The sequence below is a fragment of the Arcobacter cryaerophilus gv. crypticus genome (genome assembly GCF_002993025.1).
Taxonomy (GTDB): Bacteria; Campylobacterota; Campylobacteria; order Campylobacterales; family Arcobacteraceae; genus Aliarcobacter; species Aliarcobacter cryaerophilus_B.
Map to the genome: position 1 here is coordinate 1 of NZ_NXGI01000056.1, position 115,343 is coordinate 115,343.

Consider the following 115,343-nt stretch of genomic DNA (forward strand, 5'->3'; position numbering starts at 1 on the left):
GGTGTAAGCCCTTTAGCTGACCAGTACTAATAGAACGTTTGGCTTATTTTAACAAATTCTTTGGTTTACTATCTTATTAAGCATATGTTTATTATGTTTAATTTGTGTTGATTATATATAGATATACAAATATGAAATTAGCTTTTTAAGCTATTAAAGACTTTAGCATTAAATTTCTCAAATCACAATTTGAGTGTTAAGAGTTTTTTTAAAGCTTTTATCACTCAAATTTGCTGGTGGTTAAAGAGAAGTGGAAATACCCAGCCCCATCCCGAACCTGGTAGTCAAGCACTTCATCGCCGATAATACTGCAGGGTCCCCCTGTGGAAACGTAGGTCGCTGCCAGCTCATTGAGTTTTACAATTACCCCAAGAGCTTATCTTGTCTTACTAAGAAAAACAATAGTAGGTCAAGGTAAGCTTTTTTATTGCTTTATTCCCCATACATATCAATCTCTTTCTTTATTCGCTCCTCTTTTTTAGTTTAAATTACTGACTTATATTTTTTTATTAATTATTTTATATATAAAAGCTAAAGCCAAATTCTTTTTAGATATAATATTCCTAAAATATTCAAAACTAGGAGACCCAAGTGGTATTTATTGATAATGTTTATGCTGATGAAGTTATGGATTCAAGAGGAAATCCAACAGTTAGAGCAACAGTTATTTTAAGTGATGGTACAAAGTCTAGTGCAATAGTTCCTAGTGGAGCAAGTACTGGTAAAAGAGAAGCACTTGAGTTAAGAGATGCTGATAGCAGATTTTTAGGAAAAGGTGTTTTAAAAGCAGTAGAAAATGTAAATACAAGAATTGCTGATGAACTAATAGGTCAAAGTCCTTTTAATCAAGCTGAGATAGATGCAATTATGAAAGAATTAGATGGTACAAGTAACTATTCAAATCTTGGTGCAAATGCAGTTCTAGGTGTATCAATGGCTACTGCAAGAGCAGCAGCAGCATCACTTAATATTCCATTATATAGATATTTAGGTGGAGCAAATGCAATGACTATGCCTGTTCCTATGTTTAATATCATAAATGGTGGAGAACATGCAAATAACTCTGTAGATTTCCAAGAGTATATGATTATGCCTGTTGGTTTTGAAAACTTCAATGAGGGATTAAGAGCTGTTGCTGAAATTTATCAACACTTAAAAAAAGTTATTGATTCTATGGGGGAAAGTACTGCTGTTGGTGATGAGGGTGGATTTGCTCCAAACTTAAAATCAAATGAAGAACCAATAACTGTAATCATGACAGCTATTGAAAAAGCTGGATATAAAGCAGGTGAGCAAGTTGCAATTGCACTTGATGTTGCAGCATCTGAGCTTATTAATGAAAAAGGTTTGTATGTATTAAAATCTGAAAATAGAGAACTTACATCTGAACAACTTGTATCTTATTATGCTGATTTATGTTCAAAATATCCAATCGTTTCAATTGAAGATGGTTTAAGTGAAGATGACTGGGATGGATGGAAGATATTAACTGAAAAGTTAGGTTCTAAAGTTCAATTAGTTGGTGATGATTTATTTGTTACTAATGCTTCAATTTTAGCTGAAGGTATTAAAAAAGGAATTGCAAACTCTATTTTAATTAAACCAAACCAAATTGGTTCAGTTAGTGAAACTATGCAAACAATAAGACTTGCACAAAGAAATAATTACAATTGTGTAATGTCACACAGATCAGGTGAAAGTGAAGATGCATTTATTGCTGATTTTGCTGTTGCTTTAAATTGTGGACAAATAAAAACAGGAAGTACAGCAAGAAGTGATAGAATCGCAAAATACAACAGACTTCTTGAAATTGGTGCTGAAATTGGTTATAGTGAATATTTAGGAAAAGAGCCTTTTTCTAAAAAATAATGTCTAATAAAACAAGTAATATTTTTGGATTTATGCTAATAGTGATTTTTTCACTGTTAGCTACTATTTATTTTGCTTATCATTGGGTAAATCTTCTTTTTGGAGATAATTCAATACAAGTTTATAGCTCTTTGAAGCATAAAAAAGAGTATTTAGAAGATGAAATTTCGAGATTACAAAAAGAGAATGCTTATCTACAAAAAGAGTATTTTGAATTAAAAAATTTGGAGCCAGAAGAATGAAAAAAGTAATTTTAGGAATAACTATAATATTTTGTGTAACGCTTAGTGGTAGAGATAACCCATTTGCAAAATACGAAGAAGAGACAGGAAGAATGTATGAGTTAAATGAAACTCCAAAAACTGTTGAAGAGATTCAAGAAGCACAGTATATTCAAAAAGTACAAAATCAAATGAATACTCAAAGTCAACCAGTTTCACCTGCACCTAAAACTAATACACAAAAATCACCAGAAAAAACTTATACTAAAAAAGAGTTAGAAGCTATTGTACAAAAAGCAAATAAACAAAATGAACAAAAAACTAAAGAGATTGTTAAAAAAGAACTTGCAAATGTAAAAAAAGAGCCAGAGCAAGTAATTTATGTAAAACCAAGAGCTGATGTGGATAGTGATAAAATGAGTACTACTGTAAATCCTAATGCAAATTCATTAAAACAAAAAAATATTTTGCCTTTTTTAAAGATTGAAAGTAGTGATAATGAGTTGATTATACGAAGTGAACATAAAATGTTTAAAAAGTTTTCTATAGACAAAGAGAATAAATTAGCCTTTGACTATAAAGCAAAAGTAAGTTTTAATACAAAAAAAGAGCTTTTGGCTGGAAATAATTTTAAAAATATCACAGTTGGAAATCATCAAAAAGGTGGTTATTATAGAGTTGCCGTTGAACTTGGTTCTAAAGTTTCAAAGTATAGTGTTGATGTTAAAGACCAAGAGATTGTAATTAAATTAAAATAGTTTTTTAATTTATATTTATAAAAAGAGAAGTTTACAACTTCTCTTTTGAATATTTTGTATAATAAAGCATACATAGTAAAAGACCTAAAAATGCCATAAAAGCACCAACAAGGGCAGGATATTCAAAGCCTAATCCATATAAAAGTGGAATTCCACCAAATAAAGCTCCCAAAGAATTTGCTACATTAAAAGCCGCTTGCATAAAAGCAGCTCCTAGCATTTCAGAGTTTTTTGCACTTTTAACCATTACCATATTTATTGGAGTTCCCACACTCATAGCAAAAACACCACAAATAAAAGTTAAAACAATAGATAAAATCTTATTTTCAGATAAGAAAAATACCAATATTAAAAAAATTACCATAAAACTTAAAAGATATATAGCTACTTTTATTGGGTCTTTTTTATCTGCTAAATATCCACCTAAAATATTTCCAACAACCATACCAACTCCAGCAACAAGCATTAAATAGGAGATTGAGTTAGGTGAAAACTTTGAAACATTAATTAAAAGAGGTGCAATATAACTAAACCAAGCAAAAAGTCCTCCAAATCCAACAGCAACTATTAAAATAATATGCCAAGCTTTAAAAGTAAGAAAAAACTCAAGTTCTTCTTTTAAAGTTACAGTTTTAAGCGATTTTAGTTTAGGCATAAATTTAAGTAAAGCTAAAATAGTAAAGATACCCAAAAAAGAAACAATTAAAAAAGCCCATTTGTAGCTTGTGTTATGTCCTATGTATGTTAAAAGTGGTACCAATAATAAAATTGCTAGTGTAAGCCCTGTAAACATAGAAGATACCGCTTGTGCTTCTTTTCCTTTTTTTGATAACTTTATCGCAACAATTGTTCCAACTCCAAAAAAAGCACCATGAGGAAGACCTGCTAGAAATCTTGACATTAAAAGAGTATTGTAATCAGGAGCAATTATAGATAAAGCATTAAATACAGTAAATAAAATCATATAAACTATTAAAATATTTTTTGGTGGAAATTTTGAACTTAAAGCTACTAAAATTGGAGCTCCAACTACAACACCCAAAGCATAAGCAGATATTAAATGTCCAGCAATTGGAATAGAAACTCCTAAATCTTTTGCGACATCTGGTAAAAGCCCCATAATAATAAATTCAGTTGTCCCAATAGCTAAACCACCTAAGGCAAGAGGAAATATTTGTTTTGTCATAGATTTTTTACCCAAAATTCAATTTTTGAAGCAAAAAGCACTGGACATTCAATCATAGGATAGTGTCCTGCTTCTTCAAATTCTATAATTTCAACATCTTTAAACTCTTCAAAATATTTTACTACCTCATTTTTTGAGAAAACTGGAAAATCATATTTCCCAGTAATAATTTTTATAGGAATATCAATTTCAAGCTTTTGAACATTGTTTTCATAATCTACATTTAAATACATGCTCATATAAGCAATTTTAGCTTCTAAAATAGAACAGTTGTAAGCTAAATTTATACGATAATTTTTCCAATTTTGATTATACCTTTGGCTAGATTGTTCTACAATATCTTCTATTTTTCCACTGTTTTTTTCCATTTGAGCTAGTAAATTCTCTTTAGCTTTTTGTGTACTTTTTACTCCTTTATACGATATTGGAGTTAGTAAAATGAGTTTTTTAACTCTTTTATCTTTTGAAGCTATATGTTGTGCTATCATTGAAGACATAGAGTGAGCTATTAAAATATAATCAGTTAATTTCAAATTTGTTATTAGATTTATCACATCATTCATAGCTTCATCTAAATTATATTTTCCTAAAATATTTTTTGATAAGCCATAACCTCTTAAATCAACCATAAAAATTGTAAAAAGATTTTTATCAAAATAGTTTAAACAATTTTCATAATTTGTACAATCTCCCATTAATTCATGTAAGAAAATAAGTTTTTTTTCACCATTTCCAAGTTTTTTGTAGTTTAATATTGTCATTATTTTCACCTTTTAAAAAAAAATTCTAGTATAAAATGGATAATAATATAATAAAGAAAAATTTAAGAGCATTTAGGTATAATGCAAAACTTTTTTAGAAAACACTACAACAGTTTCCTAGAATGGTAGTATCGCTTCAAAGTATTTTGAAGATTACGAGAAGCATGAGTGGGGCTATAACTACTCAAACCAAATATTATAAAGGAAAGAAATGCCTACAATACAACAGCTTGTAAGAAAAGAGCGAAAAAGAGTGATTGAGAAATCAAAATCTCCAGCACTTAAAAAATGTCCACAAAGAAGAGGAGTATGTACAAGAGTATATACAACTACTCCAAAAAAACCTAACTCGGCTTTAAGAAAAGTTGCAAAAGTTAGATTAACAACTGGATTTGAAGTTATTTCATATATCGGTGGAGAAGGACATAACCTTCAAGAACACTCAATAGTGTTAGTAAGAGGGGGAAGAGTAAAAGATTTACCTGGGGTTAAATACCACATTGTAAGAGGTGCGTTAGATTCAGCTGGTGTAAATAACAGAACTGTATCTAGATCTAAATATGGTACAAAAAGACCAAAAGCTAAAAAATAAGTAGAAGGATAGAAAATGAGAAGAAGAAAAGCTCCAGTTAGAGAGATAATGGCTGATCCTATCTACAATAGTAAGGTGATCACAAAATTTGTTAATGCAATTATGCTAGATGGTAAAAAATCTGTTGCTGAAAAAATCCTTTATGGTGCAATAGATAACCTTGATAAAAGAGGTGAAGAAAAAGGTTTTGATTTGTTTGAAAAAGCAGTTGAAAATGTTAAACCACTTTTAGAAGTAAGATCAAGAAGAGTTGGAGGAGCTACATATCAAGTTCCTGTTGAAGTAAGAACTGTAAGAAGACAAACTTTGGCTCTTAGATGGTTAATTGATGCTTCAAGAAAAAGAAATGAAAGAACAATGGTTGAAAGATTAGCAAATGAGCTATTCGAAGCAGCAAACGAAAGAGGATCATCTTTTAAGAAAAAAGAAGATGTACATAGAATGGCAGAGGCTAATAAAGCATTTGCACACTACAGATGGTAGGATAAATTATTATGGCAAGAAAAGTACCCTTAAATAGAGTTAGAAATATTGGTATTGCTGCACACATTGATGCAGGAAAAACAACAAGTACTGAAAGAATTTTATTCTATACGGGAGTTTCTCATAAAATTGGAGAAGTTCATGAAGGTGCAGCAACAATGGACTGGATGGAGCAAGAGCAAGAAAGAGGTATTACAATTACTTCAGCTGCAACAACTTGTTTTTGGAATCATCCAAAAACAAATGAGCAATTACAAATAAATATTATTGACACTCCAGGTCACGTTGACTTTACTATTGAAGTTGAGAGATCTATGAGAGTTCTTGATGGTGCTGTTGCAGTATTTTGTTCAGTTGGAGGAGTTCAACCACAATCTGAAACTGTTTGGAGACAAGCAAATAAGTATGGAGTTCCAAGAATTATTTATGTAAATAAAATGGATAGAACTGGTGCAAATTTCTTGAATGTTATGGGTCAAGTAAGAGATAGATTAAAAGCAAATCCAGTACCACTTCAAATTCCAATTGGTGCAGAAGACCAATTTAGAGGAATGATTGATTTAGTTAAAATGAAAGCTTATACTTATACTCTTGATGCTCAAGTTGGAGAGATGTATAAAGTTGAAGAAATTCCTGCTGATTTAGTAGATGTGGCAGCTGAATATAGAGAAAAACTAATTGAAGCTGCTTCTGAAGCAAGCGAAGAGTTAATGGAAAAATATCTTGAAGGTATTGAATTAACTGAAGAAGAGATTACAGCTGGAATTAAAAAAAGATGTTTAGCAATGGAAATTACTCCAATGGTTTGTGGAACATCATTTAAAAATAAAGGTATTCAACCACTTCTTGATGCTGTTGCTATGTATTTACCAGCTCCAACTGAAGTTGCTGATATCAAAGGTGAAACTCAAGATGGTGAAGCTGTAATTGTTCCTTCAACTGATAAAGGTGAAGTAGCTGCTCTTGCATTTAAAATTATGACTGACCCATTTGTTGGGCAATTAACATTCGCAAGAGTTTATAGAGGAGTTCTAGAGTCTGGAACTTATGTATTAAACTCTACAAAAATGAAAAAAGAGAGAATCGGAAGATTACTTAAAATGCATGCGAATTCAAGAGAAGAAGTTAAAGAACTTTATGCTGGAGAAATTGGTGCAGTTGTTGGTCTTAAAGATACAATTACAGGTGATACACTAGCTAGTGAAAAAGATCCAGTAATTCTAGAAAGAATGGAATTCCCAGAACCAGTTATTAGTGTTGCGGTTGAGCCAAAAACAAAAGCTGACCAAGAAAAAATGGGAATTGCTTTAGGAAAATTAGCTGAAGAAGATCCATCATTTAGAGTATGGACTGATGAAGAAACAGGACAAACTATTATCGCTGGAATGGGTGAATTACACCTTGAAATTCTTGTAGATAGAATGAAAAGAGAGTTCAAAGTTGAAGCTGAAGTTGGTGCTCCACAAGTTGCATATAGAGAGACTATTAAAAATGCTGTTAAGCAAGAGTACAAATATGCAAAACAATCAGGTGGTAAAGGTCAATATGGACATGTTTACTTAGAGATTAAACCTCTTCCTGCTGGAAGCGATCCTACATTCAAATTTAAGAATGATATTAAAGGTGGAGTTGTACCAAAAGAGTATGTTCCTGCTGTTGAAAAAGGATGTAGCGAAGCAATGCAAGGTGGAATTCTTGCTGGATATCCAATGGTTGATATTGAAGTTACACTTTATGACGGAAGCTACCACGAAGTGGATTCATCTGAGATGGCATTTAAATTAGCTGCTTCAATGGGATTCAAACAAGGTTGTAGAAGTGCAGCTGCGGGTGCTATTTTACTTGAGCCAATCATGAAAGTTGAAATTGAAACTCCTGAAGATTATATGGGAGATGTTATTGGAGATTGTAACAAAAGAAGAGGACAAGTTCAGTCTATGGATGACAGAGCTGGTATCAAACTTGTTACTGCAATGATTCCTTTATCTGAAATGTTCGGTTACTCTACAGATTTAAGATCTATGTCTCAAGGAAGAGCAACATATTCTATGATTTTTGATGCTTATCAAGAAGTTCCTAGAAATGTTTCTGAAGAGATTATGAAAAAAAGAAATGGGTAATTAAGTTTACATTTTCTTAAAAAGAGGGGTGTGCTTTTTGCATATCCCTTTTTTTATTTGTTTTATATGAGTAATTTAATAGAATTGCAAATTATTTATATAAAATTAAAAACAAAAGATTTAAAATTGAGATTAGATAAAAGCTATAAATTACTAAAAAAAATTGAAAATGTTGGAATTATTTTAAAACCAAATAGTCCAGAATTAAAAGATGTATATTTAAAAATAAAAGATTTATTTGAAAAGAGAAATATAAATATTTTTCTTGAAGAACAATCTGCGAAAATGATAGAAGATAGTGGATTTTGTTTTGAAGAGTTATGTTTAAAAGTTGATTTTTTGGTAAGTGTTGGTGGAGATGGTACTCTTTTGGGAGTTGTAAGAAGAGCTTTTAAATATGAGTTACCAGTTTTGGGTATTAATTTAGGAACTTTAGGATTTTTAACTGATTTAAATATGAATGAACTTCCACAGTTTATTGAAGATTTATTGAACAATAATTATAAAATTAATCAAAGAATGATAATAAAAGGTTCAATTAAAAGTAAAAAATTTATAGCTTTTAATGATATTGTAATTTCTAGGAAAAATTTATCATCAATGTTAGAAGTTAAAGCTAAAATAGATGGAAAAGCTTTTAATACATATTTTGGTGATGGCTTAATTTTATCAACACCAAGTGGTTCAACAGCTTATAATTTATCTGTTGGTGGACCAATAGTTTATCCATTAACTGAAGCTTTTATAATAACTCCAATAGCTCCGCATTCACTCACGCAAAGACCAATAGTTGTACCAGCTGATTTTGAAATAGAGTTTAAAGTTACACAAGATAGTGGAGCGGTTGTTATAATTGATGGTCAAGAGTTATATGATTTAAAAAAAGATGAAATAATAAAAATAAAGATTGCATCTAAAAAAGCAAAAATGCTTCATAGAAGTAGTAGAGATTTTTTTAAAGTTTTAAGTGAAAAACTAAGATGGGGTAACTAAAAGTGATAACTAGATTATATATAAAAAATTGTCTATCTTTTAAAGAAGTAGATTTAGAGTTTAATAGCGGATTAAATATTTTTACAGGTCCAAGTGGAGCTGGAAAATCAATATTAATGAGAGAGATACTAGCTTCTTTTGGTCTTGAAGATGTAAAATCTGAAATTGTAGAGGTTAATTTAAATAATTCAAGAGTTAAAAATGAAGAGTTTGATATAAATTTTGAAGAGGATATTGTAATAAAATGTCTTAAAAAAGAGAAAGCAAGATACTTTTTGAATAGTCAATCTTTATCAAAAAAAACTTTGAGTGAAATATCAAATAATTTAATAAAATATTTGAGTCTTAGAGATACAAGTGATTTTAAAAGTGAAACTTTGATTGAATTTTTAGATAGATATGCAAATAAAAATTTTAAAGAATTTAAAAATATCAAAATAGATTTTGATAATAAGTATAAAGAATTTATAAATATTGAAAAAAGGTTATCAAAAATAAAAGAGGATGAAAAAAATCTTGAAGATTTAAAAGAGTTTGCAAAATTTGAAATAGCAAAAATAGAAGAGATTAATCCAAAAGAAAATGAGTATGAAGAGTTAAATAGTCTAAAAAAATCTTTAGCAAAAAAAGAAAAAATAGAAGTTGCTAGTCAAAAAGCATCAATTATTTTTGAAAATGTAAGATCAGTTAATGAGTTACTTGAGCTTTTGGAAGTTGATTCAAGTTTTTTTGATGAAGCGATAAATGAATTTACAAATATTTTAGAAAAAGCAAATGATACACTTAGTGAACTTGAAGATACAAATATTGAAGAAACTTTAAATAGAATAGAGAAAATATCTTCACTTATAAAGAGATTTGGTAGTATAAAAGAGTGTTTAGAATACAAAGAACAAAAACAAAAAGAGCTTGAAAAGTACAATAATATAAGTTATGAAAAAGATGAATTGGAACAAAATTATAATCAGCTAAATGAGATAATTTTAAATTTAGCAGATGAAATATCAACTTATCGTCAAAAAAGTGTAGAAAGTTTAGAAAAAAGTGTTAACTATTATTTAGATTTTTTATATTTAAATAGTGCAAAAATAACTCTAACAAAGAAAAAACTAGATTCTAGTGGTATTGATTTTGTAGAGTTTAAACTAAATGGTGTTGCAATATCAACTATTAGCTCAGGTGAGTATAATCGATTAAGACTTGCTCTTTTAAGTTCAATTAGTGAGTTTGATATAGCAGACAATGGAGTACTTTTTTTGGATGAGATAGATGCAAATTTAAGCGGAAAAGAGAGTGATGCAATATCGAAAGTTCTAATTAAACTAAGTAAAAATTATCAAATTTTTGCAATTTCTCATCAAATACAGTTAGCATCGCAGGCAAATCAGCACTTTTTAGTAGAAAAGATAGAGAATAATTCAATTGTTACTATTTTAGATAATGCTCAAAGAGCAAAAGAGCTAGCAAGAATGATAAGTGGAGAAAATGTTACAAATGAGGCTTTAGATTTTGTAAAAAATTTATTAAAGGTATAAAAAAAATATATTTTTTTAAAATAATGATACAATAATGGCATTTAATTGCATTGGAGCTATAAAATGTCAAAAAGTATATCAATAAAAGCAAAATTATTAATATTATCAATTGCGACAATTGTCTTAATATCAATAATTATAGCTATTGACTCAATCTATTCACTTAAATCTTTCTCAAGTGAAACAATAGAGAAATATAAAGAAGAAGCTTATGCAAAAAAAGAAGAAGAGCTTAAAAATTATGTTTCACTAGCTATGAAAACAGTTGAAGCTTACCATCAAAGAACTTCTGTGGAAAAAGTTAAGATTGAAGTGGAAGAAGAGCTTCAAAAGCAAACTATGTTTCTTTTTTCTATTTTAGAAGCTGAGTACGAAAAAAATAAAAATATTTTATCTAAGGATGCTTTACAAGAACGATTAAAAGATATTGTAAATGCTACTAGATATAGTAAGACTGGTTATTTTTGGATAAATGATTTAGATGCAGTTGTTTTAATTCACCCAATAAATCCTAAATTAAATAACAAAGATATGCACGAATATAAAGACCCAAATGGTAAACAAATATTCAAAGAGTTTGCAGATATTGCAAAAAAAGATAAAGAGGGATTTATTGATTATGTTTGGCCAAAACCTGGATTTGATAAACCACAACTTAAAGTCTCTTTTGTAAAATTATTTACTCCATATAACTGGGTTATTGGAACAGGTGAGTATGTTGAAAATGCAACAGCTAAAATTCAAGCAGAAGCTTTAAAAACTATTTCAGAGATGAGATATGCTAATAATGACTATTTTTGGATAAACGACTCACACCCTAAAATGATTAATCACCCTACAAATAGTAAATTAAATGGAACAGATTTAAGTAATTATGCTGATCCTTATGGAACAAAATTATTTATAGAGATGGCAAGAGTTACAAATGAGAAAAAAGAGGGTGGACTTGTAAAATATTATTGGGATAAACCTGATAAGAAAAATGATCCTAAAGAGAAGTTCTCTTATGTTCAAAGGTTTGAACCTTGGGATTGGATAATAGGAACAGGTGCTTATGTTGATGATATTGAGGCAGAAGTTGCATTGATGAAAGAGAATACAAATGAAAAAATAGCAACTATAATAGCAAGTATTGCACTGTTTTCTTTTATTTCAGTAATAATAGCAATTTTAATTTATAACTATTTTGTAAATAAAGCTATCATAAGACCACTTGATGAGCTTGATATTGCTATAAAAGATATAGCAAGTGGAAATGAACAAGCAGATAGAATAAATAAAAAATCAGATGATGAGATAGGAAAAATTGTTGATAGTTTTAATCAATATATTTCTAAACTTAAAAAAGGCTATATTGAAGATGGCAAAGTTATAGAAAATGTTGATGAAGTAATAGATAAAATTGCACAAGGGTTTTATGTTTACAAGATTGAAAAAACATCTTCAAGTCCACAAATTCAAAGATTAAGAGATTCAATTAATCATATGATTGAAAGAACAAATGAAAACTTGGTGAGTTTAAATAATACTTTAATAGAGTATGGAAATTCAAATTTCAAAGGACTTGATTCAAAAATTGATACAACAAAAGTAAATGGAGTTATGTCATCTCTAGCAACTAGTACTCAACTAATAGGTCATACAGTTTCAGAGTTTTTATCAATGATAGTAGCAACTGGTACAAAGTTAAATAACGATACGGCAGTTTTATCTAAATCTGCAAAAGAGTTATCAGCTTCAGCAAATGAACAAGCATCATCACTAGAACAAACAGCAGCAGCCGTTGAGCAAATAACTGGAATTATAAAACAAAGCGTTCAAAAAACATCTCAAATGTCAGTTTTAGCTTTGGATCTTCAAAAATCTTCAAAAGAAGGTGAAACGCTAGCAAGTAAAACAAATCAGGCAATGGATGAGATAAATAAAGAGGTTAGTTCTATAAATGAAGCTATTGAAGTAATTGACCAAATAGCATTCCAAACAAATATTCTTTCACTTAATGCTGCAGTTGAAGCTGCAACTGCAGGAGAAGCTGGAAAAGGATTTGCAGTTGTTGCTCAAGAGGTTAGGAATTTGGCAAGTAGAAGTGCAGAAGCAGCTAAAGAGATAAAAAATATAGTTCAAAATGCTACATCAAAAGCAAATGAAGGGAAAAGTATAGCAAATAGTATGAAAGATGGCTATACAGATTTAAATAAAAAGATAAATGAGACAATCACTTTAATTGAAGATGTTTCAAAAGGAAGTAAAGAGGAAGAAGTTGGGATTTTACAAATAAATGACACAATAAATGTCTTAGATAGTGTTACTCAAGTAAATGCTAACTCTTCTAGAATAATCAGTAATCTTGCAACAGAAGCTTCAAGTTTATCAAGTAATCTTCTAAAAATTGCAGACCGTGCTAAGTTTAAACAAGTAGAACCAAAAATTATAGAAGATATAGATTTAGTATTTAAAGTTTCAAAACTTAAAAATGACCATATTAAATTTAAGCTTGTAAATTTTGATAAAATAGGACAAAGTAAAACTCCTTGGAATGTTACTAAGCCAACTGATTGTGATTTAGGAAAATGGATTAGTGAACAAGAACAAAAAGGTATTAATTTTACAAAAAATCAAAGCTGGAAGCATCTAAAAGAGCATCATGAAATAGTTCATAACAGTGTACAAAACTATATAAATGAAGATTGTAAAGATGAACCAAGCAGAGATTTACTAAAAAAATTATCAGAGCAATTAGATATTTCAACTATTGAAGTATTTAAATCTTTAGATCAAGTAAAGATTGATAATATAGAAACTGCAAGTGAAAAAAATATTAATGAATTACAAACATTGCCAAGTAAAAATGAATTTAAGCCTAAGGAAATCAGTCAAACTGTAATCAAAAAAGAGTTTAAATCATCTGATAAAGATGATGAGTGGAAGAGCTTTTAGGCTCTCTTGCTTTACTTTAAATAATTCTTCAAATCTAAATATTTATTAAAAAATAGATATAATCTTAACTTAATTTTAATCAAAAAAATTTATTAAAAACAATCAAAGGAATTTTATGAGTAAGCAAAAAGTTGAGTTACTCTCACCTGCTGGAAATTTAGAAAAATTAAAAATAGCTATAAAATATGGAGCAGATGCGGTTTATGGTGGAGTTAGTCATTTTAGTTTAAGAATAAGAGCTAGTAAAGAGTTCACGTATGAAACTTTTAAAGAAGCAATAGATTATGCTCATGAGCGAGGCAAAAAAGTATATGCTACAATTAATGGATTCCCATTTAACTCTCAAATTGAACTTTTAAAAACACATATTAAAAAAATGGCAGAGTTAAAACCTGATGCTTTTATTGTTGCAGCTCCTGGAGTTGTAAGACTTTGTAGGCAAATCGCTCCTGAGATAGAGATTCATCTATCAACTCAAGCAAATGTTTTAAACTATCTTGATGCTCAAGTTTTTTGGGATATGGGAGTTAAAAGAATAGTTGTTGCAAGAGAAATTTCACTAAAAGATGTGATGGAGATAAAAAAACATCTTCCAGATATGGAAATCGAGATTTTTGTTCATGGTTCTATGTGTTTTGCCTATAGTGGTAGATGCTTAATTAGTGCTGTTCAAATGGGAAGAGTTCCTAATCGTGGAAGTTGTGCAAATGATTGTAGATTTGAATATACACTTTATGCTGGAAATGATGAGCATGGAAGTCTTTTTAGGCTAGAAGAAGAACCAGGAGTTGGAACTTATATATTTAACTCAAAAGATATGAATTTGGCTTCTCACATACAAGAGATCCTTGATAGTGGAGCTGTGGATAGTTTAAAAATAGAAGGAAGAACAAAATCTCCATACTATGCAGCTGTTACAGCAAAAGCATATAGAGAAGCTATTGATGACTATTATGATGGTAAATTTGAACCAGCAAAATATCAAAAAGAGTTATATACTACAAAAAATAGAGGATTTACGGATGCATATTTAATTCATAGACCTTTTGAGAAAACAGATTCTCAAAATCACGATTATGCTTTAAGCAAAGGCTCATTTGAAGTAACTGGACTTGTAACAGAAGATGAACAGCACTTTTTGTGTAAATATAAAGTCTATCCAAATGAAGATATAGAGATATTTACTCCTCACAACACAGTTTTGGATACTTGTGAAAATGAAATAGGTAAAGTTTTTAAAAAAGAAAATGGTTTATACTATATAAATTTTAAAAAGATTTTAACAGATACAAACAAAGAGCTTGAAAGTGTTCATAGTGGAAATGTAAATAAAATACAACTTCCTTGTAAACTACCATACCTTACAATGTTTAGAGTAGAAAATATTGCTGAAAATATAGAATAAAATGATTTTTTTTAGAGCCACAAATAGCATTAATATTAAAATAACAGATGGAACAATCTTAAAGTACAATAGGTTTAAAGCACCTATTGGAATAGAGAATGAGACAATATATCTTACAACTTATGATGATTTTAATGACTTAAGAGATATCTTTGCAAAAGTTGATAAAAGTAAATATAATGCAAAAATTATAAACGAACAAAGTGTACTAAAAAATCCATCATTTCCTACTCAGTTGGGAGTAATTATTGAAAATGAAAGTATAGAGAGATTGGAGCTTAAAGATTTAAAATTTTTGGAGTTAAAAGAGCAGAATTTTTTAAATCAACTAAAAAGTTTTCATAAAACTAGTATAAAAGTTGCTATTATTGGAAGTTTGGGAAGTAGTATTAGTCAAATGATAAGTGGAATGGCGGCACTTAGAATTTTTTATAATAAATTAAAAGAGATATACAAAGTTGTAAAACTTGATGTATATATAAAAGCTTCAAACAATAGTTATTATAATAGAGACAAAAGTATATATTCAACTCAAGATTATATAAGTGAGATTTTGCCATTGGCAATAAATAGCAAAACTATTTGTGAATATGATTATTTTGTTGATAATAGTATCGATATTACAAAAATATTAGATATAAATCCAGTAGATGCTTGGCTTTTTAAGTTTGGGATTGATTATAAAAAAATATCAGATTTAGAAAAATTCTCACAGCTAAAAACAGAGCATTTTGAACTAACAAAAGGTTTAAAACAAAAGATACAAGAGCGTAAACAAAGAGGAAAACTTTTACTTTTTCATCCTTATAGTGCAAATATAAATAAATCTATTCCTCAAAACTTTGCTATTGAGATTTTAAAAAATTTGATAGACAAGTTAGACGATTATACAATCGTTTCAACTCTTTTAATTGATAATAAAATAAAAGCAGATAACTTTTTGGATTTATCGTCTTATTCAAAATCTATTGAAGATTTTATATATATAGTTTCATCTAGTGATAAGCTAATTACTGCTTACACATCAGCACTTCATATAGCAGATTGTTTTATGATACCAACACTTTGTATAGCAACATTTAAAGAGTATGAAGAGCAGCTAAAATATTATAAATGCACAAAAACAATTTTTGTAAAAGATAGCTCAAAAAATCTATCAAAATTTATATATGAGAATGATAGTTTGACTATAAATAAATTTGAAGAGTGGAAAAAACTTAAGATAGAAAGAATAGTAAAAGTCTTAGAAAGTTTTTGATATAATCAGACTTTTAAAAATAAATAAATAGGAATAAAAATGAAATTTGTATCAATCATTATGGGTAGTAAGTCAGATTATGAAATTATGAAAAACTGTGCAGATACTTTTGAGCAATTCAAAGTAAAATATGAGTTAATTATCTCTTCAGCTCACAGAAGTCCTGAAAGAACAAAAGAGTATGTAAAAGAAGCTGAAGAAAAAGGTGCTATTGCATTTATTGCAGCAGCTGGAATGGCAGCTCATTTAGCTGGTGCATTAGCAGCTACTACAACAAAACCAATTATTGGAGTTCCTATGAAAGGTGGTGCAATGGATGGTATGGATGCTATGCTTTCAACTGTTCAAATGCCTGCTGGTATGCCAGTTGCTACAGTTGCTCTTGGAAAAGCAGGTGCAATTAATGCTGCTTATTTAGCAATGCAGATTTTAGCAATTAGTGATAAAGATTTAGCAATAAAACTAAAAGAAGATAGAATTGTAAAAGCAAAAGCTGTTGAGACTGATTCAAAAGATATTGAAGTGATTTTATAATATTGAAGCCAATTGCACTATTTACTTTACCAAACTGTAAATGGTGCCAAGAGGCTATTAGCTACTTAAAAAGTCGAAAACTGAAATTTAATCAAATAGACTTAACAAAAAATAAAAAAGCCTTATATGATTGTCAAAAAAGATGCAAAGGTGCTCCAGTTTTTTTAGTTGGAGATGTTTGGATATGCGGTTTTGACAAAGATAAATTAAATAAAGAGTTAGGAATAAAATAAAGATGCTTACTTTTTCACAAATGTTATTAAAGCTTCAAGAGTTCTGGGCAAATGAGGGTTGCAATATTGTTCAACCTTACGATATACCAGCAGGCGCTGGAACTTTTCATCCAGCAACTTTGCTTAGAAGTCTTGATTCAACTCCTTGGAGTGTTGCTTATGTTGCACCATCAAGAAGACCAACAGATGGAAGATATGGAGAGAATCCAAATAGATTAGGTTCATATTATCAGTTTCAAGTTTTAATAAAACCAAGCTTAGAAAATATTCAAGATTTATATTTAAAATCATTAGAATATTTAGGTCTTGATTTAAGCCGTCACGATGTTAGATTTGTAGAAGATAACTGGGAATCACCAACTTTAGGAGCTTGGGGACTTGGATGGGAAGTTTGGCTTGATGGAATGGAAGTTACTCAATTTACATATTTCCAACAAGTTGGAGGACTTCCTTGTGATCCAGTTGCTGTTGAAATAACATATGGAACAGAAAGACTTGCAATGTATCTTCAAGGAGTTGATTCAGTTTTTGATATTGTTTGGAATGAAAATAAACACGGAATTACAACTTATGCAGATGTTCACAAAGAAGGTGAATATCAGTTTTCAAAATATAATTTTGAAGTAGCAAATACAACAAAACTATTTAGAGATTTTGAAGAAGCGTTTAATGAGTGTAAAGCTTGTTTGGAAGCACAACTTCCACTTCCTGCATATGATCAATGTATGATAGCAAGTCATGCATTTAATACTTTAGATGCAAGAAAAGCAATAAGTGTAACTGAAAGACAAAACTATATTTTAAAAGTGCGAGAACTTTCACAAGCATGTGCTGTTATGTATAAAGAGCAAGAAAATGATAGATTAAAAAGAGTTGGAAGAGCATAAAAGTGAAAATAAGAGATATTTATGAATTTTTAAATTTAATTAGTCCTTTTGAACTACAAGAAAAATGGGATAATTCAGGACTTCTTGTAGGAAATATGGATGATAGTTTTGAAAATTTATATCTTAGTATGGATTTGGACTTAGAGTTGGTAGAAAATTTAAAACCAAACTCTTTAGTAATAACTCATCATCCTTTAATATTTGTTGGATTAAAAAAAGTGAATTACGACACTTACAGCACTAAAATTTTAAAAGAGCTAATAAAAAAAGATATTGCACTAATTTCTATGCACACAAATATTGATAAAACACATTTAAATAGATTTGTAGTTGAGAATATTTTAGGATTTAAAATAGCTAATCAAAATGAGTTTATAGCAAATTGTGAAGTTAATATGAGTTTTGATGAGTTATTAAAATATTTATCATCTAAATTAAATTTAAAAAATATAAAATTTGTAAAAACAAAAGATAATATTAAAACATTGGCTATTTGTACAGGAAGTGCAATGAGTTTAATAGATGAGGTTAAAGCAGATTGCTTTATAACAGGTGATATAAAATATCACGATGCAATGGAAGCAAAAGCTAGAGGATTGTCTTTAATTGACATAAGACACTATGAGAGTGAAAATCATTTTAATATACTTTTGGAAGAACTTCTAGAAGAATATTTGAAAAAAAATAAATTAAAAGCTATAATAACAGCTTCAAAAAATCCATTTGAGTTTTTTAAGGAGAAACATTGAATAAATATTTACAAGATTTAATTGCTTTGTCAAAATATGATACAAGTATTAGTCAGTTTGACCCAAAAATTGAAAATCAAAAAGCAAAATTAGCCGTTTTTGTAGAAACAGCAGAGGCACTAAAAGTTTCTATAAATAGTGTTTATTTAGAGATTGATGAGTTAAAATCTAAAAGAACAAAAAATAATATTCATTTAGCAGAGTTAAAAACAAAACTAGATCAAATCGCTAAAAAGAATAAAGAAGTAACAAATGAAAAAGAGTTAAAAGCTCTTCAGCTTGAAGAAGAAATTGCAAAAGAACAGGTGAGTTTTGCAAATGAAGAGATAGAAAGATTTGATAAATTAACAGTTGCAAAAGAAGAGAAATTAAAAGAACTTCAAGAAAAACTAAAAACTGAAGAAGAAGATATTAAAGAGATTAGAATTTCTGTTGATAATGAAATTGAAGCAATCAACAAAGAAAGAAATGTAATTTATGACAAAAGAAATGAACTTTTGGATCAATTTGATAAAAAAATATTAACTTTCTATGAAAAAATCAAAAGATGGGCAAAAGATACAGCAGTAGTTCCTGTAAAGCAACAAGCTTGTTATGGTTGTTTTATTAAGATAAATGACAAAACTTATGCTGAGGTTTTAAAAGGTGAAGAGATTGTAAATTGTCTTCATTGTGGAAGAATTCTTTATAAAGGTGAAGAAGAAACAGCTGCAACAGAGGCTTAATTTGAGCCTTTTTGCACTTTTTTATAACTTTATTTTACTTGTAGTTTATATTGCTTTAACTCCATATTTATTCTACAAGTCAAAAAGTAAAAAATATAAAATTGCAATTCCTGCAAAATTTTTCTTAAAAAATAATCCAAAATTTGAAAAATCTGGTGTTTGGTTTCACTCTTGTTCTATGGGTGAAGTTAGAGCTATAAAACCTCTTATAAAAGAGTTTGAAGAGCAATCAAACATTACGGTTATTACAAATACAGGATTTGATGAAGCAAAAGCTATTTGCAAAAATGTTAGATTTTTACCTTTTGAGATTTTTTTGCCTTTTTGGATAATAAGACAAAAAGTTTTAGTAGTTATGGAAGCAGAACTTTGGTATATGCTTTTTTTAATTGCCAAAAAAAAAGGTGCAAAAACTTTACTTATAAATGCTAGAATTTCTGATAAATCATATAAATCTTATCTTAGATTTAGATTTTTTTATAAAAAAATTTTTAAAAATATAGATAAAGTTTTTGCACAAAGTGAAGTTGATAAAAAAAGATTAGAAGAGCTTGGGGCTTCAAATGTTGAAGTGATTGGAAATATAAAATTAGCACAGCTTCCAAAAAAGAAAGCTCTGTTTGACAAACCAAATATTACAACAATAGTAGCAGCAAGTACTCATGAAGGTGAAGAAGAGCTTGTTTTAAATGCTTATAATAAAGAGTTCGGAAAACTTATTATTGTTCCTAGGCATCCTGAGAGATTTGTAAAAGTTGAAGAGCTAATTAAAATTTATGTAAAAGATAAAAATCTTAGTTTTCATAAATTTAGTGATAAAGAGGATTTTTCTAGTGATATAGTTTTAGTAGATGTCATGGGAATTTTAAATGATATTTACGAAATAAGTGATATTACAATTTTAGGTGGAGCATTTTCAAAGATTGGCGGACACAATCCTATCGAGCCTGCTTTTTTTGGAAATGTGATTATTAGTGGAAAAAATATTTTTAACCAAAAATCACTTTTTGAGTGTATAAACAACTATTATTTAATAGAAAACAGTGAGTTAAAAGAGTATTTAGAAAAAGCGAATACTCTTTTAAAACCAGAATTAATAAAAGAAGGTTCATTTGAACCTATAATAAAGGAGATAAAAAAATGGCAGTAGGATATGATAAAGCATACAAGCTTCTAGCAATTCAAGAAAGAATATCAAATGCAAAAGCAAAAGATTTAATTGACAGAGGTTTGGTAAAAGTTGGTGATAAAAAAGTAATGATTGCTCGTGGTGAGATAAAAGAAGATACAAAATTTAGTGTAAAAGAGCTAGCAAAAACAAAAGTTATTTTTGAAGATGATGATATTTTGGTAGTTGACAAACCAGCATTTTTAACAGCAGATGAAATTGCAAAAACTTTTAAAAATGCAATACTTCTAAATAGACTTGATAAAGAGACAAGTGGTGTTATGATGTTTGCAAAAAATGAAGAGTTTCAGAAAAAAGCTATAAAAGAGTTTGCACAAAATAAAGTATATAAAGAGTATGTGGCTATTGTTGAAGGTAAAGTTATAGAAGAGATTGTAATAGACAAACCAATTTTAACAACGAAAGATAGAGGAGTTGCTAAATCAAAAGTTGATAAAAATGGAAAAAATGCAAAAACAACTGTTTATCCACTTTTAGTAGAAGGAAATAAATCAAAGATAAAACTAGTAATTGAAAGTGGAAGAACTCATCAAATTAGAGTTCACTTAAATTTTGTTGGATTACCAATTATTGGTGATGCAATATATGGAAGAACAGCTTCAAATGTAAATAGAGTTTTACTTCATTCAAAAATTACAAAAATCTTTGATTATACTTTTGAGGCACGTGAGCCAAAAGAGTTTAAAGTGTATGACTTTAGCTAAAATTAAGCTCTATAAAAACTAAAAGCCTAGAATATAGGCTTTTTAAAAATATACAAACTAAAAAAAGACTTAAATTTAATTTTTATTTTAAACTAGATTAAAGTAAAAATTAAATAAAATCTCAAAATAAAAAATATTGGAGTTGTGTTTTGTTTGATTCAATAACTGGTTCGTTAAAGGGAATAATAGGAAAGATTAGGCATCAAGACGATGTTGCATCATTAAATCGTGCTACACTTGAGTTAAAAAAAGCTTTCTTAAAAGCTGATGTACATCATAAAACTACAAAAGATTTATTAACTTCTATTGAAATTGAGACAAAAAAATTAGGAATCGGACAAGACAACTTCATAAAAGTATTAAAACAAGAACTTGAAAGAACTCTAACAGCAAATGGAAATCAAGGGTTTGTTTTCTCTTCAACTCCTCCAACTGTTGTTTTAATGACTGGTCTTCAAGGAAGTGGAAAAACAACAACAACAGGAAAACTTGCAAATTATCTTAAAGTAAGAAATAAAAAAGTTTTAGTTGTTGCTTGTGATTTACAAAGACTTGCAGCGGTTGAGCAACTAAAACAAATTGCAGCTTCAATAGAAGTTGATATATATTTTGATGATATAGAAAAAAATCCTGTAAAAATTGCAAAAAGTGCTATTGAAAAAGCAAAAAAAGAGCATTACGATGTTGTTTTACTAGATACTGCTGGAAGATTAGCAATTGATGAAGAGCTTATGAATGAGCTAAAAGAGATTAAAAATGCAGTTAATCCAAATGAGATTTTTTATGTTGCAGATTCATTAACAGGACACGATGCAACTAAAACAGCTATTACATTTAAAGAGAAAATTGGAATAGATGGAGTTATTTTATCAAAGTATGATGGTGATACAAAAGGTGGTGTTGCTTTAAGTATTGCAAGTCAAGTTGAAGTTCCTTTGAGATTTATTGGTATTGGTGAAAAAATGCCAGATTTGGAAGTTTTTATTCCAGATAGAATAGTTTCAAGACTTTTGGGACTTGGAGATATTGCTGGTCTTGCTGAAAAAACATCAACAATTTTTGATGAGAAAAAAGCAAAAGAAGTTAGTAAAAAAATCAAAAAAGGTGAATTTAACTTTAATGACTTTTTAGAACAACTTCAAATGATGAGTAAGTTAGGTAGCTTAAAGTCAATTATTGGAATGATTCCAGGATTAAGTAGTGCTATGCCTGCTTTAAAAGATATGGATTTTGAAAACTCTGTTGAGATAAAAAGAATTAAAGCTTTAATTGGTTCTATGACTCCAAAAGAGAGAGAAAATCCAGATTTATTAAATCCTAGTAGAAAAAAAAGAATTTCTACTGGAGCTGGGCTTGGTGAAGTTCAAGTAAATAAGATTTTAAAACAGTTTAAGAGTGCTTCAAAGATGGCAAAACAGCTTTCAAGTAAAGGTGGAATGAAAGGTTTACATAATATGCTCTCTCAAGTTGGAGCAAATGGAATGCCAAAAATTCCAAGATAATTTCAAATAAATAGTATTGAGCTATAAACTTTTTTGGAGTTTAAAGCTCAATACTATAAATAAAAAAAGGATAAAACATGACAGTGATTAGATTAACAAGAATGGGAAGAAATAAAAAACCATTTTATAGAATAGTTGTAACAGACTCAAGAAAAAGAAGAGATTCAGGTTGGATTGAATCAATTGGTTACTTCAACCCAGTTGTAGAGCCTCAAGTTCTTAAAATTGATGAAGAAAGATATAACTATTGGCTAAGTGTTGGTGCAAAACCATCTGAAAAAGTTAAAAAATTAGCTTCAAGATAATAGTTTAAACTAAAATGATAATAAATTTTATAGAAAACTATGCAAAACTAGTTGTTGCAGTTCCAGAGGATATTGTTGTAACTAAAGAGCAAATTGATGAAAATTTCGTTGAAATTACAATAAGCGTAAATAGTGTTGATATAGGAAAACTTATTGGAAAAAATGGAAATATGATAAATGCTCTAAAAACAATTGCAAATGGTTGTAAAGCAAAAGATGGAATATCTTATAAAATACAAGTAGTTACAAAATAGATGAATAAAGTTTATGTTGCAAAATTAGGAAAAGCAGTTGGTTTACAAGGTCATTTAAGGCTTTTTATAGACTCTGACTTTCCTATGCAGTTTAAGAAAGGTGCTGTTTTTACAACAAATAGAAATTTGACTTTGACAATTTTGGAGTATAATCCAAATAAAGAGTTAGTTTTATTTGAAAACTATTTAGATGTAGATTTAGCAAGAAAACTTACAAATAGTGAGCTTTTTACAACTCAAGAAGCTACTAAAGAGTTTTGTATATTAAAAGAAAATGAATTTTTTTGGTTTGATTTAATCTCTTGTGAGATTTTTGAAAATGACTTACTCTTAGGGAAAGTAAAAGATATCCATAGATACCCTTTAAACGACTATTTAGAAATTCAAACTTCTAGTGAGCTTGTATCAAAAGAACTTCCAAAAGTATTCTTAATACCACATATTTTTGATAAGTTTATAGAAAAAGTAGATATAGAAAACAAAAAAATATTTGTAAAAAATGCTTTTGAGATTTTAGAAAACTCTTAGTAATTGCATCTTTTATCAAATTCTTCTTGTGTCATTTCCAAAGAATAAGACTCTTTAAAACCATTTTTAATCAATTTAGAAAGCAAATCATCTCTTAAATTATCTTCTAAAAATGGACCATAATACAACTCTATTATATTTTCATCATCTCTGCAAAGCAATATATTTGCATTTACATCAACAACTTTATCAAGATACTTTTTATTTAAACTTCCTTTTATTTTTGCAACATTTATAAGTTTTACAAAATTTAAAGATTGTGTTGGTTTAGTTGTTTCATTGATTAAGTTGGAATTTTTATCTTGATTATTATCTTGATTATTATCTTGATTATTATCTTGATTTTGAATTTCGCTATTTATTGCTACTGATATTTCATTTTTATCAGTTACTACTTCTTCTTTTTTTTCTTCTTTTATCTCTTCTGTTTTTGATACTTCTTCTTTTTTACTTTCTTCTATATTTGTAGCTTCTAAAGGAGCTGAAGTACTCTCTTCTTTTTTATTCTCTTCTTTATCTTTTATATTATTTACAAGATTAAAAATAGGAGATAGTTTTTTCTCTTCTTCAAGAACTTTTCGCTCTTTCTCTTTTTGATACTCCATGTTTTTATTTGTTAGTAATTCTAATTGCTCATTTAATTTTTCTGGTTCTAGGTTATTAAAATCAAATTTTGTTTCTTTTATTTCTGGCTCAGGAGCAACATCTTCAGTGCTATTTTCATTTGTTTTAGCAGGTTTTTCAATAGCAGGTGAAGATTCTGTAGCTTCTTTTGTCTCTTCACTTTTAAAAATAAAGATAGTAGCTAAGAGTATTAAAAAAAGTATTAAAACACCAATAGTAATAAATAAAACTTTTTTTATAAGAAGAGTTTTGTCTTTTTTATCTTCTTCTTTTTGCTCCGAATTTTCACTTATTTTATCTTCTGGATTTTTATTAGTTGTTTCCATTTTTCTCTTCTTCTAGTTTTTTCTCTTTTTGTTTCTCGTAATATTTTTGCCTATACTCTTTTAGCTGCTCTTTTTTTCTCTCTCTATACTCTTTGTCATATTCAAGCCGTTTTTCTTTATTTTGCGCATAATAATCTTTTTTTAAAATCTGATACTCTTCTATTTTCTTTTTAATTGTCTCTTGTCTGCTATCCATATAGAGTCTTTGACTTTTTACAATCTCTTGCATTTTTTTTAAAAAGCCATCATCTTTTAGTTCATCTTCGTAATCTATCTCTTTTTTTATTTTACTTTTTAGATAGTAGGCTCTTTTTTTTTGTTTATGCTTTGAGAAATTTTTTTCTCTTAATTTTTTTAACTCTTCTAAATTCATAGTGGACTATAGTTTATAATTAATTTTTTAACCTATTTACAGTATCAAGCATACTATCAGCTGTTGTAATTGCTTTTGAGTTCGCTTCATAGGCTCTTTGAGCTGTGATTAAATCAACCATTTCATTTACAAGCTTAACGTTTGAACTTTCTACCATTCCTTGTCTTAATCCACCAAACTGCTCTGTAGTTGGATCTCCTTCAACAACATCACCACTAGCATCTGTTTGCATAAATAAAGAATCACCCAAAGGTGCTAGTCCAGCTGGATTTATAAAATCTGCCAAAATAATCTGACCTAAATCTATAGTATCTCCAGTTTGAGGATCTCTAGCTGTTACAAAACCATCATTTCCAATACTTAAATCTTTTGCTTCTTGAGGAACAACTATTTGAGGTTCAAGAGCATATCCATTACCATTTACAATAGTTCCTTCAGCATCAAGCTTAAAGTTACCATTTCTACTATATGCTATTTCACCACTAGGAAGTGTAATTTGAAAAAATCCTTTTCCAACAATCGCAATATCAAGAGGATTTCCTGTTGGTTTTAAATCACCTTCTGTAAAGTTTTTTTGAATATTTGCAAGTCTAACACCAAGACCAACATCAATTCCTGTCGGATTTCTAGTATCTTGTGTAGTTTGACCAGCTGTATAGTTTAAAGTTTCATAAATCAAATCTTGAAATTCAGCTCTATCTTGTTTAAATCCAGTTGTATTAACATTTGCAATATTGTGCGAAGTTACATCAATTTGGTTCTGCATTGCATTCATTCCAGTTGCAGCCGTATAAAGTCCTCTAATCATAAGAAATCTCCTTTATCAATAATCATATATTATATTTTAAGATGGATTAATTTTAGATAAATCTAAATCCCTATAAATCCAATTTTAAGTAAAAATTTAAAACAAATTAAATATAATGCATACTTTATTGGAATAATTTTAATACAAAGAGGGAAAAATGAGAATTCTAATAGTTGATGATAGTTCAACGATGAGAAGAATTATTGGTAATGTTGTTATGCAATTAGGATTTAGCAAAGAGAGTTTTGATGAAGCTGAAGATGGATTGAAAGCTTGGAAACTTCTTACAGAGGGGCATTATGATATTATTTTAACAGATTGGAATATGCCAAATATGAATGGTTTAGAGCTTGTTAAAAAAGTAAGAAGCGAAGGAACACATCAAAAAACACCTATTATTATGATTACAACTGAAGGCGGTAAAGGTGAAGTTATTACAGCTTTGAAAGCAGGGGTTAATAACTACATTGTAAAACCTTTTAATGCAGAGGTTTTAAAAGAGAAACTAGATGGTGTTATTAAAAAATAGATAAAAAAGGTTTATTATGAGTATGAGTCAAGAAGATATTGAAGCCTTAATGAACGGTTTGGATATGCCAGCTCAAGATAGTGTTGAAACTATTAAAGAAGAGCCTATTACTGAAGAAAAAGTAAATACAAAAGAGATAGAAGCACTTTTGTCTCAAGTAGAAAAAAATGAAGATAAAGATAGCCTTGTCTCTCCAGCAAGTGAGAAGAAAATAAGCGAGATAGGCGAACTTTTAAATGACATTGAAGATGATGCTTTAACAGAAGATACTATTTTAGAAAATCATTCACCTCTAAATACACAAATTGAAGAACCTATTGCAAAATCTAGTAAATCAGATGATGATATTGTAAAAGAGTGGTCATCTTCAAAAATAAGTGAAGGAGTATTTCCTTTTCCTGCTGAAAATGATACAAAAGTTGTAAGTCAACTTAGTCAAGTAGCAAATGATTCAGAAGAGAAAGTTTCACAAATTTTTGATGTATTAAGCTTAACTTTGGACAATAATAGTGATTTAAGAAAAAGAGTAAAAGAGTATGAAGAGTTTGTTTTATCTCAAAATAAACTTTTAACTTCTTTGAGTAATAAATTTCCAAAAATAGAGTTATTTAAGCAACAGCTAGAAAAAGTAAAAAGTTTTGAAATTTCATTAAAAGATTTAAAAACTTCGATAGATGAAGAAGATATGCATATTTTTCAAGGAATGGAGCTTATGCAATTTAATGATATAAATAGACAAAAAATCGAAAGAGTTATGTCAGTTATTAGAAAACTATCTAGTTACCTAAATAATCTTTTTGAAGATAATAATCCAAGAGAACTTCCAATGGCTAAACATATTCATGGAGACAAAGATACACAAGATTTAGTAGGTGATGATTTAGATAAGCTTATAGCTGAATTTAACAAGTAAGGAAATAGAATGAACCAAGGTGTTTATCCACTAACAGCCTCAATGGTAAATCAAATAAATAGACTTGATCAAATAAGTAATAACCTTGCCAACGTAGATACTTTTGGTTTTAAGCAAGAGGGAACTTCTGAAACTACATTTAATTGGTATTTACAAAGAATGCAAGAGGAGCAACAAAATCCATTTGTTGAATCTATAACAATAAACAATATTCCAAAAATTGATACAAGATACACAGACCCTTTGATGGGACCTATGAAAATGACTGGAAATCCTCTTGATTTTGCTTTAAACGCACCAGATACTTTTTTTAAAATTCAAAATGAAAATGGTGATATAGTATATACAAGAGATGGATCATTTAAAAATTTAGATGGATTTTTAGTAGATGGAAATGGAAACAATGTTTTAAATGCGGACAATGAAGCTATAGTTGTGGAAGATGGCTTTGAGTTACAAATTGGAGTTGCTAAAACATCTTTTAAAAATCTTGAAAAAATAGGAGATAATACTTACAAAGCTTTGGCTCTAGATGATATTGAAAATTTTGAAAACAATGATAATAAGATTTTAAATGGAACACTTGAGCAATCAAATGTAAATAGAGTAAGTACTATGGTTGAGCTAATAGATGCTCATAGAAGATTTGATCAATCTCAAAGAGCAATTAAAACAATAGATGAGTTAAACGCTGGTTTAATAGAGAAAATTGGAGGAAATACTAGATAATGCATGCAAGTGAAGTATCAGGGAAACTTTTTGAACAACTAAATTTTAGAGGTGAAAGACAAAAAGTAATATCTAGCAATATTGCAAATGTTAATACTCCAGAATATAAAACGAAAGATTTAGTATTTTCAGAAGAGTTAAAAGAGCAAAATATTTTAAAATTAAAAAGAACTACAACTAACCATATGCAAAATCTTGATTATAGAGGTTCTAGTAATCCAAGATTGATTCAAGTTCCAAATTTAATAGAACAAAATGATGGAAATAATGTAAATTTAGATAGCCAAATGAGTGAGCAATCAAAAAACAAAGTTCTTTTTGATGCAATACAATCATCTATAAAAAAAGATTCAAGACTTTTTAGATCAGTGATTGATGCTTCAGGTAAGAGTTAATAGGATGATTTTTTAATGGATCAACTTCTAAAATTTATAAATAACTTAAACAAAGCACAAAGAATAGCAATTGTTGGTGGTTTTGCTTTTTTGCTATTATTAGTTATTGGATTTTTGGTATATTCAAATATCAAAGCTGAAGATAAGAAATTAAGCTACACAATAGCTTCAAATCTTACTCAAGCTGATGTTATGAGAGCTACTGAAGAGCTTGAGAGTGCTGGAGTTCCATTTATAATAACTGGAAGTGGAAGTAATTTAACTCTTAAAACTTCAAAAGAATTTATAAATATTGCAAAAATTAAACTTGTAACTAGTGAAGCTTCAACAAACAAGCATGTTGGATGGGAGATTTTTGAGAAATCTTCTATTGGTACAACAAATTTTGAAAATAAAGTAAAGTATCTAAGAGCTTTAGAGGGAGAACTTAGTAAAAGTTTAGAGTCTCTAAGCGGAGTTTTAAAAGCAAATGTAAAAATAGCAATTCCCAAAGAGACAATATTTACTGAGAAAAAGAGTGATACAACTGCTTCTGCTGTTTTAACACTAAAGCAAGGTATTTTTTTAACTCAAAAACAACTAGATGGTATTAAAAATTTTATAGCTTCTGCTGTTCCTGATTTAAAGCAAGAGAATATACAATTAATAGATCAAGATGGAAATTTGCTTGAGGTATCTGCTGAAGATGTTAATACTCAAAGATCTACAGTTCAAACAAAGTTTAAAGATAAGATTGAAGAGGATTATGAACAAAAAATTATTTCACTTTTAGAACCAGTTGTTGGAGCTGGAAGAGTTATGGCAAAAGTAAATGTTATTTTGGATTTTACTAAAAAAGATATTGAAGAGGAAATTTATAGCCCAGAAGGAAGTATTAGATCTCAACAAGTTATTGAAAGTACAGCAAATGCTTCAGGCATTGGAAATAATACAGGTGGAATAGCTGGAGCTGATAACAATATTCAACCGCCTCAACAGCTAAATGATGGAAGTAAACTATCTTCAAATAATGAAAGCTCAAATACAGTTACTAACTATGAAATTTCAAGAAAACTAATATCTCAAAAAGATAGTAATTTTACAAATATTAGAAGAATTTCAGCTTCTGTGACTTTTGACTCAGGTGTTTTAAAAGACCATCCAGATAAAGCTGATTTTTTAGCATCTTTGGAGTCATTATCTGCTGATGCTATTGGATATGATAAAGGAAGAGGCGATACAATTACTGTAAAAGATTTTAAATTTGTTGGAATTAAATCTTTGAATGAAAAGGGTGAGCTTGTAGATGAGTTTGGAAATTTAATTGGTGGAAGTGGATATTTAGAGAGTATGAGTATAAAAAATATATTAGATGAGTATAAAGATTATATTCAATATTTAGTAGTTGGACTTTTACTTTTTATCTTTTATAGAAAATTTATAGCAAGTAATGATTTGGTAATCTTAGGAGATGCTAAGAAGAAAGAAATTGGTGCTGATGATGAAGACTTGGTAAAAGATATGTTGGCTGGACTTGATGATGTACTAGATCAAAACACAGCTCATGGAAGATTAAAAACCAAAGTAAAAAGTCAAATTTTAAACAATATTGATGGTCTTGATGAAGAATCAGCAGCTAAATATGAGGTATTTATTGAAGAACTTGATAGAGAGATAAATAATAATCCAGCTGATATTGCAAGAATGATTGAATTGTTATTAAGTGAAGGTAATGTTAATTTTAAATAGGAATAATAAATGGCAATAGATATTTATAGTGATATTGATATTTTAAAAGGTATGTCTATGTTAGAAAAAATCGCAAGATTTTTTGTACTAATAGGTGAAGACTCAACAGTTAAAATATTTCAATATTTAGATAAATCTTATGTTGAACAAATTTCAACTGCTATTACACAAATACAATCTATAAATAAAGAGGTCTCTTTAGCGATTTTAGAGGAGTTTCACTTATATACTAGAACGAAGGGATTTATTAGTTCTGGTGGATATGATTTTGCAAAAGAGATTTTATATAAATCTATTGGGCAAGATGCGGCTGAAGAAGTTTTAGAAAAACTTTCAAGAATGAAGCTAGCAAATCAAGCCTTTTCTTATCTTGATGGAGTAAATCCAAAACAGTTAAGTGACTTTATAAAAGATGAATCACCTCATACAATTGCTGTTATTTTAGCACATATGGATCCTTCTAAATCAGCAGATGTTTTAATGGAACTTGATGAGGAAATTCGTGTAAAAGTAAGTATTCAAATAGCAACTATTAAAGATGTTTCTCCTGATGTTGTAAGAACTATTTCAGCTGTTTTAGAAAAAAAATTAGAGTCTTTGTTATCATCAATTGTAGATGTTGGTGGTGTTAAGGTTGTTGCTGATATGTTAAATAAAATGGGACCAAAAGCTGTTGATATTCTTAAAAATATAAATGGTATTGATACTTCATTGGCAACTAGAATAAAAGATAATATGTTTGTATTTGAAGATTTACTTAACCTTGATAGTGAGTATATTATGAAGATTATTCAAGCTGTTGAATCAGCAGATGTTGTTGTTGCTATGAAAAATACTACACAAGAGCAAATAGAAAAAGTTACAGGAGCAATGTCTCAAAGAGTTAAAGATAGATTTTATGAAGAGAGTGAAATGCTTACAAAAGTTAAGATTAAAGATATTGAAGCTTCACAAAGAAGAATGTTGGCTGTAGCTCAAAAGATGATGGACGATGGGGTTATTGAAAGAGAGAATAACTAATGGCTGAAAATGTTTACTCGAGTGCAAGAATACTAAAAGATGGTAAAAAAGTAGAGAAATTTGAATTATCTAATTTTTTAAAAAATAAAGCAGTACCAAAAGAAGAGTCTAGCGATTTTGTGGAGTTAAAATTAGAAGAAGCTAACTCGAATTCAGAAAAAACAGAAATAAAGAGTTCTATTCAGCCTATGAATATTGTTGATAATTCTGCTATTTTGGAAAAGATAGAGCCTATTTTTGCTGAATTTGAAAAAATGATAAAAAAAATTGAAGAAGTGTCACAAAAAGTTACAACTATCGAACAAGATGCTATAATCAAAGGCAAAGATTTTGATACTCAAGTTATAAAAGCTATAAAAGATTTGAAGCAATGTGCAACATTTTTTGAGCAAGCTGCTTTTGGTTTTGAGAGTAAATTATTGAAAACTTCTATCTCTATTGCTCAAAAAATTATAAATATTGAAGTAGGAGAAAACTCTTCTAAAATAGCTAAACAGACTATAAATCAGCTTTTATTAAAACTAAAAAATGCAACAAAGGTAAAAATTCATTTAAATCCAAAAGATTATTATATTTTAAAGCAAGAGTTAGAACTAGAGCCTTTTATTGAACTCCTAGAGGATGCAAATGTAGTTGCTGGTGGTGTTGTAATAGCTAGCAACTTAGGAAATTTTGATGGAAGCATTGATGCAAAAATATCTTCAATGCTTGAATCCTTAGATTTAGTGATATAAAATCTGATTTATGATACAATCATTAAATAACATTAAAAAGTATTAAATATGGAAATAAGTGAAAGAGTTTACGATTTATTAGTAGATACCGAAATTGTTGTTGATGTTATGCTTGGAAGCACTAGTATATCCGTTGGTGAATTTTTAAAACTAACTGAAGGAGATATTATCTCTTTACACAAACCAGCTGGTAGTGGTGGCGAGATTTATGTAAACTCAAGAATAATTGGAACAGGTGATATAATTGTAATGGAAGAAAAACTTGCAGTTAGAGTTCAAGATGCTATGGATTCAGATAATGTTGTTCAATATTTCTTTGAAGAACATATGATTTAATCTTAAACAAGGAGTTTAATATGGCAGATGTAAGTAGTACAAATAGTGTAACAGGAACAGATAGTTATGGAAATCAATATACACAAAGTGTAAGTAATGACGGATTAACAACAAATGATTTTTTAAAGTTAATGATTGAAGAGTTAAAGCTTCAAGATCCAACAAAACCAATGGATTCAGCAAAAATGTTATCAACTCAAATGCAAATGAGTACTCTAAATGCAAATATGGAGATGATTAAGGCTTTACAATCTATTCAAACAGCATTTTCTCAATCTTCACTTTCAACAGCAACAGGTGTAATTGGTAAAAATATTGAAAATGGAAGTACAAATAAAGATGGAGCTTTAAAAGCATTTACAGTTGAATCTATTGAAAATGTAGATGGTGAAATACAAGTTATAGCAAGAGAGTGGTTATATCTTCACAATGGAATATCTTTGAAAGATGGAGATGAACTTAAAGCAGCAAACTATGATGAAACAGGAAATCTATACGATGAAAAAGGTGAAAAAACTGGACAAACTATAGTTTTAGAAAGTTTAGGAAAACCTTTAGTTAAAGATGGAAAACTAGTAGTAAAAGATGCTGATGGAAATGAAGTAGCTGATAATAAATATGTTTTAAGTGGCAAAAGTACAGTTGTTGTTTCTGATGAAACTGTTAGTATGCCATTTTCTTCAATAACAAAAATTTTCTAAAAAGGCTTTAATATGATAGGAGCTATGTGGAATGGTGTTTCAGGTATTTGGAATCACGATAAAGGTATAGCTGTTGAGTCAAACAATTTGGCAAACTCAAATACTGTTGGACACAAAAAAGATCAAATAAGTTTTTCAGATGTATTATATAGCCAAGCAGGGTTTGGAAAAGGTGTACAAACTCAAAGTATTTCAAAACAGTTTGAGCAAGGAAATATTGTTCAAAGTGGTGTTGGAATAGATGTTGCAATAGAGGGTAAAGGTTTTTTTGTAGTAAAAAGTAGAGAAAACCCAAATGAGATTTATTATACAAGAGCTGGAAATTTAGTTCAAGCAAAAGATGGTTTTTTAGTTACTCAAGATGATTTTAAAATTCAAGGATTAGTTCCACAAAGTAAAGTTACTACAAGTACAAATCCAGTTGATATGATATTTACAGATGAATATGCAAAAAGCTTAGTATCTACAAATATAAATAATGGAAGTGGAACAATTTATAATATAAATGCAAAAGCTAGTGATTATGTAAGTTCTTCAAAAGATGATGATATATTAAATAAAGGTGATGGATACAAAACTTCACAAAATAAGATAAATGATATTGAAGCATTAAAAGCTGATTATATAGAGAAGTTAAATAAATTTATGATGGATCAATCAACAACAAATACTCCATCTATTAGTCAAAAATCTCAAATAGATTTTTCATCAAATTTATCATCTTTACAAGCTACAGATAATACTATTAGTGTAACAATTGATAATAAAACATATAGTGTGAAATTTGATGTAAACTCAACTATAAATGATGAAGAGATGCAAAAACTATATGATTTTTTAGATGCAAATGGAAAATCAAAGTATAATTTAACTGATCCTAACTCTATACAAAGTCAAGCAAATATAGATGCAATGCCTATAACAACTCCTCAAGAGATTTTAGACAAGGCAACAGCTCAAACTTTAAGAGATGATCAAATAAATTTATACATAAATGCAAATAGTGTTATAAATGCTATGAAAGATTTATCTGATAAAATTTCTTCAAAAGATGGTATGAGCGCTAGTGTAAAAGATGGAACTTTGGTTATTGATACTTTAATTGCGGGTGCAAGCTTTAATATATCAGATATAAAACTAAATGATACAAACTTTAAATCTACAAACTTACAAGAATCAGTAAAAGGTTCTGGTCTTGCAATGGTTGATAGTGCAAGAGATGCTTTAAAAAATGCAGTTGAAAATGCAGATGGAAAGTTTTTACAAATTACAAATGTATTGGAGTATGGAAACTTAGGAGTTATTGGAGAAAATGATATAAATGTAAGGCTTGATGCATTAGGAATTTCTGATAAAAGTACAGCTGAAATAAATATATCAGATGATGGGTTTGTATTTGTAAAAAGTCAAGGTCATAGCTTTTTGGTAGGAAGACTTAGTACTGCTGGATTTAGAAATGAGCAAGGATTAGAGCCTATGGGAGGAAATTTGTTTCAACAGTCACAATATAGTGGAAATCCTTTTAATTCAGATACTATGAATACAATAAAAGGTGGTGCTCTTGAAAGAGCTAATGTAGATTATGGTTCTACTTTAGCACAAATTATGGTATTTCAAAAAGCTTTTGAAGCAAGTTCAAAATCTATTACAACAGCAGATGAGTTTTTACAAACAGCAATAGAAATGAAGAGATAATAAAAATAAAGTATAAACAGTTTGTTTATACTTTTGTATAAATTTTAGATAAATTTTATGCAAAAGTATGAACATTTATGTTCATTTACCTTAATATAAAGGATTAGTCATGATAGGTGCATTATGGACTGGAATATCAGGATTAGCAGCACATCAAACAGCATTGGATAATGAGTCAAACAACATTGCCAATGTAAACACTGTTGGTTATAAAGCAGGAAGAATTTCTTTTGCAGATCAAATTTACCAAGGACAAATTGGTAAAGGGTCGTTTGTGCAAGATGCAGAGAAGATTTTCGTAACAGGTGGTTCAAAAATCACAGGAGTTGAGTATGATGTTGCTTTACAAGGTGATGGATTTTTCACTGTAATAAATAAAAATACACTCGGAACTGCAGAGACATTTTATACAAGAGCTGGAAATTTCCGTATGGGTCAAAGTGGTACTTTGCAAAACCCAGATGGATATGAAATTCAAGGTTGGTCTATGAGCTCGATTGATCAAAAAAATGATGTAAAGAGTACAAATCAAAATGATACAAGATTTACAGATTCTTATATTAAAAACTTGGGAAATAGTATCATTAGACATGGAGATTTTATTGAAACAATTGCAGCAAAGTCTACAAATTTTGATGAAACTGCAAAATCAGATGCTAATTCAATCTTTAGTGGAGCTGGAGCAAAAACAAAAGCCGCAAAGCTAAAAGATATAGACCTTGCGATGGCTGATTATAATACTTGGCTTCAAAAATATAAAGATGATCCAACTTTACCATCAGCTGGTTCTATTGCACAAGTTTCTCAGGTAAACTTTAGAACAGGAACGCCTCCTACTTCAATTATTGGGAAAGATGGAGATTCTATAAGAGTAGTTATTAATGGACAAAATTATGATGTAGATTTTATTCCGACTAAAACAACAGATGACTATAGACAACAACTTTGGACACAGCTTACTGCATCTACAGAAGCTGGAACATACGGAATTGTAGATCCTAGTACTCTTATGCCTCCTTTTGTAGCACCAATGACGCAAGAAATAGCAGATACAGAGATTGCAAAATATGACCAATTAGCTGGTAAAATAAATACTTATAAAGCTATGGCTGATAAAATTTCTAATTCAAATGCTGGTGGAATGGTTGCTTATATGGCAAAAGATAGTTTAGCTCCAACTGCTGATACATTAAATCCAAATGGTACTTATGAAGAGAGTACAAAATTAGCAGATATGCTAAGAGGAGTTATTCAAATAAAATCTTTAATTCCTGGAAAAGATTTTAAAATAACTGAAGTATCAGAACATTCAGGAACAAATCAAAATGTATCTGTAAAAGGATCACACCAAACAACAGCAGCAGCAGTTGCAGGTTCTGGAAAAGCAGCTATAGAATCAGCTAGAGAAGCTCTTTCTAGACTTGTAACTGGAAATCAACAAAGTGTTTATACAACTCAAGAATTATATGGAAATGCAACTGTAGCAGCTTCTACAAGAGAGTATAAATTTAACATAGAAATTTTTGATAAAGATTTGGGTTATGTAATTCCAGTTCCAAATGATGGAGCAACTCCGCCACAGCCTATAAATATTACTTTTGGAGACACTTCAGCTCCACCATATGATGATATGACAATAGATGGTATAGTAAATTCTATAAATAATTTAAGAACAGCTTCTGGACCACAATTAGGTGATTATATTGTTGCAAAAAATGTAAATGGAAACTTGGTATTAGAAACAAAAGATTCTAGTTATGATTTAGAGTTTGATGCTAAATTAACTTATGATGATCTTACTCCGCCTTCAGGACCAGCTGTTAGTAATGTATTTATAGAGACAAATGCTGATTATTCTGGAAGAAGAGGTGCTGGAGGAGAGTTTATGGAGATAACTACAAGAGTTGATCAAACTTCTACTCAAAATAGTCTTCAACTAAGACTAGATGTTTTAAATATCTCTGATAGTAAATTTGGACAATTCAGCATTGATGACACTGGACTTGTAACTATAAAAGAAGGTGGAGTTGAATATGCTGTTGGTCAAGTATCAATTGCAAGATTTACAAACAATAGAGGACTTGAAGCAGTTGGAAATAACAACTTCCAAAGAACTCAAGAATCAGGAAATGCAATTTATAGTATAAACAATAATAATACATCAGGTGTAAAAGGTAAAGCACTAGAGCTTAGTAAAGCAGATTTAAGTGAAAGCTTAGTAAACTTAATGGTATTTCAAAGAGCTTTTGAAGCAAATGCGAAATCTATCACAACATCAGATGAGCTTTTAAGTACACTTATTAACTTAAAAAGATAATATCACAAGTAGAGCGAGATTTTTTCTTGCTCTATTTAAATATATTAATTATAGGAAAGAAATTGGATTTTTTAATATCAACAGTTTTATCTATCGTTTTGCTTTATTTTATTTCAAGTACAAGTGCCTACAAATCAATGTACAAAAAAATGAAAGAAGAAAAAGAGATTATAGATGAAGAGGTTACAAAGCTTGAAGCTTTAATACAAAGATATGAAAAGCAAGTTAAAATAGGTACAAGCAGTCTTAAAAACAATCAAGAAAATCTACAAGTAGCACGTGACGATTTACAAAATCTTAGACTTGAAAACATTACTTTAAAAAATAAAATCAACGACCTACAAAGAAGAAATGAAGAGTTATTTGCTCAGGTAAATGCAATTATTTAGGAATAATTTGAAAAAATCTATATATAAAATAGTTATAATTTTTTTTATACTAAATAATTTTTTATACGCAAATATTATAGAATCACAGCCACAAATAATTTTTGAACTAGAAAAACTAGAGGCTTCAAATGAAAATTTGGAAATACAAGTTGATTTTAATAAAGCAGTTTTGCACTTTCGAAAAGGTGAATACAAAGATGCTTTAAGACTTTTTGAAAAAACTTCAAAAGTTTTTGAAGCTCCATCACTTTTGAATATGGGAATAATATATTACAAACAAAAAGATGAAAAAAAAGCAAAAGAGTTTTTTGATAAAATCTATTCAAAAAAAACAAATCTAATAAATCAACCATACTCATTTATATCATCTTGTTACTATCTTTTTGAGATAACTAAAGATGATAAATATATGCTAGATTTAGTAACAATTTTTCAAAATAGCAAAAAATTAAGTGACTACAACGAGCTTATTACAGATATTAAAGATGCTATTTTGAAAGAGTTGGCAAATAGATATTTGATTATAGAAGATTATGAAAATGCTCTAGGAGCTTTAAATGCAATGAGCTACTCTTTGGATTTGAAAAAAGCTATGATTTTGATAAAACTAAATAATTTTAAAAAAGCTTCAACAATTTTGAAAAAAGTAAGAGAAGAAGAAAAAAATAGTGAAACTCTAAATAAAGTATTATGGATTTCAGCATATTCAAGCTTGAAACAAAATAATTTTGAAGATGCACAAGAGATATTAGATTTAATTAATGATAGAAAAAAAGATTTTAATGTAAATATACAAATGCCTATAGAGATATTTTTTAATAAAGATTTATATACATACAAAGATTACTATAAAAGTATTATAAAATTTGATGAAGAGAGAATGTATGATTTTATCTATTATTTTGCTCCTTTTGTCTTTTCAGATTCAAAAGAGATAATATATGACTCTGTAAAAGGTTTTATATATGGGAAAGCACAAAGTGTAGAGAATTTAGAAAATATGGTTGAGTATAATACAAAATTTATTCGTTTGGTAAAACAAGATCCAATAAAGAGAGTAAATGAATTAAAAAATATTATAAAAACAGATTCTAAAGCATATATTTACTATAACTTAGGTTTGTCTTACGCACAAATAAATGATTTTACAAATGCTTACAAAAATTTTGAAAAAGCTTATAAACTAAGTCCTGGTAATAAGTTATATTCAGTTATGTATCTAATTACTGCAAATAAAATATCTGCTGATATGCCAGATAAACAAAGAGCTATTTTAGATAAAAATATAAAAGATAGTGGAGGATTATATAGCTACTTTGCAAAAGAGTTATATAAATTATTTGTAAATAGTGCTTACAATGTTGTTGAAGCATCACAATCTTATGAAAAAACAGTTTTTTATAAAGCTATAGATTTTTTAAAGAATATGAACAATAATGAAGATTTAAGTAATCATCAACTTCTTGAAGATTATGAAAGAGATCCTTTTATATATCTTTTAAAACTTGTTCAAAAAAATAAAAATGAAGATGAGTATAGGTATTCTTCAAGAGTTCAAGACTCAGTAACTTTGAAATACAATAATAATTTTTTAGATAGCTCTTTAATTACTTCAAAATATTATATTGATATTCTAAAAGCATTTGGTGTTTTTACAAGAGTAGATTTTAATATAGATGGAAACAATAATCCAAGCTATTTGGTAACAAAAGCATATAGTGATTTATATTTGGGAAAACCACTTAATTCTATTGAGACACTAAAGAAGCTAAAAGATGAGTTTGGATACGAAAATAGATTTACAATGTATCTTTCAACTGCAGCATTTTTAGAATCTTTAAGACCAGAAGAAGCATCTATTCAAATATCTTTAATAAAAGCATTTTACAAAGATAAAGATACCGATTTTTTAACTGCAATTCAACTTTTACAAAATATGAATATTTCAAGTGCGAAGCAATTTTTAGTAAATAAGTATGATAATCCATATATAGATTTTAGAATTGTTGGTTTTAAAGAGTTTATGCTTTCTTTATAATACTATTTAATTTTTTTTTGTTATAATGTTTTAAAATTCTTACAAAGGAGTCTCTTGTGGAAGTTGGAAGAGTAGCACAGATTGATAATTCAAAAGAAAACTATGAAATAAAGACAAAACAAGTAAGCAATGTTGAAGAAAAAGTTAAAACAATACAAGAAGATGAGTATAAAAAAAATGCTTCAAAAGAGCCAATAAGTGAGCTAAATGAAGTTATTTTAGATAATATTCAGTTTGGATATAACAAAAAATCAAGAGATTTTTTTGTAAAAATAACAAGAGGCGATATTGAAAATAAATATCCAACAGAAGATATGATGAAAATAAAAGCTTTTTTGATTGAAGAGCTAGAAAAAAGTATTAAAAATTAAAAAAAGGTAACATATTTTGGCATCAGATTTATCAAATGTATTTAAAAACGAGCTATCAAATACTCTAGAGCAGTTACTGGGGAAAAAAGCAAAAATTTCTGAAACAAAAAAAATAGATGATACTTTTGAATCTTCAAGTTTTATAGAAGCAGATGTAAAATTTGATATAAAAGGTTTAAGTTCAGGTATAACTTTTTATATTCCTAGTATTAGTGCTACAAAGTTTGAGTATTTAATGCTAGGTGGAATGGGTGATTTAAAAACAGATATTGATGATGAAACAACAGATGCTGTAAATGAAATAGTTTCAAATATTTGTGGTAGTTTTTGTACTGCTTCAAATGCTCAAGGTATGCCAGATATTGTAAGTATGAAATCTGAGATTAAAGGAACAAAAAAAGTAGAAAAAAGTGCATTAAGTGGAAAAGATATCTACTTTTTTAATATATCTTTAGATGAAGATGAAACTCCTATTTTAATTAGTTTTGATAAAGCATTTTCTCCTTTTTTCTCTTTGATTACAGGAGTAAAAGATGAAAAACCAGCAGTTGCTATTCCTGTTTCAGCTGCTGTTTCTCCTGTTGCTCCAACTCAAGCAATCGTAGGAGTTGCAAATCCATCTAAAAACCTTGAACTTTTATATAATGTTAGATTAAAACTAAGTGTGAGATTAGGTACAAAAATAGTTCTTTTAAAAGATATTTTAAGATGGGATGTTGGTGAGATTATTGAGCTTGAGCAGATGGTAAATGAGCCACTTGAAATTCTTATAAATGGCGTAAAAATAGGTGAGGGTGAAGCTGTAATTGTAGAAGGAAAATTTGGATTAAAGATTAAGAAAATCATAAATGAAGATTTTAAATTTGATAAAATAGGATTGTAAAATGGAAATAAATAGTAGCAATTTATATAACAAAGATATTCTAAAAACAAATAAATTTGAAAATTTAAATAGTAGTAATCTCAAGAACGTTGAAGATAAAGAGTTACGAGAAGTAAGTAATAATTTTGAGGCATTTTTTATAAATCAAATATTGGAAACTTCTTTGAAATCAACTAGTATAGCAGGAGAAGAAGCTGGTAGTGATATTATAAAAGGTATGTATTTGCAATCAATCTCTGATAGTTCTAGTGGTAGTTTTGGAATTAGTGATATGTTGTACAACTTTTTATCAGAAAATAATAAGAAAGAGCAAGGTTAAAATATGGTTGATAAAATAGTAGACAATATGCAACAACTAATACTTGAGTTAAAAAATGCAATAACTCAAGATATAGAAGATATAAAAGCCTCAAAACATGAAGAACTTTTTGGAAGAAATGATAGAAAAAATTCAATTATAAATGAAATTATGAGTCAAAAAAGTGAACTAAACAAAGAGTTATCAACACTTATTCAAAATAATGTTGATGTAAATATTTATAGAGACAAAGTAAATGAACTTGAAGATGGATTAAAAACTTTGTATGAGCTAAATAGAAAATTAGCAAGTATAGTTTTACCAATAAAACAGATGTATAAAGAGCTTTTAGATGAGATAAGTGAGCAATCTGGAGGACAGATTTTTGATATTAAAGCTTAGTTTTTTATCTTTAGTTTTTTCTTCATATTTATTTGCAATTTCTGTTTTTGTAGCAAAAGAAGCAATAAAATATGAAGAGAAAATAGATATTTCTAAACTAGAACAGAAAGATTTTGAGACAATTCCTAGAACTTGTACTCCTTTGACTTTGGAAGATTTACAAAATGGTGAAATTATAACAACACATCATATTAATAAAAACAGTATAGTTTGTCAAAAAAATGTAAAATCTAGTGAAAACAATGAAATAATTTTTAATTTTGGTGGACTAAAAATAGTAAAAAAAGGAAAAATTATTTATGAAAATGAAGAGTTTATAAGATTTAAGAATTTAGATGGAACTATTGAACAAATATATAAAGATGGAAGACAAAAATGAATAGACTCTCGTTTTTAGGAGAAACACCAACAGAAGCTTTAAGAAATGCACAAATACAGTGCGGTGAAGAAGCTATTGTAATATCTACAAAAAAAATTGCAAATGCTAATGGTTATAATAAAGATATGTATGAGATAGTTGTTGTTGTTGAAGATGATGAGATTCAAAAAAATATGGAGTTTACAAAAACAGCAATTACAAAAGCGACTGTTGAAGCCGAGCCTATTAAAGCACAAGTTTATGACTATAAAGAGGAGATTTTAAAAATGCAATCTCTTCTTGAGCAAGTTCAAAAAACTCTTTGGAAACCAAAAAGTCAACTATATGATTTACTTATTCCTCCTGAATTTATAGATGTATATACTATTTTTGAAAAAAATGAATTTGATAGTGAGATGACATACACTATTATGAAAAAGACAATAAAAGAGCTTCCAGTTTCATTAAAATCAAACCAAAAAAAAGTAAACGATTTTTTTAAATTAGTTTTAAGAAGAGTTATTCCTATTAAAATGGAGCAACCTTTAAGAAAAGAGCAAAGAAAAATTATGATGATGGTAGGACCAACTGGAGTTGGAAAAACTACAACAATTTCAAAACTAGCTGCAAGATTTGCTTATAAAATGGAACAAAATCATAAAGTTGGTGTTATTACTTTGGATTCTTTTAGAGTTGGTGCAATAGAACAATTACAAGCATATACAAATATTATGAGACTACCTTTGGAAATAGTTAAAAAACCTGAAGATTTAACAGAAGCACTTTTAAGGCTTAAAAATTGTAGTTATATTTTTATTGATACAGCAGGTTCTAGCCAATATGATATTGATAAAATAGAACTTATAAATGAGTACAGAAAGCATGTATATGAGCTTCCTATTGAAAAGACTTTGGTTTTGCCTTCAAATGTAAAACATAGTGATTTGATGGAGATTTATAAAAATTATTCAATACTTGATATTGATAACCTTATTTTTACAAAATTAGATGAGACAAAAAGTTTTGGAAATGTTATATCTTTTTCACATAAAACAAAAAAATCAATAACATATTTCTCTATTGGACAAAATGTTCCTGATGATTTAATAGCAGCAGACGCATCATTTTTGATAGATTGTTTTATGAATAATGAGTGCAGTAAGGAGATATAATGGTTGATGTTAAGTTATCTCAGGCTGAAAAATTAATAAATCTTACTTCAAAAGTAAATAGTGAATTAAGTAGTTCAAAAACAAAACTTTTGACAATAACATCAGGAAAAGGTGGAGTTGGAAAATCGACTTTTACGGCAAATTTTGCTTATATATTATCGCAAAAGAATCTACGAGTTTTGGTTTTGGATGCAGATATAGGTTTAGCAAATATGCAAGTACTTTTTGATGTAAAACCAGCAGTTACTCTTTTTGATTATATTAACGGGCATAAAAGATTACAAGATGTAATAATAGAAACGAAATATCCAAATCTCTCTTTAATTGCTGGAAAAAGTGGCTATCAATATGCAACAAATAGTAGCACTTTTATATTTTCAAGATTAGTTCAAGATATATTAGATTTAAATTTTTATGATATTTTGATTGTTGATACTGGAGCTGGATTAAATGAGTATGTAAAAGAGTTTTTAAAAGTATCAACAAATATTTTAGCAATAACTTCAACAGATCCTAGTGCTTTAACGGATGTGTACTCTTTGATAAAAATGTTAGCAATTGATAAAAAGAGTTTAATGCTTTGTTTTAATCACACAAAAAATGATCTCGTGGGTGAGACAATTTCAAACTCTTTGATAAATTTAGCTAAAAAAAACAGATTAAAAAGCGAATTTGTGATAAAATATATAGGAAGTGTGCCAAGTAGTGAAAACATTACAAAAATAGCTAGGTCTAGAAAAATATTTGTAAATGAGTTTCCGCAAGAAGAAGCAGCTATTAAGTTGCATAATATTGTAGGTAGTGTTTTAAAAAATATTTAAAAATCGGAGTTTAAGTGGTAGTAGAAAGATTTTCACAAAATCTAATAAATACTGGAATATTTAGAATATATATAGCAATTGGTTTTTTTGCTACAATAATATTTTTTACATTCAACGCAGAACTTTTTTCACCCCTTCAAATGCTTTTTGGAGCTATTTTGGTTACTGTTACTTTAAAAGGTTTTAGTAACTTAATGCTATCTTTTATAGTTAACAATTTTAGCCTAGATCAAAAACGAATGGATTTTGACAATAGATACAATGAAGATAAAATAAGCTTACTTTTAAATCAACTTGCTACAAAAGATTTGAGAGAAGATAAAGAAAATGAAGAGCTATCGAATGAAGAATTAACTAAAGAAGTAGTTAATGAAGATAAAAAAGAAGAAGCTACAAGCTAAAATAGGAGAATAGAAAATGAGTATAGTAGGTGCTATAAACTATTTAAATCCATTGCAAGGTATTGATAGTGCAAATGTAAAACAAAGTGAAACTTTAAGTGAAAGTCAATATGCTGATAAATCTTTTAAAGATTTATTAAATGGAGCTGTAAAAGAGGTAAATAATTCTCAAATAGAAGGGTATAATTCTATGAAAGAGATTGCAACAGGAAAAGTTGCAAATCTTCAAGAAGCTGTTCAAAAAATTGAAGAAGCAGAGTTAAGCCTTAAATTGGGATTAGAAGTGAAAAATAAAGCAATAAATGCTTATAGAGAAATTATGAGAATGCAAATTTAGTAAAAGGAGCAAATTATGGGTTTTTTTGATGGATATAATGTATCAACCTCAGGAATGAGTGCACAAAGAACAAGAATAAATGTAGTAAGTGCAAATATTGCAAATGCAAAAACAACTCATACTCAAGAGGGTGGACCATATAAAAAGCAACAAGTTATTTTTGAAGATATTTTATTAGCAAATAAAACTAGAAGAACAAATTCAAATGATATTGAAATAAACAATTCACCACAATCTGATTTAGCTCTAAGAGCTGTTGGAGTAAAAAAGATAATTCATACAGATGCACAGCCTGTATTAAGATATGACCCAACTCATCCAGATGCAAATGAAAAGGGTTATGTAGCATATCCTGATATAAATCCTGTTATTGAAATGGTTGATTTAATAGAAGCTATGAGGTCTTATGAAGCAAACGTTACTGCATTTAATACTCATAGAGGAATTGATACAAAAACTCTAGATATTTTAGCTGGAAATTAAGGACTAAAAAATGGCAACTCTAGTTGATGTTTTTACACAAACAAGTGGTTTAAAAGGTGAAACAACAGTTTTAAGCACAAGTGAAGATTTACCAAAAGATAAGCCATCTTTATTTGATTCTCTTTTAAAAACTTCAATAGAAGATATTGAAAACAGTTCAACAGAAAATAAAAATACAAATTCAAAGATAATATCTCAAAATATTACTTCAAATTTAGAAAATAACTCTTTAGAGAGTGAAGTTTTAGAGATTAATACAAAATTGAGTGCTGAAACTTCGGATTTTGAAACTATCAATTTAGATGAAAATTCAAATAGTAAAGAAGTTATAAAAGATTTATCAAAAAATATAACAAATGATTTAAATAGAGATAATATAAAAAAAGATGAGATAAAAGAGTCTACAAAAAATATTCAAAATAGTATAAGTAGCAAGAACTCATTGCTAGATAGGTTAGTTTTGGAAGTAAAAAATAGTAATTTAGAGAAAGTACCTAAAGGTGAGCAAATTTTAAGTGAACCTTTGAAAAATTTAGAAAATGTTGATATTTTAGATAGTGATAAAACTTTTATAAAATCTTTAGATGAAGTAATTGAAGATTTAAAAAGTCAAAATAATTTAGAAGTAAAAATAGATAGTGACAAAAATATAATTTCTAAAGATGATAAATTAGTGGAGATTATAGAGCAAGAAGTCTCTATAAAAGATATAAATACTCAAGATATTGATTTTGTAACTTCAGAAACAACTAAAAACATATCTCAAATAATAGTAAATAGTGACACTACTAAAGAGTTAGAAAATCAAATTCAAACTTCTACAATTTTGAAAGATAATTTAAATTCTGAAAATATTTTGATTGTTGAAGATGAAGTTGTCAAGAGTGACGCTATTAAAAATGAAACTGTAAAAAATGAAAACAACTTAAATTCACAAAATATTTTAATTGTTGAAGATGAAGTTATAAAAACTGAAAATAATACAAAAGTAGATCAAAAATTGTCTCTTATGGATCAGTTAATTCAATCAAATAGTAAAAAAGATATTACAAGAAAAATAGAAGAAGTAACTACTTCAAATCCTCAAAATGTAGAACAAACTAATCAAAATTCAAAAGAGATATCTTCAAATATTTTTTTAGCTGACCAAAAAAATAGTTTAAATAATCAACTACTTTTTAATAAAAACGAAGCAATAAATATTCTAAAAAATGCTTCAAGTGTTGAAGATATAGAAAAAAGTGCAAATATCTTAGATTTAGATGCAAATAATTTGGAAGTTGAGCAAAATATCTCTAATGAGAGTTTAAATGATTTAAGCGTAGATGAAAAAGAGAGTTTAGATAGAAAGAATATTTTAAATAGTATTTTAAATGAAAAAGATGTAAGAAGTGTAGATGTTAGAAATCTTATAACAAACTCAATAGAGGCTTCAAAAGCCCTTTTGGAAGATACTATAAATATTTTAGATGATAAACTTTTGGATATTCAACCAAATTTAGTAAATTCAATTCAATCAAGAATTGTTGGTGCAAAACAGCAAATGGCCTCTATGATGTCAGATGTTGCAAGGCAGATGTATGAAAACTATAAACCACCTGTTACTGTTTTTAGGATGAATTTAAACCCAGGAGATTTGGGAACTATCTCAGTTTTAATGAAACAAGATAAGTCAAGTGGATTAACTATTAATATGAGTGTTTCTAATATTGCAACACTAGAGATTTTGATGGAAAATCAAAATATGTTAAGAAACTCTTTGGCAAAAACTTTTAATGATAATGCAAACTTTAATCTTGATTTCTCAAAAGGAGAAGGTGGTCAAAGTCAAGGAGACTCTTCAAGTAATCAAAATCAAAGAGATAAAAGAGATTCAAATACTCAAGAGATATTAAGGATTAAAAAAGAGAACAAAGATTATGAAGAGAAAAACGATTATATGTAATGGAAGAGTTTTTCTCACTTTTAAATGAAGATGTACTTGTTAAGTTTCTTCTTCTTTTTGCAAGAGTATTATCTTTTGTAGCATTTATGCCAGTTTTTGGACATACAGCAATAAGTGTTACGATAAGAGTGGCTTTTTCTTTTTATTTAGTAATTTTTCTTTTTCCATTTATTGGTGATATTAAGTATATAAATGAATCTTCTTTTATAGTCTCTTTATTATCTGAAATAACTTTGGGATTAGTTGCTGCCATGCTTATAAATATAATATTTTCATCTGTTAAAATTATAGGTGAATTTGTCGAATATTCAACTGCACTATCTATGGCTATGATGTTTGATCCAACAACAGGTTCTCAAGAAGGATTAGTAGCGAAACTATTATTTTGGGTATCTTTAATGCTATTTTTCCAAACAGGAATGTATGAAATGACATTGGTTTTACTAGCAAAGAGTTTCTCTATGATACATTTAGGAACTTTTGATATATTCTCTATAAATGGGATTAAACTTGCTATTGGTGAGATTAATAGAATGTTTGCATTTGCATTTACTTTTGCTTTACCTCTATTTTTTATAGGATTTATTTTGGATGTTTATTATGGTTATGGTACAAAATCAATGCCAGCATTTTCTCCATTTATTATAACTTTTCAGTTGAAATTTGCTTTAATATTTTTATTTTTAATATTTGGTTTAGAGATATTTTTTGAAGCATTTACAAACTATTTTATTAGTAAATTTGAGTAGGAAATTTTATGGCTGATGATGAAGAAAAAACAGAAGAACCCACATCCAAAAAGATAGAAGATGCCAGAAATGAAGGAAATGTAGGTAAATCTGCTGAGGTAGCTGGTGCTGTTATTTTAACTTTGGGCTCTGTTTATTTAATATTTCTTTCAGGATTTACATTTTTAGAGATAAAAAAAGTAATGTTGTATATATATGGTTTTATTGGACAAGAAATAGATGAAAGCACATATTTTACAATTACATATACAGTTGCAATAACACTTCTAAAAGCTTTGGCTCCTATATATTTGTTAGTATTTGTTTTAGCACTTGCTAGCAACTGGATGCAGTTTGGATTTATTGCAACTCCTTTGAAGCTTGATTTACAAAAATTAGATCCAATAAAGGGTATGGGAAATATTTTTAGTTTAAAAAAATTAATGGAGGCTTTAAAGTTAACTCTCAAATTATCTGTGATAGTTTGGGTTATGTTTTTACTTTTTGGATTGACATATCAAGATTTTTTGATAATGATGAATAAAGAGTTGAATGCAACTATTGAAGCTATGATAGATTTGATTATTATATTTGTTTTTACTATTTTGTTTATTATTATTATTTTTGCTATAATAGATTTCTATTTTTCTAAACATTATTATATGAAATCTTTGAAAATGAGTAAACAAGAGATTAAAGATGAGTATAAAAATATGGAAGGAGACCCTCAAGTTAAGGGAAGAATTCGTAGAATTCAGATGCAAATGGCACAAAAAAGAATGATGAGTAGCGTTCCTGATGCAGATGTTGTTATTACAAATCCAACACATTATGCTGTTGCTTTAAAATATGATAGTTCAAAAAATCAAGCTCCTTTACTTGTTGCAAAAGGTATAGACTTTTTAGCTTTAAGAATCAAAGAGATAGCAAAAGAAAATAGTGTAACTATAATAGAAAATCCAAGTCTTGCAAGAGCTTTGTATGATCAAATTGAGTTAGAAAGAGAAGTTCCTTCTGAATTTTATAAAGCAATTGCAGAGATTTTCTCTTATGTTTATGAATTAAAGAAAAAAAGGTAAAATTTGAGATTTTTAACTATATTTATACTTCTTATTTCTCTTCTAAATGCTAAAGATAGAGATTTTTATTATAGTTTTATAGATTCAAATGGAAAACAAATTCCAACAAAAACAAAAGAGACAATAATAAATACTTTAAATCAATTAGATGAGGTTAAATCAATAGCACTTGATGGAAAACTTTTTGAGGCTTTTGAGAAATTAAAAATTATAAAAGATAACAATAAAGTATCACTTTTAAATGCAGATATTTTAATACTTTACTCTGAATTAGTTATAAAAACGAACTCAAAACAACACATAAGTAGTGCTGCAAATGAGTTGGAAGCAGCTATAAATTCGTCACTTATTGATCAAGAAGATTTATTAAAAGCCTATTTAATTTTAATAGATTTAAAGATAAATATAAATAAGGTAGAAGATGCAAGATATTATGCTAAAACAGTAGTAGATATTTTCGATGATGAAGAGGCAAAATCAAAAGGAAAAATATCTTTAGCAAAGATTTTCAAATATCAAAAAGATTATAAAAAGGCTTCAAAATCAATTTTTGAAGTTTTAAGCACCACAACAGATAAAAATATCGCTTCAATTGCTGCAAATGAACTTTTTGATATATATTTACTTGAGGGAAGAAAAGAAGAAGCAAGTGAGCTTATGCGACAACTTTTGTTGACAAATCCATCTTTTTACTCAGGTGATTATATATTAGCAAATCAAAGAGTTGATTTACTCTTAAAGCTAGATATGAAAACTTTTGCTATAGATATTTTAAAAAACTTAATAATAACTTCAAAAAAAGATGATGTACTAGAGCAAACAAAGTATAAATTAGCAAATTTATATATGAGTTTATACGACAAAACTGATACTTATTTAAACCTTGCAAAAATTCTATATAAAGATATTATTGATAAGCATCCAAAAAGTGAAAATTTTGATAATGCATCTATGTTTTATGATGAGATAAAAATGAGGCAAAAAACTATTTTGCCAAATGTAGTAGCTGATAAATATCCAGAAAATGAGGCTATGCAAAACAAAGCACTTCTTCAAGAGTTGATTAATAATAATTTTAATAAAAAATATGAAGATGTAATAAAAATGAAAAAAGTTTATAAAGATATTCCAAAACATACATTAAAGAGATTTGCTTATGAAAATATTGATGAACTTTTAGATATAGCACATTTTGGACTTATAAAAGAGTATTTGAAAGAGCAAGATTGCATTAAATTAAGTTATATTTTAAAAGATTTAAAAACAGATCTTTTTAAAGATATACTTAACGATGATAGTTTGAAAAGTGAGTTTATTAAGTGTATTAGAGAAGTTCCATCTATTGAAAATTATAAGCAAGTTAAAAATATCTTTAAAGATACAAAAGATTTAGATGTTTATCTTATTTTGGAAGCTATGGCTCTTGATGTTGAAGAGATAGATGATGCTTTGTATTACTCATCAAAAATAGAAAAATCAAAAGATAAAGAGATTTTAAAAGAAGAGTTTTTGTATAAATATCAGATTTTAAAAATTGATAATAATTCAGTAAAATTAGATAGATTTTTTAAGAATAGTTTGGAAAATAGTGAATTAATTGAAGCAAATATAGAAAAACCAATAATTATTGATTTTTATTATGATTTATATCTATATTTAATAAAAGAGGGAAAAGAAGAAGAGGCATTTAAAATTTTAAACTCTTTAAATAATAAGCAAAATGAGTTTAAAGCTTTTGTTTATTCCCCTTTTGTAGAGAGCGAATTATCAAGATTATTAAAAAAACAAAATAATTTCCAAGATGCAGTAAACTATCTTATACAAGCTTTAGAACATTCTAAAAAAATAAAACCAGATGATGAGATAAAACTTTATTATGATATTTTAACTTTATATGATAATTTAGGGCAAAAAGAACAAAAAGAGATATATTTAGAAAAGTGTAAAAATGTAAATGTAGAAGATAATTTTTATAAAAATATGTGTAACGGAATGAATCCATGAATATAGATGACATTATTGAGAGCATAGATTCAAACAATTTAAATATAGCTTTTGGAAGAGTTGTAAATATTTCTGCTGTTACATTAAGTGCTGTTGGTTTAGATGTTGCTGTTGGAGATATCGTAAGAATTGAATCCGTACAAAAACTATATACAGTTTTAGGAATGGTTACTACTTTAAGTGATGGCTTATTTGTTATAGTTCCATTTTCTTTTATTGATGGTTTTAAGATAAATGACAAAGTGTTTTTGCAAAGAGATGGACTTACTATAAAGTGTGGAAATGGTCTTTTAGGAAGAGTTGTAAATGCTTTGGGAGAACCTATTGATGATTTGGGAAAAATAAGAGATTTAGATACAAATTCTCCTATAAACAAAGAGAGTATGTCTCCACTTGATAGAGGAATTATTGATCAAAAATTTGGAACAGGTGTAAAAGCTATAGACTCTATGCTTACATGTGGAAAAGGTCAAAAAGTAGGTATTTTTGCAGGTTCAGGAGTTGGAAAATCAACTCTTATGGGAATGATAGTTCAAGGATGTGAAGCAACTATTAAAGTAATTGCACTTGTTGGAGAAAGAGGAAGAGAGATACCTGAATTTATTCACTATAACCTAAATAATAATTTAGAAAATACTGTAATTGTAACTGCAACTTCAGATGAATCACCACTTATGCGAAAATATGCTGCTTTTACAGCTATGAGTGTAGCTGAATACTTTAGAGATAAAGGGCATGATGTACTTCTTATGATGGACAGTGTTACTAGATTTGCTATGGCTCAAAGAGAAATAGGTTTAAGTACAGGTGAGCCACCAGTTAGTAGGGGATATCCTCCTTCAGTTTTTGCACTTTTACCACAACTTATGGAAAGAGCAGGAAATAGTAAAAAAGGTTCTATTACAGCATTTTTTACTGTTTTGGTTGATGGAGATGATTTAAATGATCCAATTGCAGATCAAAGTAGGTCTATACTTGATGGACATATAGTTCTAACAAGAGATTTAACAGAACAGGGTTTTTATCCACCAATAAATATATTAAAATCAGCTTCAAGAGTAATAGATAAAGTTGTTACAAAAGAGCATTATAATGATTTTTTAAAGTTAAAAAGAGTATTATCGCTAATAAAAGAGAACGAAGTTTTAATAAGAGTTGGTGCATACAAAAAAGGTATGGATCTTGAGTTGGATAATGCAATAGCAAAAAAAGAGAAAGCAAGAGAGTTTCTTACTCAAGGAACTTTGGAAAAGTACTCTTTTGATGAGATTATTGCAAATTTAAGAAAGGTGTTAATATGATATCATTAAATTCTACAACATACAGATTAGGAAATCTAGATAATTATCAAGCAAAACTTAATTTTCAAATGGGTGGAAGTAAACTTCAATTTGGAAGTGACGATTCTGTTACTTTTGGAAGATTAACTCATACAGAGGATAAAATAAAAACTCAAAAGGGAATTATAGAGCAAATAGAAAGAGCTGATGTTTTAAATAAGACATCAGATACTGCAATGAAAGAGGTGAAACTTCTTTTAGAAAAGATAAAAGCAGAGGAGCTAATAAAAGCAAATACTTCTACAACTAGTATAGAAGGGCTTGAGGCAATTGCTGGAGTTATTGAAGGTTATAAACAAAATTTATTTAATCTAGCAAATACTCAAACAGAAGGTCAATATGTTTTTGCAGGGAGTGATGCTTCTGTTAAGCCTTTTTCTATGGATGCAGCTGGAAACGTAACATACAATGGAGATGCAGATTTAAGAAAAGTTGCAGTTGATGAGGGCTCTTACAGAGAAAGAGGAATAAATGGAATAGATGCTTTCTTTTATGTTGCCGATAGTGCTTCAAAAGGTGGTACTTTAACTTTTAAAGAAGGTGATAAAATTGTTGATCAAGATGGGAAAGAGTGGGTTTTTGATAGTGCTACAAACACACTTACAAAAACAAAATGGGATGGTTCACCTGAAACATTAACAGTTACTCCTCCAACTTTTCCTTCAACTGAATATACAACTACTGTGCCAAATACAGATGGTACAAAATTTGAAGCAAAAAGAAATATGTTTGATATGTTAGATGAGGCAATTAGTAGTTTAAGAGGTCTTGATAGTTTAGGAAATCCTACTTTAACTTATGAAGATAGAAGAGCTGGTATTTCTAACGCTATTGATGAAGCTACAAAAGCTTATGATACAGCTATTATTGCTCATTCAGAGTTGGGAGCAAAAAATAAAACTTTTGAAGTATCAAAAGAGAGAGCTGAATCTAAAATTACACAACTAAGTATTCTTGAAAAAGAGCTTGGAAATTCAAATTTGACTCAAGTTGCTACAGAGTTAAAGGCTCTTGAAATATCTTATACAGCACTTTACTCAACTATAAATAGAACATTTGAGTTATCTTTAACTAATTTCTTGAAATAAATTAGTTTTTTTATTATATGAATTTTATTAAAAATATTTTCTCTAGGGATTTAATAGCAGTAGCATTGTTTTTATCAATGCTTGCTATTATTATAATACCTTTAAATCAAGTTGCTATCGACTTTTTTATATCTATATCTTTAGCACTATCTTTATTAATTTTATTAATTTCACTTTATATTCAAAAGCCAGCAGATTTAACAACTTTTCCTACACTTTTATTAATTTTGGTTATATTTAGACTAGCCCTTAGTATTGCAACAACAAGATCTATTTTAGCAGATGGACACAATGGACCAGATGCTGTAAGTACAATTATTTCAGCTTTTGGAGAGTTTGTTGTTGGTGGAAATATGGTTATTGGGGTTGTTATTTTTATCATTTTAGTTTTGATAAACTTTATGGTTGTAACAAAAGGTGCTACAAGAGTTGCTGAGGTAACTGCTAGATTTACACTTGACTCTATGCCTGGTAAGCAAATGGCTATTGATGCCGATTTAAATGCTGGATTTATTGATGATAAAGAAGCACAAGAAAGAAGAAAATCACTTATAACTGAAGCAAACTTCTATGGAGCGATGGATGGATCATCTAAGTTTGTAAAAGGTGATGCAATTGCTGGTATTATTATTACGATTGTAAATATTATTGGTGGGCTTTTGGTTGGTATTTTTCAACACGACTTGCCAGCTAGCGAAGCTGCAAGTATATATACAATTTTAACTATTGGTGATGGACTTGTTACACAAATTCCAGCTCTTTTAACATCAACTGCAACTGCTATTATAATAACAAGATCAAATACAGATGATGAGAGATTTGCAACAAGAGCTGTAAATCAACTTATGAAAGATACAAAATCTCTTATTTTGGTTGGTATTGGTTTAATGCTTTTTGGATTAGTTCCAGGTTTCCCTACAGGAATTTTGATGACAATGGGACTTATGCTATCTGCTTTGGGTTATACTATTATTATGATTGATAAAGGTGATGATAATATTGTTACTAGATTTTTTAAACCACAAGTTGCTAAAAAAATTGAAAAACCTGAAGATTTAAAAGAGAAAAAAAGAGCAGCTTCTGTTCCTGATGAGAGTCAAAGTATAGAAACGGTAATGAAACTTGAGGTTTTGGAGTTAAAGCTAGGAATTAGACTTTTACAACTTGTTCAAGGTAATTCAGAACTTCTTGATAAAATAAAAGCAATAAGAAAAAATATAGCATCTGAGTTAGGATTTATAATACCACAAATAAGAATTTCAGATGATACAAGTCTAGGAGCAAATGAGTATCAATTTTATCTAAAAAGAATTCCAATAGTAAAAGGAAGAATAGAAGTAGATAAACTTCTTGCAATGGGTGGGCTATCAAGCGAACATCTTGATGGAATAAAAGTAAAAGAACCTGTATTTAATCTAGATGCTGTTTGGATTTCAAAAGATTTAAAAGAAGATGCTTTAATGAAAGGATTTACAGTTGTAGATGCTCCAACAATTATATCAACTCATATATCAGAAATTATTAGAAAATATGCAGAAGATATTATTACAAGACAAGATATTGTTGATATTATTGATAGACTTAAAAAAGATTTCCCAATTGTTGTTGAAGAGGCTATGAAAGTTGCTTCATATGGAAGTTTACTAAAAGTTTGTAAAGACTTGCTTCATGAGAAAATCCCAATTATTGATATGCTTACAATCATTGAAGCAATAGCAGATATTGCTGAATTTACAAAAGCTCCAGAGATACTTTTAGAGCATGTAAGAGCAAAACTTTTTAGACTTATTACTCAAAAATATAAAGATACAGATGGAGTTTTACATATAGTTACAATTAAACCAGAGTTAGAACAACAGTTTATAGGAAAACTTCAAGACCATCATGGAGCTTCTCAGTTGATGCTTAGTATTGCTGAGATAAACAATCTTGTAACAAAAACTAAACAACTATTAGATGATATTGAGAAAAAAGGTTTTTCAAAAGTTGCAATGGTTGTAGATCCTGTTTTAAGAAAAAGAGTATCAGAAATTTATGAAAAATTTGGTCTTTCTATCCCTGTTTTATCTCACGCAGAACTTGATTCAAAAGCAAATTTTGCTATTGAAGGAACTTTAGAGTTCTAATTTTTTTTTCACTTTTTTAAGGATTTTTTTGAAATATTATATTAATTTTTTAAGAGATAAACCAATTATTAGAAGTTTATCTTTGGTGAACTTTATTGCATCTTTTGGTGCATGGTTTTCTACTGTTGCAATTTATACTATGGTTGTAGAGTTTGGTTCAAGTGAACTTGCTATTGCAATTGTTACAGCTATGCATTTTCTACCAGCAATTTTAATATCACCTTTGAGTGGAGCTATTATTGATAGAGTTAAAATTAAACCCTTGATGATAATTTTACTTTTTATAGAACTTTCAATGACGGCTTGTTTTTTATTAATTGAAACATCATCTGATTTATGGTTACTTCTTGTTTTTATTTTTATACGAATGAGTGCTGCTTCTATGTTTTTTTCAAGTGAAATGTCACTTTTAGCAAAAATTGCTACTGGAAAAGATCTTCAAACAGCAAATGAAATACAGTCAATAATTTGGTCATTTACTTATGCTGTTGGAATGGCGGTTAGTGGTTTTATAGTGAATTTATATGGTGTAAAAGCTGCTATATTAATAGATGTTGCTATTTTTATACTGGCTTTTTTAGTTTTTCTTAATATCAAAATAAATATAGAATACAAAAAAGTTGAAGAGAAAATTTTGGAACTTATGATTGATGGTTTAAGATATATTAAAAACAATAAAATTATTCTACATTTAATCTTTTTGCATGCAAGTGTAGGGCTTACTAGTTATGATGCTTTGATTACTATTTTGGCAAAAAATGAGTATAAAGAGATTATAGCTGTTCCTCTTGCTATTGGGCTTTCAAATGCAGTAAGAGCAGTTGCACTTATGATTGGACCACTATTTTTAAATAAGATTATAAAAAAAGATAATCTTCAGTACCTTTTAGTTTTTCAAGGAATTACAATAATAATTTGGGCATTTGCTCAAGGTAATTTTTATGCATCTTTAGCTGCTCTGTTTTTTGTAGGATTTAGTACAGCTTTCTTATGGTCTTATACTTATGCTCTTTTACAAAATCATTGCGATAAAAGGTATATAGGAAGAGTAATATCATATAATGATATGTTTTTTATGCTTGCAAATGTACTAACAACTCTGTTTATTGGTACTATGGCACATATTACAACAACTTCAATTATTACGATATGTTTAGGAGTTGCATTTTTATTTTATGCTTACTACTACACAAAGATTTATTCAAAAATTTAATTGTATAATCATTAAAAGGAGAAATTATGATTTTAGATTACAAAGATGTAAATGATTTAGATAGATACAAAATAATGTCAGGAAGTATAGTTCCAAGACCAATTGCTTGGATAGTTACAGATGATGATGGAGTTTTAAATGCAGCTCCTTTTTCTTATTTCATACCAATTTCAACAAATCCTGCTTTGGTTATAGTTGCTATTGGAAAAAAAGATGATGGAAGCCCAAAAGATAGTTTAGCAAATATTTTGAAAACAAAAAAAGCAACTATTTGTTTTCCAAATAAAGATAATGTTGAACAACTACAAAAATGTGCTACGCCTTTGTGTAAAACTCAAAGTGAAATAGAAATATATGAGATAGATGTAAAAAAAGAGCTAGATGACTATCCACCAATGATAAGCTCAACTCAAACAGCACTTTTTTGTGAATATTATGATACTTATAAAGTCGATGGAGATACAACACCAGTTGTTTTAAAGATAAATTTTCAATATATACAAGACGGAAGAATTAATGAGAGAAATCATACAAAAATTGAGAGTATAGGAAGATGTGGAGTTACTTTTAAAGCTATGGTAGATTTATAGTTTTTTATCTATCATTTTGATAATAGTTCAAAATGATAGATAAATTTAAAAGCTTTTAATAACTCATAGAACCAGCATTTAAAAGACCAATACAAATTGATAAAAATGCCATTAAAATACCAACAGAAACTACACCTTCATTTATTTTTGCATTAAAAGAGTATTTTCCACTAATTCTTGTAACTACAAAAGCATAAGCTAACTGAATAGCAATAGCAATAGCTCCCCAAATAGCAAAGTCAAAATAAGAAACAGAGTTTTCCAAAGCACTATAAAGTGGTATAGAAACACCAATAATTGCTCCACCAAAACCTAAAGCAGCTGCAATATTGTTTTTTTCAAAAATAAGTGTGTAATCATCATATGGTGTAACAATAGCATACAGATATAAAAAAGCAACTACTAAAATAACTGCTGTAAAGAAAAATCCTAAAAAGCTTAAAAATAAACCAAATTCCATCAAAAATCCTTTTTTTTGCTCATTTTACCCAAAAGTTGTTATATAAACCTTATATATTAAGCTCTACATATAATATATTGATTTTTAAATAATAAAAATATAAGTCAAAAGTTACAACTTAATTACCGTTTAGTTACAACTTAATTACATCTTAAAATATATAAACTTCTATTTAAACAATAAATAATATATTACAAAAAATATTATATTAGGAAGCAAAATGAATAACCTAAGGCTTAGAAATAAAATTTTTTTAATCTTGGTTTTACCTCTTTTGGCAATTTTTATGTTGTCATCTATATTGATTTTTGAAAAAGTTGAAAAAGTATTAAATATGGATAAAACATCAAGTTATATAGATTTTACAGTTGAAATATCTAAATTGTTGGTAAATCTTCAAAAAGAGAGAGAATTATCTATATCTTATATAAATAGTTATGCTCAAACAAAAAAAGAAGATTTAGAAAATCAAATAAAATTAAGTAGATTATCACATGAAAAGTTAGATATTTTTATAAATAGTTTTTATCTAATTAAAAAAGATTCTAAACTTTTTGATAAATATGAGATTTTTAAAACTAACATATCTTTACTAGATGAAAAACGAATAAATGTAAAAGAGTTATCAAAAAGCAGTAAAGATATAGAGCAGTATTATGATCAACTTATTGCGAATTTATTATCTTTTTTTGATGAACTTTTAATATATTCAAATAGTAAAGAGTTGCTAAAAGCTTCAAAAACTTATATTTCGATAACAAATATTATAGAGAAGAGTTATAAAGAAAATGCTTTGATAAAAAATATTTTTGATAATAATCTTATTTCAAATTCAAATTATAATAATTTTATATCTTTAATAATTTTTCAAGACACTGATATTAATGAATTAAGAAAAAACTTAACACAAGAGCAGTTAGATTTTTTTAATCAAAAACTACAAAGTACACTTTTTACAAATATAGATGATTTTAGAAGAGCTATTTTCTTAAAAAGTGAAAAAGATAATATTTTAAATACTATCAAAGAGTCCTTAGGATACGGCGGATTAATCCATAATTATAAAGACTTTATCTTGACAAATAATGAAGATATACTAAATAAAATACAAAAAGAACATACTAAAATATTAAGAGCTATAAAAGATTACAAAAGACTTGAATACACAAAAGAGGAAGAAAAGTTTTTAAATGATATTCAATTTGTAGCAGATTCTTATATGTCAAAGTCTTATAATAATGAATATTTAGAAGATACAAAAGAACTAGATGTAAAAATTTTAAAAGCACTAAATATTCTAACTAAAAATATTTATGGAGTAGATACTCAAAAATGGGAAAAATTATCTTCTAGTAAAATAGAAATCTTTGAAGAGATTAAAAATAAAATAGTTGAAGATACACTTTTATATATTAAAACAAATACAAAAGATTTAGATAATCAAATTCTTTTTTTCTTGATTTTTCTTCTATTGCTTATGATTTTTATTTTTTTAGTAATTATAATAATGACAAGTAAGGTTACAAAATCAATCAAAAAATTTGAAAATAATTTAAATCAGTTTTTTTCATACTCAATGAAAGAGAAAGATAATATCAAATTAAATCAAATAGATGGCAAAGATGAGTTCGCTTTGATGACTAAAAATATGAATACTCAAGTTTCAAAAATAGAAAAAATTATTGAAAATGATAAAAATGTAATATTAGAAATAACAGATATTATGGAAAAGGTAAACAATGGATTTTTTGAATACACTATAAAAACAAAATCATCTACAAAAGAGTTGCAAACATTAGTTGATATTATAAATAAAATGATAGATAGAACTAGATTAAAAATTGATAGTTTAAATCTTTTATTAAATAACTATGCACAAGGTGATTACACATTTAAAAAAGATGAAAACCATATAAAAGGTATGTATGGAGATTTTGGAATATTGTCAAACTCTACTATTATTTTGGGACAATCATCTTCACAGTTAATTGCAATGATTACAAATGCTGGAAAAAAACTTGAACAAAATACAAAAATATTAACAAACTCTTCAAATGAATTGTCTGTTTCATCTTCAAATCAGGCACTATCTTTAAAGCAATCTTCTGTTGCGCTAGAACAGATAACTCAAAATATAAAAAATAATAATGAAAATATGAACCAAATGTTAGAAATCTCAGATGAGTTAAATACAGATGCAATAACAGGAAGTAAATTTGCAGCTCAAACCTTTTCATCTATGGATGAAATTAGTAAAAAAGTTAAAGCTATAAATGAAGCAATAACAGTAATTGACCAAATAGCATTTCAAACAAATATTTTAAGTTTAAATGCAGCAGTTGAAGCAGCAACTGCTGGAGATGCTGGTATTGGTTTTGCAGTTGTCGCAGGAGAAGTTAGGAATTTAGCAACAAGAAGTGCAAAAGCTGCAAAAGAGATTAAAGAGTTGGTTGAGAGTGCAAATTTTGAGACTTTGGATGGTAAAAATAATGTCGATACTATGATAAAAGGTTATGAAAATTTAGCTTTAAAAATTTCACAGACAAAAGATATAATTCACAATGTAACAATTTTTAGTAAAGAGCAAGAGTTAGGAATAGTTCAAATAAATGAGACAGTTTCAAAACTTGATTTTACAACACAAAAAAATGCTAAAACAGCTTTAAATATAGATAGATTATCAAATGAAGTATCAGATTTATCTAATAAATTACTTCAAATTACATCTGCTTCTAAAATAGATGAAAAGTATTATGATATGGTTGAAAATGTTGATTTAATAAAAGAGTTATCTGTTTATAAAAATGAGCATTTGAATTTTAAAAAAAGATATTTTAAACTCTTAAATAAATATGAAAATTGTAAGGTAGATGATTGCAAAAGTTGTAATATGGGAAAATGGATAATTTCATGTGAAAGCAAAAATGAGATTTTTACAAAAGATGAAAAGTGGCAGATTTTGAAAAATCATCATGAAAATTTACATCAAAAAATGCAAGAATATATTACACAAAATTCAAATAAAATGGAGAATAAAGTTTTAAAAAATACAGCAAATGAAATAGAGGAGATGACAATAAAAATATTTGATAGTTTAAATGATATTTTATATTTAAATTCAAAGAATAAAAACTTATTACTATGTGTAGAAAATAGAACAAAACATTTATAATTTAGCTAAGTAATAGTAATTTTTAACATTATTAAAGAGCCTAAAAAAAGGCTCTTTTTTATTATCTGTTGTGTTTTACAATTTTTACAGCTTCAACCATATTTTTAAGGCTTTGTTTAACTTCTGGCCATTTTCTAGTTTTCAAACCACAATCTGGATTTATCCATAACTGCTCTTTTGGTAAAACTTCAACTAAAGCTTTTATTTGAGCAACCATTTCATCAACACTTGGAACTCTAGGACTGTGAATATCATAAATTCCAGGTCCAATTTCTTGCTTATATGCTACTTCTTTAAAGATTTTTAAAAGTCTATTTCCACTTCTTGCTGTTTCAATTGAAATAACATCAGCATCCATAGCTTCAATTGTTTTTATAATATCATTAAACTCACTGTAACACATGTGAGTATGAATTTGTGTGTCAGCTTTTGAACAACTTACACTTAATTTAAAATTATCAACAGCCCAATTTTCATAATCTTTTATATTTTCAACTCTTAAAGGATAACCCTCTTTAAATGCAGCTTCATCAACTTGAATCATTTTAATTCCAGCATTTTGTAAATCATCAACTTCTTTATTGATTGCAAGTGCAATTTGACGAGTAACTTCATTTCTTGGTATATCATCTCTTACAAATGACCAGTTTAAAATTGTAACTGGACCTGTAAGCATTCCTTTCATAACTTTAGAAGTTTTACTTTGAGCATATTTTATCCAAAGAACTGTCATGGCATTTGGTCTTGAAACATCACCAAAAATAACAGGTGGTTTTACGCAACGACTTCCATAAGATTGAACCCAAGCATTTTGTGTAAATGCAAATCCATCCATCAACTGTCCAAAATATTCAACCATATCATTTCTTTCAGGCTCGCCATGAACTAATACATCAAGACCAATCTCTTCTTGAAATGCTACACAATCATCAATATATTTTTTGATTTCATTTTCATATTGCTCTTTAGAAATAGCATTTGATTTATAAAGTTTTCTATTTTCTCTAATTTGTGGTGTTTGAGGAAATGAACCAATTGTTGTAGTTGTTAGTGCATCATATTTGAAAAACTCTCTTTGAATTTTTATTCTATCTTCAAACTTATCTTCTCTTTCAAATTTTTTTAGATTTTTAATCTCATCTTGAACACTACTATTATGAATTTTAGTAGATACTTTTCTCAAACTATTATCTTTTTTGTTTTTCTCAATATTTGCAATATCTTCAAGTGATAATTTTGAGTCAAAAAACTGTTTTGAAACAAGATTTAACTCTTTTAATTTCTCATTTGCAAATGCTAACCAAGATTTAATCTCTTTATCTAAATTATCTTCATAACTTAAAGTAAAAGGAACATGTAAAAGTGAGCAAGAAGTTCCTACAATTATATTTTCTTTTGAAACTACATTTGATATTTTATTTAAAAGATTTATCTTATCTTCAAAATTACTCTTCCAAATATTTCGTCCATCAATAACACCTGCAATTAAAATTTTATTTGAATTTTTAATTAATTCTAAACTCTCTAAATTTTTATTTCCATGAATAAAATCAAGTCCTAAAGCCCAAATAGGAGTGTTTACTAAAATTTTTGTAGCTTCATTTGAGTGCTCAAAGTATGTAGTTACTACTATTTTTATATTTGATGAAACAGATGAGAGTTCATCATAAACTGGTTTTAAAAGTGATAAAAATTTTGGTTCTAAATCTTTTACAAATAAAGGCTCATCAAATTGAACAACAATGCTCTCATTTAGTTTTGAAATCTCTTCTAAAAGCTCTTTATAAACTTTTACAACACTAGAAATATGAGCAAAAACATCACTATTATCAATACTTTTTGAAAGTCCTAAATAAGTAATTGCACCAATTAAATTTATTTTTGTATTAATTCCAAGCTCAAGTGCCTCTTTGTACTCCTCTATAACTTTTTTAGAGTTTAGTTTAAATGTTGTATCTTTAGAAATTTCTGGAACAATGTAGTGATAGTTTGTATTAAACCACTTTGTCATCTCCATTGCTACACAATCTTGATTTCCTCTTGCCATTGCAAAATATAACTCTTCATCTTTTAGGTGTTGAAATCTTTTTGGAATTGCTCCTAATAAAATAGTAGTATCCAAAATATTATCATATAGTGAAAAATCATTTGAAGCTATAAAATCTATTTTTGCCTCTTTTTGATAAGTCCAGTGTCTTTTTCTCAAATTTTCTGCTACATATTTAACTTCACCAAAATCAACCTTTTTTGCCCAAAAATCTTCTAAAACCTTTTTAAGCTCTCTTTTTTCTCCAATTCTTGGAAATCCTATTACATAATTTTTTGACATTATTAATCCTTTTTTTAAAGGTTCCCTTTAAAAAAAGGAACCATACATTTTTTTCTACTTTTTATAGCGTGGATTCTTGTGCCTTCGGCACTCTCTTTGAGAATAATCCACTAAAAAGTAGCAAAAACCTAAAGTGCTTCGAGAACGAAGCCTAAAAAAATAGTTTTTTAATAAATCTTATTTTAAATCCTCTTTCTCGGACTTAAAAATGATTAATATTAATTTTTTAACGATTATTAAAATGATAATTGTGGTGGATGTACGCCAGTTCTTCTAAATGCAAAATATGTTGTATAGTATGGACATCTAGGAATAAATTGGAAAATTCTTACAGCAAGTGCAGCTTTTCTTCCAAAAAAACAGTCGCAGTGACATGGTTTTGAATTTACTAGATTACAAGTTAATAAACCATGTTCAATCTCGCAGGATAACTCATCCTCTTCATCACTATTTGAAGATATTTTTAGTTTTTCATTTATATTAGTTTTTATTGAAGTAAATATTGCATGCAATTTTGGTGCCGTTGCATACGCTTGAATTGAAGCTAGTGTAAAATATTTTTTTCCAAAGCCTTTAATTTTCAAAAATTTACTCCTTATAATATTAGATGCGAAATCTATACTATTTATACTTAATAATATATAAAAATTATTATGCTAACATTTCAAACAAAAAATTGATTGGAATTTTATTTTGAAGTTTACTTTTGTTACACTTTTTCCTAATTTGATTGAACCATATTTAAAAGATTCTATTTTAAATAGAGCAGTTGAATCAAACTTTATAAGCTATGAGTTCTATAATCCTAGAGATTTTACAACAAACAAGCACAAAAAAGTTGATGATGCTATGGTTGGAGGAGGAGCTGGAATGCTTTTATCGTGTCAGCCACTTTTTGATTGTCTAGATGAGATAAAAAGAGAAGATAAAGATGCATATATTATTTTTCCTCTTGCAGCTGCAAAACCTTTTAGACAAAATGATGCAAAAAGACTTGCAAAGAAAAAAAATATTGTAATGGTTAGTGGAAGATATGAAGGAATTGATGAGAGAGTTATTGAAAAATATGCTAATGAGGTTTTTAGTATTGGAGAGTATATCTTAACAGGTGGTGAGCTTCCTTCACTAGTTATGGCAGATGCAATCTCTAGAAATGTTCAAGGAGTGCTTGGAAATGAAGCTTCACTTGAAGTTGAAAGTTATGAAAATAATCTTTTAGAAGCACCATCTTTTACAAAACCAGAAAATTATAAAAATTTATTTGTCGTTAAAGAATATTTAAAGGGAAACCATAGTAAAATTTGCGACTTAAAATTTCAGATGTCCATTTGTAGGACGAAATACTATAGACCCAATAAGGAAAGACGATGAAAAATAGATATATAGCAAGTTTTGAAGCAGCTCAAATGGCTTCTAAAGAGATTCCAGCATTTAGAGCAGGAGATACATTAAGACTTGGTGTTGAGATTAAAGAGGGTGAGAAAAAAAGAGTTCAAACTTTCGAAGGTGTAGTAATTGGAAGAAGCGGAAACGGTGTTGATGCTACATTTACTATTAGAAAACTTGGAGCAAATAATATTGGTGTTGAGAGAATTTTCCCACTATATTGTGAATCTTTACAAGCTATTGAAGTGTTAAGAAGAGGTGCTGTAAGAAGAGCTAAACTTAACTATTTAAGAGCACTAAAAGGTAAAGCTGCGAAAATTAGAGAGCTAAAAAGATAATTAAGGCACCTGCCTTAATATCTTTTATTTAAAATAAACTCTCTAAAAACTTCATAAAAAATTCTACTTTTATTTTAAAATATCTACAAAAAGGAAAAATTTGTTTTCTGAAATTATAAATTTTATAGTTGAAACTGTTAGTCAGTTTGGATATGCAGGTATTTTTATAATGATGTTTTTAGAGAGTTCTTTTTTTCCATTTCCATCAGAAGTTGTAATGATTCCAGCTGGATATTTAGTTTTTAAAGGCGAGATGAATATGTACCTTGTAATTCTTTTTGGAATTCTAGGTTCACTTGCTGGAGCACTTTTTAACTACTATTTAGCTATTAAATATGGAAGAGCTTTTTTAATAAAATATGGAAAATACTTTTTTATAAAAGAACAAACAATTATAAAAATGGAAGAGTTTTTCAAAAATCACGGACATATCTCTACTTTTTCAGGAAGATTAATACCTGCTGTTAGACAATATATATCATTTCCAGCTGGACTTGCAAGAATGAATCTTTTAATATTTTGTTTATATACAAGTTTAGGTGCTGGAATTTGGGTAGTTATATTAACACTTTTGGGTTATTATTTAGGCGATAATGAAGGCTTAATAAAAGAGTATTTAAGATATATCATTGTAGTTATTTTAATCTCTCTTGCTATTTTAGCTTTTTGGTACTACAAAAAACTAAAAAAAGCAAAAGTTTTATAATTTATAAACAAGATTTTATAAGTCTTAAACCTTTTTCAATCTGCTCAAAACTAGAGTGTGTATAGTTAAATCTAATCTCACTATTTGGAACTTTATCAATATAAAATTGATTTCCTGGAACATAAACCACTTTTTTCTTCAAACACTCTTGAACAAGTGCAAATGTATCAATTCTTTTATCTTCAAATCCACCATATAAAAACATTCCACCTTTTGGTGTTTGGTGTTTAAATTCAGGCATTATCGTTTTTAAAGATTTTGAAAAAAACTCTGCTTTTTCTTTATAATCATCTCTTATTTCTTGAAGATGTTTTTCATATTTTTGTTCATCTTTTAAATACTCATTTAAGATATATTGTGAAAGACCGCAAGAGTGTAGATCAATACTCTCTTTTATAATAAGAAGAGATTTTATCTTCTCTTCATCGGCTCTAATCCAACCAATTCGTAAACTTGGAACCAAAGTTTTAGAAAAACTTCCAAGATGAAAAGAGTTGTTTGGTAAACTAGCACTTATATATTTACTTTTTTTGTCAAAATAAAGTTCACTATATGGACTATCTTCTATTAAAATTCCATCATATTTTTTCACTATATTTGAAACTTCTTCTCTTTTTTCTTGACTATATGTTGTAGCACTTGGATTTTGAAAATCAGGAATTAGATAAGTTAATTTTGTATTTTTAAAACTCTTTTCAAACTCATCTATATTTAAGCCATCATCTTCAAGTTTTACACCTTGCATTTTTAAATAATTTAATCTAAAAATATTCATAGCACCTAAATATGATGGCTCTTCAATAGTGATATCTTTGTTTTCAAAAAACTTTGCCAATATATACATGGCTTGTTGGCTTCCTGTTGTTATTAAGATATTCTCTTTTGTTGTAGCAAAACCTTCATTTGTATATCTTTGTGCAATTTGCTCTCTTAGTTCATTTATTCCATTGCTAATTGTGTATTGATAAACTTTTGGATTCTCTATTGCTTTTAGAGTTGCTATTTTTAAATCTTGTGTTGGAAATAGATTTTCGCTTGGAAGTCCACCTGCAAATGAAATTGTGTGCTCATCAATAGCTTCAAGAATTTCTCTAATAAATGATCTTTTCATAAGTATCCTTTTAAATGGATTTCCATTTAAAAGGAAACCATTAATATTTTTAAAATTTTACAGCAATAAAAATATTAATACTTTACATAAAATGCTTTTATAATTAGCAATTATTGCTAAGTTTATATACATTTATTGATATAATAGTTTTATGAAAAAATCTACTTATGAAAAAAGAGCAAAAATTGCAAATGATGTTATGAATTATATTTATAAATATATTGATACAAACATAAATATAGATGAGTTAAGTTCTCAACTAAATATTAGTAAATTTCATCTTCATAGAGTTTTTAAAGAGGAGTTTGGAAAAAATATTTATGAAAGTATTAAATCAATAAGACTTGAAAAAGCTGCAAATTTACTTATTACAAACAAGTTTTCAACTATTTCAAATATCTCTTCAATGATAGGATATAGTTCGCAAACTTCATTTATAAGAAGTTTCAAACAAAGATTTAATATGACACCAAAAGAGTGGAAAAATGGTGGTTATAAAGAGTATTCAAATAAAATTATTGAGAAAATATCAATTAGCAATTATTTAGATTTTTCAAATATTGAGCCAACAATTGTTAAAATGCCACAGATGAGAGCTTATTATATTAGACATAAAGGTTATGATAAAACTATAAAACAAACTTGGGCAAAACTTCAAACTTGGATATATACAAATGAGATAAAATCTTATAAACAAATGGCACTACATCATGATAATCCAATAATAACACCACTTGAAGAGTGCCAATATATTGCAATTGCTGTTTTAGATGAGAATGAAGAGTTAAAAGATTTATCACTTCCAACTTTGGATATTCCAAAAGGAATTTATGCAAAATTTAGTTTAAGTGGAAAATATGGAGATGTAATAAAGCTAATACAGTGGGTTTATCACGTTTGGCTAATAAAAAGTGGTTATGAAACAACAACAAATCCATCTTATACAATTTATGAGAAAAATCATTTTTTAAGTTTGGATGGAGAGTTTATTTTGGATTTTTATCTACCAATAAAATATGTATAAAGGAATTAAATTGAAAACAAGTATTGAATATATATCAAATTTTAAAACAAGTATTGATCCATACAATGGAATTACAATTTTAAGTGAAGATTTGCCAAACGATATTTTAGATTTTGAAAAAGATTTAAAAGATTTAATAGAAAATGCAAAAGATAATAAAAATTTAATTTGGATTTATATAGATATAAAAAAATCTGATTTTATTCCAATTGTTACAAAGTTTGGTTTTACTTTTCACTCTTGCAATAGTGATTATATACTTCTTATAAAAGTTTTAAAACAAAATGCAATAGTTCCAAATTTGGCAAATCATACTTTAGGAGTAGGTGCTGTTGTAATAAATAGTAAAAATGAGATTTTACTAATAAAAGAGATAATAAGAAATGAGTATTATAAACTTCCAGGTGGACATATTGATGATGCTGAGATGATATCTCAAGCTTTGAGTCGTGAAGTTTTTGAAGAGACTGGAGTTGTTGTTGATTTTGAAAAGATTGTATCTATTGGACATTTTTATCCTCATCAATTTCATAAATCAAATTTATATGTTTTATGTCTTGCAAAGCCAAAAAGTTTAAAAATAGATGTGAAAGATAAACAAGAGATTAGTGAAGCTATTTGGTTAGATTTAGAGGAGATGTTTATAAGAGATGATATTCATGATTACACAAAAACTATTGTAAAATCTGCAATTAGTAATGGTGGATTGTATAAAAGTGAAACTCCTATTTTAAGTCATCTTAAAAATGAATTTGAACTATTTTTTGTAAAAGAAAGCAAAAACTAAATATAATAAATTTTTTAAAAATCAAAGGATAAAGATGAAAAAAATAATAAGTACAACAAAAGCTCCAAGTGCAATTGGACCATATAATCAAGCAACTAGTTTTGAAAAATTAGTTTTTACTTCTGGACAAATTGCACTAGATCCAAAAACTATGGAGATTGTAAGTGGTGGAGTTCAAGAACAGACAAAACAAGTTATGGAAAATCTAAAAGCAGTTTTAGAAGAATCTTCTAGCTCTTTTGAAAATGTATTAAAAACAACTTGTTATCTATCAGATATGGATAATTTTGTAGCTTTCAATGAAATCTATGGACAATATTTCAAAGGTGAAACTGCTCCTGCAAGAAGTACAGTTGCTGTTAAAACTTTACCAAAAAATGTTTTAGTTGAAGTGGATGCAATAGCATTTAAAAACTAATATATTTTAAAACAATAATCGCCTAGACAATAGGGCGATTAAGTCTTAAAAAATATAGTGAAGGAAGAACTAAACCAAAAGTAATAGCTATTAAAACAGCAATAGCTTTAAGTCCATTATGAACAAATAGCTCTATTAATTCAATACTTGCACCAAATCTATTTATATCTATTAAAGTAATCATTGCTCCAAAAGCATAAGTTCCTGGTAAAATAGGAATAATAGAAGCAACAGTATATACAGGTCTTGGTATTTTGTATTTTCTTGACCAGTATAAAGCTATTATCCCAATTACTGCAGAAGCCAAAAATGTAGAGATTTCAATTCCAAAATTTAAGTGTAAAAATATAGTTCTTAAATCATAAACAATTGCTCCTCCTAAAGCACAATATTTTAAAGTATATTTTGGAACATTAAAAACCATTCCAAAGCCCAAAGATGCAGTTGCAGCAAAAGTAGCATCTATGAGTAATTGTAATAAAAATTCCATATTAAGCCTTTAGTCCTAAAATAGCAATAGCTAAAATAATTCCAACAGATGTAGCAAGTGTTAAAATCATACCATCCATCCATCGTCCCCAACCCATCATCATATAACCTTTGAATGAGTCTAAAAAAGAGTTTACAAAAGCAAATCCAGGTGCCAAAAGTAGTACACTAGCTGCCATTGCAATATTTGGAGTATCTGTAAAGCCATATATTTTTGATAATCCAGAAATAATTGTGGCTACAAAAGCAGTTATTCCAAAGATTATAATCATCACAAATCTTCTTTTTGATAGTTCTTGTCTTGTAAACATAGCAGTACCTGAAGCCAAAAAAGTTATCGCAAGAGACATAAAATCACCACCTTGTAAATATGCAAAAGATGCACAACTAAGGGCAACCATAAAAACAACCAACCATCTGTTGTAGTAATTTGGCTCAATTTGTTTTAAAATAGTATATAAATATCTAATATCATAGTTTACTTCATTGTCCGATTTTTCCATATCTAAAACTATTTTTTGAATTTGGCAAACTATACTCATATTTATAGGTTTATGATGAACTCTTCTTGTAGTTGTTACAGATTGTCCATGGTGAAGAGTTGTTAAAACTATTGCAGATGGTATCAAAGAGATTTCAACACTTGAAGCTCCTAAAACTTTTCCTAATCTTTGGGCTGTTTGCTCTATTAAGATACTTTCAGCTCCATATTCGCTCATTAAAACAGCAGCTTTTACGATACCTCTTGTGATTATCGATTGTTCTTCGTAGGATAGCATTTGAATTTTTCTCTTTTTACTTTTTAAATTTTGCAATTATACAAGTTTTGATATAATAAACGCTTTTAAGGATAACAATGAAAGATACAAGCCAATATTTTGCAAAAAAAAATATACTTTTTAAAGAGTTAAAAGAGATTTTACCAAAAGAGTTAAATAGTAAAAAGAAGATAAGAATCTTTGTAGGTTCAAGCACAGATTTAAAATTTTATGCAATATTTGTATTATCAAGTAAAAGTAGATTCATAAAAAAAAGTTCAGATGAGCTAGAAAATTTGTATAATCTTTTGGTAAATCATCAAAATCATAACTTCAAAGTAAAAACACTATTTATACAAAGTGAAATTTGTAGTAAAACAAAAAAACATCTAAAAGATGGTGGCTGGACAATAGTAGAGCAAAAGTAGTTTTTTATATAGAGTTTAAAGAGTTTGAAAATTTAAATTTATATCTTTCAAGCATCGTTTTATTTCCTAAAACTCCACCTTGATGAATATATAAAAATATTAAATCATCTTTATTTTCTAAATTTTTTACAAAATCTTCAAAAACAATCCATCCTAAACTATCATAAAGCAGGTCAAACTCTATATTTGTTTGTTTTAAAAGTTCTATATGTTTAAAATAAAACTCTTTATAAAGTTTTCCAAAATGGTATTTTTTCTCTTTTTTTAAAATTTTTGGATGATTTTTTTCTTCCAAAGCAAGAAACTGCTCTTTTAAGTACTCATCATCTCCTACGCAAGAGCAAGTAAACAGTTCAAAAGGTAGAAATTTTTGTAAATATAGTGCAGTTGTTCCCGTGCCACTTGGTAAAAATATTTTCAGTTTCTTATCATCAATATTTTGCTCTTTTGCCCAAGATTTTATCTCGTTTGCTAATATTTCTATTCCAAAACTAGCCTCTTTTACAGCTCCTCCTTCACTTATGAATAACTCATTTTCTTTAAAATTTTGTGGAATTTCACCAATAATTAAATTCATACCATTTTTAAGTGCTTCTTTGTAGTTTCCATTTGGATTTTTGCTTAAAATATCTGGTAAATGCGATACATAGTAGTCAAATTTTAGATTTTTTAATTTGCACAAAACAGATAAAGAGTACATTGCATTTGATTGATTTGAGCCATGAGATATTATTTTTTCAATACCTTTTAAATCATTTTTTAAAAAGTAGTAAAATTTTCTAGCTTTGTTTCCACTAAAATCAATATGTAGTAAATCATCTCTTTTTACAAAATATTTTTGATTGTTTAAAAAAATTTCAGATGTTTTTGAGTTTGTAAATTGCATAAATACCTATTTGTAAATAATTTTTCAATATAATATCAAAAATTTCAAAAGGCTTTCATATGAACTTATTAGAATTTATAGACAAGGGTGGAATTATAGTCTATATTTTAATTTTCTTAAATATTGTTGGGTTTACAATAATTATTTGGAAATTTACAACTCTTCCACAAGTAAATAAAACAATAGCAAAAATAGCTTCAAGATTGGATTTTAACCACTCAATAAATGCACAAATTGAATACGAAGTAAAAAAACTAGAAGCAGGTCTTGTAATCATAAAAAATATTGCAATAATCTCTCCACTTTTAGGACTTTTAGGAACTGTTGTTGGAATTTATATTTCATTTGAAGAGATAACTATAAAAGGTTTAGGAGATCCAACTATATTTTCAGGTGGAATTGCAGTTGCACTTATTACTACAATTGCTGGAATAATTGTATCAATTCCTCATCAAATAGCCTACAATCACTTCATAAGCCTTGTTGATAAAATCGAAATAAAAGCCAAAAAAGAGCTAGTAAAAGAAGAGAATAGATGAAACGAAGAGAGCATTTGGGACTTGATTTAACACCAATTATTGATGTTGTTTTTATTCTTTTAATATTTTTTATAGTTACAAGTGTTTTTAAAAAAGAAGAACTAGCTCTTATGCTTGATTTGCCTAGCTCAAATGCAAAAAGTATGCAAGTAAAATCTGAACAAATTTTCATAGAGTTAAGTGTAGATAAATTAGCTATTAGAGGGATTGAAGTCTCATTTGCTTCATTAGAAGATAATCTAAAAAGTATAAAAAATAAAGATGAACCTGTGATTGTAAGGATTGATAAAAAAGTACCATATGAAAAAGTTGTAAAAGTTCTTGATTTGCTTCAAAAATATAGTTTGAATAATTTGGCTTTGGTTACGAATGAAGAGAAGAAATAAAATAGAAAATATTGATTTATAATTTTTAATTTAAAATAGAGGCTAAAAAGCCTCTATTTTACTAAGAGATTAAAAAAATCCTAAAGCTTTTGTATTAAATGAAGTTAAAATATTTTTTGTATGTCTATAGTTATTTAACATCATCATATGAGTCTCTCTTCCAATTCCCGATTTCTTATATCCACCAAAAGAGGCATGAGCTGGATAAACGTGATAGCAATTTACCCAAATTCTTCCAGCTTGGATAGCTCTTGAAGCTCTATGAATTTGGTGAGCGTCTCTTGACCAAACTCCAGCACCCAATCCATAAATAGTGTCATTTGCAATTTCAATAGCCTCTTTTTCATCTTTAAAAGTAGTTACAGATAAAACAGGTCCAAAAATTTCCTCTTGGAAAATTCTCATTTTATTGTGACCTTTATAAATCGTTGGCTCTATATAAAATCCATCTGGATTTATAGAAGAGTGGTAAATATCTCCACCAACCAAACACTGTGCACCATCCTCTTTTGCAATATTTAAATATTTTGCAATTTTCTCTTTTTGGTTAAAAGAGTTTTGAGCTCCCATTGTATTTTCTGTATCAAGAGGATTTCCAAGTTTTATAGCTTTTACTCTCTCAATTACTCTTTTAATAAATGGTTCATAAATTGACTCTTGAATCAATGCTCTTGATGGACAAGTACAAACCTCTCCACTATTAAATGCAAACAGAACTAAACCTTCTATTGCTTTGTCAAAAAACTCATCATCAGCATCCATTATAGATTTAAAGAATACATTTGGAGATTTTCCACCAAGCTCTAGAGTTGATGGGATTATATTTTCAGTTGCATATCTCATAATCTCTTGACCTGTACTTGTCTCTCCTGTAAATGCAACTTTTTTAACATCTCTATGAGTTACAAGATGTTTACCTATTTTTCCACCTGCTCCATTTACAACATTTATAACGCCTTTTGGTAAAACATCTTTGATTAAATCCAAAAATAGAAGTATTGAAAGTGGAGTTGAACTAGCTGGTTTTAAAACAATACAATTTCCAGCAGCAATTGCAGGTGCTAGTTTCCAAGCTGCCATTAGAAGTGGGAAATTCCAAGGAATAATTTGAGCAACAACACCAAAAGGCTCATAAATTTCTTGAGATATAGTGTTCTCATCTAAATCAGAAATAGACCCAGATTCAGCTCTTATAACAGATGCAAAATATCTAAAATGGTCTATAAACAAAGGTAAATCTGCATTTAAAGTCTCTCTAACTGCTTTTCCATTATCAAGTGTTTCAGCAACTGCAAGTGCTTCTAAATTTGCTTCTACAATATCTGCAATTTTGTTTAACAAAGCACTTCTTTGAGTAACCGATGTGTGCTTAAACTCTTCAAAACCTTTTTTTGCAGCCTCAACTGCTAAATCAACATCTTTTTCATTTGATCTTGGAATTTTTGTAAGCAGTTTTCCATCAACTGGAGAGATATTTTCAATATACTCGCCACTATTTGGAGCAATCCACTCTCCACCTATAAAATTCTCATACTGATTTTTATACTTTGGTCTTTCATAAATCATAATAACTCCTTATTGATATTTGATATCAAAATACTAGCATATGTAAATGGCAATATCGTGACAATAATAAAAAGAGCTATTTTTTATAAAAAAATCTATATATTTGTAACAATTTGTAACAAATATATATCAAAAAAGAGCTTTTAAACTTTTAGCTAATTTGGTTATAATTTCGCCTTTATATTAAAGTAAAAAGGGATTATATGATAGAAGTTTTGATATTGGCTTTTGCTTTAAGTATGGATGCATTTGCAGTTTCTATTGGTCTTGGAATAAAAAATAAACAAGATATAAAAACTATGGCTTTAAAAGCTGGATTATTTTTTGGAATTTTTCAAGCATTTATGCCTTTTTTAGGATTCTTAGGTGGAATTGGTTTAAGTGAGTATATTCAAGGATATGACAAAATTGTTGCATTTGTTCTACTTTTACTTATTGGTGGGAAGATGTTGTATGAAGCATTTAATGAAAATATAGAAGATGAGATAGCACAAGTTACAAATAAATTATTATTAACTTTAGCAATTGCAACAAGTCTTGATGCTATGGCTGCTGGATATAGTTTACATTTGTTTTCTGTAAATATATATTTATCAATTTTTATTATTGGATTTGTTACATTTATTATTAGTTATATTGGAGTTTATGTCGGGAAAAGTGGCGGAGAAAAGTATGAGAGCAAGGCCGAAATTTTGGGTGGAGTTGTTTTAATACTTATTGGATTTAAAATTTTACTTTTTTAAATAGTAAAAAAGAGAAGATTAAGCTTCTCTTTTTTATCTAAATAACAGCAATGGAACTTTTGATTTTAAAATCATATTTGTTGTAAAACTTCCAAAAATTGCACTTCTAAATCTATTATGGCTATATGCTCCCATGGCTATAATATCAGCATTTATGCTTTGTTGATAATCTAAAATAGCTTCAAGTTTATCTCCACTTAAAGATAATATTTCAGAATCTATATTTGCATTTTTGAATATCAAACTAGCTTCATTTAAAACTCTATTTGAATCATTTTTATCACTATTTACATTTACAATATATCTTTTTGTATTTGGAAATATTGGATTTTTTACAGCAATATCAATAGATTTTTTGGCATAAGAGCTTCCATCATAAGCCATTAAAATAGAATTTACATCTTTAAACTCACTATTTACAAGCAAGATTGGAATATTTAAAGTTCTTATTAACTCTTCAACATTTGCTCCTATATCTTTACTATTTTCTCCATTTAAGCCTATAATTGCAATTTTTAAATCGCTTTCTAACTCATCCAAAGTTTCATGCAAAGTCCCATGTCTTTGAAGAGTTGTGAAATTTGAGAAATCTTTTGATTTAACATACTCTTGCATCTGTTTTAAAATAACTTTACCTTTTAAAATTAAATCTTTACTTTGATTCATATCTTCATTGGCTAATTCTTCTAATAAATCATCTTTTGAGCCAAGTCCAATATTTCCAGATAAATCAATCTTTTTAGAAGTAGTTGAGTGCTCTATTACATTTAATAAAACCAAAGGTAGATTAAGTTTTTTTGCTATATCTATTCCATAATCACAAACCGCTTTTGAAAGCTTTGAGCCATCAAGGCAAACTAATACTTTATTCATTTTTAATGTCCTCCCATTACTTTTTCAATTTCTTCTGGTTTATGATGAACCCCAAATCTATCAATTATTGTTGAACTTGCTTCATTTTGTCCAATAACTTCAACATCTGTTCCATTTCTTCTTAGTTTTATAACTGCTTTATCAAGTGCATAAACAGCTGATATATCCCAAAAGTGAGCTCTTGTTAAATCAATTACAACTTTATCAACAACCTCTTTAAAATCAAATGTTTTATAAAATTTATCTGCACTATTAAAAAATACTTGACCAACAAATTTGTAAGTTTTAGTTGTATTATCTTCACTATATGAAGTTTCACAATACATAAAGTGAGATATTTTATTAGCAAAGAATAAGGCGGCTAAAAGAACTCCTGTAAATACACCTGCTGCTAAGTTATGAGTTCCTACTGTAACAGCAACTGTTCCTAGCATTACAATATTTGTAGAAATAGGAAGAGTCTTTAATTTTTTGATTGAACTCCAATCAAATGTACCAATTGATACCATAATCATAACAGCAACTAAAGCAGCCATAGGAATAATAGAGATAATATCACTTAAAAAAACAACCATTATAAGTAGAAAAAATCCTGCTAAAAAAGTTGATAATCTTCCTCTACCACCTGATTTTACATTTATAATAGATTGCCCAATCATTGCACATCCTGCCATTCCACCCATTAAACCTGAAGCTATATTTGCAACTCCTTGACCTTTGCACTCTCTATTATTATCACTTGTAGTATCTGTTAAATCATCAACAATAGTTGAAGTCATAAGTGATTCAAGAAGTCCAACAATTGCTAAAGAGATAGAATAAGGCAAAATTATCCATAATGTTTCAAAATTTAAAGGAATATCAGGAAATAAAAATATTGGTAAAGTATCAGGAAGTTGTCCCATATCTCGAACAGTTCTTACATCAATTTGCATAAAAAATACAACAATTGTTAAAACTACAATAGTTACTAAAGGTGATGGAAGTATGTTACCAATTTTTGGAATATATGGAAAAAGATATATTATCCCTAAACCTGCAAGAGTTAAAGCATACACATGCCAAGTTACATTTGTCAGTTCTGGTAATTGAGCCATAAATATTAAAATTGCCAAAGCATTTACAAATCCTACAACAACAGCTCTTGGAACAAAACTCATAAATCTTCCTAGTTGTAAATAACCAGCTACTATTTGCAATACTCCAGTTAAAAGTGTTGCTGCTAAAAGATATTGTAAGCCGTGGTCTTTTACAAGTGTAACCATCAACAAAGCCATTGCTCCTGTTGCAGCACTAATCATTCCAGGACGTCCACCTACAAATGAAATTACAACAGCTATACAAAAAGAAGCATATAATCCAACTTTTGGGTCAACTCCTGCGATAATTGAAAAAGCAATTGCTTCAGGTATTAGTGCAAGTGCAACAACAAGACCTGCTAAAGTATCATTTTTTATATTTCCAAACCATTCATCTTTTTTAAAATATGTTTTTACCATTTAGTTCCTTATTTATTTAATTTTTTTGATCAGTTAATATTTTGGAAATAAATAGAGTTAATATATTAGATATAAAATAATTTGTTATAGAAAAAATAAACTAAATAATAATATGGATGTAGTTTATGTATGACGGAATAACAAATATAAGATTAATACTAAAATAGTTGTTTAACAATATCTATTTTCAAAAATATTTTTCTTATATTTGTTATAATCACATTTTTGGATTCGCCTTTTTTAGATTAATTTTAAAAGTTGTGGAACTATATCTAAATTTTTATAAGTAAAAAATAAATCAAATTAAGCTTTTTTATAAATTTTAGCAAGTTTCGATATAATCCGCCAATTAATTAAAACGGTTTCCACTTTAAGAGACCATTTAAAAGGAATAATAGTGAGAATTTTATCAGGTATTCAACCATCAGGAACAATTCACATAGGAAACTATTTTGGTATGGTAAAAAAGATGATAGAGTCACAAAACGATGGCGAACTATTTGCTTTTATAGCTTCATATCATGCATTAACAAGTGTAAAAGATAAAGAGTTTTTAGAAAAAAACTCTTATGAAGCAGCAATTAACTTTTTATCTTTAGGAATGGATATTGAGAAATCAACTTTTTGGATTCAACACGATGTTAAAGAGGTACTTGAACTTTACTGGATTTTATCAAATCACACTTCTATGGGATTATTAGAGAGAGCTCACTCGTACAAAGATAAAACAGCAAGAGGAATTAGTGCTAGTCATGGGCTTTTTTCATATCCAGTTTTAATGGCAGCTGATATTTTACTTTTTGATTCAAATGTTGTTCCAGTAGGGCGTGACCAAATACAACACGTTGAGATGACAAGAGATATTGCAACATCTTTTAATCATGCATATAAAAAAGATATTTTTGTTTTACCAACTGCAAAAGTTGATGAAAATGTTGCAACAGTTTTAGGAACTGATGGAGCTAAAATGAGTAAATCATACAACAATACAATTGATATGTTTACAGCTTCTAAAGAGAGAAAAAAACAAGTTATGAAAATTGTAACTGATTCAAGAGAATTAGATGAACCAAAAGAGTGGGAAAATTGCAATATTTATAATATTTCAAAACTATTTATGAGTGATCTTGAGTTAAAAGATTTACAAAAAAGATATGAAACACCAGGTGAAGGATATGGTCACTTTAAACTTACACTTCTTGAAAAAATAGAGGAGTATTTTAAACCTTATGAAGAAAAAAGAGAGTATTACTTAAACAACAAAAAAGAGGTTCGTGATATTTTGGAGTTTGGAGCTAGTAAGGCAAGAAAAATAGCAAGTGAAAAAATAAGAGAAATTAGAGAAATAGTTGGCTTAATTTAAAACTATAGTTTTTTAATCTATTATTGCAAAAAAATTTAAAGGAGCTTTATGTATTCTAGAATTAAAAATATCGTAGATAGTTCATTTTTCTCAAAGTTTATTATCTATTTGATAGTTTTAAATGGTATTACAATGGGTTTAGAAACTGACAAAACTTTTGTACAAAATTTTGGAGTTTATACAACACTATTTAATCAAATTGTTATTACGATTTTTACAATTGAGATTATTTTGAGAATTTATGTTCACAGAGTATCTTTTTTCAAAGATCCTTGGAGTTTGTTTGATTTTTTTGTTGTAACAATATCTTTAGTTCCTACAAGTTCAGGATTTGAAATACTAAGGGTTTTAAGAGTTTTAAGGCTATTTAGACTTATAACTGCTGTTCCTCAAATGAGAAAAATAGTTTCAGCACTAATTAGTGTAATTCCAGGAATGTTATCTGTAATTGCTTTAATGACACTCTTTTTTTATATATTTGCAATTATGTCAACACAACTTTTTGGAGAGAAATTCCCTCTATGGTTTGGAACTTTAGGAGAATCATTTTACACTCTATTTCAAATTATGACTTTGGAATCTTGGTCTATGGGAATTGTAAGACCTATAATGGATGTTTATCCTTATGCTTGGGTTTTCTTTGTTCCATTTATATTTGTCGTAACTTTTGTAATGATAAATTTAGTTGTAGCAATAATTGTTGATGCTATGGCTATTTTAAACAAAGAGGAAGAGCAAAATATAATAGATAAGATACAAGTTCAAGATAATAGTCTAAATAAAGAGATTAAAGAGCTAAGAAATGAGATTGGTGAACTTAAACTTTTACTAAAAAATCATTTAGAAAAATAAAAAGGATAAACAGATGATGGATGCAATAAATTTAAAAAACTATTTTTTCTATTTTGCTAGTTTTGTAATAATTATTGCTGGAGTTAAAATGGCAAGTGAAGTAGTAGTTATACTATTTTTAGCTATTTTTATATCTTCTATATTCTCATCTGTTTTAAATCTATTAAAAAAGAGAAAAATCCCAAAAATAATCTCATATTTACTTTTAGTTTTAATTGTTTTAATTGTTGGATTTATGCTTGTTTATGTAATAAATATCTCTTTAAAAGATTTTCTAACAAATCTTCCACTTTATGAAGAAAAATTAAGAAATTTGGTTTTAAACTCTATTCACCTTGTTCAAAATTATGGATTTGAGATTGAAATTGATAGAGCAAAAATTATAGAAGCTCTGAATTTTGGCTCTTTTTTTGGTGTAACTAAAAATATTATTGGAAGTATTGGAGCATTTTTATCTCAATTTTTATTGGTAATTATTGGAGTTGCATTTATTCTTGCAGAGTCAAAATCTTTTCAAACAAAACTAAAAGTAATTTTTACAAACAATTCAAAAAAACTAGAGCATTTTAATCTTTTCTCATATAACATTCAAAAATATTTTGTAGTTAAATCTTTTACAAGTTTTCTAACAGGATTTATAGTAACTTTAATGCTAATGTTTTTTGATGTTGATTACCCAGTTTTATGGGGAGTTATAGCTATGCTATTTAACTTTGTTCCAGTTATTGGTTCAATAGTAGCTTCAATTCCAGCAATTTTATTAGCTTTGATGAATCTTGATATAGTGTCAACTATTTGGGTAATTATACTTTATATGGTAATTAATATCTCAATTAGTAATATTTTAGAGCCAAAATTAATGGGAAGAGAGCTTGGATTATCACCTTTGGTAATATTTTTCTCTTTGATATTTTGGGGTTATATTTTGGGAATTGTTGGAATGTTTTTGGCAGTTCCAATTACTATGACCCTAAAAATAGCTTTTGATTCAAACTCAAATAGCCGTTGGCTTGGTATTTTAATGTCTAATTTATCAAGAAAAAAGCTAAAAAGAAGAGTCTAAGTATTATAAATATTTTTTACAAATAAATATTAGTTTATCTGCACTCTCATCTGTGTGAAGAAAAAACTCTTTTATCTCAACAATCTCAAAACCAGATTTTTTTAGAATTTTTTCTAAATACTCTTTTTTATGGTACTCTTGTACTATTTTGTCTTGTTCTTTTGTATATTTTCCACTTTTTTCTTTTTCAAAAAGTGTTATATTTGTTTGAAGTTTATCATTTTCAAAAAAAGCATCAATTGCTATAAATTTATCTTCAATATCAATATTTATAGTTCCTTGAGCTACTTCATCAAAACCAAAATATGTGTTTACATCAAATATAAAATAAGCATTTGGATTTAAAACTTTATTAACTTGTAAAATAAATTTTTCAAGTTCAATTTTAGGAATATAGTTTAAAACATCAAAAATTGCAGTTGCGCAATCAAATTTTTCTTCCAGCTTTCCAAGATCTTCAAGAGATATTGCTTTTGCATTTAAGCCTTTTTCTTCACAAATTTTTATCTGTTCAACACTTAAATCAATCCCAAAAGCCTTTTTTTTGTTTATCTCTAAGTTATTTAAAAAATATCCTTGACCACAACCAATATCAATAATATTGTCTAAATCATTTATCATAATAAACTTCAAAAACTCTTTATGAAGTGAGTAAATCTCCTCTTCAAAATCCAAATAAGGCTCTATTCTTGCATATAAATCAAGTCCCATTATAAAAATTTCTCTAGCTTATCTTTTAAATCAAAAATCAAATCTTTTTTTGCATAAAATGAGTTTTTATTTGCTATTAAGTGAGCTGTTGTTTCCATGATTGTAGGTCCTACTTCTAAACCATTTTGTTTCATAGTTTCACCAGTTTCTACAATATCAACAATACAGTCACAAAGCCCAACCAAAGGTGCTAGCTCAATTGAGCCATAAAGTTTTATGATTTCTACTGCCATAGCTTTTTGTTCAAAATATTTTTTGGCTATTTTTTCATGTTTTGTAGCTATTGTTATTTTACTTTTATCAAAATTTAGTTTCTCTCCAGCTCTAAGTCCAAATGCAACTTTACATCTTCCTAGTTTTAAATCCAAAAGCTTGATTAAGTCATACTCTTTTTCTTCTAAAACATCAAGACCAACAACACCTAAATCAGCAGCTCCATGCATAACATAAGTTGGTACATCTTGATTTCTTACATTTAAAAATTTAAAACCACTTTTTTCTAATATTAGTTTTCTATCTTCAAAAACAAACTTCTCTCCAAAAGCTTTCTCAAATCTATCAAGAGTTTCATCTGCAATTCTACCTTTTGGAAGTGCGATTGTTAGCATCTATTATCCTTTTTATATTTTCAAATATTAAATCTTTTTTATATATACTATTTTCAAAAAATTGGCTCAAAAACTCTCCATCTCCACCTGTAAATATTATATTTTTATTTTTACAAATCTCTTTTAGAGGTAAAATGATAGATTTTATTAAAGCAAAAAAAACAGCATCTTTTGTTTGAAGCGGTATTTTATCCAAATTAATATTTTTTTCAAAATCGCTTTTTGAGATTTCTAGCTTTTTTGAGATATTTTTATAAGCTTTTAAAAAACTATTTAAGCCCAAAAATATAAAACCACCCATATGTTTTTTATTTTCAATAATATCCACAGTTATTGCACTTCCTGCATCAATAATAACTGCATCTTCTTCAAAACTACATGCAAGTGCTCTATCTATTCCTAAGCCTAAATAAGAAGTTTCAAAATTTATAAAACTAGCTAGATTTTTTGCTTGAGGGTTTTTTTTAAGAAGTTTTTTTGTAGCTTTTTCATTTACACTTATGTAAAAAATATCATCTTTAAACTTTGGTATTTTATCGTTTTTGTAGTAATTTTTTATATTTTTATCTATTAAAAACTTTGTACTTGTATTTCCAATATCACATAAAATCAAAATTTGCCTTTATTTCAAACTTAACTGTATATTTTACTACTAATTGGAATGGCTATAAAATCATCAAAAGGTAAATTGTCTTTAAATACAAGAACAGGTCTTTTTTTTGATTGATTTAAATTGCTAAAATAGAACTCACAAAGTACAATATCAAAACTATTTATTTCCATATATCATCTTCTTTTAAGTCTTGCCAATCTTCTATAAGATTTGCAGAATGGTTTGAAAATAGTTTTGTATCTTCCTTGTCATCTTTTGATACTATTTTTTGTTCTTTGTCTTCTAAAATCTTTATTTTATTATTGTCAAGGCTTTTTAGGAAAAACATAATATGGTTATAAATATCATCATTTATTTTTAGTTTAACTGTATGCATATATTTCCTTTATAAATATTTTGAAAGATTATATCAAATTAAGAAGTAAAAAGGCAAAAAAGTTTCTATTTACTTATCTTTGGAAATGGGACTTTTCTCAAGTACTTTTTTAATTGTTTGTGATGGTTGTTTAGTTTATAAATATTTTAAATCTTTTTTAATAATTTATCATAATCATCATGAGAACCAATCCAAAACCAAATTATATTATTTTCTTCAAGAATATCAATAACACGATAACTAATATTTATTCTACAAGAGTAAATTGATTTATTCGAATGCACTCTTTTAAAATATAAACTTGCGTGATATGGATTTTGTTTAAAGATTTCGTACTATTTTCTTGCTAAAATTCTAATATCTTTTGGTAATTGTTTAAAAAGTTTTCTAAAATTTGGATTTAAAAATGATTTCATATTTATTTTAGTTCAATACATTTATTATTTTTAAAATCATTTAGAGCTATATTTGCCATATTTGAAAGTAAATCTTCACTATTTGCAAGATTTTTTTCCCATTTTTTTTCACTATTTATTTCATCTATAATAAATCTTGCAAAAATATTTTGTTCTAGTTCTGGAAGTTTTGATATTTCTTCAAAAGCACTATTTAAAAGTTTTGTCATCTTAAATCCTTCATAAATATTTTAAAAGATTATATCAAATTAAGAAGTAAAAAGGCAAAAAGTTTCTATTTGCTTTATCTTTGGAAATGGGACTTCAGTCCCATCAAATAAAAAAGAATGGTGGGAATAAATTCCCACTTCCGAAAAGTAGCAGTAATAGGGGAGTGATGAATTCCCCCATGTTTTCCAATTAATAAAGTCTGGTTACTAAAACCATCAATATTAAAAGTATTACTGCTATTGTGTGAAACAAAATAAATCCTTTTGGTAAAATCCCCTTACCCCCAAAAGTTTTACTTTTGCTAACCACCCAGCAAAAAAAAAGGTAAAGCTAAAAAGCTCTACCTTATTTGATTTACCTATCAGGTCATCACTCCTGAAAGAATATAGTATGTACCTAAAACATAAAGCGATTATATCAAAGATAGTTATCTGTGTCAATAATTTTTAGGTAAAAAAAGAGTTGAACACAAAGCCCAACCTTGCTGTAAATATTTTAATATTAAAATGGATTAATAATTTTTAAATTTTTTTCAATTACCAATTTATCTTGCATATCTTCACTATATAAAATAGTACAAGAATTTTCTAAAGCTGTTGATACAATCAAAGCATCATAAAATTGTAAGTTATAATTTTGTTTAAGTTTTAAAGCATTTAATTGTGTTTGTATGTCAAAATCTAAAATAATGAACTCTTTTTCAAGTTCTTTTACTACATTTATAATATCTTTTATATTTAATTTAAATTTTTTTATTAGAATATTAATTGTTTCATTTATAACTTGTTTTGAAATATAAATATTATTATTTGTATTTATAATATTTTGTGCTATTTCTTGTTTGTTTTTTTCAGTTGAATAAGCATATAAAAGTATATTTGTATCAAGAAAAATTTTATCTTTCATTTGCTTCTTGTCTATCAAACTTAAAATTAGTTGTGTCTATTTTGATTGCATTTAACCTTTTTTTATCTTTATTTTTATTTATTATTAAAGGCTTATCTTCAACTATTTCAATCTTTTTTTTATCTAAACTATTTAATAAAAATATTATATGGTTATAGATATCATCGTGAACTTTTAGCTTAATTGTATGCATATATTTCCTTTATAAATATTTTGAAAGATTATATCAAATTAAGAAGTAAAAAGGCAAAAAGTTTTTATTTGCTTTTTTATAAAAGTAGCAGTAATAGGGGAGTGATGAATTCCCCCATGTTTTTCAATTAATAAAGTTTGGTTATAAAAACCATCAATATTAAAAGTATTACTGCTATTGTGTGAAACAAAATAAATCCTTTTGGTAAAATCCCCTTACCCCCAAAAGTTTTACTTTTGCTAACCACCCAGCAAAAAAAAAGGTAAAGCTAAAAAGCTCTACCTTATTTGATTTACCTATCAGGTCATCACTCCTGAAAGAATTATCTTGTTTCAACATGATTATTGTATCTAAGTATAAATTTGATGTCAATAAACAGGGTAAAAAATTTGAACTACAAAGCCTAAGCTTTTGGCAATTCTTTTTTCTATTTACTTTTTTTATAAAAAGTAACAAAAAATCGTGACACAAGATACTTTTTTAGGGATTTGGAAATGGGACTTTTCTCAACACTTGCTTTGCAAGATTTTGCTCTAAGCTGTCCCATCAAAAAAAAGCTTGAGTCTAATTCGATTTATGGGTTTGGATATGGGATTTTGGAAAATGTAACTTTAATCTTGTTCTTAGTAAAAAATAAAAATTTCATAGCAAAAAAAAGATAATTAGATAAAATACAAATATGTAAATTATAAAGGTTCAGTTTGGAATACAACATACTATTTTCAAAGCTTCAAAAAGAGCTTTCAGATAGAAGAGCTAATAACTATAAAAAAGGCTACAAATTCAATAAAAATCAACAATCAATATATGATTTTGTAATAGGGAGAAAAAGCATTGTTCAATTGGAAGTAAATGAAGAACAATATTTTATTAAAAAAAATGATTTTAGACATATTCTTGAAAGGCACTATGTTCCAAATGATGAAGTAAATTTAAAAGATGGAAGAGTATCATCAAATGATATTTTAAATATTGCGAATGTTATAAAAAATGGTAGAAAATTAGAAGAGTATGAAATTAAAGATGATGACTTTAATAATAAAATAGGATATATTCAAATAAAGAATCATATTAAATATACAGTAATCCTCAGTAAAGACAAAAATGGATATTGGTTCATAAGTTTTTTTAGTAATGAAGAAAAGGAGTTGGGCGACTGTTTTTAAACCTCCATTGGGTAAACTAACGCAAACTGTTACGCTAACCAACTCACAATTTCAATAGAATTATATCAAACTGTAATGACATTGTCAATACATAGTTTTTAAGTAAAAAAAAGATTGAACAACAAAGCCTAAGCTTTTGGTAATTCTTTTTTCTATTTACTTTTTTTATAAAAAGTAACAAAAAATCGTGACACAATATGCTTTTTTAGGGATTTGGAAATGGGACTTGGAAAGTTTGGAAATGGGACTTTGGAAAGTTTGGAAATGGGACTTTGGAAAGTTTGGAAATGGGACTTTGGAAAGTTTGGAAATGGGACTTTGGAAAGTTTGGAAATGGGACTTCAGTCCCATCAAATAAAAAAGAATGGTGGGAATAAATTCCCACTTCCGAAAAAAGGGTAAAAAAAAAGCTTGGGCTTTTGCCCAAGCTTTTCGAAAGAAAGTTGTTTTCTAAATCCCTAAGAACTGGGATTAAAATCCCAGTTCCGAAGAAAGGTGGGACTAAAGTCCCACTTCCGAAAAGAGGTGGGAATAAATTCCCACTTTCTAAGAGAAATTAGAATGTATAAGCAACTTGTAATCTTCCCATATCTTGATCATAAGTTTTTGTACCTGTTGATTTTACTTTCTGTTCAACATTACCATATCTTAAGTAAGTACTTAAGTTTTTAGACATTTTATATGTTAATTGTCCATAAATTTCTTCTTGCTCAACATTAGAAGTATTTAATGTAGAAACTGTAGCAACATTATTAGATTCTAAATTACCATAATGAGCTGTAAAGTTTAAGTTATCTAAAATATCAACTCCTAAAGATGCTTGGAAATAATCAGCATCTGCATATCCATTAGAAGTAACAGTCCATCCTAAAGATGTATTTTTCGCATCATTATCGGCAGCAGTAGCTCCACCATGTTTTCCAGTTTTTGTATATGCAAGTCTAGCATTAACTATAGAGAATTTACCATCAACAGCAAATCTGAACATTGAATTCTCTCTTTGATCAGCATTTTGATTTATGAAACTATTAAGTTCTAAATTTACATATCTAGCTTCTAAACCTAATTTAGCATTTTCTGCTAAATCAAGATTTGAAGTAGCTGCTAAAGTGTAAGAGTTAAATGTATTTTGTAAACCAGCATACCAAGCTTCAAGTTTAACAAAATCTAAATTTCCTTGAACAGTAGCAACATACATATCAGAACCATTTCTAACGTTTCCTTTAAGAACATTACCAGATGTATTTAAATTAGTTGCATTAAAGTAACCAGCACCAGCTGTAACTGGTCCTACAGTAGTAAGAGCTAGAATACCAGTTCCGTTTTGCTCGTTTCCATTGATATCAACAGCAACTGTATATGGAGTAGCTAAACCTTGTTTACCAACATTTACAACAGTATTAGGAATAGCTGTAAATCCAAAGTATGCATTTGTAAGTGTAACATCAGCTCCACCATCACCATTAGTTGAATCTTTTTTAGAATCTAAAGTAGTAAATCCAGCATCAGCTCCACCTACGATAAATCTTGAATTGAATTTAACATAGTCATTTACTTTTGAAGATAAGTTAAGACCTATTTTGTAGTTATTATCTTCTGTTTGATTACTTGTTGATGGAGTAGTTTTTAAATCTCTATCGAAATTGTTATATCTATAAACAACTGATCCAGATACATCTACATTTTTAATAGCTTCTTCTAATGGTTGAGCATTAGCAGTACTAAAACCAGCAACTGCAACAGCTGCTACTAAACTAATTTTTGAGATTTTTCTCATGTTTTTTTCTCCTAAAATTTCGAAATTAAAGTCGATTTACAAGAAATAATTTATTTCCTTGTGAACCTTGGCGAACATTTTATATGAGTTAAAATTAAACTTTTCTTAAATTGGTTAATTTTTTGTTAATTTAATTTAAAGATAAGCATTTTGTTTCTTATTTTTAGAATTTTTTACGAATATTTTGATACAATCCTTTCTTATGAAAAAGAATAATATTATACTAATTGGTTTTATGGGTGTTGGAAAAGGAACTGTGGCTAGAGCTATGGTAAAAGAGTTCGCAATGGTGGGACTAAAGTCCCACTTCCAAATGGGTGGAAAAGAAGAAGCTTGCGGAAATGGGACTTTAGTCCCATATAAAAATAAAGCTGGGACTGAAGTCCCAGTTCCGAATGAAGGAAACAAAGAAGCGGGAATGGTGGGAATAAATTCCCACTTCCAGTATGTGATAGATACAGATGATTTAATAGAGAGTATGGAAAATAGAGCTATAAAAAAGATCTTTGCAGTTGATGGTGAAGCTTATTTTAGAAATTTAGAAAAAAAGACTGCTCTTTGGCTTGAAAATAGTGTTGATAATACAATTATTTCAACTGGCGGTGGATTTTACAGACAAGAGAATCTTAAAAATATAGGAACTGTAATATATCTTAAGTCATCATTTGATGGAATTTTAAAAAGAATAAAAAAAGCACCAAATGCAAAAAATAAACTAAAAAAGCGACCACTTTTACAAAATAAAAAAGAGGCTATGAAACTTTATAATATAAGAGTAAAAGAGTATGAAAAAGTTGCAGATATTATTGTTGATGTTGAAAATAGAGATTTAAAAGATATAGTAAAAGAGATTTTAGGACAAATAAAATGAAAATAATATATACAAAAGATAAAGAGTTTAAAGTTGAGTTTGAAAATATTTTAAAAAGAGCAAAAAGTGATATAAAAGGTGTTTCAAAAATAGTTGAAAATATTATTGATGAGATTGTTGAAGATGGAAATGAGGCTTTAAAAAGACATATTGAAAAATTTGATAAATGGATTGTAAAAAGTGATGATGAGCTTTTAATATCTCAAGATAGTATGAAAAAAGCTTATGAAACTCTTGATGAGAGTTTAAAAAAATCACTTCATATAGCATATGAAAGAATCAAAGTATATCACGAAAAACAGCTTCCAAAATCATGGATTGATTTTGAAGAAAATGGGACAATTTTGGGACAAAAAGTAACTGCTGTGGATAGAGCAGGGCTTTATATCCCCGGTGGAAAAGCTGCATATCCAAGTAGTTTATTAATGAATGCAATTCCAGCAAAGGTTGCAGGAGTTAAAGAGATAGTTGTTTGTACACCAACTCCTAATAATGAAGTAAATGAACTACTTCTTGCAGCTTGTCACCTTTGTGGTGTTTCAAAGGTTTATAAAGTTGGAGGAGCAAGTGCAATTGCTGCTATGGCATATGGGACTAAAACAATTCCTAAAGTAGATGTGATAACGGGACCTGGAAATATCTTTGTAGCAACTGCTAAAAAAATGGTTTTTGGTGAAGTAAATATTGATATGATTGCGGGACCTAGTGAAATAGGTATTTTAGCAGATGAGAGTGCAAAGGCAAATTATATAGCAATAGATTTACTCTCTCAAGCAGAACACGATGAGATGGCTAGTTCGATTTTAATAACTACTTGTGAAGATTTGGCAAAAAATACAAGCAAAGAGGTTGATAATTTTTTAGCAAATTTAAGCAGATATGAGATTGCTAAAAAATCAATAGATGAGCGAGGAGTTATAATTGTTGCTTCAAATATTGAAGAAGCAATTGAGCTTATGAATGAAATAGCACCTGAACACCTTGAAGTTATGACAAAAAATCCATTTGAGCTACTTCCTTTTATAAAACATGCTGGAGCAATTTTCTTAGGTGAAAATACTCCTGAACCAATAGGCGATTATATAGCAGGACCAAATCATACTTTACCAACAGGTGGAACTGCTAAATTTTATAGTCCTTTAAATGTAGAGAATTTTCTTAAAAAAAGCTCAATAATTAGTTTTTCAAAAAAAGCTATAAATGATTTGGGAGAGTCTTGTGCACTTTTAGCAGATACTGAAGGATTAACAGCACATGCAAAAAGCGTAAGAGTGCGATTGGAAGAAAAAGGTGAGTAAATTTAAAGATTGGTTTACAGAAGATGACGATGATATATTTTTTGGAAGTCCAAAGTCAAAGTTTTTTGATATTATGGAACAAACTCACAGAGATTTAGTTGAAGATGAGATTGATAAAGTTATTGAAAAATTGGCAATTTTGGAGCTTATTTTGAGTCAAGATAAAGATGAGGATTTTGATATAAACTCATATTTACAAGATTTTAAAGAGAAAAATGAAGAAGATGTAAACTCAATGAAAAAAGGGCTTTATATGGAATTTTCTGGAGAGATTATTAGTAGGTTGGATAGTTAGGTGGAAGTTTTAGAAAAAGTAAAAAATCAAATAAGAGATTTTGTAGAAGTTTGCCAATATCCAAAGGCTTTGGATTTGCTTGAAAAATTGGCAACTGGAAAGATGCTAAGAAGTAAATTGATACTTAAAATTGCTAAAGAGAGCGATGAGAGTATAAAACTTTGTGCTGTTGTGGAGATGATTCATGCGGCTTCACTACTTCATGATGATGTTATAGATGAAGCAGATACAAGAAGGGGAAAACCATCTATTAATGCTTTGTATGATAATAAAACTTCAATAATGTTTGGAGATATTTTATACTCAAGAGCCTTCACAGAACTATCACAAATGGATAAAAAAGTTGCATATCATGTTTCAAATGCGGTGACAGAGCTAAGTATTGGTGAGATGATGGATGTTGATTTGACTGAATCATTTAATAGTTCACATGATAAATATTTAACAATGATATATAAAAAAACAGCATCTTTAATAGAAGCTAGTGCTAGAGCTGCTGCTATTTTGGTAGGGCTTGATGATGAAAAACAAGAGAAATATGCAATATATGGAAAAAATTTAGGTCTTGCTTTTCAGATGGTTGATGATATTTTAGATATTACACAAAGTAGCCAAACTCTGGGAAAACCTGCTATGCTTGATTTTAAAGAGGGAAAAGTAACTATTCCATATCTATATTTATATGAAAGAGTTGAAGATAAAGAGTATTTGAAATCTTTGTATAAAAAAGAGTTAAACCAAAAAGAGCTTGACTATTTAAAAGATAAATTAAATAGTACAAATGCTTTGAGTGATGCTATAAAAGAGGCAAAAAATAGAGGTATTGAAGCAATAAACTCTATAAAAGATGAAAAAAATAGTGAAGATTTAATAAATATTATGAAAGCTATGATAGAAAGAGATTTTTAAGATGAGTTATTTAGTAATCAGTTTTTCGCATAAAAATTTAGATATAAAACAGAGAGAAAAATTAGCTTTTAATAGCGATGAAGAGAAAGCAAGATTTATAAAAAGACTTTTGGAAGCACCAACTACAAGTGAGTTGGTTTTGCTTTCTACTTGCAATAGGGTTGAAATTATTGCAAAAAGTTCAAATATAAAACAAAGTAGCAAAAATATTATTGAAAATTTAGCTAGTTATTCATCTTTGGATTTTGATTTTTTATATGATAGGGCTGATATTTATGATGGAGATGTTGCTGTGCATCATCTTTTTTCTGTTGCTTCTGCACTGGATAGCTTAGTTATTGGTGAAACACAAATTGTTGGACAACTAAAAGATGCTTTTAGATTTTCTCAAAGTTTTGGTTTTTGTGATCAGTCTATTAGTAAAGTTATGCATTATGCTTTTAAATGTGCTGCGCAGGTGCGAACTGCTACAAGTTTGGGAACAGGTTCTGTTTCAGTTGCTTCAACTGCGGTTGCAAAAGCAAAAGAGTTAGTAGGAGATACAAAAGGTGTAAATGCTTTAGTTATAGGTGCTGGACTTATGAGTGAATTGGCGGTTAAACACCTTTTAAGCTCTGGTTTTGATGTAACAATAACTAGTCGTGATATGAAAAAAGCTCAAAATCTAGCAGATAGTTTTGAAGCATCTATTAAAGTAGAGCCATATTCTAAGCTTGAAGAGTTACTTGAAATTATGCCTGTGATGATAACTGCAACAAGTGCTCCATATCCAATAATTACACAAGAGAATACTCCAAGTTCTAGTATTTCAAGATATTGGTTTGATATTGCAGTTCCAAGAGATATTGATGAGAATATAGCAATGTTTGATTTAGATATTTACTCTGTAGATGATTTGCAAGAGATTGTAAATTCAAATATGACACAAAGGTCAGCTCAAGCTAAAGAGGCTTATACAATAGTTGGTCGCTCTACTTCGGAGTTTTTTGACTGGTTAAAAAGTCTTGATATTGAACCAATTATTAAGAATTTGTATCTAAAAGGTGATTGTATAATAGAGAAAAAAGTCCAAAATGCTATAAAAAAAGGTTTTATACCAAAAGAGCATGAAGACAATATCAAAAAACTTTGCCAAACTATAATGAGTGAATATCTTCATAATCCATCGAAACAACTTAAAAATATTTCAAGAAATATGGAGTGTGATTTGGTTGTAAGTTCTGTTCAAAGTATGTTTACAAAACAAAATAGTGATACAAGCTTTAAATGTGAACATTTATCTAAAAATTAGAAAATCAAAAATTATTTTAAAAATATAGGAAAAATATATGAAATTTAGTAAACTTTTTATTCCAACAACAAAAGAGATGCCAAGTGATGCCTCTTTACCTTCTCATCAATTTTTGGTTCGCGGTGGATTTGTGGCACAAACTGGTGCTGGAATTTATGATTTTATGCCTTTGGGAAAAATTGTTTTAGAAAAAATTAGAGCTATTGTAAAAAAAGAGATGGACGAAGCTGGAGCAAATGAAGTTCAATTTGGTTTTGTTACACCTCTTAGTTTATGGAGCGAATCTGGAAGAGCTTCAACTATGGGAAGTGAGCTTCTAAGATTTAAAGATAGAAAAAATAGTGAGTTTGTTTTAAGTCCTACAAATGAAGAAGCTGTTGTAAATATGGTAAAAAATAGAGTTACTTCATATAAAGATTTACCACTACATCTTTATCAAATAAATACAAAGTTTAGAGATGAAGCACGTCCACGATTTGGACTTATGAGAGGTAGAGAGTTTTTGATGAAAGATGGATACTCTTTCCACTTTAGTGAAGAGGATTTAGTAAGAGAGTTTAATCTTATGGAAGCTACTTACAAAAAAATATATACAAAACTAGGGCTTGATTTTAGAGTTGTTGAAGCTGATAGTGGTGCAATTGGTGGAAGTGGAAGTAAAGAGTTTCATGTTCTTGCAAGTAGTGGTGAGGATACAATTGTTGTTTGTGATGGTTGCTCTTATGCTGCAAATATTGAAGCTGCTAAAAGAGAAGCAAAAATTTATGATTTTGAAGCAGGAGAGTTAAAAAAAGTAGAGACTCCAAACTGCAAAACGATAGAAGAAGTTGCGAATTTTTTAAATGTAAAAAAAGAGCAAACTATAAAAGCAGTTATAAAAAAAGCAATTTTTAAAGATGGAACTAAAATTGTAGTGTTTTTTGTGAGAGGAAGTGATGAGCTTGAAGAGACAAAAGCACAAAATAGTATAGATGCTTTAGAACTTATTGATGTAAGCGAAGATGAGATAAAAGAAGCAGGAGTTGTTGCTGGATATTGTGGAATGGTAGATTTACCAAAAGATATTTTGGTAGTTGTTGATAGTGAGTTGGAAAATTCACAAGCTATGGTTTGTGGTGCAAATGAAGAGAATTTTCACTTTGTGAATGTTGATTTAAAAGCTATTGAAAATATTAGATACTTTGATTTGATTGCTGTAAAAGAGGGTGATATTTGCTCTTGTTGTGGTGGAAAACTATCACATACAAAAGGAATTGAAGCTGGGCATATTTTTCAGTTGGGAGATAAATACTCAAAAGCTATGAATGCTACATTTTTAGATGAAAATGGAAAGGCAAAACCATTTATTATGGGATGTTATGGAGTTGGAGTATCAAGACTTGTGGCTGCTGTAATTGAGCAAAATCACGATGAAAAAGGTTGTATTTGGACAAAAACAACTGCTCCTTTTATGGTTGATATTATTGTTTCAAATTCAAAAAATGAAGATGAAAAAAATATTGGTGAAAAAATCTATGAAGAGTTAAAAGCTTCAAATGTAGAAGTTATTTTAGATGATAGAATAAATGCTAGATTTGGGTTTAAAATTGGAGATTTTGAGCTTTTGGGTTTTCCTTATGCCATAATTATTGGGAAAAAACTATCAGATGGTGTAGTTGAAATAGTGGATAGAAAAACTCTTATTAAAACAGAAGTAAAAATAGAAGAAGTTGTTTCTAGAATTTTAAATTTAATTAAATAAAAAGGTATATGTATGAGTATTGAAAAAAATATTGAGAAAGTTGTTGATCAAAATGTTGAGCAAATAACAAGAGATTTTAAATCGTTTATTCCAGATAATATTGTGGAGATAGCTATAGGATACTCTGTATCTATTGTTGTTGCAGTTCTAATATTTTTTATTGGAAAATGGATTTCAAAAAATATAGTTAAGCTTTTAGGTAGAGCTTTAAGAAAAGTTGGTGGAGTTGATGAAACTTTGGTTAAGTTTTTGGAAAATATTGTTTATTATACATTGTTAACTGTTGTTATAATTGCTGCTTTAAACAAATTAGGAATTGCTACAACTTCGTTTTTAGCTATTTTAGGAGCTGCTGGTTTGGCTGTTGGTTTAGCTTTGAAAGACTCTTTAGGAAATTTTGCTTCAGGTGTTATGATAGTTTTATTTAAACCATTTAAAGCAGGCGATAGTGTAGTTGCTGGTGGAGTTAGTGGAACTGTTACTGAAGTTACAATTTTTAATACGGTATTTTTAACTGCTGATAATCAAAAAATAATTGTACCAAACTCTTCAATTACAAGTGGAAGTATAACAAATGTAAATGCAAACAATACAAGAAGAGTTGATATTGTTGTTGCTATTTCTTATGAAGATAATATCAAAAATGCAAAAGATGTTTTGACAAATATTATAAACTCAAATCCAAAAGTTTTAAAAGATAAAGGTGTTGGTATAGCTGTAACTGATTTAGCAGTTGATAGTGTAAAGCTAGGTGTTAATGTTTGGGCAAAGTCATCTGATTGTGGTTCTTTAAAAGCTGAACTTTTAGAAGAGATTAAAACAAAGTTTGATGAGGTTGGAATTACAATTCCATATCCAAAGAATGTATATCAACAAATCAAAAATTAATATACCAAAACTACTTATTGATATTTTGACAATATTGCAAGATAGTGGCTATAAGCCATATCTTGTTGGTGGTTGTGTGCGAGATTTTCTTTTAAATAAACCAGTTAAAGATTTTGATATTGAAGTATTTGGTCTTGAAAACTTAGAAAACTTAAAAGTAATTTTAGAAAAATATACAAAAGTTCATGATATTGGAAAATCTTTTGGTGTTTTAAAAATAAATATTGAGGATTTTGATATTGACTTTTCTATTCCTAGAGTAGAGAAAAAAGTAGGAACAACTCACAAAAGTTTTGAGATAAAACTTCTTTCAAATTTAAATATAAAAAAAGCTGCAAAAAGACGAGATTTTACTATAAATGCTATATATTACGACTATTTTAATGATAGTTTTATAGACCCTTTTTTGGGAATAAAAGATTTAAAAAAAAGAAAAATCAGATATATAGATAAAAAAAGTTTTGTAGAGGATAGTTTACGAGTTTTTAGAGCTTTTGGATTTGCTTCAAGATTTGATTTTAAAATAACAAAAAAGACAAAACAGTTTTTAAAAACTATTATAAAAAGTGGTGAGTTAAATAATTTATCAAAAGAGAGAGTTTTTGAAGAGTTAAAAAAACTTATTTTGAAATCAAAAAAACCAAGTGTTGGTTTAAAACTTTTTGATGAGTTTAAAATATTCAAAATATCTTTTTTAAAAAAATATAAAGCTATAGATAAGTTATCAAAAATTTTACAAAATAGAGATATAGATTTAAAAAGGGTATTGGTTTTATCTTTTGTTGTTTTGTTAAAAGGCGAAAAAGAGGAAGATGTTTTTGAATTTTTATCAAAAATAAGTAGTGATAAAAAATTTATAAACTCTATAATCTCTTTGTGTAAAGAGAGTTTGGAAGATGATATTATAAGCTTAAAAAAACAGTCTTTAAATATAGTTTTAGAAGATTTAATTTTAGTTGAGATGGCATTTGGAAATAAAGATATTGATTCGATTTTGCAAAAATGTGAAGAGTCTGATATTTTAAATAAAGCATTAAAACCACATATTATGGGAGTTGATTTGCTTGATTTAGGTTTTACTCCTAGTGGGGATTTTAGAGATATGTTAAATTTTGCAATGGATTTGCAAATAAAAGAGAATCTTTCGAAAGATAATTTAAAACAAAGACTTAAGAAGAGTTTTTAAAATAATATTTATATAATCTTCTTAGGGTCTGTATATTCTATTTTCGCTTCCATTTACAACATGAAATATAGTAACTCCATATTTTTTTGAGTAATATTTTAAAAGCAGATGCTGTAAAGTTGGCTCTATTGAAGGTGTAAACCAAGCATTGTTTGAAATCATAATCATATATTTAGTATCCCCTAAATTTTCAAATATTTTATCTGTAGTCCCTTCATAGCAAATTGCATTTCTATATTTTTCTCCTTGAATTATAAAATCTGTTGGAGAGCTTGCTTTTGAGTAATCAGTAGCTCCATTGTAGAAAATATCATTAATCAAATCAACAAAAAATTTAGGAAGAGGTATCTCTTCACCAAAAGGAACTAAAACAACTTTTTTTGCAACAGAGACACTATTTTTACTATAAAAATATGAAGCATTGAAAATTTGATTATCTTCAACATATAAAGCTCCAGTTACTATATCTATTTTATTTGATAATTCTAAAAGCATATTATTTAAACTAGGGTATTTGTTTAGTGCCACTGAAAATGCAGTTTCAGGTAAAACAACCAAAGTATAGCCTTTGTCTATGGCATCAAAAATTTGTTTAAAGTTTTCATCATTTAATATTTTTAAATACTCTTTATCCCACTTTAAAGATTGGTCTATATACATTTGAGGCATATAAATTTTTGCTTTTGGAGTATCTATAAATTCACCTTTTTCACTATGAAAAGCAAATAATAGTGGCAAAATAGCTAGTATCTTTGCTCTTTTTAGTTTTATTACAAGATAAAGTGATATAAGAATTAAGGCAAAGGCAAATTTTGTAGTACTTAAATATGATTCGATAAAAATAAGCTCTAGCTTTAACCAATTAAAACCAAATGGAGCGATAAATAAAAATCCAAAAATCATTAAAATTCTAAAAGAGAGTTTATCTATAACTGCAAAAAGAGCAAAAATAATTCCAAAAACAAGACCAATTCCTAAAAGTAAAAATGGAGCTATATAGCTAATATCGTAGTATTGTAAACTAACACTCATCCAATAACACCATAAAATTCCCGTAAAAAATCCTGCATAAAATAGTGAAATTCTTGGAATTGTTAGTAAAAGATATATTCCATAAAGTCCAAAGATTGTATTTATTAATTTAAACTCAAAACCAAAATATGATAAATATATAAAAGAGCTAAGTAGACAAGCTGTAATCAAGCCTTTTATTATTAAATTTTTGTTAAAATGTTGAGTTTTTAACAAAAACATACTAAACCCCCAATAAAAAGGAAATTCGATGCAAAGCGATTTATTGACTTCATTACTACCTCTGGTTGCACTTTTTGCAATATTCTATTTTTTAATAATTAGACCACAACAAAAACAAGCAAAAGCTCATAAAGAGATGATCATAAACCTTAAAAAAGGTGATAAGATTGTAACAAATGGTGGCTTAATGGTAGAAGTAGTAAAAGTTGAAGATGCATTTTTTTTAGTAAAAAATAGCGATAACTCTGAGATGAAATTAGCTAAAGAGTTTGTTACTAGACTTATTACTGAATAATTTATTATTTAAGATATGATTTTCATATCTTAAATTCTCCCCTCTACAAATAAGGATTTATATTGAAAATTTTTAATTTTAAACTCACAATTTTTTTAATTAGTGTTATATTTGGTATTGTTTTTGCTATTCCATCTTTAATGCAAACAGATTATGGTAAGAAAGTAAATTTGGGTCTTGACCTTCAAGGTGGACTTCATATGCTTTTGGGTGTGAACACAGAAGAAGCTGTAACTTCAAAAATAAAATCAATCGCAACTGCTATTAAATATTTTACTGATGATGAAGAGTTACTTATTGATGGATTGACTGTGAGCGATAACTCTATTTATTTCTCAATTTTAGATATTGATGAAATGGCTAAAATGGATAAAATGCTCGAAGAAATCAAAGGTTTAGATATAGTTAAACAAGATTTAGAGTATAAAGTTTCTCTAAATAATGAAGAGATAATAAAAACAAAAGATTACTCTGTTGCTCAAGCTGTTGAGACTATTAGAAATAGACTTGACCAATTTGGACTTAGTGAACCAACAGTTGTAAGACAAGGTGATAGCGATATAGTTGTTCAACTTCCAGGAATTAAAACAGCTAGTGATGAAAAAGCTGCAAGAGATTTAATCTCAAAAGCTGCAAAGCTTGAGCTTATGGCAGTTGATGAAGAAAGAATGGATAGAGTTTACCAAATGACAAGTAAAGAGGCAGCTGCTTTTGGAGATGTTATTTTAGAAGATACAAATGATTCAAATAAAAAGTATCTTGTAAAAGAGATACCAATTTTAGATGGAAGTCAAGTTGTAGATGCTCAAGTTGCTTTTAGTCAATCAAATCAACCAATTATAAATTTTACATTAAATAGTGCAGGAGCTAGAATTTTTGGTGATTTTACCGCTAAAAGTGTTGGAAAAAGATTAGCAATTGTTTTAGATGGAAAAGTTTATTCAGCTCCAAATATAAATGAGAGAATTGGTGGTGGAAGTGGGCAAATTTCTGGAGGATTTACAGTACAAGAAGCTGGAAATGTTGCTATTGCTTTAAGAAGTGGAGCACTTTTGGCAAGTGTAACTCTTTTGGAAAAAAGAAGTGTTGGTCCATCTTTGGGAGCTGATAGTATAAAAGCTTCAATGATAGCTTTGGTTTCTGGAACAGCTTTGATTTTTCTATTTATGATGTTTTATTATAGAAGAGCTGGGATTATTGCAAATATTGCTTTGATTGCAAATGTATTTATTCTTTTAGCAGTAATTGCTCTTTTTGGTGCAACTTTAACACTTCCTGGGATGGCTGGAATTATTCTTACATTAGGTATGGCAATTGATGCAAATGTTATTATAAATGAGAGAATTAGAGAAGTTTTAAGAACGGGTGCTAGTGTTCAAAAAGCTATAGAAGATGGATATTCAAATGCTATTAGAGCTATTATGGATGGGAATATTACAACTTTTTTAGTTGCTATTGTATTGTATGCTTATGGAAGCGGAGCTATTAAAGGTTTTGCTGTAACTATTTCTATAGGAATTTTAACTTCAATGCTTACATCAATAGTTGGAACTCATGGTATCTACAAAGCAATAATGCCAAAAATTGCAAAAGATAAAAACAATAAAAAATGGTTTGGAGTAGCATAATGGAGATTTTTAACAACAATAAAACTTATGATTTTATGGGTAAAAAGATTCCTTTTTTAAGTATATCTGGAATTTTGATTATAGCTTCATTTGTTTTACTATTTACAAGAGGTTTAAACTATGGTATTGATTTTGTTGGAGGAACAATTGTTCAAGTAAAATATGAACAAGCTGCACCTTTGGATAAGATAAGAGAAGTTTTAGAAAATAGTAAATATGCTGGTTCAAATGTAACAGAATTTGGAAGTGCTGATGAGATAACTATAAGATATACAGGTACTTCAAGTAGTGTAACAAATGATGCCAGTGATGATATGAGCAAAATATTAGCAAGCACTGGAAATTTTGAAATAAGAAAAATAGATATGGTTGGTGCAAAAGTTGGAGCTGAATTACGAGAAAAAGGTATTATGGCTTTAACTATGGCTTTGTTGGCTATGCTTATTTATATTGGGATAAGATTTGAGTGGAGATTTGCTGTTGCTTCTGTTATTGGACTTATTCACGATGTTATTATTACTTTGGGGATTATTAGTCTATTTAAAATTGATGTAAATCTCGATATGATTGCTGCTATTTTAACTTTGGTTGGATATACAATAAATGATACTATTATTGTAAATGATAGAATTAGAGAGAGTTTACAAACAACAAAAGAGAGAGACCTTGATGCTTTAATAAATGATTCGGTGAGTAAAACTCTTTCAAGAACAGTTCTTACATCTTCAACTACTCAATTAGCAGTACTTACTATGCTTTTATTTGGTGGAGAGATTATATATGCATTTTCATTTACACTATTTGTTGGAATTATAGTAGGAACTTACTCTTCTATTTTTGTGGTTTCTCCATTTATTAAATTCTTAGGATTTAATACAGATAGCTATAGAAGTAAACAAGCTATAAAAGAGGCAAATAGAAAAGAGAAAGAGAAATTAAGAGCTATGTATGAACAAGGAAGAGTTTAAATAAAGGTAATTTAAAATGGATTCTTCAATAAAAGTCTTAATTTCTATTATAGTGGTTTTATTTATTGCTGTTTATATACTTTTTAATGTAGTCTTAGAAAATGATACAAAAGAGAAAAAAAAGATAAATGAAAACCCTAGTTCTATTCAAGAAAGAAGAGATGCTTTAAAAGGGATGTTTAAGTAATATCCTCTTTTCTTAGAAGTAAGAATATAAAATATGCACCGAAAAGATTTATAGGTGCATATACATATGAATAAACTGAGTTATTAATAAAAAGATACAAAAAAGAGTTTAAAATATATATAAATATTAAAAACTGTAAAGAACTTTTTATATAGATATTTAAAAAATCAATTTTTATCATCTCTAGTTTTTGTAAAATAATCAATAGAAAAAATAGATTAAAAAATAGTGAAAAAATACTTAATATTAAGTTTTTATTTTGAATTATATTTGAAGATTGAATAAAAATAGATACTAGTATTATAAAAATTGAACCATATTTTACTATTGGTTCAAAATCTATGAACTTTAAAAAACAGCATCTTTTTTTTAAAGTAGGAAGAAGAGTATTAAACTTTTTTTTACTTTGCATTACTCTTTCATTCTATTAAAAATTGTCTCTAAGTTTAAGTCTTCTTCGCTTTGAATTTCACCATTTGAATGTAGTTCAAACACAACAACACTTTTATCTTTTAGAGTTGATTCTTTGTTACTTCCAAAACCGCTAGAGTATAATCTTGAAGGTTTTACATTGTATTTTACTAACTCTCTTATTACGTTGTTTGCTCTTGCTGTTGAAAGCTCTAAAGCATCTTTGTGTTTAGAATTTTTAACTTCATTTTCTTGTGCATAACCTTTTACATTTATTTCAGTTTCTTCAGGCATTGCATTTATTAACTTAGATAAATTACTTAAAAAATCATTTGCAAAAACAGATGTAATCTCTGATTTTCCACTCTCAAAAGCTAAATGTGCTGGAACACTCATTAAAGAACCATTTGGAAGCTCTATTAGATTGGCACCTTTATTTTGATTTTGTTCTTGTTCTTCTTTATTTTCTAAAGTATGAACTATAACCTTTTTCCCCTCAACATTATCATCAATAGGTTCATCTGTCATAGCTTTTTCTTGTTTTGTTTGCTCTTCAACAATATTTGCAGATGGAAATTTATAAATTTTTATAAACTCTTCTTTTAAAGCTTTTTGTTTCTCTATATTTACAGATGCCAAAGCATATAAAGCAATAAAAAGTGCCAAAAGAAGACTTAAAAAATCGGCATATGGAACTGCCCATTTTTCACCAGCTGGGCACTCGCACTTCTTTTTTTTAGACATCTAAAAAAAATCCTATAAAGGCATAGGAGTTATCATTTTTGATAACTTCAATTTAAGTTCACCTGGTGCATCACCTCTTGCCATTCCTTTGCAAGCAGCAAGTATTAGGTATTGTTCTTTTACAACTAAATGTCCTTTTGCTTTTAACTTAATTCCCCACGGCCCTAAGAAAATATATGAACCACCAATTCCCATAACAGTTGCTGTAAATGCTCCTGCAATTCCAGCTGCCATTGCGGGAGGATCATCTAATTTTTGTAAAGCTAAGATTAAACCAAAAACAGCTCCAACAAGCCCAATAGTAGGAGATGTTTCACCTGCATGCAACCAAAAGTGGCTAGCCCCGTGATAGTACTCTTCTGTTGCCTCAATTACAGGTTCTAGTTGCTCTTCGATTTGTTCTTCTTTGCTTCCATCAACAACCATGCTTAAAGCTTCTTTTAAAAATTGATGATTTAAACCTTGAACATCTTTTTCTAAAGCTAAAACCCCTTGTTTTTTTACAGTTATTGCATATTCAACAAGTTCATCAATTCTTGCTTCAAAATTTACAGGTGATTTTTTAAATATATTTTTAAACTCTTTAAAAGCTGCTTTTACATATGTGGAATCAGTTGCTACAACAGCTGCTAGTATTGCAGTTGGTATAACAATAATAAATGAAGAGATGTGAAGAACTCCAGCTGGATTTCCACCCTCTAAAATAACCCCCACAGAAATAGATGTTATAGCACCTATTAATCCTAACAGTACAGATAAATCCATTTGTTTTCCTAAAAAAAAATTAGTTTATAGTATCTAAAGTAAATTAAAAAAATGCTGTAATATGCTTGAAATTAGTTTTTTATACAATTTTAGCTAATATACAGACTTTATTTTAAATAGTTAAAAGGAAAAAAATGGACTGGGGTAAGGTAACCTATATTTTCTTAACATTGATGTCTTTAACAACAACTGCGGGGTTTTTGTATGAACCAAATATCATAGCCCTTTTTATAGCAGCTGGAGTTAATGTTATTTCTACAATTTTAAAAATTGGTGTAAAAAATCTTCTAGCAGCTGAGCTATTGGCTTGTTCTTTGGTTGCTGATTTACACTTGATTCCTGCATTTTTGGTATTTGTTTTTACAGGAAATATGAATTTAGTTATTGCTCTTGCAATTGGTGCTGTAATTGCAAATATTGTATCAATGATACTTTCTATGATAGAGAGTGCAAAAAATAAAGAAAAGGAAGATTATTAATGGAGTATTTGGCAAAAGATATTGAAAAAAAATGGCAAAAATTTTGGGTAGATAATAAATCTTTTGAACCAAGTTACGATTTTTCAAAACCAAAGAAATATATATTAAGTATGTTTCCATATCCTAGTGGAAGAATTCACATGGGACATGTTAGAAACTACTGTTTAGGTGATGCTTTTGCCAGACATTTTAGAAAAAATGATTTTAATGTACTTCATCCAATTGGTTGGGATAGTTTTGGAATGCCAGCTGAAAATGCTGCTATTAAAAACAAACTTCATCCAAAAAAATGGACTTATGAAAATATAGATTATATGAGAAATGAGCTAAGAAGTTTAGGTCTATCTTTTAGTGAAAATCAAGAGTTTGCAACTAGTGATGAGCTTTATACAAAATATGAGCAAGAGTTTATAATTAAAATGTATGAAGCTGGAGTTTTATATAGAAAAAGTGCAACTGTAAATTGGTGTAATGATTGTCAAACAGTTTTAGCAAATGAGCAAGTTGTTGAGGGTTGTTGTTGGAGATGTGATAATGAAATTATACAAAAAGAGATGCCAGGATACTATGTGGCTATCACAAACTATGCACAAACTTTGCTTGATGATTTAAAAACACTTGAAAATTCATGGCCTTCTCAAGTTTTAACAATGCAAGAGAATTGGATTGGAAGAAGTGAGGGATTAGAGTTTAAATTTGATGTAACAAAAGAGACAAGAGCAAAACTTGATAAGATGTTTGCAAATTTTAGTGTATTTACTACAAGACCTGATACTATTTATGGAGTTTCATATACAGCACTTTCTCCAGAACATCCAATTGTAAAATATATATTAGAAAAAGAGTTGTTGCCAAAAAATAAGTTAAATGCTATTAAAAATATGCAAAAAGTAGCACAAAAAGATAGAGCAATACAAGAAAAAGAGGGAATTGATTTAGAAATTGAAGCAATTCATCCATTAACTGGGCAAAAAATACCAGTTTGGGTTGCGAATTTTGTATTAAGTTCTTATGGGGAAGGTGCTGTTATGGCTGTTCCTGCACATGACCAAAGAGATTTTGAGTTTGCAAAAAAGTATGATTTACCAATAAAACAAGTGATTGTTGGAGATGATGGCTTAATAGAAAAACAAACAGCTGCTTATACAGATGATGGAGTTTTAATAAATAGTGAGAGTTTTACTTCCTTAAAAAATAGTGATGCAAAAAATGCAATAATATATCACTTTGAACAAAATTCAAATGGAAATAAAAAAGTAAATTTTAAACTTAGAGATTGGGGAGTTTCAAGACAGAGATATTGGGGAGCTCCTATTCCATTTGTTCATTGTAAAACTTGTGGCTTAGTTCCTGAAAAATTAGAAAATCTTCCTGTAGCTCTTCCTGATGATGTAGAAATTACAGGAGAGGGCAATCCTCTTGAGCTTCATCCTACTTGGAAACATTGCACTTGTCCAAAATGTGGCGAAAATGCAATAAGAGAAACAGATACTTTGGATACTTTTGTGCAATCATCTTGGTATTTTTTAAGATATGCAACAAATCATAAAAAGTGGCAAACTGAAGGAATTTCAAAAGAAGATAGTGATTATTGGATGGATGTTGACCAATATATTGGTGGAATTGAACATGCTATTTTACACCTTTTATATGCAAGATTTTTCACAAAAGTTTTAAGAGATTTAGGTTATACAAACTCAAGTGAACCATTTAAAAGACTTTTAACTCAAGGTATGGTTTTAAAAGATGGTGCAAAAATGAGTAAAAGTAAAGGAAATGTTGTAGATCCTGATATTTTAATTGAAAAATATGGAGCAGATACAGCAAGAATGTTTATACTTTTTGCAGCACCACCAACAAAAGAGTTAGAGTGGAATGATAGTGCAGTTGAAGGAGCTTATAAATTTATAAAAAGATTTTATGAAAGAGCTGTTAACATAACTTCAAATGGTTTAAAAGAGTTTAAAAACATATCTCAAGATAGTTTAAGTAAAGATGAAAAAGAGGCTAGAAAAAAAGTTTATGAAGCTTTAAATAAATCAAATGAAGTTTTAACAAAAACATATGCTTTTAATACTTTAATCGCTTCTTGTATGGAAGCTATGAACTATTTATCATCACAAAAGAATGAAGCTATTTGGGCAGAAGCTTACTATATTTTAACAAATATTTTAGAGCCAATTATCCCTCATACTTGTTGGGATATATCAAATAAATATTTTGAACTTCAAAACTTTAAAAAGCCTTTAGAGATAAAAAATGAGGTTTTTGAAAAAGATAGTATAGTTTTAGCTGTGACAGTAAATGGTAAAAAAAGATGCGAAATAGAGGTTGCTTTAAACGCTTCAAATGAAGAGGTTTTATCACTAGCTAAACAAAGTGCAAAAAAATGGTTAGAAAATTCTACAATTATAAAAGAGATAGTTGTACCAAATAAACTTGTAAATATTGTAATTAAGGCATAAAATGAGACTTTTAAAACCAATTTCTTTACTTTTAATATCTATTTTATTTTTGACATCTTGTGGATATAGACCATCTGCATACTATGCAAATCAAGAGTTAGGAAAAGATTTATTTGTAAGATTGGATGTAGCACCATCTGATCCAAAAAACTCTGTTTTAGTAAAAGATGCAGTAACGAAGATATTAATTCAAAGAGTTGGTTCTAATATGGTTAATAGTGAATCACAAGCTGATGTTATAATGGATTTAAAAATCGCAAGTGTTGGTTTCTCTACTTTACAATATGATCAAGATGGTTACAATAAATTGTATAAAGCAAATGTTGTAATAGCTGTTAAATATTTTGATAAATCTACATCAAAAACAAAGAATTTTACAGTTGATGGTGAGTATGATTTTGCTGTTGATATTGGAAGTACTATAAACGATACACAAAGATTTGAAGCTATTTCAAAAGCTAGTGATATGGCAGTTACTGATCTTCTTTCAAGAGTTGCTGTTGGTTCTTTTCAATAAAAATGAGTTTAAAAACAAAATCTTTAAGTAGTTTTTTAGAACATAAAACTATGTACTATGACAAAATAGATTTTAGCTTTGTAAATAAAGCTTTCTCTATTTTGGAAAAAAAGATAAAAATACCTTTTGTTATTCATATTGTTGGAACAAACGGAAAAGGAAGTACGGGAAGATTTTTATCTCATTATTTATATAAAACTGGCTTTAAAACTCTTCATTATAGCTCTCCTCATATCAAAAAATTTAATGAGAGAATTTGGATAAATGGAGCTGATGTTAGTGATGATTTGCTACAAAATGCTCATAATTTTCTTCTTAGTATTTATGATGAAGAGTTACTTCAAAAATTAACATATTTTGAATATACAACTCTTTTAGCTCTTTATTTAAGTAAAGATTGTGACTATTTAGTCCTAGAAGCTGGATTAGGTGGAGAGTTTGATGCTACAAATGTTGTAAAAAATGACCTAAGTTTAATCACAACTATAGGACTTGACCATATCTCTTTCTTAGGCGATAGCATAGAAAAAATCGCAAGAACAAAAATGAGAGCAACAAATACAAAGATGATAATAGGTTATCAAGAGTTTAAAGAAGTTTTTGAAGTTGCACAAAAAGTAAAAGAAGAGTTAAAAAAAGAGTTTAATACCAATATTGAAATTCTAAAAGTTGAAAACTTTGATGTAGATTATGATTTTGTTTTTGCTTCATATTTAAAAAGAAATTTGGTACTTAGTATTAGATGTTTAGAAGAGTTACCATTTTTCAAAAATAGTCCTATAAATCTTGATATTTTTAATACAACTTTGCTATTTGGAAGATGTCAAAAAATAGCAAAAAACTTATATATTGATGTTGGACATAACTCTTTGGCTGCTAAAGTTATAAAAGAAGAGTTTAAAGATAAAAAAATAACTCTGATTTATAACTCTTATGAAGATAAAGATTATTTTGAAGTATTAAAAGTTTTAAAACCAATCATAAAAGAGATTTTTATTTTAGATTTAGATGATAAACGAATTGTGAAAAAAGATATTTTGAAGAAGTGTATAAAAGAGTTAGAACTTATTGAGATTGAAAAATTAGCAATGGATTTAGAAAATGATTATTTGGTTTTTGGATCTTTTTTAGTTGTTGAGAATTTCTTGGGAATAATAGGTTATGAAAACAGTTGAGCTTGAGTTAGAAGAGTTATATTTTCAAAAACAAAAGCTTGATGAAAGAATTAAAGAATTAGAAAACTCTTTAAAAAATCAAAAATCAAAAGATAAAAAAGAGTTTTCAAAAGATGAAAAAATAGAGCTTTTTAGAGAACTTTTTATAAGTAGAGCCGATATTTATGCTAAAAAATGGAAGAGTAAAGATGGAAGCAAAGAGGGCTTTTCTGCTGTTAGTAAAACATTTATGGGTGATGATTTTTTGCCTCTTACAAATAAAGATTTAGAAGAACATTTAAGAGGAAATATCTTTTTAGCTTCATATTTAATAAATAAAAATCAAGAGTGTAAATATGTAGTAATGGAACTAAACAGTGAAGATGTTTTTAAGCTTCAAAGAGCTTTGCTAGAGTTAAATATAGTAGCTTCTTACAGTCTAAGCTCATATAATAGTATTTTTGCTTGGATATTTTTTAAAGAAAAAATTTCATCAAATATATCTTTTTCATTTTTATATTTTTTACAAAAAAAAGCAAATATTAGTGTAAAACTCTATCCAAATAGTGAGTTTTCAACTCAAGAAAAATTAGGCTCTTACATAGAACTTCCTTTACAGCTTTTTTATAGAAATAAAAATCGTACAGTTTTTTTGGATATTAATACAAAAAAAGTTTTTCATGACCAGTGGAATTATTTAGCAAATATAAAAAAAGCAAGTAAAGAACAAATTTATAGTTTTGCGCAAGTTTTAAAACCACAAAATATACAAAAAGATTTAAAAACTGTAGATTTTCCACAAAATAGTATAGATATAGTTTTAGATAGCGGAATTAATTTTCCAATACAAAGCTTATCAAAAAGTTTTATAAGTAAATTAAAATCATTTGCTAGTTTTGAAAATCCTCAAATAAAACTACTGCTTAGTCTTAGAAAACCACTATACAATACTCCAAAATATCTAAAAGGTTATGAAGAGAGTAGTGAATTTTTAAAACTTCCTAGAGGTTTAAAAGAGAAACTTTTTGAATATCTAAATTATAATTTAGTTAAATATAAAATAATAGATAATAGAGTTTTTGAAAAAACAAAGACAAAGGAAATTTTATTTACTCTAAGAGCTGAGCAAGAAGATTCTATAAAAGAGATTTTAAAATACGATAGTTCTATTTGTGTAGCTCCTCCAGGATTTGGAAAAACTTTGCTTGGTGCAAAAATATTTGAACAAAGAGCTGTAAAAACTCTTATTATTGTAAATAAAAATATGTTGCTTGATCAATGGATTAGTCGTTTTATAGACTATTTTGGATATAAAAAAGCAGATATCGGATTTTTAGGAAAAAGCCAAAATAGACTTAATGGAAACATAGATATAGCTACAATGCAAAGTTTGAATAATAACCCTGAATTAGTAAAAAATTATACACAATTAATAGTTGATGAGTGTCACCATATTCCAGCACTTACCTTTGAGCAAATTGTAAAAAACTTTAAAGGAAAGTATATTTTAGGACTTAGTGCAACACCAAATAGAAAAGATGAATTAGACCCAATACTCTATCAGCAATTAGGAAGTATATCTTATGAGTACAAAAAGCCAAAGACACATACAAATAGACTTCTTGTAATAAAAACTGAATTTACAAGTAGTGCTGATAATTATGCAGGAATTATAAATGAACTAGTTTCAAATGAAACTAGAAATAGACAAATAGTGCAAACTATAAAAGAGAATATAAATAGAAAAATCTTGCTTTTAAGTGATAGAATAGAACATCTTAATCTTTTAGAAAATATTTTAAAAGAAGAAAAAATAGATTTTGTTAGTGTTCATGGAAGCCAAAATAAAAAAGAGCAAGTAGAAAATATGCAAAAAGTTAAAACAAGTTCACTCATACTTGCTACTAGCTCATTTTTTGGAGAGGGTATAGATTTTCCTCATTTAAACACAATTATTTTTGTAACTCCAATATCTTTTTATGGAAGATTAATTCAGTATTTAGGGCGAATTGGAAGAGGAAATCAAGAGTGTTTAGCTATAGATTTTCTTGATAGTAAAAATGCTATGCTAAATTCAACTTATAAAAAAAGACTTGAAGGGTATAAAGCTATGCATTATAAATAATTATAATAAAAATAAATTTTTTTATATAATTTTTTATTATAATTTAATACTTTTTCATATAAACTCAAAAACAATTTTTTTGAAGGAGTTTTTTATGAAGTTAGTAAAAGTTTTTATAGCGAGTTCGTTGTTATTTGGTTCATTGTTTGCTTCAGAGTTTATATCTTATGATGATTTAAGTAAAAAATTAAAAGAAGAAGCAAAACAATCAGGAACAATGGCAACAACTCAAGAAGTAAAAGATGCTTTAAATGCTAAAGATTGGGCGGTTGTTGATGTACGAACTATGGAAGAGTGGTCAGGAGCTTCTATAAAAGGAAGTTTTAGAGTAGGAAGAGAAACTCCAGAAAAAGCTTTGGAAAATATAGTTTTAGACGATAACGATAAGTTTGCAAAAGATAAGTTAATTGTTGTTTGTAATACAGCTTCAAGAGCAGTTATTGAAGCTCAAGCTTTTAAGCAAATGGGATTTAAAACTGTAAAAGTATATGAGATAAACAAATGGATTGATGAGTGTAATCCAGTTGTTACAAAATATAGTGCTGGTGAACACAAAGATGGAACTAAAACTAAGTTTGGTAGTTATTATGCGGAGCATTGTAAAAAGTAGATAAAGAAGTAGAATAAATTTCTACCTCTTTTATAGAAAAGTTAAGAATAAAATTCAACAGATTTTGATATATTTTTGGCTCTTATTTCATCTTTATTTTTTACAATTTCTCCATCTTCATCAATTCTTATTTTTTGTCTTTGATGATTTGTTTCTTGTTTCTCTTCTTCTTTTGCTAATAACTTTTCTTCTAGTTTTTTTACTCTATTATCAAGGATTATAATCTCATCTAAAAGAAGGTTTTTTTCTATAATTAAGCCATTTGCTTCATTTTTTATTTGCCCCATTCTTTCTTTATAGGCATTTCTCTCTTTTTCGATAATATTGTTAAAATCTTTTAAATTTTTATTCTCTTGCTCAAGAAGAACAATTTTTTTTACTAAAATAAGGTTTTCACTCTTTAGCCTTTCTGAATCTTGCATAGCAAGACGGCTTAGAAGTTCATAGTTCATCAAAAATCCTTTAAATAAAGATTAATATTATATTGTGAAATATAATCATATCAGAAAAATAGGTAATTTAGCATAAAAGTATATTATGTTAAAATCTTACAATTTTTTTTCAAGGTTTATGATGATTACAATTGATGTTTTAGTTTTGTTAGATGTTGTTGGTTTAGAAGATAGAGATAAGTTTGAAAAGCATGTAAAAAAAGAGGGTTTTATAAAAGTAGAGAATGAGGATTTTGTCTATACAGGAAATTCTACAACTACAACTTTTGCTACAAAAGCTTATATTTTGGAAGTTTTTAAAAAAGGTTTACAAAAAAGTGGTTTTGAAGAGGCATCTTTGGTTTTTTTGTTAAATGAAACACCATATCCACCTTATGTATATGATAAAAATACAAATGATTTTGAATTAAGTGAAGCTGATAAATAGTGAAAAATATATATGAATTCTTAAAAAATTTAAAAGATGAAAAAAGTTTAAAAAAGTGCCAACTTCTAATAGTAAACGATGACTCACAAGCTCAAACAGCCTCAAATATAGTATCTTTTTTAGGTTTTAAACCATTTGTTTTGGCTGATTTTAGAGCAAATTTTAAAGATGATTTACTCTCTTTTAGTGATGAGTTACAAGATATTACAAAATCTTTACAAGATTTCTACTCATATAAAAAAGAGGATAAAATACTTATTTCACCTCTTAGAACAATATCTTTTCCTATGCCAAAAAAAGAGTGTTTTGATGAGTTGAAAATTAGTTTTGCTGATAATCTTGATTTGGCTTTGTTTAAAGATAAGCTTTATAATTGGGGATACTATTTTGTAGATATTGTTACAAGTGCTGGAGAAGTTTCTTTAAGAGGAGATATTTTTGATATTGCACCGCTTGGAAGTGATTTTGGATATAGAGTAAGTTTGTTTGATAATGAAGTTGAAAGTATTAGAAAGTTTGATATTGAAGATCAAAAATCACAAAAAGAGGAGCTTGAAAGTTTTACAATTACGCCTGCTTTTTTGGCTTTAAACGAAGATAGTTTTGAAGAACTAAGCTCTAAAATAGAACTCTCTTCAAGTGATGCTTTTGTTAAAGATATTCACTCTTTGGGATTTTGGTATTTAGATGATTTAGCACATTATTTACCACAAAATATGGATTCATTTATTACACAAGAGGCATTAAATGAACTAGATGAAGCATATATTTTTGAAGAAAGAAGGCTAAATAAAGATAAGTTTTTAACTATTCCACAAATATATTCAAGTAAAGAGTATAAAGAGATAAGTCCTTCAAATATAAAAGAGTTTATCTCTTTTCATAAAGATAAAAAAATCACTTTAATAACTACAAGTGAAGCAAGAGTAAAAGCACTTGATTTGCCACTTGATGATAAAGCTATAAAGTATCACTTTAGTGATGAGATAATAAATCTTTTAGGTAACAATGAATTAATAATTTCTTTAAATAAAGAGATAAAGAAAAAGAGAAAAAAAAGAGTAAAACTAGTTGTTGATGAGTTGGTTCTTAATGATTTTGTAGTTCATGAAAAACATGGAATTGGGGTTTACAAAGGAATTGAACCAGTTACTATAATGGGCGGAAAAAGAGATTTTGTAGTAATAAATTATCAAGGTGAAGATAGGCTTTTAATTCCTGTTGAAAATATTGATACTATTGATAGATATGTTGCAGATGGTGAGAGTTATGCGATTGTTGATAAACTTGGTCGTGGAAGTTTTGCAAAATTAAAAGAGAAAGTAAAAGATAGACTTTTTGAAATTGCAAATGATATTATAAGACTTGCAGCGGCACGTGAGCTTGTAAATGGAATAAAAATCTTTGTAGATGATTATTTGATAAAAGATTTTCAAGCATCTGCTGGGTTTAAATATACAAAAGATCAAACTAGAAGTATAAATGAGATATTAGCTGATTTAAGTAGTGGAAAAGTTATGGATAGGCTTTTAAGTGGTGATGTTGGATTTGGAAAAACAGAAGTCGCTATGAATGCTTTACTTGCTGTTATAAATAGTGGATATCAAACAGTCTTTGTATGTCCAACTACACTTTTAGCAACGCAACACTATCACTCAATTTCAAAAAGATTTAAAGAGTTTGGAATTGATGTTTATAAATTAGATGGAAAAACTAGTGCAAAAGAAAAAAGTAATATAAGAAATGGTTTAGAAGATGGTTCTATAAAACTAGTAATTGGAACTCACTCTTTACTTGATGTAAAAACTTCTAATCTTGCACTTGTGATAATTGATGAAGAGCATAAGTTTGGAGTAAAACAAAAAGAGAAACTAAAAGCTCTAAGAGAAGATGTACATATTTTCTCAATGAGTGCAACTCCAATTCCTAGAACTTTAAATCTAGCCTTATCAAAACTAAAAGGAATGAGTAGTTTGCTTACACCTCCTAGTGAGAGATTGGGAGTGCGAACTTTTGTAAAAGAGTATAGTGATGCTTTAATCAAAGAGGTTATTTTAAGAGAAAAAAGAAGAGGTGGACAACTTTTTTATGTTCACAACAATATCGCATCTATTGAAGCTAAGAAAAAAGATTTACTTGAAATAATGCCAAATATAAAAATAGAGATTATTCACTCTCAAATAAAAGCAGATGCTACAGAAAAAATAATAGAAGCTTTTGAAAACAAAGAGTTTGATATTTTACTTGCAACTTCAATCATTGAAAGTGGAATTCACTTACCAAATGCAAACTCAATATTAATAGATGGAGCAGATAGATTTGGAATAGCAGATTTGCATCAATTAAGAGGAAGAGTTGGACGAAGCAATAAAGAGGGGTTTTGTTACTATGTAGTTGAAGATAAGAGCAAAATAACACCTGAAGCTATAAAAAGATTAGTTGCACTAGAGTCAAACTCATATTTAGGAAGTGGAACAGCTTTGGCTCATCAAGATTTAGAAATAAGAGGTGGTGGGAATATTATAGGAGCTGAGCAAAGTGGACATATAAAACAGATTGGTTATGGTTTATATCTTAAAATGCTTGAAGATACTTTGGCAGTTTTAAGTGGAGAAACAAAAACCTCTGAACAAAATATTGATATAAAACTAGCAATTTCTGCATATATTAGTGAAGATTATATAAGCGAAGATAGAATAAGACTTGAACTTTATAGAAGGTTAAGCAAAGCTATAAGCAAAGAGACTTTATATGAAATTGAAGAAGAGATGGAAGATAGATTTGGAAAATTAGATATTCCAACAAAACAGTTTTTAGAGTTAATTTTAATAAAAATTCTAGCTATTGCTAAAGGAATAAATCAAATAAGCTCTTATGAGATGAATATAACTTTTGTCAAAGCTGATGGTATAAAAGAGACAATAAAATCTAGAAGCAAAGATGATGACGATATTATAAGTGCTACTTTACAGTATTTAAGAAAATAAATGATAAAATTACTTTACATTTTTAATAAAAAATCTTATAATGATAAGTAAATTTATCATTATGAGTTAAAGATGAAAAAAATATATGTAAATATAGATAATACAAATGTTGGTGAGTTGTTTTTTGAAAAAGATAAAAATCAATATGGATTTAATTATTTAACAAATTATAAACCAATTTCTTTGATTATGCCTTATAAAAGCTCCTCTTATATTTGGAAATATAAACTTCACCCAATTTTTGATATGAATATGCCTGAAGGTTATCTTTTTGAACTTTTTAAAAACTATTTAACAAAAGAGTATGGATATATCGATGATTTTTTAGTTTTTTCTCATATTTGTTCAAATATTCAAAGTAGATTAACATACAAAAGTGAGTTTGAAAAAAAAGAGTTTTTCTCTTTTGATTTGGATGAAGTTTTGCAAAATGATACACAAGAGACATTTTATAAAATCGTTACAACTTTTTTATCTAAAAATGCAATCTCAGGAATACAGCCAAAATCTTTGGCAATTTTAGAAGATAAAGAGAGTTTAATCGCAAAAGAGTACATAATAAAAACTTGGGCAGATGAATATCCACAACTTGCACTAAATGAGTATTTTTGTCTAAAAGCTATTTTTAAAACAGGAGTGAAAATTCCAAATATAAAAGTTTCTAAAAATGGCAAATTTTTATTAGTAGAGCGATTTAATTATGATAAACAAACTGATAGTTTTTTAGGTTTTGAAGAGATACTTTGTTTACTTGGAAAAAATAAAGATGAAAAATATAGTGGAAGTTATGAACAAATATCAAAAGTTATTTATAGTGTTAGTACTCAAAAACTTGAAGATATGAAAAGCTTTTATAAACTAATAATTATGAATTATTTACTTAAAAATGGAGATGCTCATCTTAAGAATTTTGGAATACTTTATAATAGTGATTTTTCACAAATTTTCTTTGCACCAGCTTATGATGTGGTAAATACTCTTGTATATTTTCCAAAAGATAGACCAGCTTTAAGTATGTTTGGTAAAAAAGTTTGGTTTGGAAAAAAAGAGCTTGTTAAGTTTGGAATACAAAGCTGTTATTTAAATCAAAATGAAGCAAATGAAATATACGAACTTTGTATAAAAGCTTTGAAAAGCTCTATATTTGAACTTGAAGAGTATTTGAAAAGTGATAAAAATTTTGAAGAAATTGGAACAAAGATGTTAAATATTTGGAAACTATCACTTGATGAAAAAACATATAAGGAGATACCAAATGAAACTATATGAAATAGGGCAAAAAATAAAAGTTTTAAGAGAAGAAAAAAAACTTACTCAAGAAAAACTTGCACAAAATTGTGGAATAAGTAGAGTAACTTTAGGCAAAGTTGAAAAGGGTGAACTTGGAAACACAAGTGTTAAAACTCTTGATTTGATTTTAGATAGTTTAGGTTATGAAATAGAGTTTAAAATCAAACAAAACTTTGGACTTCCTAGTTTGGAAGAGTTTTAAAATGGAGATTTTATGCAAGATTTAAAATTTAGAGTATTTAAAAAAGATGATATAAAAGCTGTTGTAGAACTAATAAACAAAGCATATAGAGAAAAAAATCCAAACTCTTGGATAAGCGAAGCTTCCTTGCTTAGTAAAATTAGAGTAAATGAATATATGATAAAAGAAATTTGAAAGTAGGTAAAATTGTTTAAAATATTTCTAATTATCTCAATATTATTTTTAAACTCTTTAGCAAATGATATAAAAACTATTGGCTATAAAGGAGATATAGATTTAGTTTTAGGAGATTTTTCTAAATCAAATCTTGATACTATTTGTGGTTTTTCATATCCAGAGATTTATAAAATTTGGAAAAAGAATCCAACTTTTACTCTTAAAGATATAGAAAATTGTAGTGAATTATTAAAAGAGTATTCGCAAAGTTTAGGTTTTTATAGAGCTAAAATTGATTATGAGATTAAAAATGATATTGCGACAATAAATATATTTAGAAATGAAGCTATAAAAGTTTCATCTATAAAAGTAGAAGATGAGTATAAAAAATTTGTAAATTTTAAAAAAGATGAGGTTTTTATATCTTCAAAATTCACTGAATCAAAAAAAAATATAAGAAAGTATCTAAATGAGAATGGTTATGCAAAAGCAGATATAAATGCAAAAGCTTATGTAAATTTAGATGAGTATAAAGTTGAGTTAATTTACATAATAACAAAAAACAAGCTTCAAT

General features: G+C 28.0%; 125 protein-coding genes and 1 rRNA gene (1 of these 126 running past the window's edge). 96 read left to right on the forward strand and 30 right to left on the reverse strand.

The window, feature by feature from the left end; all coding sequences use genetic code 11:
* The first annotated feature begins 232 nt into the window (after nucleotides 1-232).
* The 4 genes from rrf to CJ670_RS09905 all read left to right on the forward strand — a co-directional run bounded on the left by rrf (nucleotide 233) and on the right by CJ670_RS09905 (nucleotide 2,848).
* Nucleotides 233-348: ribosomal RNA gene (rrf, locus tag CJ670_RS09890) — 5S ribosomal RNA — on the forward strand.
* 243 nt (nucleotides 349-591) lie between these two features.
* Nucleotides 592-1,869 carry a phosphopyruvate hydratase gene (gene eno / locus CJ670_RS09895; protein WP_105939837.1) on the forward strand — a complete coding sequence of 426 codons (1,278 nt, stop codon included), beginning with the start codon at nucleotides 592-594 and terminating at the stop codon, nucleotides 1,867-1,869.
* Complete coding sequence (locus CJ670_RS09900) at nucleotides 1,869-2,111, forward strand: FtsB family cell division protein (RefSeq protein ID WP_105926213.1); 243 nt, start codon at nucleotides 1,869-1,871, stop codon at nucleotides 2,109-2,111. Before eno ends, CJ670_RS09900 begins: the two co-directional genes overlap by 1 nt.
* Nucleotides 2,108-2,848 carry an AMIN domain-containing protein gene (locus tag CJ670_RS09905; protein ID WP_105911651.1) on the forward strand — a complete coding sequence of 247 codons (741 nt, stop codon included), beginning with the start codon at nucleotides 2,108-2,110 and terminating at the stop codon, nucleotides 2,846-2,848. The genes CJ670_RS09900 and CJ670_RS09905 overlap by 4 nt, the downstream gene beginning before the upstream one ends.
* Before the next feature lie 31 nt (nucleotides 2,849-2,879).
* Here the strand turns inward: CJ670_RS09905 and CJ670_RS09910 are convergent, their stop codons facing one another.
* Together CJ670_RS09910 and CJ670_RS09915 are read right to left on the reverse strand one after the other, a co-directional pair.
* On the reverse strand, nucleotides 2,880-4,034 hold the full coding sequence (locus CJ670_RS09910; protein WP_105939838.1) for an MFS transporter: 1,155 nt from the start codon (nucleotides 4,032-4,034) through the stop codon (nucleotides 2,880-2,882).
* Nucleotides 4,031-4,795 carry an alpha/beta fold hydrolase gene (locus CJ670_RS09915; protein ID WP_105939839.1) on the reverse strand — a complete coding sequence of 255 codons (765 nt, stop codon included), beginning with the start codon at nucleotides 4,793-4,795 and terminating at the stop codon, nucleotides 4,031-4,033. The genes CJ670_RS09910 and CJ670_RS09915 overlap by 4 nt, the downstream gene beginning before the upstream one ends.
* 211 nt (nucleotides 4,796-5,006) lie before the next feature.
* On the opposite strand from CJ670_RS09915, the gene rpsL reads away from it, so the two are divergent.
* The 19 genes from rpsL to rimM all read left to right on the forward strand — a co-directional run bounded on the left by rpsL (nucleotide 5,007) and on the right by rimM (nucleotide 23,728).
* Entirely contained in the window at nucleotides 5,007-5,387 is a 381-nt protein-coding gene (rpsL, locus tag CJ670_RS09920) for a 30S ribosomal protein S12 (RefSeq protein ID WP_105939840.1), read from the forward strand.
* Nucleotides 5,388-5,402: 15 nt separating this feature from the next.
* A complete protein-coding gene (gene rpsG / locus CJ670_RS09925) occupies nucleotides 5,403-5,870 on the forward strand; it encodes a 30S ribosomal protein S7 (RefSeq protein ID WP_105911655.1) in 468 nt (155 codons plus the stop codon).
* A gap of 11 nt (nucleotides 5,871-5,881) precedes the next feature.
* Complete coding sequence (gene fusA, locus CJ670_RS09930; protein ID WP_105911656.1) at nucleotides 5,882-7,990, forward strand: elongation factor G; 2,109 nt, start codon at nucleotides 5,882-5,884, stop codon at nucleotides 7,988-7,990.
* Nucleotides 7,991-8,116: 126 nt separating this feature from the next.
* Nucleotides 8,117-8,983 (forward strand): NAD(+)/NADH kinase, encoded by an 867-nt coding sequence (locus CJ670_RS09935; RefSeq protein WP_105939945.1) that lies wholly within the window; start codon nucleotides 8,117-8,119, stop codon nucleotides 8,981-8,983.
* A 2-nt stretch (nucleotides 8,984-8,985) separates the two neighbouring features.
* On the forward strand, nucleotides 8,986-10,518 hold the full coding sequence (locus CJ670_RS09940) for an AAA family ATPase (protein WP_105939841.1): 1,533 nt from the start codon (nucleotides 8,986-8,988) through the stop codon (nucleotides 10,516-10,518).
* Nucleotides 10,519-10,581: 63 nt separating this feature from the next.
* Entirely contained in the window at nucleotides 10,582-13,455 is a 2,874-nt protein-coding gene (locus CJ670_RS09945; protein ID WP_105939842.1) for a methyl-accepting chemotaxis protein, read from the forward strand.
* A 115-nt stretch (nucleotides 13,456-13,570) separates the two neighbouring features.
* Nucleotides 13,571-14,860, forward strand: a complete 1,290-nt coding sequence (locus CJ670_RS09950) for a peptidase U32 family protein (protein WP_105939843.1) — start codon at nucleotides 13,571-13,573, stop codon at nucleotides 14,858-14,860.
* Nucleotide 14,861: 1 nt separating this feature from the next.
* Nucleotides 14,862-16,118: a glycosyltransferase family 9 protein gene (locus tag CJ670_RS09955; RefSeq protein ID WP_105939844.1), complete on the forward strand. Its 1,257-nt coding sequence runs from the start codon at nucleotides 14,862-14,864 to the stop codon at nucleotides 16,116-16,118.
* 39 nt (nucleotides 16,119-16,157) lie between these two features.
* Nucleotides 16,158-16,652, forward strand: coding sequence for a 5-(carboxyamino)imidazole ribonucleotide mutase (gene purE, locus CJ670_RS09960; RefSeq protein WP_105917859.1), 495 nt, complete (start codon nucleotides 16,158-16,160; stop codon nucleotides 16,650-16,652).
* Nucleotides 16,653-16,654: 2 nt separating this feature from the next.
* Nucleotides 16,655-16,885, forward strand: coding sequence for a glutaredoxin family protein (locus CJ670_RS09965; protein ID WP_105939845.1), 231 nt, complete (start codon nucleotides 16,655-16,657; stop codon nucleotides 16,883-16,885).
* 2 nt (nucleotides 16,886-16,887) lie between these two features.
* Nucleotides 16,888-17,772: a glycine--tRNA ligase subunit alpha gene (gene glyQ, locus CJ670_RS09970; RefSeq protein WP_105911663.1), complete on the forward strand. Its 885-nt coding sequence runs from the start codon at nucleotides 16,888-16,890 to the stop codon at nucleotides 17,770-17,772.
* Between the two features lie 2 nt (nucleotides 17,773-17,774).
* A complete protein-coding gene (locus CJ670_RS09975) occupies nucleotides 17,775-18,521 on the forward strand; it encodes a Nif3-like dinuclear metal center hexameric protein (RefSeq protein ID WP_105939846.1) in 747 nt (248 codons plus the stop codon).
* The gene (locus tag CJ670_RS09980; RefSeq protein WP_105939847.1) at nucleotides 18,518-19,246 is read left to right on the forward strand and encodes a zinc ribbon domain-containing protein; all 729 of its coding nucleotides are present in this window, start codon (nucleotides 18,518-18,520) and stop codon (nucleotides 19,244-19,246) included. The genes CJ670_RS09975 and CJ670_RS09980 overlap by 4 nt, the downstream gene beginning before the upstream one ends.
* Nucleotide 19,247: 1 nt before the next feature.
* A complete protein-coding gene (gene waaA / locus CJ670_RS09985) occupies nucleotides 19,248-20,396 on the forward strand; it encodes a lipid IV(A) 3-deoxy-D-manno-octulosonic acid transferase (RefSeq protein ID WP_105939848.1) in 1,149 nt (382 codons plus the stop codon).
* Nucleotides 20,387-21,139 carry a pseudouridine synthase family protein gene (locus tag CJ670_RS09990; protein ID WP_105911667.1) on the forward strand — a complete coding sequence of 251 codons (753 nt, stop codon included), beginning with the start codon at nucleotides 20,387-20,389 and terminating at the stop codon, nucleotides 21,137-21,139. Before waaA ends, CJ670_RS09990 begins: the two co-directional genes overlap by 10 nt.
* A 149-nt stretch (nucleotides 21,140-21,288) precedes the next feature.
* Entirely contained in the window at nucleotides 21,289-22,641 is a 1,353-nt protein-coding gene (gene ffh, locus CJ670_RS09995) for a signal recognition particle protein (protein WP_105939849.1), read from the forward strand.
* A 77-nt stretch (nucleotides 22,642-22,718) separates the two neighbouring features.
* Entirely contained in the window at nucleotides 22,719-22,946 is a 228-nt protein-coding gene (gene rpsP, locus CJ670_RS10000) for a 30S ribosomal protein S16 (protein WP_066154982.1), read from the forward strand.
* 14 nt (nucleotides 22,947-22,960) lie between these two features.
* Nucleotides 22,961-23,200 carry a KH domain-containing protein gene (locus tag CJ670_RS10005; protein WP_105911669.1) on the forward strand — a complete coding sequence of 80 codons (240 nt, stop codon included), beginning with the start codon at nucleotides 22,961-22,963 and terminating at the stop codon, nucleotides 23,198-23,200.
* Nucleotides 23,201-23,728, forward strand: coding sequence for a ribosome maturation factor RimM (gene rimM / locus CJ670_RS10010; RefSeq protein WP_105939850.1), 528 nt, complete (start codon nucleotides 23,201-23,203; stop codon nucleotides 23,726-23,728).
* On the opposite strand, the gene CJ670_RS10015 is transcribed toward rimM, so the two are convergent.
* The 3 genes from CJ670_RS10015 to flgG are packed head-to-tail and all read right to left on the reverse strand — an operon-like array spanning nucleotide 23,725 to nucleotide 25,859.
* Nucleotides 23,725-24,678: a hypothetical protein gene (locus CJ670_RS10015; protein ID WP_105939851.1), complete on the reverse strand. Its 954-nt coding sequence runs from the start codon at nucleotides 24,676-24,678 to the stop codon at nucleotides 23,725-23,727. The two genes, rimM and CJ670_RS10015, sit on opposite strands and share 4 nt — an antisense overlap.
* On the reverse strand, nucleotides 24,665-25,051 hold the full coding sequence (locus CJ670_RS10020; RefSeq protein ID WP_105911672.1) for a hypothetical protein: 387 nt from the start codon (nucleotides 25,049-25,051) through the stop codon (nucleotides 24,665-24,667). Before CJ670_RS10020 ends, CJ670_RS10015 begins: the two co-directional genes overlap by 14 nt.
* Nucleotides 25,052-25,070: 19 nt before the next feature.
* Nucleotides 25,071-25,859 (reverse strand): flagellar basal-body rod protein FlgG, encoded by a 789-nt coding sequence (gene flgG / locus CJ670_RS10025; protein WP_105911673.1) that lies wholly within the window; start codon nucleotides 25,857-25,859, stop codon nucleotides 25,071-25,073.
* 157 nt (nucleotides 25,860-26,016) lie between these two features.
* Here flgG and CJ670_RS10030 point away from each other — a divergent pair, with 157 nt between their 5' ends.
* The 32 genes from CJ670_RS10030 to CJ670_RS10185 all read left to right on the forward strand — a co-directional run bounded on the left by CJ670_RS10030 (nucleotide 26,017) and on the right by CJ670_RS10185 (nucleotide 57,022).
* Nucleotides 26,017-26,388, forward strand: coding sequence for a response regulator (locus tag CJ670_RS10030; protein WP_066155001.1), 372 nt, complete (start codon nucleotides 26,017-26,019; stop codon nucleotides 26,386-26,388).
* Between the two features lie 16 nt (nucleotides 26,389-26,404).
* Nucleotides 26,405-27,301: a hypothetical protein gene (locus CJ670_RS10035; protein WP_105911674.1), complete on the forward strand. Its 897-nt coding sequence runs from the start codon at nucleotides 26,405-26,407 to the stop codon at nucleotides 27,299-27,301.
* Nucleotides 27,302-27,310: 9 nt separating this feature from the next.
* On the forward strand, nucleotides 27,311-28,030 hold the full coding sequence (locus CJ670_RS10040) for a flagellar hook-basal body protein (RefSeq protein WP_105911675.1): 720 nt from the start codon (nucleotides 27,311-27,313) through the stop codon (nucleotides 28,028-28,030).
* Nucleotides 28,030-28,425, forward strand: a complete 396-nt coding sequence (flgB, locus tag CJ670_RS10045) for a flagellar basal body rod protein FlgB (protein WP_105911676.1) — start codon at nucleotides 28,030-28,032, stop codon at nucleotides 28,423-28,425. The genes CJ670_RS10040 and flgB overlap by 1 nt, the downstream gene beginning before the upstream one ends.
* 15 nt (nucleotides 28,426-28,440) lie before the next feature.
* Nucleotides 28,441-30,153: a flagellar basal-body MS-ring/collar protein FliF gene (gene fliF / locus CJ670_RS10050; RefSeq protein WP_105939852.1), complete on the forward strand. Its 1,713-nt coding sequence runs from the start codon at nucleotides 28,441-28,443 to the stop codon at nucleotides 30,151-30,153.
* A 9-nt stretch (nucleotides 30,154-30,162) separates the two neighbouring features.
* The gene (fliG, locus tag CJ670_RS10055) at nucleotides 30,163-31,173 is read left to right on the forward strand and encodes a flagellar motor switch protein FliG (protein ID WP_105939853.1); all 1,011 of its coding nucleotides are present in this window, start codon (nucleotides 30,163-30,165) and stop codon (nucleotides 31,171-31,173) included.
* Nucleotides 31,173-31,907, forward strand: a complete 735-nt coding sequence (locus tag CJ670_RS10060; RefSeq protein WP_105939854.1) for a FliH/SctL family protein — start codon at nucleotides 31,173-31,175, stop codon at nucleotides 31,905-31,907. The genes fliG and CJ670_RS10060 overlap by 1 nt, the downstream gene beginning before the upstream one ends.
* A 48-nt stretch (nucleotides 31,908-31,955) precedes the next feature.
* The gene (locus CJ670_RS10065; RefSeq protein WP_066166654.1) at nucleotides 31,956-32,243 is read left to right on the forward strand and encodes a FliM/FliN family flagellar motor switch protein; all 288 of its coding nucleotides are present in this window, start codon (nucleotides 31,956-31,958) and stop codon (nucleotides 32,241-32,243) included.
* A gap of 20 nt (nucleotides 32,244-32,263) precedes the next feature.
* Nucleotides 32,264-32,944, forward strand: coding sequence for a flagellar hook capping FlgD N-terminal domain-containing protein (locus CJ670_RS10070; protein ID WP_105939855.1), 681 nt, complete (start codon nucleotides 32,264-32,266; stop codon nucleotides 32,942-32,944).
* Nucleotides 32,945-32,956: 12 nt separating this feature from the next.
* The gene (locus tag CJ670_RS10075; protein WP_105939856.1) at nucleotides 32,957-34,639 is read left to right on the forward strand and encodes a flagellar hook-basal body complex protein; all 1,683 of its coding nucleotides are present in this window, start codon (nucleotides 32,957-32,959) and stop codon (nucleotides 34,637-34,639) included.
* Between the two features lie 109 nt (nucleotides 34,640-34,748).
* The gene (locus CJ670_RS10080) at nucleotides 34,749-36,956 is read left to right on the forward strand and encodes a flagellar hook-basal body complex protein (RefSeq protein ID WP_105939857.1); all 2,208 of its coding nucleotides are present in this window, start codon (nucleotides 34,749-34,751) and stop codon (nucleotides 36,954-36,956) included.
* A 62-nt stretch (nucleotides 36,957-37,018) separates the two neighbouring features.
* Complete coding sequence (locus CJ670_RS10085) at nucleotides 37,019-37,345, forward strand: hypothetical protein (protein ID WP_105911683.1); 327 nt, start codon at nucleotides 37,019-37,021, stop codon at nucleotides 37,343-37,345.
* A gap of 7 nt (nucleotides 37,346-37,352) precedes the next feature.
* Nucleotides 37,353-39,383: a tetratricopeptide repeat protein gene (locus CJ670_RS10090; RefSeq protein ID WP_228154244.1), complete on the forward strand. Its 2,031-nt coding sequence runs from the start codon at nucleotides 37,353-37,355 to the stop codon at nucleotides 39,381-39,383.
* A 56-nt stretch (nucleotides 39,384-39,439) separates the two neighbouring features.
* Nucleotides 39,440-39,754 (forward strand): flagellin, encoded by a 315-nt coding sequence (locus tag CJ670_RS10095; protein WP_105911685.1) that lies wholly within the window; start codon nucleotides 39,440-39,442, stop codon nucleotides 39,752-39,754.
* Nucleotides 39,755-39,770: 16 nt separating this feature from the next.
* Complete coding sequence (locus tag CJ670_RS10100; protein WP_105911686.1) at nucleotides 39,771-40,637, forward strand: FliM/FliN family flagellar motor switch protein; 867 nt, start codon at nucleotides 39,771-39,773, stop codon at nucleotides 40,635-40,637.
* Nucleotide 40,638: 1 nt separating this feature from the next.
* The gene (locus tag CJ670_RS10105; RefSeq protein ID WP_105939859.1) at nucleotides 40,639-40,956 is read left to right on the forward strand and encodes a hypothetical protein; all 318 of its coding nucleotides are present in this window, start codon (nucleotides 40,639-40,641) and stop codon (nucleotides 40,954-40,956) included.
* 3 nt (nucleotides 40,957-40,959) lie between these two features.
* Entirely contained in the window at nucleotides 40,960-41,337 is a 378-nt protein-coding gene (locus CJ670_RS10110) for a hypothetical protein (RefSeq protein WP_105911688.1), read from the forward strand.
* Nucleotides 41,321-41,716: a hypothetical protein gene (locus CJ670_RS10115; RefSeq protein WP_105939860.1), complete on the forward strand. Its 396-nt coding sequence runs from the start codon at nucleotides 41,321-41,323 to the stop codon at nucleotides 41,714-41,716. The genes CJ670_RS10110 and CJ670_RS10115 overlap by 17 nt, the downstream gene beginning before the upstream one ends.
* Complete coding sequence (gene flhF, locus CJ670_RS10120) at nucleotides 41,713-42,867, forward strand: flagellar biosynthesis GTPase FlhF (protein ID WP_105939861.1); 1,155 nt, start codon at nucleotides 41,713-41,715, stop codon at nucleotides 42,865-42,867. The genes CJ670_RS10115 and flhF overlap by 4 nt, the downstream gene beginning before the upstream one ends.
* Nucleotides 42,867-43,688 carry an AAA family ATPase gene (locus CJ670_RS10125; protein WP_105911690.1) on the forward strand — a complete coding sequence of 274 codons (822 nt, stop codon included), beginning with the start codon at nucleotides 42,867-42,869 and terminating at the stop codon, nucleotides 43,686-43,688. The genes flhF and CJ670_RS10125 overlap by 1 nt, the downstream gene beginning before the upstream one ends.
* A 14-nt stretch (nucleotides 43,689-43,702) precedes the next feature.
* Entirely contained in the window at nucleotides 43,703-44,089 is a 387-nt protein-coding gene (locus tag CJ670_RS10130; RefSeq protein ID WP_105939862.1) for a hypothetical protein, read from the forward strand.
* 16 nt (nucleotides 44,090-44,105) lie between these two features.
* A complete protein-coding gene (gene fliE, locus CJ670_RS10135; protein WP_105911692.1) occupies nucleotides 44,106-44,426 on the forward strand; it encodes a flagellar hook-basal body complex protein FliE in 321 nt (106 codons plus the stop codon).
* A 15-nt stretch (nucleotides 44,427-44,441) separates the two neighbouring features.
* The gene (gene flgC, locus CJ670_RS10140; protein WP_105939863.1) at nucleotides 44,442-44,909 is read left to right on the forward strand and encodes a flagellar basal body rod protein FlgC; all 468 of its coding nucleotides are present in this window, start codon (nucleotides 44,442-44,444) and stop codon (nucleotides 44,907-44,909) included.
* Nucleotides 44,910-44,919: 10 nt separating this feature from the next.
* Entirely contained in the window at nucleotides 44,920-46,854 is a 1,935-nt protein-coding gene (gene fliK / locus CJ670_RS10145) for a flagellar hook-length control protein FliK (RefSeq protein ID WP_105939864.1), read from the forward strand.
* Complete coding sequence (locus CJ670_RS10150) at nucleotides 46,854-47,603, forward strand: flagellar biosynthetic protein FliR (protein ID WP_105939865.1); 750 nt, start codon at nucleotides 46,854-46,856, stop codon at nucleotides 47,601-47,603. Before fliK ends, CJ670_RS10150 begins: the two co-directional genes overlap by 1 nt.
* An 8-nt stretch (nucleotides 47,604-47,611) precedes the next feature.
* Nucleotides 47,612-48,661, forward strand: a complete 1,050-nt coding sequence (gene flhB / locus CJ670_RS10155; protein ID WP_105939866.1) for a flagellar biosynthesis protein FlhB — start codon at nucleotides 47,612-47,614, stop codon at nucleotides 48,659-48,661.
* Nucleotides 48,662-48,664: 3 nt separating this feature from the next.
* Nucleotides 48,665-50,665, forward strand: a complete 2,001-nt coding sequence (locus CJ670_RS10160) for a tetratricopeptide repeat protein (RefSeq protein WP_105939867.1) — start codon at nucleotides 48,665-48,667, stop codon at nucleotides 50,663-50,665.
* Nucleotides 50,662-51,966: a flagellar protein export ATPase FliI gene (gene fliI / locus CJ670_RS10165; RefSeq protein WP_105911698.1), complete on the forward strand. Its 1,305-nt coding sequence runs from the start codon at nucleotides 50,662-50,664 to the stop codon at nucleotides 51,964-51,966. Before CJ670_RS10160 ends, fliI begins: the two co-directional genes overlap by 4 nt.
* On the forward strand, nucleotides 51,963-53,093 hold the full coding sequence (locus tag CJ670_RS10170; protein WP_105939868.1) for a flagellin family protein: 1,131 nt from the start codon (nucleotides 51,963-51,965) through the stop codon (nucleotides 53,091-53,093). Before fliI ends, CJ670_RS10170 begins: the two co-directional genes overlap by 4 nt.
* A gap of 17 nt (nucleotides 53,094-53,110) precedes the next feature.
* The gene (gene flhA, locus CJ670_RS10175) at nucleotides 53,111-55,219 is read left to right on the forward strand and encodes a flagellar biosynthesis protein FlhA (RefSeq protein ID WP_105911700.1); all 2,109 of its coding nucleotides are present in this window, start codon (nucleotides 53,111-53,113) and stop codon (nucleotides 55,217-55,219) included.
* Between the two features lie 28 nt (nucleotides 55,220-55,247).
* Nucleotides 55,248-56,432: an MFS transporter gene (locus tag CJ670_RS10180; RefSeq protein ID WP_105939869.1), complete on the forward strand. Its 1,185-nt coding sequence runs from the start codon at nucleotides 55,248-55,250 to the stop codon at nucleotides 56,430-56,432.
* A gap of 26 nt (nucleotides 56,433-56,458) precedes the next feature.
* Nucleotides 56,459-57,022, forward strand: coding sequence for a flavin reductase family protein (locus CJ670_RS10185; RefSeq protein WP_105911702.1), 564 nt, complete (start codon nucleotides 56,459-56,461; stop codon nucleotides 57,020-57,022).
* A 55-nt stretch (nucleotides 57,023-57,077) separates the two neighbouring features.
* Here the strand turns inward: CJ670_RS10185 and CJ670_RS10190 are convergent, their stop codons facing one another.
* Entirely contained in the window at nucleotides 57,078-57,482 is a 405-nt protein-coding gene (locus CJ670_RS10190) for a DUF350 domain-containing protein (protein WP_105911703.1), read from the reverse strand.
* A 220-nt stretch (nucleotides 57,483-57,702) separates the two neighbouring features.
* On the opposite strand from CJ670_RS10190, the gene CJ670_RS10195 reads away from it, so the two are divergent.
* Entirely contained in the window at nucleotides 57,703-60,654 is a 2,952-nt protein-coding gene (locus CJ670_RS10195) for a methyl-accepting chemotaxis protein (RefSeq protein WP_105939870.1), read from the forward strand.
* A 61-nt stretch (nucleotides 60,655-60,715) separates the two neighbouring features.
* Here the strand turns inward: CJ670_RS10195 and metE are convergent, their stop codons facing one another.
* Nucleotides 60,716-62,983 (reverse strand): 5-methyltetrahydropteroyltriglutamate--homocysteine S-methyltransferase, encoded by a 2,268-nt coding sequence (metE, locus tag CJ670_RS10200; protein ID WP_105939871.1) that lies wholly within the window; start codon nucleotides 62,981-62,983, stop codon nucleotides 60,716-60,718.
* 236 nt (nucleotides 62,984-63,219) lie between these two features.
* The gene (locus CJ670_RS10205; RefSeq protein ID WP_105939872.1) at nucleotides 63,220-63,567 is read right to left on the reverse strand and encodes a hypothetical protein; all 348 of its coding nucleotides are present in this window, start codon (nucleotides 63,565-63,567) and stop codon (nucleotides 63,220-63,222) included.
* A 109-nt stretch (nucleotides 63,568-63,676) separates the two neighbouring features.
* Here CJ670_RS10205 and trmD point away from each other — a divergent pair, with 109 nt between their 5' ends.
* The 3 genes from trmD (at nucleotide 63,677) to CJ670_RS10220 (ending at nucleotide 65,413) form a co-directional block, all read left to right on the forward strand.
* A complete protein-coding gene (gene trmD, locus CJ670_RS10210; protein ID WP_105912301.1) occupies nucleotides 63,677-64,354 on the forward strand; it encodes a tRNA (guanosine(37)-N1)-methyltransferase TrmD in 678 nt (225 codons plus the stop codon).
* Entirely contained in the window at nucleotides 64,351-64,707 is a 357-nt protein-coding gene (rplS, locus tag CJ670_RS10215) for a 50S ribosomal protein L19 (RefSeq protein ID WP_105912300.1), read from the forward strand. The genes trmD and rplS overlap by 4 nt, the downstream gene beginning before the upstream one ends.
* A gap of 100 nt (nucleotides 64,708-64,807) precedes the next feature.
* On the forward strand, nucleotides 64,808-65,413 hold the full coding sequence (locus CJ670_RS10220; RefSeq protein WP_105912299.1) for a DedA family protein: 606 nt from the start codon (nucleotides 64,808-64,810) through the stop codon (nucleotides 65,411-65,413).
* Between the two features lies 1 nt (nucleotide 65,414).
* On the opposite strand, the gene CJ670_RS10225 is transcribed toward CJ670_RS10220, so the two are convergent.
* Nucleotides 65,415-66,524 carry an aminotransferase-like domain-containing protein gene (locus CJ670_RS10225; protein WP_228154245.1) on the reverse strand — a complete coding sequence of 370 codons (1,110 nt, stop codon included), beginning with the start codon at nucleotides 66,522-66,524 and terminating at the stop codon, nucleotides 65,415-65,417.
* A gap of 151 nt (nucleotides 66,525-66,675) precedes the next feature.
* Between CJ670_RS10225 and CJ670_RS10230 the strand changes: the two genes are divergently transcribed.
* Genes CJ670_RS10230 through CJ670_RS10240 form a run of 3 tightly spaced genes read left to right on the forward strand, consistent with a single transcriptional unit; the run spans nucleotide 66,676 to nucleotide 68,753 of the window.
* Nucleotides 66,676-67,548, forward strand: coding sequence for an AraC family transcriptional regulator (locus tag CJ670_RS10230; RefSeq protein WP_105939874.1), 873 nt, complete (start codon nucleotides 66,676-66,678; stop codon nucleotides 67,546-67,548).
* 10 nt (nucleotides 67,549-67,558) lie between these two features.
* The gene (locus tag CJ670_RS10235) at nucleotides 67,559-68,335 is read left to right on the forward strand and encodes an NUDIX hydrolase (protein WP_228154246.1); all 777 of its coding nucleotides are present in this window, start codon (nucleotides 67,559-67,561) and stop codon (nucleotides 68,333-68,335) included.
* A gap of 34 nt (nucleotides 68,336-68,369) precedes the next feature.
* Nucleotides 68,370-68,753, forward strand: coding sequence for a RidA family protein (locus CJ670_RS10240; RefSeq protein WP_105939876.1), 384 nt, complete (start codon nucleotides 68,370-68,372; stop codon nucleotides 68,751-68,753).
* Nucleotides 68,754-68,775: 22 nt separating this feature from the next.
* Here CJ670_RS10240 and CJ670_RS10245 read toward each other — a convergent pair whose 3' ends face one another.
* The gene (locus CJ670_RS10245) at nucleotides 68,776-69,243 is read right to left on the reverse strand and encodes a threonine/serine exporter family protein (protein WP_105912292.1); all 468 of its coding nucleotides are present in this window, start codon (nucleotides 69,241-69,243) and stop codon (nucleotides 68,776-68,778) included.
* Between the two features lies 1 nt (nucleotide 69,244).
* Entirely contained in the window at nucleotides 69,245-70,021 is a 777-nt protein-coding gene (locus CJ670_RS10250) for a threonine/serine exporter family protein (RefSeq protein WP_228154247.1), read from the reverse strand.
* A gap of 77 nt (nucleotides 70,022-70,098) precedes the next feature.
* On the opposite strand from CJ670_RS10250, the gene CJ670_RS10255 reads away from it, so the two are divergent.
* Nucleotides 70,099-70,428, forward strand: coding sequence for a hypothetical protein (locus CJ670_RS10255; protein WP_105939877.1), 330 nt, complete (start codon nucleotides 70,099-70,101; stop codon nucleotides 70,426-70,428).
* Between the two features lie 4 nt (nucleotides 70,429-70,432).
* On the opposite strand, the gene CJ670_RS10260 is transcribed toward CJ670_RS10255, so the two are convergent.
* A complete protein-coding gene (locus CJ670_RS10260; protein ID WP_105939878.1) occupies nucleotides 70,433-71,314 on the reverse strand; it encodes a 1-aminocyclopropane-1-carboxylate deaminase in 882 nt (293 codons plus the stop codon).
* Between the two features lie 59 nt (nucleotides 71,315-71,373).
* On the opposite strand from CJ670_RS10260, the gene CJ670_RS10265 reads away from it, so the two are divergent.
* Together CJ670_RS10265 and CJ670_RS10270 are read left to right on the forward strand one after the other, a co-directional pair.
* Complete coding sequence (locus CJ670_RS10265) at nucleotides 71,374-71,853, forward strand: MotA/TolQ/ExbB proton channel family protein (protein ID WP_105939879.1); 480 nt, start codon at nucleotides 71,374-71,376, stop codon at nucleotides 71,851-71,853.
* Complete coding sequence (locus tag CJ670_RS10270) at nucleotides 71,850-72,239, forward strand: ExbD/TolR family protein (protein WP_105939880.1); 390 nt, start codon at nucleotides 71,850-71,852, stop codon at nucleotides 72,237-72,239. Before CJ670_RS10265 ends, CJ670_RS10270 begins: the two co-directional genes overlap by 4 nt.
* Nucleotides 72,240-72,308: 69 nt before the next feature.
* Here CJ670_RS10270 and CJ670_RS10275 read toward each other — a convergent pair whose 3' ends face one another.
* The gene (locus CJ670_RS10275; protein WP_105939881.1) at nucleotides 72,309-73,805 is read right to left on the reverse strand and encodes an aldehyde dehydrogenase family protein; all 1,497 of its coding nucleotides are present in this window, start codon (nucleotides 73,803-73,805) and stop codon (nucleotides 72,309-72,311) included.
* A gap of 203 nt (nucleotides 73,806-74,008) precedes the next feature.
* On the opposite strand from CJ670_RS10275, the gene CJ670_RS10280 reads away from it, so the two are divergent.
* Entirely contained in the window at nucleotides 74,009-74,548 is a 540-nt protein-coding gene (locus CJ670_RS10280) for a manganese efflux pump MntP (RefSeq protein WP_105912286.1), read from the forward strand.
* Between the two features lie 33 nt (nucleotides 74,549-74,581).
* On the opposite strand, the gene CJ670_RS10285 is transcribed toward CJ670_RS10280, so the two are convergent.
* Entirely contained in the window at nucleotides 74,582-75,421 is an 840-nt protein-coding gene (locus CJ670_RS10285) for a universal stress protein (protein WP_105939882.1), read from the reverse strand.
* A 2-nt stretch (nucleotides 75,422-75,423) separates the two neighbouring features.
* Nucleotides 75,424-76,920 (reverse strand): SulP family inorganic anion transporter, encoded by a 1,497-nt coding sequence (locus CJ670_RS10290; RefSeq protein WP_105939883.1) that lies wholly within the window; start codon nucleotides 76,918-76,920, stop codon nucleotides 75,424-75,426.
* Between the two features lie 397 nt (nucleotides 76,921-77,317).
* Between CJ670_RS10290 and trpS the strand changes: the two genes are divergently transcribed.
* The 3 genes from trpS to CJ670_RS10305 are packed head-to-tail and all read left to right on the forward strand — an operon-like array spanning nucleotide 77,318 to nucleotide 80,198.
* Nucleotides 77,318-78,283 (forward strand): tryptophan--tRNA ligase, encoded by a 966-nt coding sequence (gene trpS, locus CJ670_RS10295; protein ID WP_105939884.1) that lies wholly within the window; start codon nucleotides 77,318-77,320, stop codon nucleotides 78,281-78,283.
* Between the two features lie 48 nt (nucleotides 78,284-78,331).
* Complete coding sequence (locus CJ670_RS10300; RefSeq protein ID WP_105939885.1) at nucleotides 78,332-79,135, forward strand: ion transporter; 804 nt, start codon at nucleotides 78,332-78,334, stop codon at nucleotides 79,133-79,135.
* A 13-nt stretch (nucleotides 79,136-79,148) separates the two neighbouring features.
* Nucleotides 79,149-80,198, forward strand: coding sequence for an AI-2E family transporter (locus tag CJ670_RS10305; RefSeq protein WP_228154248.1), 1,050 nt, complete (start codon nucleotides 79,149-79,151; stop codon nucleotides 80,196-80,198).
* Between the two features lie 3 nt (nucleotides 80,199-80,201).
* On the opposite strand, the gene CJ670_RS10310 is transcribed toward CJ670_RS10305, so the two are convergent.
* The 9 genes from CJ670_RS10310 to CJ670_RS10345 form a co-directional block, all read right to left on the reverse strand.
* Nucleotides 80,202-80,909, reverse strand: a complete 708-nt coding sequence (locus tag CJ670_RS10310) for a class I SAM-dependent DNA methyltransferase (RefSeq protein ID WP_105939886.1) — start codon at nucleotides 80,907-80,909, stop codon at nucleotides 80,202-80,204.
* Nucleotides 80,909-81,517, reverse strand: a complete 609-nt coding sequence (gene hisG / locus CJ670_RS10315) for an ATP phosphoribosyltransferase (protein ID WP_066155372.1) — start codon at nucleotides 81,515-81,517, stop codon at nucleotides 80,909-80,911. The genes CJ670_RS10310 and hisG overlap by 1 nt, the downstream gene beginning before the upstream one ends.
* Entirely contained in the window at nucleotides 81,489-82,130 is a 642-nt protein-coding gene (locus CJ670_RS10320) for a type III pantothenate kinase (protein WP_105939887.1), read from the reverse strand. Before CJ670_RS10320 ends, hisG begins: the two co-directional genes overlap by 29 nt.
* Nucleotides 82,131-82,150: 20 nt before the next feature.
* Nucleotides 82,151-82,300, reverse strand: coding sequence for a putative type II toxin-antitoxin system PemK/MazF family toxin (locus tag CJ670_RS10735; RefSeq protein WP_108723606.1), 150 nt, complete (start codon nucleotides 82,298-82,300; stop codon nucleotides 82,151-82,153).
* Nucleotides 82,291-82,506 (reverse strand): hypothetical protein, encoded by a 216-nt coding sequence (locus CJ670_RS10325; RefSeq protein WP_105939888.1) that lies wholly within the window; start codon nucleotides 82,504-82,506, stop codon nucleotides 82,291-82,293. The genes CJ670_RS10735 and CJ670_RS10325 overlap by 10 nt, the downstream gene beginning before the upstream one ends.
* Nucleotides 82,507-82,652: 146 nt before the next feature.
* Entirely contained in the window at nucleotides 82,653-82,835 is a 183-nt protein-coding gene (locus CJ670_RS11105) for a ParE family toxin-like protein (RefSeq protein ID WP_425352290.1), read from the reverse strand.
* Between the two features lie 89 nt (nucleotides 82,836-82,924).
* The gene (locus tag CJ670_RS10335) at nucleotides 82,925-83,131 is read right to left on the reverse strand and encodes a hypothetical protein (protein ID WP_105939889.1); all 207 of its coding nucleotides are present in this window, start codon (nucleotides 83,129-83,131) and stop codon (nucleotides 82,925-82,927) included.
* Between the two features lie 502 nt (nucleotides 83,132-83,633).
* On the reverse strand, nucleotides 83,634-84,038 hold the full coding sequence (locus CJ670_RS10340; RefSeq protein WP_105939890.1) for a PIN domain-containing protein: 405 nt from the start codon (nucleotides 84,036-84,038) through the stop codon (nucleotides 83,634-83,636).
* Nucleotides 84,028-84,231: a hypothetical protein gene (locus CJ670_RS10345; RefSeq protein ID WP_105939891.1), complete on the reverse strand. Its 204-nt coding sequence runs from the start codon at nucleotides 84,229-84,231 to the stop codon at nucleotides 84,028-84,030. The genes CJ670_RS10340 and CJ670_RS10345 overlap by 11 nt, the downstream gene beginning before the upstream one ends.
* A gap of 494 nt (nucleotides 84,232-84,725) precedes the next feature.
* On the opposite strand from CJ670_RS10345, the gene CJ670_RS10930 reads away from it, so the two are divergent.
* From CJ670_RS10930 to CJ670_RS10355, 3 genes are all read left to right on the forward strand, one after another.
* Complete coding sequence (locus CJ670_RS10930) at nucleotides 84,726-84,893, forward strand: hypothetical protein (protein WP_165785214.1); 168 nt, start codon at nucleotides 84,726-84,728, stop codon at nucleotides 84,891-84,893.
* Between the two features lie 39 nt (nucleotides 84,894-84,932).
* The gene (locus CJ670_RS10350) at nucleotides 84,933-85,397 is read left to right on the forward strand and encodes a hypothetical protein (RefSeq protein WP_105939892.1); all 465 of its coding nucleotides are present in this window, start codon (nucleotides 84,933-84,935) and stop codon (nucleotides 85,395-85,397) included.
* Between the two features lie 219 nt (nucleotides 85,398-85,616).
* On the forward strand, nucleotides 85,617-85,799 hold the full coding sequence (locus tag CJ670_RS10355) for a hypothetical protein (RefSeq protein ID WP_105939893.1): 183 nt from the start codon (nucleotides 85,617-85,619) through the stop codon (nucleotides 85,797-85,799).
* A 154-nt stretch (nucleotides 85,800-85,953) separates the two neighbouring features.
* Here the strand turns inward: CJ670_RS10355 and CJ670_RS10360 are convergent, their stop codons facing one another.
* Nucleotides 85,954-87,174, reverse strand: coding sequence for a major outer membrane protein (locus CJ670_RS10360; protein WP_105939894.1), 1,221 nt, complete (start codon nucleotides 87,172-87,174; stop codon nucleotides 85,954-85,956).
* Between the two features lie 202 nt (nucleotides 87,175-87,376).
* On the opposite strand from CJ670_RS10360, the gene CJ670_RS10370 reads away from it, so the two are divergent.
* The 8 genes from CJ670_RS10370 to CJ670_RS10405 are packed head-to-tail and all read left to right on the forward strand — an operon-like array spanning nucleotide 87,377 to nucleotide 95,653.
* Nucleotides 87,377-88,045: a shikimate kinase gene (locus CJ670_RS10370; protein WP_425352289.1), complete on the forward strand. Its 669-nt coding sequence runs from the start codon at nucleotides 87,377-87,379 to the stop codon at nucleotides 88,043-88,045.
* Nucleotides 88,042-89,343 carry a histidinol dehydrogenase gene (gene hisD, locus CJ670_RS10375; RefSeq protein ID WP_105939895.1) on the forward strand — a complete coding sequence of 434 codons (1,302 nt, stop codon included), beginning with the start codon at nucleotides 88,042-88,044 and terminating at the stop codon, nucleotides 89,341-89,343. The genes CJ670_RS10370 and hisD overlap by 4 nt, the downstream gene beginning before the upstream one ends.
* The gene (locus tag CJ670_RS10380) at nucleotides 89,336-89,638 is read left to right on the forward strand and encodes a DUF2018 family protein (RefSeq protein ID WP_105939896.1); all 303 of its coding nucleotides are present in this window, start codon (nucleotides 89,336-89,338) and stop codon (nucleotides 89,636-89,638) included. The genes hisD and CJ670_RS10380 overlap by 8 nt, the downstream gene beginning before the upstream one ends.
* Nucleotides 89,639-90,547 carry a polyprenyl synthetase family protein gene (locus CJ670_RS10385; RefSeq protein ID WP_105939897.1) on the forward strand — a complete coding sequence of 303 codons (909 nt, stop codon included), beginning with the start codon at nucleotides 89,639-89,641 and terminating at the stop codon, nucleotides 90,545-90,547.
* A 1-nt stretch (nucleotide 90,548) separates the two neighbouring features.
* The gene (gene hemA, locus CJ670_RS10390) at nucleotides 90,549-91,838 is read left to right on the forward strand and encodes a glutamyl-tRNA reductase (RefSeq protein WP_105939898.1); all 1,290 of its coding nucleotides are present in this window, start codon (nucleotides 90,549-90,551) and stop codon (nucleotides 91,836-91,838) included.
* A gap of 37 nt (nucleotides 91,839-91,875) precedes the next feature.
* Entirely contained in the window at nucleotides 91,876-93,579 is a 1,704-nt protein-coding gene (locus tag CJ670_RS10395; protein ID WP_105939899.1) for a proline--tRNA ligase, read from the forward strand.
* Nucleotides 93,580-93,591: 12 nt separating this feature from the next.
* Nucleotides 93,592-94,467 carry a mechanosensitive ion channel family protein gene (locus CJ670_RS10400; protein WP_105939900.1) on the forward strand — a complete coding sequence of 292 codons (876 nt, stop codon included), beginning with the start codon at nucleotides 93,592-93,594 and terminating at the stop codon, nucleotides 94,465-94,467.
* On the forward strand, nucleotides 94,442-95,653 hold the full coding sequence (locus CJ670_RS10405) for a CCA tRNA nucleotidyltransferase (RefSeq protein WP_165785215.1): 1,212 nt from the start codon (nucleotides 94,442-94,444) through the stop codon (nucleotides 95,651-95,653). The genes CJ670_RS10400 and CJ670_RS10405 overlap by 26 nt, the downstream gene beginning before the upstream one ends.
* 21 nt (nucleotides 95,654-95,674) lie before the next feature.
* On the opposite strand, the gene CJ670_RS10410 is transcribed toward CJ670_RS10405, so the two are convergent.
* A complete protein-coding gene (locus tag CJ670_RS10410; RefSeq protein ID WP_105939902.1) occupies nucleotides 95,675-96,907 on the reverse strand; it encodes an apolipoprotein N-acyltransferase in 1,233 nt (410 codons plus the stop codon).
* Nucleotides 96,908-96,935: 28 nt separating this feature from the next.
* Here CJ670_RS10410 and yajC point away from each other — a divergent pair, with 28 nt between their 5' ends.
* The 4 genes from yajC (at nucleotide 96,936) to CJ670_RS10935 (ending at nucleotide 99,985) form a co-directional block, all read left to right on the forward strand.
* The gene (yajC, locus tag CJ670_RS10415) at nucleotides 96,936-97,202 is read left to right on the forward strand and encodes a preprotein translocase subunit YajC (protein WP_105911458.1); all 267 of its coding nucleotides are present in this window, start codon (nucleotides 96,936-96,938) and stop codon (nucleotides 97,200-97,202) included.
* A 62-nt stretch (nucleotides 97,203-97,264) separates the two neighbouring features.
* The gene (gene secD / locus CJ670_RS10420) at nucleotides 97,265-98,830 is read left to right on the forward strand and encodes a protein translocase subunit SecD (RefSeq protein ID WP_105939903.1); all 1,566 of its coding nucleotides are present in this window, start codon (nucleotides 97,265-97,267) and stop codon (nucleotides 98,828-98,830) included.
* Nucleotides 98,830-99,798, forward strand: a complete 969-nt coding sequence (gene secF, locus CJ670_RS10425) for a protein translocase subunit SecF (RefSeq protein ID WP_105939904.1) — start codon at nucleotides 98,830-98,832, stop codon at nucleotides 99,796-99,798. Before secD ends, secF begins: the two co-directional genes overlap by 1 nt.
* 16 nt (nucleotides 99,799-99,814) lie before the next feature.
* Nucleotides 99,815-99,985 carry a hypothetical protein gene (locus tag CJ670_RS10935; protein ID WP_165785216.1) on the forward strand — a complete coding sequence of 57 codons (171 nt, stop codon included), beginning with the start codon at nucleotides 99,815-99,817 and terminating at the stop codon, nucleotides 99,983-99,985.
* Here the strand turns inward: CJ670_RS10935 and CJ670_RS10430 are convergent.
* Genes CJ670_RS10430 through motA form a run of 3 tightly spaced genes read right to left on the reverse strand, consistent with a single transcriptional unit; the run spans nucleotide 99,978 to nucleotide 101,905 of the window.
* On the reverse strand, nucleotides 99,978-100,397 hold the full coding sequence (locus CJ670_RS10430) for a hypothetical protein (protein WP_105939905.1): 420 nt from the start codon (nucleotides 100,395-100,397) through the stop codon (nucleotides 99,978-99,980). The two genes, CJ670_RS10935 and CJ670_RS10430, sit on opposite strands and share 8 nt — an antisense overlap.
* Nucleotides 100,397-101,140: a flagellar motor protein MotB gene (motB, locus tag CJ670_RS10435; RefSeq protein WP_105911454.1), complete on the reverse strand. Its 744-nt coding sequence runs from the start codon at nucleotides 101,138-101,140 to the stop codon at nucleotides 100,397-100,399. The genes CJ670_RS10430 and motB overlap by 1 nt, the downstream gene beginning before the upstream one ends.
* Before the next feature lie 12 nt (nucleotides 101,141-101,152).
* Nucleotides 101,153-101,905 carry a flagellar motor stator protein MotA gene (gene motA / locus CJ670_RS10440; RefSeq protein WP_105911453.1) on the reverse strand — a complete coding sequence of 251 codons (753 nt, stop codon included), beginning with the start codon at nucleotides 101,903-101,905 and terminating at the stop codon, nucleotides 101,153-101,155.
* A gap of 134 nt (nucleotides 101,906-102,039) precedes the next feature.
* Between motA and CJ670_RS10445 the strand changes: the two genes are divergently transcribed.
* From CJ670_RS10445 to CJ670_RS10470, 6 genes are all read left to right on the forward strand, one after another.
* Nucleotides 102,040-102,384 carry a DUF6394 family protein gene (locus tag CJ670_RS10445; protein WP_105911452.1) on the forward strand — a complete coding sequence of 115 codons (345 nt, stop codon included), beginning with the start codon at nucleotides 102,040-102,042 and terminating at the stop codon, nucleotides 102,382-102,384.
* The gene (gene leuS, locus CJ670_RS10450) at nucleotides 102,384-104,849 is read left to right on the forward strand and encodes a leucine--tRNA ligase (RefSeq protein ID WP_105939906.1); all 2,466 of its coding nucleotides are present in this window, start codon (nucleotides 102,384-102,386) and stop codon (nucleotides 104,847-104,849) included. The genes CJ670_RS10445 and leuS overlap by 1 nt, the downstream gene beginning before the upstream one ends.
* A 1-nt stretch (nucleotide 104,850) precedes the next feature.
* Complete coding sequence (gene lptE / locus CJ670_RS10455) at nucleotides 104,851-105,366, forward strand: LPS assembly lipoprotein LptE (protein WP_105939907.1); 516 nt, start codon at nucleotides 104,851-104,853, stop codon at nucleotides 105,364-105,366.
* A gap of 2 nt (nucleotides 105,367-105,368) precedes the next feature.
* A complete protein-coding gene (locus CJ670_RS10460) occupies nucleotides 105,369-106,541 on the forward strand; it encodes a Mur ligase family protein (RefSeq protein ID WP_228154249.1) in 1,173 nt (390 codons plus the stop codon).
* Nucleotides 106,528-108,645, forward strand: a complete 2,118-nt coding sequence (locus CJ670_RS10465) for a DEAD/DEAH box helicase (protein ID WP_105939909.1) — start codon at nucleotides 106,528-106,530, stop codon at nucleotides 108,643-108,645. Before CJ670_RS10460 ends, CJ670_RS10465 begins: the two co-directional genes overlap by 14 nt.
* A 94-nt stretch (nucleotides 108,646-108,739) precedes the next feature.
* On the forward strand, nucleotides 108,740-109,255 hold the full coding sequence (locus CJ670_RS10470) for a rhodanese-like domain-containing protein (protein WP_105939910.1): 516 nt from the start codon (nucleotides 108,740-108,742) through the stop codon (nucleotides 109,253-109,255).
* A 41-nt stretch (nucleotides 109,256-109,296) separates the two neighbouring features.
* Here the strand turns inward: CJ670_RS10470 and CJ670_RS10475 are convergent, their stop codons facing one another.
* Nucleotides 109,297-109,707, reverse strand: a complete 411-nt coding sequence (locus CJ670_RS10475; protein WP_105911446.1) for a hypothetical protein — start codon at nucleotides 109,705-109,707, stop codon at nucleotides 109,297-109,299.
* Nucleotides 109,708-109,828: 121 nt separating this feature from the next.
* On the opposite strand from CJ670_RS10475, the gene CJ670_RS10480 reads away from it, so the two are divergent.
* From CJ670_RS10480 to CJ670_RS10500, 6 genes are all read left to right on the forward strand, one after another.
* On the forward strand, nucleotides 109,829-110,134 hold the full coding sequence (locus CJ670_RS10480) for a hypothetical protein (protein ID WP_105939911.1): 306 nt from the start codon (nucleotides 109,829-109,831) through the stop codon (nucleotides 110,132-110,134).
* Nucleotides 110,134-113,121 (forward strand): transcription-repair coupling factor, encoded by a 2,988-nt coding sequence (gene mfd, locus CJ670_RS10485; RefSeq protein ID WP_105939912.1) that lies wholly within the window; start codon nucleotides 110,134-110,136, stop codon nucleotides 113,119-113,121. The genes CJ670_RS10480 and mfd overlap by 1 nt, the downstream gene beginning before the upstream one ends.
* A gap of 72 nt (nucleotides 113,122-113,193) precedes the next feature.
* Nucleotides 113,194-114,390 (forward strand): type II toxin-antitoxin system HipA family toxin, encoded by a 1,197-nt coding sequence (locus CJ670_RS10490; RefSeq protein ID WP_105939913.1) that lies wholly within the window; start codon nucleotides 113,194-113,196, stop codon nucleotides 114,388-114,390.
* Nucleotides 114,377-114,613 carry a type II toxin-antitoxin system RelB family anti-toxin gene (locus CJ670_RS10495; protein ID WP_105939914.1) on the forward strand — a complete coding sequence of 79 codons (237 nt, stop codon included), beginning with the start codon at nucleotides 114,377-114,379 and terminating at the stop codon, nucleotides 114,611-114,613. Before CJ670_RS10490 ends, CJ670_RS10495 begins: the two co-directional genes overlap by 14 nt.
* Before the next feature lie 12 nt (nucleotides 114,614-114,625).
* Nucleotides 114,626-114,787 carry a hypothetical protein gene (locus tag CJ670_RS10940; RefSeq protein WP_165785217.1) on the forward strand — a complete coding sequence of 54 codons (162 nt, stop codon included), beginning with the start codon at nucleotides 114,626-114,628 and terminating at the stop codon, nucleotides 114,785-114,787.
* A 12-nt stretch (nucleotides 114,788-114,799) separates the two neighbouring features.
* Nucleotides 114,800-115,343 carry the 5' portion of an autotransporter assembly complex protein TamA gene (locus tag CJ670_RS10500; protein ID WP_105939915.1) on the forward strand. The gene runs 1,148 nt beyond the window's last position, so only the first 544 of its 1,692 coding nucleotides appear in the window; the start codon lies at nucleotides 114,800-114,802; its stop codon lies beyond the right edge, outside the window.

Coding starts and splice junctions, on each gene's coding strand:
- CJ670_RS10020 (WP_105911672.1), bottom strand. CDS start 25,051: ATGAATTTAGAAGAGTTAAAAAAATTAAGAGAAAAAAATTTCTCAAAG.
- CJ670_RS10310 (WP_105939886.1), bottom strand. CDS start 80,909: ATGGGACTTGATTTATATGCAAGAATAGAGCCTTATTTGGATTTTGAA.
- CJ670_RS10305 (WP_228154248.1), top strand. CDS start 79,149: ATGATGGATGCAATAAATTTAAAAAACTATTTTTTCTATTTTGCTAGT.
- fliG (WP_105939853.1), top strand. CDS start 30,163: ATGGCAATAGATATTTATAGTGATATTGATATTTTAAAAGGTATGTCT.
- fliK (WP_105939864.1), top strand. CDS start 44,920: ATGGCAACTCTAGTTGATGTTTTTACACAAACAAGTGGTTTAAAAGGT.
- flgG (WP_105911673.1), bottom strand. CDS start 25,859: ATGATTAGAGGACTTTATACGGCTGCAACTGGAATGAATGCAATGCAG.
- CJ670_RS10930 (WP_165785214.1), top strand. CDS start 84,726: ATGGGACTTTTCTCAACACTTGCTTTGCAAGATTTTGCTCTAAGCTGT.
- CJ670_RS10275 (WP_105939881.1), bottom strand. CDS start 73,805: ATGATTTATGAAAGACCAAAGTATAAAAATCAGTATGAGAATTTTATA.
- motA (WP_105911453.1), bottom strand. CDS start 101,905: ATGGATTTATCTGTACTGTTAGGATTAATAGGTGCTATAACATCTATT.
- CJ670_RS10190 (WP_105911703.1), bottom strand. CDS start 57,482: ATGGAATTTGGTTTATTTTTAAGCTTTTTAGGATTTTTCTTTACAGCA.
- flhA (WP_105911700.1), top strand. CDS start 53,111: ATGAATTTTATTAAAAATATTTTCTCTAGGGATTTAATAGCAGTAGCA.
- CJ670_RS10070 (WP_105939855.1), top strand. CDS start 32,264: ATGGCAGATGTAAGTAGTACAAATAGTGTAACAGGAACAGATAGTTAT.
- CJ670_RS10290 (WP_105939883.1), bottom strand. CDS start 76,920: ATGGTAAAAACATATTTTAAAAAAGATGAATGGTTTGGAAATATAAAA.
- CJ670_RS10270 (WP_105939880.1), top strand. CDS start 71,850: ATGAAACGAAGAGAGCATTTGGGACTTGATTTAACACCAATTATTGAT.
- CJ670_RS10395 (WP_105939899.1), top strand. CDS start 91,876: ATGAAATTTAGTAAACTTTTTATTCCAACAACAAAAGAGATGCCAAGT.
- CJ670_RS10065 (WP_066166654.1), top strand. CDS start 31,956: ATGGAAATAAGTGAAAGAGTTTACGATTTATTAGTAGATACCGAAATT.
- rpsG (WP_105911655.1), top strand. CDS start 5,403: ATGAGAAGAAGAAAAGCTCCAGTTAGAGAGATAATGGCTGATCCTATC.
- CJ670_RS10260 (WP_105939878.1), bottom strand. CDS start 71,314: ATGCAATTTACAAACTCAAAAACATCTGAAATTTTTTTAAACAATCAA.
- CJ670_RS10105 (WP_105939859.1), top strand. CDS start 40,639: ATGGAAATAAATAGTAGCAATTTATATAACAAAGATATTCTAAAAACA.
- CJ670_RS10285 (WP_105939882.1), bottom strand. CDS start 75,421: ATGAATAAAGTATTAGTTTGCCTTGATGGCTCAAAGCTTTCAAAAGCG.
- CJ670_RS09950 (WP_105939843.1), top strand. CDS start 13,571: ATGAGTAAGCAAAAAGTTGAGTTACTCTCACCTGCTGGAAATTTAGAA.
- CJ670_RS10300 (WP_105939885.1), top strand. CDS start 78,332: ATGTATTCTAGAATTAAAAATATCGTAGATAGTTCATTTTTCTCAAAG.
- flhF (WP_105939861.1), top strand. CDS start 41,713: ATGAATAGACTCTCGTTTTTAGGAGAAACACCAACAGAAGCTTTAAGA.
- CJ670_RS10280 (WP_105912286.1), top strand. CDS start 74,009: ATGATAGAAGTTTTGATATTGGCTTTTGCTTTAAGTATGGATGCATTT.
- glyQ (WP_105911663.1), top strand. CDS start 16,888: ATGCTTACTTTTTCACAAATGTTATTAAAGCTTCAAGAGTTCTGGGCA.
- flhB (WP_105939866.1), top strand. CDS start 47,612: ATGGCTGATGATGAAGAAAAAACAGAAGAACCCACATCCAAAAAGATA.
- CJ670_RS09990 (WP_105911667.1), top strand. CDS start 20,387: ATGGCAGTAGGATATGATAAAGCATACAAGCTTCTAGCAATTCAAGAA.
- fliF (WP_105939852.1), top strand. CDS start 28,441: ATGGATCAACTTCTAAAATTTATAAATAACTTAAACAAAGCACAAAGA.
- CJ670_RS10265 (WP_105939879.1), top strand. CDS start 71,374: ATGAACTTATTAGAATTTATAGACAAGGGTGGAATTATAGTCTATATT.
- CJ670_RS10735 (WP_108723606.1), bottom strand. CDS start 82,300: ATGGAAATAAATAGTTTTGATATTGTACTTTGTGAGTTCTATTTTAGC.
- CJ670_RS10060 (WP_105939854.1), top strand. CDS start 31,173: ATGGCTGAAAATGTTTACTCGAGTGCAAGAATACTAAAAGATGGTAAA.
- CJ670_RS10445 (WP_105911452.1), top strand. CDS start 102,040: ATGGACTGGGGTAAGGTAACCTATATTTTCTTAACATTGATGTCTTTA.
- CJ670_RS10480 (WP_105939911.1), top strand. CDS start 109,829: ATGATTACAATTGATGTTTTAGTTTTGTTAGATGTTGTTGGTTTAGAA.
- rpsP (WP_066154982.1), top strand. CDS start 22,719: ATGACAGTGATTAGATTAACAAGAATGGGAAGAAATAAAAAACCATTT.
- CJ670_RS09905 (WP_105911651.1), top strand. CDS start 2,108: ATGAAAAAAGTAATTTTAGGAATAACTATAATATTTTGTGTAACGCTT.
- CJ670_RS10125 (WP_105911690.1), top strand. CDS start 42,867: ATGGTTGATGTTAAGTTATCTCAGGCTGAAAAATTAATAAATCTTACT.
- CJ670_RS10075 (WP_105939856.1), top strand. CDS start 32,957: ATGATAGGAGCTATGTGGAATGGTGTTTCAGGTATTTGGAATCACGAT.
- CJ670_RS10335 (WP_105939889.1), bottom strand. CDS start 83,131: ATGACAAAACTTTTAAATAGTGCTTTTGAAGAAATATCAAAACTTCCA.
- CJ670_RS10340 (WP_105939890.1), bottom strand. CDS start 84,038: ATGAAAGATAAAATTTTTCTTGATACAAATATACTTTTATATGCTTAT.
- CJ670_RS10225 (WP_228154245.1), bottom strand. CDS start 66,524: ATGAAAAGATCATTTATTAGAGAAATTCTTGAAGCTATTGATGAGCAC.
- CJ670_RS10405 (WP_165785215.1), top strand. CDS start 94,442: ATGTATATCAACAAATCAAAAATTAATATACCAAAACTACTTATTGAT.
- CJ670_RS09900 (WP_105926213.1), top strand. CDS start 1,869: ATGTCTAATAAAACAAGTAATATTTTTGGATTTATGCTAATAGTGATT.
- flgC (WP_105939863.1), top strand. CDS start 44,442: ATGGGTTTTTTTGATGGATATAATGTATCAACCTCAGGAATGAGTGCA.
- CJ670_RS10940 (WP_165785217.1), top strand. CDS start 114,626: ATGCAAGATTTAAAATTTAGAGTATTTAAAAAAGATGATATAAAAGCT.
- CJ670_RS10230 (WP_105939874.1), top strand. CDS start 66,676: ATGAAAAAATCTACTTATGAAAAAAGAGCAAAAATTGCAAATGATGTT.
- purE (WP_105917859.1), top strand. CDS start 16,158: ATGAAATTTGTATCAATCATTATGGGTAGTAAGTCAGATTATGAAATT.
- CJ670_RS10015 (WP_105939851.1), bottom strand. CDS start 24,678: ATGGAAACAACTAATAAAAATCCAGAAGATAAAATAAGTGAAAATTCG.
- CJ670_RS10345 (WP_105939891.1), bottom strand. CDS start 84,231: ATGCATACAATTAAGCTAAAAGTTCACGATGATATCTATAACCATATA.
- CJ670_RS10035 (WP_105911674.1), top strand. CDS start 26,405: ATGAGTATGAGTCAAGAAGATATTGAAGCCTTAATGAACGGTTTGGAT.
- CJ670_RS10495 (WP_105939914.1), top strand. CDS start 114,377: ATGAAACTATATGAAATAGGGCAAAAAATAAAAGTTTTAAGAGAAGAA.
- CJ670_RS10255 (WP_105939877.1), top strand. CDS start 70,099: ATGAAAGATACAAGCCAATATTTTGCAAAAAAAAATATACTTTTTAAA.
- CJ670_RS10935 (WP_165785216.1), top strand. CDS start 99,815: ATGGATTCTTCAATAAAAGTCTTAATTTCTATTATAGTGGTTTTATTT.
- CJ670_RS10185 (WP_105911702.1), top strand. CDS start 56,459: ATGATTTTAGATTACAAAGATGTAAATGATTTAGATAGATACAAAATA.
- CJ670_RS09945 (WP_105939842.1), top strand. CDS start 10,582: ATGTCAAAAAGTATATCAATAAAAGCAAAATTATTAATATTATCAATT.
- CJ670_RS10240 (WP_105939876.1), top strand. CDS start 68,370: ATGAAAAAAATAATAAGTACAACAAAAGCTCCAAGTGCAATTGGACCA.
- CJ670_RS09915 (WP_105939839.1), bottom strand. CDS start 4,795: ATGACAATATTAAACTACAAAAAACTTGGAAATGGTGAAAAAAAACTT.
- rpsL (WP_105939840.1), top strand. CDS start 5,007: ATGCCTACAATACAACAGCTTGTAAGAAAAGAGCGAAAAAGAGTGATT.
- CJ670_RS10460 (WP_228154249.1), top strand. CDS start 105,369: ATGAGTTTAAAAACAAAATCTTTAAGTAGTTTTTTAGAACATAAAACT.
- hisD (WP_105939895.1), top strand. CDS start 88,042: ATGAAAATAATATATACAAAAGATAAAGAGTTTAAAGTTGAGTTTGAA.
- yajC (WP_105911458.1), top strand. CDS start 96,936: ATGCAAAGCGATTTATTGACTTCATTACTACCTCTGGTTGCACTTTTT.
- fliI (WP_105911698.1), top strand. CDS start 50,662: ATGAATATAGATGACATTATTGAGAGCATAGATTCAAACAATTTAAAT.
- CJ670_RS10150 (WP_105939865.1), top strand. CDS start 46,854: ATGGAAGAGTTTTTCTCACTTTTAAATGAAGATGTACTTGTTAAGTTT.
- CJ670_RS10430 (WP_105939905.1), bottom strand. CDS start 100,397: ATGCAAAGTAAAAAAAAGTTTAATACTCTTCTTCCTACTTTAAAAAAA.
- CJ670_RS10195 (WP_105939870.1), top strand. CDS start 57,703: ATGAATAACCTAAGGCTTAGAAATAAAATTTTTTTAATCTTGGTTTTA.
- CJ670_RS10040 (WP_105911675.1), top strand. CDS start 27,311: ATGAACCAAGGTGTTTATCCACTAACAGCCTCAATGGTAAATCAAATA.
- hisG (WP_066155372.1), bottom strand. CDS start 81,517: ATGCTAACAATCGCACTTCCAAAAGGTAGAATTGCAGATGAAACTCTT.
- CJ670_RS10465 (WP_105939909.1), top strand. CDS start 106,528: ATGAAAACAGTTGAGCTTGAGTTAGAAGAGTTATATTTTCAAAAACAA.
- hemA (WP_105939898.1), top strand. CDS start 90,549: ATGAGTTATTTAGTAATCAGTTTTTCGCATAAAAATTTAGATATAAAA.
- flgB (WP_105911676.1), top strand. CDS start 28,030: ATGCATGCAAGTGAAGTATCAGGGAAACTTTTTGAACAACTAAATTTT.
- leuS (WP_105939906.1), top strand. CDS start 102,384: ATGGAGTATTTGGCAAAAGATATTGAAAAAAAATGGCAAAAATTTTGG.
- CJ670_RS10080 (WP_105939857.1), top strand. CDS start 34,749: ATGATAGGTGCATTATGGACTGGAATATCAGGATTAGCAGCACATCAA.
- CJ670_RS10400 (WP_105939900.1), top strand. CDS start 93,592: ATGAGTATTGAAAAAAATATTGAGAAAGTTGTTGATCAAAATGTTGAG.
- metE (WP_105939871.1), bottom strand. CDS start 62,983: ATGTCAAAAAATTATGTAATAGGATTTCCAAGAATTGGAGAAAAAAGA.
- rplS (WP_105912300.1), top strand. CDS start 64,351: ATGAAAAATAGATATATAGCAAGTTTTGAAGCAGCTCAAATGGCTTCT.
- CJ670_RS10005 (WP_105911669.1), top strand. CDS start 22,961: ATGATAATAAATTTTATAGAAAACTATGCAAAACTAGTTGTTGCAGTT.
- fliE (WP_105911692.1), top strand. CDS start 44,106: ATGAGTATAGTAGGTGCTATAAACTATTTAAATCCATTGCAAGGTATT.
- CJ670_RS10490 (WP_105939913.1), top strand. CDS start 113,194: ATGAAAAAAATATATGTAAATATAGATAATACAAATGTTGGTGAGTTG.
- lptE (WP_105939907.1), top strand. CDS start 104,851: ATGAGACTTTTAAAACCAATTTCTTTACTTTTAATATCTATTTTATTT.
- CJ670_RS10325 (WP_105939888.1), bottom strand. CDS start 82,506: ATGCATACAGTTAAACTAAAAATAAATGATGATATTTATAACCATATT.
- secF (WP_105939904.1), top strand. CDS start 98,830: ATGGAGATTTTTAACAACAATAAAACTTATGATTTTATGGGTAAAAAG.
- CJ670_RS10245 (WP_105912292.1), bottom strand. CDS start 69,243: ATGGAATTTTTATTACAATTACTCATAGATGCTACTTTTGCTGCAACT.
- CJ670_RS10170 (WP_105939868.1), top strand. CDS start 51,963: ATGATATCATTAAATTCTACAACATACAGATTAGGAAATCTAGATAAT.
- motB (WP_105911454.1), bottom strand. CDS start 101,140: ATGTCTAAAAAAAAGAAGTGCGAGTGCCCAGCTGGTGAAAAATGGGCA.
- CJ670_RS10470 (WP_105939910.1), top strand. CDS start 108,740: ATGAAGTTAGTAAAAGTTTTTATAGCGAGTTCGTTGTTATTTGGTTCA.
- fusA (WP_105911656.1), top strand. CDS start 5,882: ATGGCAAGAAAAGTACCCTTAAATAGAGTTAGAAATATTGGTATTGCT.
- CJ670_RS10370 (WP_425352289.1), top strand. CDS start 87,377: ATGAAAAAGAATAATATTATACTAATTGGTTTTATGGGTGTTGGAAAA.
- CJ670_RS09910 (WP_105939838.1), bottom strand. CDS start 4,034: ATGACAAAACAAATATTTCCTCTTGCCTTAGGTGGTTTAGCTATTGGG.
- CJ670_RS10355 (WP_105939893.1), top strand. CDS start 85,617: ATGGGACTTGGAAAGTTTGGAAATGGGACTTTGGAAAGTTTGGAAATG.
- CJ670_RS09955 (WP_105939844.1), top strand. CDS start 14,862: ATGATTTTTTTTAGAGCCACAAATAGCATTAATATTAAAATAACAGAT.
- CJ670_RS10360 (WP_105939894.1), bottom strand. CDS start 87,174: ATGAGAAAAATCTCAAAAATTAGTTTAGTAGCAGCTGTTGCAGTTGCT.
- CJ670_RS10030 (WP_066155001.1), top strand. CDS start 26,017: ATGAGAATTCTAATAGTTGATGATAGTTCAACGATGAGAAGAATTATT.
- CJ670_RS10475 (WP_105911446.1), bottom strand. CDS start 109,707: ATGAACTATGAACTTCTAAGCCGTCTTGCTATGCAAGATTCAGAAAGG.
- CJ670_RS10410 (WP_105939902.1), bottom strand. CDS start 96,907: ATGTTTTTGTTAAAAACTCAACATTTTAACAAAAATTTAATAATAAAA.
- rimM (WP_105939850.1), top strand. CDS start 23,201: ATGAATAAAGTTTATGTTGCAAAATTAGGAAAAGCAGTTGGTTTACAA.
- CJ670_RS10110 (WP_105911688.1), top strand. CDS start 40,960: ATGGTTGATAAAATAGTAGACAATATGCAACAACTAATACTTGAGTTA.
- CJ670_RS10250 (WP_228154247.1), bottom strand. CDS start 70,021: ATGCTATCCTACGAAGAACAATCGATAATCACAAGAGGTATCGTAAAA.